The 111,770-nt window shown below is 59.7% G+C and carries 120 protein-coding genes, 1 tRNA gene and 1 pseudogene (2 of these 122 running past the window's edge); 57 read left to right on the forward strand and 65 right to left on the reverse strand.

Annotated features, from left to right (window positions below; all coding sequences use genetic code 11):
* The 3 genes from MK6180000_RS15005 to MK6180000_RS15015 all read left to right on the forward strand — a co-directional run.
* Positions 1-1,040 carry the 3' portion of a response regulator gene (locus tag MK6180000_RS15005; RefSeq protein WP_138935462.1) on the forward strand. The gene continues 205 nt to the left of window position 1, outside the view, so the window shows 1,040 of its 1,245 coding nt (coding positions 206-1,245); the start codon falls outside the window, past its left edge; it ends in the stop codon at positions 1,038-1,040.
* A gap of 296 nt (positions 1,041-1,336) precedes the next feature.
* Positions 1,337-1,816, forward strand: a complete 480-nt coding sequence (locus tag MK6180000_RS15010; RefSeq protein WP_138935463.1) for a putative pterin-binding protein — start codon at positions 1,337-1,339, stop codon at positions 1,814-1,816.
* Positions 1,813-3,216, forward strand: coding sequence for a sensor histidine kinase (locus MK6180000_RS15015; RefSeq protein ID WP_138935464.1), 1,404 nt, complete (start codon positions 1,813-1,815; stop codon positions 3,214-3,216). Before MK6180000_RS15010 ends, MK6180000_RS15015 begins: the two co-directional genes overlap by 4 nt.
* A 24-nt stretch (positions 3,217-3,240) precedes the next feature.
* On the opposite strand, the gene MK6180000_RS15020 is transcribed toward MK6180000_RS15015, so the two are convergent.
* The 5 genes from MK6180000_RS15020 to MK6180000_RS15040 form a co-directional block, all read right to left on the reverse strand.
* A complete protein-coding gene (locus MK6180000_RS15020) occupies positions 3,241-3,981 on the reverse strand; it encodes a sulfotransferase family 2 domain-containing protein (RefSeq protein ID WP_138935465.1) in 741 nt (246 codons plus the stop codon).
* Between the two features lie 423 nt (positions 3,982-4,404).
* The gene (parA, locus tag MK6180000_RS15025; protein WP_138935466.1) at positions 4,405-5,040 is read right to left on the reverse strand and encodes a ParA family partition ATPase; all 636 of its coding nucleotides are present in this window, start codon (positions 5,038-5,040) and stop codon (positions 4,405-4,407) included.
* 373 nt (positions 5,041-5,413) lie between these two features.
* A complete protein-coding gene (locus MK6180000_RS15030; RefSeq protein ID WP_138935467.1) occupies positions 5,414-6,229 on the reverse strand; it encodes a COG4705 family protein in 816 nt (271 codons plus the stop codon).
* Positions 6,230-6,252: 23 nt separating this feature from the next.
* Positions 6,253-6,897 (reverse strand): hypothetical protein, encoded by a 645-nt coding sequence (locus MK6180000_RS15035; RefSeq protein ID WP_138935468.1) that lies wholly within the window; start codon positions 6,895-6,897, stop codon positions 6,253-6,255.
* A 144-nt stretch (positions 6,898-7,041) separates the two neighbouring features.
* Positions 7,042-9,051, reverse strand: coding sequence for a bifunctional DedA family/phosphatase PAP2 family protein (locus MK6180000_RS15040; protein WP_138935469.1), 2,010 nt, complete (start codon positions 9,049-9,051; stop codon positions 7,042-7,044).
* 449 nt (positions 9,052-9,500) lie between these two features.
* Here MK6180000_RS15040 and MK6180000_RS15045 point away from each other — a divergent pair, with 449 nt between their 5' ends.
* The 3 genes from MK6180000_RS15045 (at position 9,501) to MK6180000_RS15055 (ending at position 11,998) form a co-directional block, all read left to right on the forward strand.
* Positions 9,501-9,869 (forward strand): PepSY domain-containing protein, encoded by a 369-nt coding sequence (locus tag MK6180000_RS15045; RefSeq protein ID WP_171054648.1) that lies wholly within the window; start codon positions 9,501-9,503, stop codon positions 9,867-9,869.
* Between the two features lie 69 nt (positions 9,870-9,938).
* Positions 9,939-10,613 carry a winged helix-turn-helix domain-containing protein gene (locus MK6180000_RS15050; RefSeq protein ID WP_138935471.1) on the forward strand — a complete coding sequence of 225 codons (675 nt, stop codon included), beginning with the start codon at positions 9,939-9,941 and terminating at the stop codon, positions 10,611-10,613.
* Complete coding sequence (locus MK6180000_RS15055; protein WP_138935472.1) at positions 10,610-11,998, forward strand: sensor histidine kinase; 1,389 nt, start codon at positions 10,610-10,612, stop codon at positions 11,996-11,998. Before MK6180000_RS15050 ends, MK6180000_RS15055 begins: the two co-directional genes overlap by 4 nt.
* Before the next feature lie 407 nt (positions 11,999-12,405).
* Here the strand turns inward: MK6180000_RS15055 and MK6180000_RS15060 are convergent, their stop codons facing one another.
* The 6 genes from MK6180000_RS15060 to MK6180000_RS15080 are packed head-to-tail and all read right to left on the reverse strand — an operon-like array spanning position 12,406 to position 15,743.
* The gene (locus tag MK6180000_RS15060; protein ID WP_138935473.1) at positions 12,406-12,693 is read right to left on the reverse strand and encodes a hypothetical protein; all 288 of its coding nucleotides are present in this window, start codon (positions 12,691-12,693) and stop codon (positions 12,406-12,408) included.
* The gene (locus tag MK6180000_RS15065) at positions 12,690-13,388 is read right to left on the reverse strand and encodes a hypothetical protein (RefSeq protein ID WP_138935474.1); all 699 of its coding nucleotides are present in this window, start codon (positions 13,386-13,388) and stop codon (positions 12,690-12,692) included. Before MK6180000_RS15065 ends, MK6180000_RS15060 begins: the two co-directional genes overlap by 4 nt.
* Before the next feature lie 60 nt (positions 13,389-13,448).
* A complete protein-coding gene (locus MK6180000_RS15070; protein ID WP_246040539.1) occupies positions 13,449-14,864 on the reverse strand; it encodes an APC family permease in 1,416 nt (471 codons plus the stop codon).
* A 14-nt stretch (positions 14,865-14,878) separates the two neighbouring features.
* Entirely contained in the window at positions 14,879-15,046 is a 168-nt protein-coding gene (locus MK6180000_RS20395) for a hypothetical protein (RefSeq protein WP_171054479.1), read from the reverse strand.
* A gap of 13 nt (positions 15,047-15,059) precedes the next feature.
* Positions 15,060-15,440: a hypothetical protein gene (locus tag MK6180000_RS15075; protein WP_138935475.1), complete on the reverse strand. Its 381-nt coding sequence runs from the start codon at positions 15,438-15,440 to the stop codon at positions 15,060-15,062.
* A gap of 12 nt (positions 15,441-15,452) precedes the next feature.
* Positions 15,453-15,743 (reverse strand): hypothetical protein, encoded by a 291-nt coding sequence (locus tag MK6180000_RS15080; protein ID WP_246040540.1) that lies wholly within the window; start codon positions 15,741-15,743, stop codon positions 15,453-15,455.
* Between the two features lie 559 nt (positions 15,744-16,302).
* Here MK6180000_RS15080 and MK6180000_RS15085 point away from each other — a divergent pair.
* The 3 genes and pseudogenes from MK6180000_RS15085 to MK6180000_RS15095 all read left to right on the forward strand — a co-directional run bounded on the left by MK6180000_RS15085 (position 16,303) and on the right by MK6180000_RS15095 (position 18,787).
* Positions 16,303-16,752: a DUF411 domain-containing protein gene (locus MK6180000_RS15085; protein ID WP_138935476.1), complete on the forward strand. Its 450-nt coding sequence runs from the start codon at positions 16,303-16,305 to the stop codon at positions 16,750-16,752.
* A gap of 301 nt (positions 16,753-17,053) precedes the next feature.
* Positions 17,054-17,993 (forward strand): annotated as a pseudogene (locus MK6180000_RS15090) (diacylglycerol/lipid kinase family protein).
* Positions 17,990-18,787: a metallophosphoesterase family protein gene (locus tag MK6180000_RS15095; RefSeq protein ID WP_138935477.1), complete on the forward strand. Its 798-nt coding sequence runs from the start codon at positions 17,990-17,992 to the stop codon at positions 18,785-18,787. Before MK6180000_RS15090 ends, MK6180000_RS15095 begins: the two are co-directional and overlap by 4 nt.
* 171 nt (positions 18,788-18,958) lie before the next feature.
* On the opposite strand, the gene MK6180000_RS15100 is transcribed toward MK6180000_RS15095, so the two are convergent.
* The 6 genes from MK6180000_RS15100 to MK6180000_RS15125 form a co-directional block, all read right to left on the reverse strand.
* Positions 18,959-19,711, reverse strand: a complete 753-nt coding sequence (locus MK6180000_RS15100; RefSeq protein ID WP_138935478.1) for a hypothetical protein — start codon at positions 19,709-19,711, stop codon at positions 18,959-18,961.
* A gap of 557 nt (positions 19,712-20,268) precedes the next feature.
* Entirely contained in the window at positions 20,269-20,469 is a 201-nt protein-coding gene (gene rpsU / locus MK6180000_RS15105; RefSeq protein ID WP_138935479.1) for a 30S ribosomal protein S21, read from the reverse strand.
* A gap of 190 nt (positions 20,470-20,659) precedes the next feature.
* On the reverse strand, positions 20,660-21,106 hold the full coding sequence (gene rnk, locus MK6180000_RS15110; protein WP_138935480.1) for a nucleoside diphosphate kinase regulator: 447 nt from the start codon (positions 21,104-21,106) through the stop codon (positions 20,660-20,662).
* Positions 21,107-21,177: 71 nt separating this feature from the next.
* The gene (locus MK6180000_RS15115; protein WP_138935481.1) at positions 21,178-21,540 is read right to left on the reverse strand and encodes a hypothetical protein; all 363 of its coding nucleotides are present in this window, start codon (positions 21,538-21,540) and stop codon (positions 21,178-21,180) included.
* 791 nt (positions 21,541-22,331) lie between these two features.
* Entirely contained in the window at positions 22,332-22,607 is a 276-nt protein-coding gene (locus tag MK6180000_RS15120) for a DUF1127 domain-containing protein (RefSeq protein WP_138935482.1), read from the reverse strand.
* Complete coding sequence (locus MK6180000_RS15125) at positions 22,597-22,821, reverse strand: DUF1127 domain-containing protein (RefSeq protein WP_246040541.1); 225 nt, start codon at positions 22,819-22,821, stop codon at positions 22,597-22,599. Before MK6180000_RS15125 ends, MK6180000_RS15120 begins: the two co-directional genes overlap by 11 nt.
* A gap of 130 nt (positions 22,822-22,951) precedes the next feature.
* On the opposite strand from MK6180000_RS15125, the gene MK6180000_RS15130 reads away from it, so the two are divergent.
* Positions 22,952-23,866 carry a LysR family transcriptional regulator gene (locus MK6180000_RS15130; protein ID WP_138935483.1) on the forward strand — a complete coding sequence of 305 codons (915 nt, stop codon included), beginning with the start codon at positions 22,952-22,954 and terminating at the stop codon, positions 23,864-23,866.
* 409 nt (positions 23,867-24,275) lie between these two features.
* On the opposite strand, the gene MK6180000_RS15135 is transcribed toward MK6180000_RS15130, so the two are convergent.
* The 5 genes from MK6180000_RS15135 to MK6180000_RS15155 form a co-directional block, all read right to left on the reverse strand.
* The gene (locus MK6180000_RS15135; protein WP_138935484.1) at positions 24,276-25,460 is read right to left on the reverse strand and encodes a benzoate/H(+) symporter BenE family transporter; all 1,185 of its coding nucleotides are present in this window, start codon (positions 25,458-25,460) and stop codon (positions 24,276-24,278) included.
* A 428-nt stretch (positions 25,461-25,888) separates the two neighbouring features.
* Positions 25,889-26,785 carry a nickel/cobalt transporter gene (locus tag MK6180000_RS15140; RefSeq protein ID WP_138935485.1) on the reverse strand — a complete coding sequence of 299 codons (897 nt, stop codon included), beginning with the start codon at positions 26,783-26,785 and terminating at the stop codon, positions 25,889-25,891.
* Entirely contained in the window at positions 26,776-27,426 is a 651-nt protein-coding gene (locus tag MK6180000_RS15145; RefSeq protein WP_138935486.1) for a DUF1007 family protein, read from the reverse strand. Before MK6180000_RS15145 ends, MK6180000_RS15140 begins: the two co-directional genes overlap by 10 nt.
* Before the next feature lie 235 nt (positions 27,427-27,661).
* Complete coding sequence (locus MK6180000_RS15150; protein WP_138935487.1) at positions 27,662-28,126, reverse strand: NUDIX hydrolase; 465 nt, start codon at positions 28,124-28,126, stop codon at positions 27,662-27,664.
* A 711-nt stretch (positions 28,127-28,837) separates the two neighbouring features.
* Complete coding sequence (locus MK6180000_RS15155; protein WP_138935488.1) at positions 28,838-29,404, reverse strand: carboxymuconolactone decarboxylase family protein; 567 nt, start codon at positions 29,402-29,404, stop codon at positions 28,838-28,840.
* Between the two features lie 101 nt (positions 29,405-29,505).
* Here MK6180000_RS15155 and MK6180000_RS15160 point away from each other — a divergent pair, with 101 nt between their 5' ends.
* Positions 29,506-30,078 (forward strand): TetR/AcrR family transcriptional regulator, encoded by a 573-nt coding sequence (locus MK6180000_RS15160; RefSeq protein ID WP_138935489.1) that lies wholly within the window; start codon positions 29,506-29,508, stop codon positions 30,076-30,078.
* Between the two features lie 125 nt (positions 30,079-30,203).
* Here the strand turns inward: MK6180000_RS15160 and MK6180000_RS15165 are convergent, their stop codons facing one another.
* From MK6180000_RS15165 to MK6180000_RS15185, 5 genes are all read right to left on the reverse strand, one after another.
* Positions 30,204-30,461 carry a hypothetical protein gene (locus MK6180000_RS15165; protein ID WP_212751916.1) on the reverse strand — a complete coding sequence of 86 codons (258 nt, stop codon included), beginning with the start codon at positions 30,459-30,461 and terminating at the stop codon, positions 30,204-30,206.
* Positions 30,462-30,612: 151 nt separating this feature from the next.
* Positions 30,613-30,689 (reverse strand) — tRNA-Arg (locus MK6180000_RS15170).
* Between the two features lie 82 nt (positions 30,690-30,771).
* Complete coding sequence (locus MK6180000_RS15175) at positions 30,772-32,181, reverse strand: sensor histidine kinase (protein WP_138935491.1); 1,410 nt, start codon at positions 32,179-32,181, stop codon at positions 30,772-30,774.
* Between the two features lie 25 nt (positions 32,182-32,206).
* Positions 32,207-33,625 carry a dihydrolipoyl dehydrogenase family protein gene (locus tag MK6180000_RS15180; RefSeq protein ID WP_138935492.1) on the reverse strand — a complete coding sequence of 473 codons (1,419 nt, stop codon included), beginning with the start codon at positions 33,623-33,625 and terminating at the stop codon, positions 32,207-32,209.
* Between the two features lie 3 nt (positions 33,626-33,628).
* Positions 33,629-34,375 (reverse strand): TVP38/TMEM64 family protein, encoded by a 747-nt coding sequence (locus tag MK6180000_RS15185; RefSeq protein ID WP_138935493.1) that lies wholly within the window; start codon positions 34,373-34,375, stop codon positions 33,629-33,631.
* Positions 34,376-34,660: 285 nt separating this feature from the next.
* Between MK6180000_RS15185 and rpmH the strand changes: the two genes are divergently transcribed.
* From rpmH to yidD, 3 genes are read left to right on the forward strand one after another with little or no spacing between them, the layout of a single operon-like run.
* Positions 34,661-34,795: a 50S ribosomal protein L34 gene (rpmH, locus tag MK6180000_RS15190; RefSeq protein WP_012177012.1), complete on the forward strand. Its 135-nt coding sequence runs from the start codon at positions 34,661-34,663 to the stop codon at positions 34,793-34,795.
* Between the two features lie 23 nt (positions 34,796-34,818).
* Positions 34,819-35,253 (forward strand): ribonuclease P protein component, encoded by a 435-nt coding sequence (gene rnpA / locus MK6180000_RS15195; protein WP_138935494.1) that lies wholly within the window; start codon positions 34,819-34,821, stop codon positions 35,251-35,253.
* A complete protein-coding gene (yidD, locus tag MK6180000_RS15200; protein ID WP_138935495.1) occupies positions 35,250-35,471 on the forward strand; it encodes a membrane protein insertion efficiency factor YidD in 222 nt (73 codons plus the stop codon). Before rnpA ends, yidD begins: the two co-directional genes overlap by 4 nt.
* A gap of 8 nt (positions 35,472-35,479) precedes the next feature.
* Here yidD and MK6180000_RS15205 read toward each other — a convergent pair whose 3' ends face one another.
* On the reverse strand, positions 35,480-35,995 hold the full coding sequence (locus MK6180000_RS15205; protein WP_138935496.1) for a superoxide dismutase family protein: 516 nt from the start codon (positions 35,993-35,995) through the stop codon (positions 35,480-35,482).
* Positions 35,996-36,096: 101 nt separating this feature from the next.
* On the opposite strand from MK6180000_RS15205, the gene ttcA reads away from it, so the two are divergent.
* From ttcA to MK6180000_RS15240, 7 genes are all read left to right on the forward strand, one after another.
* Complete coding sequence (gene ttcA, locus MK6180000_RS15210; protein ID WP_138935497.1) at positions 36,097-36,975, forward strand: tRNA 2-thiocytidine(32) synthetase TtcA; 879 nt, start codon at positions 36,097-36,099, stop codon at positions 36,973-36,975.
* A gap of 56 nt (positions 36,976-37,031) precedes the next feature.
* Entirely contained in the window at positions 37,032-38,567 is a 1,536-nt protein-coding gene (locus MK6180000_RS15215; protein WP_138935498.1) for a putative bifunctional diguanylate cyclase/phosphodiesterase, read from the forward strand.
* Positions 38,568-38,807: 240 nt separating this feature from the next.
* Complete coding sequence (gene yidC, locus MK6180000_RS15220) at positions 38,808-40,622, forward strand: membrane protein insertase YidC (RefSeq protein ID WP_138935499.1); 1,815 nt, start codon at positions 38,808-38,810, stop codon at positions 40,620-40,622.
* The gene (locus tag MK6180000_RS15225) at positions 40,619-41,365 is read left to right on the forward strand and encodes an MOSC domain-containing protein (protein ID WP_138935500.1); all 747 of its coding nucleotides are present in this window, start codon (positions 40,619-40,621) and stop codon (positions 41,363-41,365) included. Before yidC ends, MK6180000_RS15225 begins: the two co-directional genes overlap by 4 nt.
* On the forward strand, positions 41,365-42,018 hold the full coding sequence (gene yihA, locus MK6180000_RS15230; RefSeq protein ID WP_138936534.1) for a ribosome biogenesis GTP-binding protein YihA/YsxC: 654 nt from the start codon (positions 41,365-41,367) through the stop codon (positions 42,016-42,018). The genes MK6180000_RS15225 and yihA overlap by 1 nt, the downstream gene beginning before the upstream one ends.
* Before the next feature lie 53 nt (positions 42,019-42,071).
* On the forward strand, positions 42,072-42,932 hold the full coding sequence (gene argB / locus MK6180000_RS15235; protein ID WP_138935501.1) for an acetylglutamate kinase: 861 nt from the start codon (positions 42,072-42,074) through the stop codon (positions 42,930-42,932).
* On the forward strand, positions 42,929-43,561 hold the full coding sequence (locus tag MK6180000_RS15240; protein WP_138935502.1) for a ferredoxin: 633 nt from the start codon (positions 42,929-42,931) through the stop codon (positions 43,559-43,561). The genes argB and MK6180000_RS15240 overlap by 4 nt, the downstream gene beginning before the upstream one ends.
* 67 nt (positions 43,562-43,628) lie before the next feature.
* Here MK6180000_RS15240 and MK6180000_RS15245 read toward each other — a convergent pair whose 3' ends face one another.
* The 8 genes from MK6180000_RS15245 to crcB all read right to left on the reverse strand — a co-directional run bounded on the left by MK6180000_RS15245 (position 43,629) and on the right by crcB (position 51,132).
* On the reverse strand, positions 43,629-44,393 hold the full coding sequence (locus MK6180000_RS15245) for an amino acid ABC transporter ATP-binding protein (protein WP_138935503.1): 765 nt from the start codon (positions 44,391-44,393) through the stop codon (positions 43,629-43,631).
* A gap of 13 nt (positions 44,394-44,406) precedes the next feature.
* Complete coding sequence (locus tag MK6180000_RS15250; protein ID WP_138935504.1) at positions 44,407-45,729, reverse strand: amino acid ABC transporter permease; 1,323 nt, start codon at positions 45,727-45,729, stop codon at positions 44,407-44,409.
* Position 45,730: 1 nt separating this feature from the next.
* Positions 45,731-46,945, reverse strand: coding sequence for an amino acid ABC transporter permease (locus MK6180000_RS15255; protein WP_138935505.1), 1,215 nt, complete (start codon positions 46,943-46,945; stop codon positions 45,731-45,733).
* Positions 46,946-47,096: 151 nt separating this feature from the next.
* The gene (locus MK6180000_RS15260) at positions 47,097-48,116 is read right to left on the reverse strand and encodes an amino acid ABC transporter substrate-binding protein (protein WP_138935506.1); all 1,020 of its coding nucleotides are present in this window, start codon (positions 48,114-48,116) and stop codon (positions 47,097-47,099) included.
* 193 nt (positions 48,117-48,309) lie between these two features.
* Positions 48,310-49,029, reverse strand: coding sequence for an ATP12 family chaperone protein (locus MK6180000_RS15265; RefSeq protein ID WP_138935507.1), 720 nt, complete (start codon positions 49,027-49,029; stop codon positions 48,310-48,312).
* Entirely contained in the window at positions 49,026-49,718 is a 693-nt protein-coding gene (locus tag MK6180000_RS15270) for an HAD-IA family hydrolase (protein WP_138935508.1), read from the reverse strand. Before MK6180000_RS15270 ends, MK6180000_RS15265 begins: the two co-directional genes overlap by 4 nt.
* A complete protein-coding gene (locus MK6180000_RS15275) occupies positions 49,715-50,758 on the reverse strand; it encodes an RluA family pseudouridine synthase (RefSeq protein WP_138935509.1) in 1,044 nt (347 codons plus the stop codon). Before MK6180000_RS15275 ends, MK6180000_RS15270 begins: the two co-directional genes overlap by 4 nt.
* The gene (crcB, locus tag MK6180000_RS15280) at positions 50,755-51,132 is read right to left on the reverse strand and encodes a fluoride efflux transporter CrcB (protein WP_138936535.1); all 378 of its coding nucleotides are present in this window, start codon (positions 51,130-51,132) and stop codon (positions 50,755-50,757) included. The genes MK6180000_RS15275 and crcB overlap by 4 nt, the downstream gene beginning before the upstream one ends.
* A gap of 130 nt (positions 51,133-51,262) precedes the next feature.
* Between crcB and MK6180000_RS15285 the strand changes: the two genes are divergently transcribed.
* Positions 51,263-52,540: a glycerate kinase type-2 family protein gene (locus tag MK6180000_RS15285; protein ID WP_138935510.1), complete on the forward strand. Its 1,278-nt coding sequence runs from the start codon at positions 51,263-51,265 to the stop codon at positions 52,538-52,540.
* Between the two features lie 82 nt (positions 52,541-52,622).
* Complete coding sequence (locus MK6180000_RS15290) at positions 52,623-53,006, forward strand: hypothetical protein (RefSeq protein ID WP_138935511.1); 384 nt, start codon at positions 52,623-52,625, stop codon at positions 53,004-53,006.
* 18 nt (positions 53,007-53,024) lie between these two features.
* On the opposite strand, the gene rsmD is transcribed toward MK6180000_RS15290, so the two are convergent.
* Together rsmD and MK6180000_RS15300 are read right to left on the reverse strand one after the other, a co-directional pair.
* Positions 53,025-53,579, reverse strand: a complete 555-nt coding sequence (rsmD, locus tag MK6180000_RS15295) for a 16S rRNA (guanine(966)-N(2))-methyltransferase RsmD (protein ID WP_138935512.1) — start codon at positions 53,577-53,579, stop codon at positions 53,025-53,027.
* The gene (locus MK6180000_RS15300) at positions 53,576-54,784 is read right to left on the reverse strand and encodes an NAD(P)/FAD-dependent oxidoreductase (RefSeq protein ID WP_138935513.1); all 1,209 of its coding nucleotides are present in this window, start codon (positions 54,782-54,784) and stop codon (positions 53,576-53,578) included. The genes rsmD and MK6180000_RS15300 overlap by 4 nt, the downstream gene beginning before the upstream one ends.
* A 90-nt stretch (positions 54,785-54,874) precedes the next feature.
* On the opposite strand from MK6180000_RS15300, the gene MK6180000_RS15305 reads away from it, so the two are divergent.
* Entirely contained in the window at positions 54,875-55,363 is a 489-nt protein-coding gene (locus MK6180000_RS15305; protein ID WP_138935514.1) for a peroxiredoxin, read from the forward strand.
* A 119-nt stretch (positions 55,364-55,482) separates the two neighbouring features.
* Here MK6180000_RS15305 and MK6180000_RS15310 read toward each other — a convergent pair whose 3' ends face one another.
* Genes MK6180000_RS15310 through MK6180000_RS15325 form a run of 4 tightly spaced genes read right to left on the reverse strand, consistent with a single transcriptional unit; the run spans position 55,483 to position 58,243 of the window.
* Complete coding sequence (locus tag MK6180000_RS15310; RefSeq protein WP_138935515.1) at positions 55,483-55,779, reverse strand: 4a-hydroxytetrahydrobiopterin dehydratase; 297 nt, start codon at positions 55,777-55,779, stop codon at positions 55,483-55,485.
* Positions 55,776-56,966: a GNAT family N-acetyltransferase gene (locus tag MK6180000_RS15315; protein ID WP_138935516.1), complete on the reverse strand. Its 1,191-nt coding sequence runs from the start codon at positions 56,964-56,966 to the stop codon at positions 55,776-55,778. The genes MK6180000_RS15310 and MK6180000_RS15315 overlap by 4 nt, the downstream gene beginning before the upstream one ends.
* A gap of 51 nt (positions 56,967-57,017) precedes the next feature.
* The gene (locus MK6180000_RS15320; protein WP_425466848.1) at positions 57,018-57,785 is read right to left on the reverse strand and encodes a glycerophosphodiester phosphodiesterase family protein; all 768 of its coding nucleotides are present in this window, start codon (positions 57,783-57,785) and stop codon (positions 57,018-57,020) included.
* On the reverse strand, positions 57,782-58,243 hold the full coding sequence (locus tag MK6180000_RS15325; RefSeq protein ID WP_138935517.1) for a RidA family protein: 462 nt from the start codon (positions 58,241-58,243) through the stop codon (positions 57,782-57,784). Before MK6180000_RS15325 ends, MK6180000_RS15320 begins: the two co-directional genes overlap by 4 nt.
* Positions 58,244-58,558: 315 nt before the next feature.
* Here MK6180000_RS15325 and MK6180000_RS15330 point away from each other — a divergent pair, with 315 nt between their 5' ends.
* Together MK6180000_RS15330 and MK6180000_RS15335 are read left to right on the forward strand one after the other, a co-directional pair.
* A complete protein-coding gene (locus tag MK6180000_RS15330) occupies positions 58,559-59,383 on the forward strand; it encodes an MlaA family lipoprotein (RefSeq protein WP_246040542.1) in 825 nt (274 codons plus the stop codon).
* Positions 59,373-59,978: an MlaC/ttg2D family ABC transporter substrate-binding protein gene (locus MK6180000_RS15335; protein ID WP_138935518.1), complete on the forward strand. Its 606-nt coding sequence runs from the start codon at positions 59,373-59,375 to the stop codon at positions 59,976-59,978. Before MK6180000_RS15330 ends, MK6180000_RS15335 begins: the two co-directional genes overlap by 11 nt.
* Before the next feature lie 125 nt (positions 59,979-60,103).
* Here MK6180000_RS15335 and MK6180000_RS15340 read toward each other — a convergent pair whose 3' ends face one another.
* A complete protein-coding gene (locus MK6180000_RS15340) occupies positions 60,104-62,305 on the reverse strand; it encodes a transglycosylase domain-containing protein (protein ID WP_138935519.1) in 2,202 nt (733 codons plus the stop codon).
* Between the two features lie 171 nt (positions 62,306-62,476).
* Between MK6180000_RS15340 and mutL the strand changes: the two genes are divergently transcribed.
* Both mutL and MK6180000_RS15350 read left to right on the forward strand, forming a co-directional pair.
* Positions 62,477-64,303 (forward strand): DNA mismatch repair endonuclease MutL, encoded by a 1,827-nt coding sequence (gene mutL, locus MK6180000_RS15345; protein WP_138935520.1) that lies wholly within the window; start codon positions 62,477-62,479, stop codon positions 64,301-64,303.
* A gap of 75 nt (positions 64,304-64,378) precedes the next feature.
* The gene (locus MK6180000_RS15350; protein WP_246040543.1) at positions 64,379-65,806 is read left to right on the forward strand and encodes a DNA recombination protein RmuC; all 1,428 of its coding nucleotides are present in this window, start codon (positions 64,379-64,381) and stop codon (positions 65,804-65,806) included.
* A 15-nt stretch (positions 65,807-65,821) separates the two neighbouring features.
* On the opposite strand, the gene MK6180000_RS15355 is transcribed toward MK6180000_RS15350, so the two are convergent.
* The 4 genes from MK6180000_RS15355 to ilvD form a co-directional block, all read right to left on the reverse strand.
* Complete coding sequence (locus MK6180000_RS15355) at positions 65,822-66,199, reverse strand: hypothetical protein (protein WP_138935521.1); 378 nt, start codon at positions 66,197-66,199, stop codon at positions 65,822-65,824.
* Positions 66,200-66,233: 34 nt separating this feature from the next.
* Positions 66,234-67,004 carry a DUF6478 family protein gene (locus tag MK6180000_RS15360; protein ID WP_171054650.1) on the reverse strand — a complete coding sequence of 257 codons (771 nt, stop codon included), beginning with the start codon at positions 67,002-67,004 and terminating at the stop codon, positions 66,234-66,236.
* A gap of 90 nt (positions 67,005-67,094) precedes the next feature.
* On the reverse strand, positions 67,095-67,757 hold the full coding sequence (locus MK6180000_RS15365) for a hypothetical protein (RefSeq protein ID WP_138935522.1): 663 nt from the start codon (positions 67,755-67,757) through the stop codon (positions 67,095-67,097).
* 4 nt (positions 67,758-67,761) lie between these two features.
* Positions 67,762-69,519: a dihydroxy-acid dehydratase gene (gene ilvD, locus MK6180000_RS15370; protein WP_138935523.1), complete on the reverse strand. Its 1,758-nt coding sequence runs from the start codon at positions 69,517-69,519 to the stop codon at positions 67,762-67,764.
* Positions 69,520-69,651: 132 nt separating this feature from the next.
* Here ilvD and MK6180000_RS15375 point away from each other — a divergent pair, with 132 nt between their 5' ends.
* The 3 genes from MK6180000_RS15375 to MK6180000_RS15385 are packed head-to-tail and all read left to right on the forward strand — an operon-like array spanning position 69,652 to position 72,852.
* A complete protein-coding gene (locus MK6180000_RS15375; protein ID WP_138935524.1) occupies positions 69,652-70,539 on the forward strand; it encodes a CPBP family intramembrane glutamic endopeptidase in 888 nt (295 codons plus the stop codon).
* A 58-nt stretch (positions 70,540-70,597) separates the two neighbouring features.
* The gene (gene accD / locus MK6180000_RS15380; RefSeq protein WP_138935525.1) at positions 70,598-71,566 is read left to right on the forward strand and encodes an acetyl-CoA carboxylase, carboxyltransferase subunit beta; all 969 of its coding nucleotides are present in this window, start codon (positions 70,598-70,600) and stop codon (positions 71,564-71,566) included.
* Positions 71,563-72,852, forward strand: a complete 1,290-nt coding sequence (locus MK6180000_RS15385) for a bifunctional folylpolyglutamate synthase/dihydrofolate synthase (RefSeq protein WP_246040544.1) — start codon at positions 71,563-71,565, stop codon at positions 72,850-72,852. Before accD ends, MK6180000_RS15385 begins: the two co-directional genes overlap by 4 nt.
* Before the next feature lie 604 nt (positions 72,853-73,456).
* Here the strand turns inward: MK6180000_RS15385 and MK6180000_RS15390 are convergent.
* The 6 genes from MK6180000_RS15390 to MK6180000_RS15415 all read right to left on the reverse strand — a co-directional run bounded on the left by MK6180000_RS15390 (position 73,457) and on the right by MK6180000_RS15415 (position 76,767).
* The gene (locus MK6180000_RS15390) at positions 73,457-74,014 is read right to left on the reverse strand and encodes a F0F1 ATP synthase subunit B (protein WP_138935526.1); all 558 of its coding nucleotides are present in this window, start codon (positions 74,012-74,014) and stop codon (positions 73,457-73,459) included.
* A gap of 4 nt (positions 74,015-74,018) precedes the next feature.
* Positions 74,019-74,600 (reverse strand): F0F1 ATP synthase subunit B', encoded by a 582-nt coding sequence (locus MK6180000_RS15395; RefSeq protein ID WP_138935527.1) that lies wholly within the window; start codon positions 74,598-74,600, stop codon positions 74,019-74,021.
* Positions 74,601-74,693: 93 nt separating this feature from the next.
* Positions 74,694-74,930 carry a F0F1 ATP synthase subunit C gene (locus MK6180000_RS15400; RefSeq protein WP_076530926.1) on the reverse strand — a complete coding sequence of 79 codons (237 nt, stop codon included), beginning with the start codon at positions 74,928-74,930 and terminating at the stop codon, positions 74,694-74,696.
* Positions 74,931-75,010: 80 nt separating this feature from the next.
* On the reverse strand, positions 75,011-75,799 hold the full coding sequence (locus MK6180000_RS15405) for a F0F1 ATP synthase subunit A (RefSeq protein WP_138935528.1): 789 nt from the start codon (positions 75,797-75,799) through the stop codon (positions 75,011-75,013).
* Positions 75,789-76,151, reverse strand: coding sequence for an AtpZ/AtpI family protein (locus MK6180000_RS15410; RefSeq protein ID WP_138935529.1), 363 nt, complete (start codon positions 76,149-76,151; stop codon positions 75,789-75,791). The genes MK6180000_RS15405 and MK6180000_RS15410 overlap by 11 nt, the downstream gene beginning before the upstream one ends.
* A 217-nt stretch (positions 76,152-76,368) precedes the next feature.
* Complete coding sequence (locus MK6180000_RS15415; RefSeq protein WP_246040545.1) at positions 76,369-76,767, reverse strand: universal stress protein; 399 nt, start codon at positions 76,765-76,767, stop codon at positions 76,369-76,371.
* A gap of 105 nt (positions 76,768-76,872) precedes the next feature.
* On the opposite strand from MK6180000_RS15415, the gene MK6180000_RS15420 reads away from it, so the two are divergent.
* Positions 76,873-77,202 carry an ArsR/SmtB family transcription factor gene (locus MK6180000_RS15420; RefSeq protein ID WP_138935530.1) on the forward strand — a complete coding sequence of 110 codons (330 nt, stop codon included), beginning with the start codon at positions 76,873-76,875 and terminating at the stop codon, positions 77,200-77,202.
* A gap of 40 nt (positions 77,203-77,242) precedes the next feature.
* On the opposite strand, the gene MK6180000_RS20400 is transcribed toward MK6180000_RS15420, so the two are convergent.
* Genes MK6180000_RS20400 through MK6180000_RS15430 form a run of 3 tightly spaced genes read right to left on the reverse strand, consistent with a single transcriptional unit; the run spans position 77,243 to position 79,161 of the window.
* On the reverse strand, positions 77,243-77,383 hold the full coding sequence (locus MK6180000_RS20400) for a hypothetical protein (RefSeq protein WP_171054480.1): 141 nt from the start codon (positions 77,381-77,383) through the stop codon (positions 77,243-77,245).
* Between the two features lie 3 nt (positions 77,384-77,386).
* A complete protein-coding gene (locus MK6180000_RS15425; protein WP_138935531.1) occupies positions 77,387-78,268 on the reverse strand; it encodes a DMT family transporter in 882 nt (293 codons plus the stop codon).
* The gene (locus MK6180000_RS15430) at positions 78,265-79,161 is read right to left on the reverse strand and encodes a LysR family transcriptional regulator (protein WP_138935532.1); all 897 of its coding nucleotides are present in this window, start codon (positions 79,159-79,161) and stop codon (positions 78,265-78,267) included. Before MK6180000_RS15430 ends, MK6180000_RS15425 begins: the two co-directional genes overlap by 4 nt.
* Before the next feature lie 238 nt (positions 79,162-79,399).
* On the opposite strand from MK6180000_RS15430, the gene ffh reads away from it, so the two are divergent.
* The 18 genes from ffh (at position 79,400) to mscL (ending at position 92,854) form a co-directional block, all read left to right on the forward strand.
* Positions 79,400-80,896 carry a signal recognition particle protein gene (gene ffh, locus MK6180000_RS15435; RefSeq protein WP_138935533.1) on the forward strand — a complete coding sequence of 499 codons (1,497 nt, stop codon included), beginning with the start codon at positions 79,400-79,402 and terminating at the stop codon, positions 80,894-80,896.
* 81 nt (positions 80,897-80,977) lie between these two features.
* Positions 80,978-81,532 carry a GNAT family N-acetyltransferase gene (locus MK6180000_RS15440; protein WP_171054652.1) on the forward strand — a complete coding sequence of 185 codons (555 nt, stop codon included), beginning with the start codon at positions 80,978-80,980 and terminating at the stop codon, positions 81,530-81,532.
* A complete protein-coding gene (locus MK6180000_RS15445) occupies positions 81,529-81,825 on the forward strand; it encodes a chorismate mutase (protein WP_138935535.1) in 297 nt (98 codons plus the stop codon). The genes MK6180000_RS15440 and MK6180000_RS15445 overlap by 4 nt, the downstream gene beginning before the upstream one ends.
* A gap of 24 nt (positions 81,826-81,849) precedes the next feature.
* Positions 81,850-82,266 (forward strand): 30S ribosomal protein S16, encoded by a 417-nt coding sequence (gene rpsP, locus MK6180000_RS15450; protein WP_138935536.1) that lies wholly within the window; start codon positions 81,850-81,852, stop codon positions 82,264-82,266.
* Between the two features lie 32 nt (positions 82,267-82,298).
* Positions 82,299-82,928 carry a 5,6-dimethylbenzimidazole synthase gene (gene bluB, locus MK6180000_RS15455; RefSeq protein WP_138935537.1) on the forward strand — a complete coding sequence of 210 codons (630 nt, stop codon included), beginning with the start codon at positions 82,299-82,301 and terminating at the stop codon, positions 82,926-82,928.
* A gap of 132 nt (positions 82,929-83,060) precedes the next feature.
* Complete coding sequence (gene rimM, locus MK6180000_RS15460; RefSeq protein WP_138935538.1) at positions 83,061-83,600, forward strand: ribosome maturation factor RimM; 540 nt, start codon at positions 83,061-83,063, stop codon at positions 83,598-83,600.
* A gap of 120 nt (positions 83,601-83,720) precedes the next feature.
* A complete protein-coding gene (locus MK6180000_RS15465; protein ID WP_138935539.1) occupies positions 83,721-83,882 on the forward strand; it encodes a DUF1328 family protein in 162 nt (53 codons plus the stop codon).
* A 93-nt stretch (positions 83,883-83,975) separates the two neighbouring features.
* Entirely contained in the window at positions 83,976-84,374 is a 399-nt protein-coding gene (locus tag MK6180000_RS15470) for a hypothetical protein (RefSeq protein WP_138935540.1), read from the forward strand.
* A 168-nt stretch (positions 84,375-84,542) separates the two neighbouring features.
* Positions 84,543-84,695, forward strand: a complete 153-nt coding sequence (locus MK6180000_RS20405) for a hypothetical protein (RefSeq protein WP_171054654.1) — start codon at positions 84,543-84,545, stop codon at positions 84,693-84,695.
* Between the two features lie 37 nt (positions 84,696-84,732).
* Positions 84,733-85,554, forward strand: coding sequence for a tRNA (guanosine(37)-N1)-methyltransferase TrmD (trmD, locus tag MK6180000_RS15475; protein ID WP_246040546.1), 822 nt, complete (start codon positions 84,733-84,735; stop codon positions 85,552-85,554).
* Positions 85,555-85,862: 308 nt separating this feature from the next.
* A complete protein-coding gene (gene rplS, locus MK6180000_RS15480; protein WP_138935541.1) occupies positions 85,863-86,237 on the forward strand; it encodes a 50S ribosomal protein L19 in 375 nt (124 codons plus the stop codon).
* 11 nt (positions 86,238-86,248) lie between these two features.
* A complete protein-coding gene (rpmE, locus tag MK6180000_RS15485) occupies positions 86,249-86,470 on the forward strand; it encodes a 50S ribosomal protein L31 (RefSeq protein ID WP_138935542.1) in 222 nt (73 codons plus the stop codon).
* A gap of 124 nt (positions 86,471-86,594) precedes the next feature.
* The gene (locus MK6180000_RS15490) at positions 86,595-87,479 is read left to right on the forward strand and encodes a fatty acid desaturase (protein WP_138935543.1); all 885 of its coding nucleotides are present in this window, start codon (positions 86,595-86,597) and stop codon (positions 87,477-87,479) included.
* Between the two features lie 60 nt (positions 87,480-87,539).
* Positions 87,540-88,613 (forward strand): phenylalanine--tRNA ligase subunit alpha, encoded by a 1,074-nt coding sequence (gene pheS / locus MK6180000_RS15495; RefSeq protein ID WP_138936543.1) that lies wholly within the window; start codon positions 87,540-87,542, stop codon positions 88,611-88,613.
* Positions 88,610-89,044, forward strand: coding sequence for a hypothetical protein (locus MK6180000_RS15500; RefSeq protein ID WP_138935544.1), 435 nt, complete (start codon positions 88,610-88,612; stop codon positions 89,042-89,044). The genes pheS and MK6180000_RS15500 overlap by 4 nt, the downstream gene beginning before the upstream one ends.
* Before the next feature lie 329 nt (positions 89,045-89,373).
* Complete coding sequence (gene pheT, locus MK6180000_RS15505) at positions 89,374-91,773, forward strand: phenylalanine--tRNA ligase subunit beta (protein WP_138935545.1); 2,400 nt, start codon at positions 89,374-89,376, stop codon at positions 91,771-91,773.
* Positions 91,774-91,788: 15 nt separating this feature from the next.
* Complete coding sequence (locus MK6180000_RS15510) at positions 91,789-92,235, forward strand: YtoQ family protein (protein ID WP_138935546.1); 447 nt, start codon at positions 91,789-91,791, stop codon at positions 92,233-92,235.
* Positions 92,236-92,422: 187 nt separating this feature from the next.
* A complete protein-coding gene (gene mscL, locus MK6180000_RS15515; protein WP_138935547.1) occupies positions 92,423-92,854 on the forward strand; it encodes a large conductance mechanosensitive channel protein MscL in 432 nt (143 codons plus the stop codon).
* A 67-nt stretch (positions 92,855-92,921) separates the two neighbouring features.
* Here mscL and MK6180000_RS15520 read toward each other — a convergent pair whose 3' ends face one another.
* A complete protein-coding gene (locus MK6180000_RS15520; protein ID WP_138935548.1) occupies positions 92,922-93,596 on the reverse strand; it encodes a cupin domain-containing protein in 675 nt (224 codons plus the stop codon).
* 234 nt (positions 93,597-93,830) lie between these two features.
* Between MK6180000_RS15520 and MK6180000_RS15525 the strand changes: the two genes are divergently transcribed.
* A complete protein-coding gene (locus MK6180000_RS15525) occupies positions 93,831-94,643 on the forward strand; it encodes a mechanosensitive ion channel family protein (RefSeq protein ID WP_138935549.1) in 813 nt (270 codons plus the stop codon).
* A gap of 34 nt (positions 94,644-94,677) precedes the next feature.
* On the opposite strand, the gene MK6180000_RS15530 is transcribed toward MK6180000_RS15525, so the two are convergent.
* Positions 94,678-95,331 (reverse strand): alpha-ketoglutarate-dependent dioxygenase AlkB family protein, encoded by a 654-nt coding sequence (locus tag MK6180000_RS15530; protein ID WP_171054656.1) that lies wholly within the window; start codon positions 95,329-95,331, stop codon positions 94,678-94,680.
* Between the two features lie 152 nt (positions 95,332-95,483).
* On the opposite strand from MK6180000_RS15530, the gene dnaK reads away from it, so the two are divergent.
* From dnaK to pdeM, 6 genes are all read left to right on the forward strand, one after another.
* A complete protein-coding gene (gene dnaK, locus MK6180000_RS15535) occupies positions 95,484-97,397 on the forward strand; it encodes a molecular chaperone DnaK (protein ID WP_138935551.1) in 1,914 nt (637 codons plus the stop codon).
* Between the two features lie 75 nt (positions 97,398-97,472).
* Positions 97,473-98,618: a molecular chaperone DnaJ gene (gene dnaJ, locus MK6180000_RS15540; protein ID WP_138935552.1), complete on the forward strand. Its 1,146-nt coding sequence runs from the start codon at positions 97,473-97,475 to the stop codon at positions 98,616-98,618.
* A 216-nt stretch (positions 98,619-98,834) separates the two neighbouring features.
* A complete protein-coding gene (locus MK6180000_RS15545; protein WP_138935553.1) occupies positions 98,835-99,644 on the forward strand; it encodes a division plane positioning ATPase MipZ in 810 nt (269 codons plus the stop codon).
* 176 nt (positions 99,645-99,820) lie between these two features.
* Positions 99,821-100,108 carry a hypothetical protein gene (locus MK6180000_RS15550; RefSeq protein WP_138935554.1) on the forward strand — a complete coding sequence of 96 codons (288 nt, stop codon included), beginning with the start codon at positions 99,821-99,823 and terminating at the stop codon, positions 100,106-100,108.
* 99 nt (positions 100,109-100,207) lie between these two features.
* Positions 100,208-102,163, forward strand: a complete 1,956-nt coding sequence (locus MK6180000_RS15555) for a DNA gyrase/topoisomerase IV subunit B (protein WP_138935555.1) — start codon at positions 100,208-100,210, stop codon at positions 102,161-102,163.
* Positions 102,164-102,181: 18 nt separating this feature from the next.
* Complete coding sequence (pdeM, locus tag MK6180000_RS15560; RefSeq protein ID WP_138935556.1) at positions 102,182-102,844, forward strand: ligase-associated DNA damage response endonuclease PdeM; 663 nt, start codon at positions 102,182-102,184, stop codon at positions 102,842-102,844.
* Positions 102,845-102,912: 68 nt separating this feature from the next.
* Here the strand turns inward: pdeM and folD are convergent, their stop codons facing one another.
* From folD to sdhA, 7 genes are all read right to left on the reverse strand, one after another.
* Entirely contained in the window at positions 102,913-103,806 is an 894-nt protein-coding gene (folD, locus tag MK6180000_RS15565; RefSeq protein ID WP_138935557.1) for a bifunctional methylenetetrahydrofolate dehydrogenase/methenyltetrahydrofolate cyclohydrolase FolD, read from the reverse strand.
* A 135-nt stretch (positions 103,807-103,941) separates the two neighbouring features.
* Positions 103,942-105,618, reverse strand: a complete 1,677-nt coding sequence (locus MK6180000_RS15570; RefSeq protein ID WP_138935558.1) for a formate--tetrahydrofolate ligase — start codon at positions 105,616-105,618, stop codon at positions 103,942-103,944.
* Between the two features lie 26 nt (positions 105,619-105,644).
* Positions 105,645-108,425, reverse strand: a complete 2,781-nt coding sequence (gene fdhF / locus MK6180000_RS15575; protein WP_138935559.1) for a formate dehydrogenase subunit alpha — start codon at positions 108,423-108,425, stop codon at positions 105,645-105,647.
* Entirely contained in the window at positions 108,425-110,110 is a 1,686-nt protein-coding gene (locus MK6180000_RS15580; protein WP_138935560.1) for an NAD(P)H-dependent oxidoreductase subunit E, read from the reverse strand. The genes fdhF and MK6180000_RS15580 overlap by 1 nt, the downstream gene beginning before the upstream one ends.
* A gap of 150 nt (positions 110,111-110,260) precedes the next feature.
* Complete coding sequence (locus tag MK6180000_RS15585; RefSeq protein WP_138935561.1) at positions 110,261-111,040, reverse strand: succinate dehydrogenase iron-sulfur subunit; 780 nt, start codon at positions 111,038-111,040, stop codon at positions 110,261-110,263.
* A 12-nt stretch (positions 111,041-111,052) separates the two neighbouring features.
* A complete protein-coding gene (locus tag MK6180000_RS15590; RefSeq protein ID WP_246040547.1) occupies positions 111,053-111,367 on the reverse strand; it encodes a succinate dehydrogenase in 315 nt (104 codons plus the stop codon).
* Positions 111,367-111,770, reverse strand: the end of a protein-coding gene (sdhA, locus tag MK6180000_RS15595; RefSeq protein WP_138935562.1) for a succinate dehydrogenase flavoprotein subunit. Its footprint extends 1,402 nt past the window's final position; the window shows 404 of its 1,806 coding nt (coding positions 1,403-1,806); the start codon falls outside the window, past its right edge; the stop codon is at positions 111,367-111,369. The genes MK6180000_RS15590 and sdhA overlap by 1 nt, the downstream gene beginning before the upstream one ends.

The raw sequence follows: 111,770 nt of genomic DNA on the forward strand, positions 1-111,770 counted from the left end.
ATCAGCAAGGCGATGCGCCATTGGTCAACCCTTCGTCAGACCAGACGATTGGCGAAAATCAAGCTCCAATGAGAATTCTCGCGGTTGATGACGAGCCGTTCATTCTAGAACTCATACCGATGATCTCAGCGAAGGCGGGATTTTCTGCGGTAACACCCGCTGCATCCGGCGAAGAAGCTTTGAGGCTGCTTGCCAAAGGCGATGCGATTTTCGACTGTCTGTTGATCGATATCAGCATGCCTGGCATGGACGGTATCGAGCTTTGTCGACGGGTTCGGCAGATGCCCCAGTACCGCCATACGCCGATTGTCATGCTTACCGCGATGCGGGACATGCAGAACATGGGCGACGCCTACAGGGCCGGAGCGACCGATTACGCAACCAAACCTTTCGATATCGAAGAACTGGGAACGCGTCTGCAACTGGCGCAGGAGGCGATCCACACTCGGACCGCGATCAATACTACAAGGCATGCAAATTCGAACGCCAGTCGTCGGGATCAGATACCCAAAACCAACTTTGAGCTGCCTCAAAGATTGCAGGTCCAAGGCATGGGAAGCCTTGTCGATCTCACTGCCCTGTCGAATTATTTGACCCAGTTGCCTCGTAAAGACGTCGTCGATGTCCAGATGTTCGGTATTAGTATCGATGAGATCGAGGCGGTCCACGCCCGATATTCAACTGAGCAGCTTGTGACATTACTTGAAGATCTTGCGTCGGCTGCCAACGAATGTTTCGGTGCTGATAGAACTGTCATGGCCTACACCAAAGACGCGATACTTCTGATCGCGACTGACTCTGCCAACCTGCCGACTGTGAGCAGTATCGAGTTCAACATCGAAGGGCGACTTAAGAGCACCATCTCCAGCTATGATATAGGAGAAGTCTCAGCAATAGGCGTCTCGGTTGGCGGACCAGCACGGGCGCAAGGCGAAAAGGCAGACCGTGCCGAGATAACCACAGGCTACGTGATCGCCCTTACTGAAAACAGAGCTTTGGACAAACAAGGTCGACGAGTTGCCGGACTGTTTAGTCGCTAGCCGTCAGGGCAGCGCATTGAAAACGCGCCACAATCAGCATCACTCCCAGCACATGTCGGCGAGTACATCACGGCTCACAGCTTGCCTCGGTGCGACGCTCGAAGCGCTGCGGTTTAGCTTGGCCCGTGCCACCAGTAATCGCTGATTCATTCTACCCTTTGAGAATGGCACGCAACCGTCCGGCCTATGGGCTGAGCCGCCCAACTTTAGCTGGACTTTCAACCTATAGTAGAACTCTTCATGCCTTTAATGTAGTGTAGCTTGATATCTAACACCTCGCCCGGAAAGGTTAAAATATGAGAGAAAAGTTGCTTCATTTAGCTCGTAATACATTGGCAATGCTCTTCCTTGCACTGCCTACTGTGAGTTATGCTGAGGGTCTGCTTACGGTAACTACCGATGGCGCGTCTGAGTCGCTGAGCCTGGATGATTTGCTCGCCATGCCGCAATCCACGGTCATAACTAAAAATGACTATGTAGATGATACCACGGAGTTTTCTGGCCCAGCACTAAAAGACTTGCTGGTAAGGTACGACATAGGCCCAGACGAGACACTGACCCTGCGCGCGATAAATGACTTCTCTGTCAGCGTACCGGCTGCCGACGCCTACCAGTACAATGTAATCTTGGCCCTTTTCAGTAACGGGGAAAAATTGACAACACGGGACAAAGGCCCAATCTGGGTCATCTATCCCATGAGCGATCACGAAGAGCTGCGCGATGATAGCTACAACAGCCGAATAATTTGGCAACTGACAAGCATCACTGCCGAATGATCAAAGCTGGCAGCGCACTTCGAATTGCCCTTGCGCTTTTGTGTTTGGCTGCGGTCCTTTTGGGAGGCACCGTCATTTGGAAACTCAGCGACCGTGTATACCAAATCAGAACCGCTGAACAAAGTGACCCGTTATGGATCGCGTCAAAGCTACAATTCGAGCTTCTAAATTTTAACGCTGAACTAGCAGAATATGCCATCGGCGCACGATCGGCTGAGGAAGTGTCGACTCGGTTTGATATTCTATGGAGCAGACTCAACATCATGCAAGAAGGCAAGATGGCCGAGTTAATAAGTGAAGCTAATGTTGACCGGACTGCACTCGTTGAATTCGAGCGGGTGCTCGAGAAAGTTGATCCTCTGGTTCAATCGCTTCCTGAATCGGATATCTTAGGGCTCGACCGCCAAGTGGCGGCGAGGGAAATACTTGTAGAAATCGATCCATACAATCTAAAATTCAAACAGCTGTCCTTATCAATGGCACAGGAGCGATCCCGCATTCTATCGGAGTTTCGGAACGGCCTCCTATCGCTGTCGAATGCCGTTGCCTACTTGGGTATTGCTATTGTGGCACTCGCAAGCATCGTTGTTATCATACTCATAGCTGACCTTCGTTTGAGCAGACAAAAGTCGCGACAACTTCAAAACCTCGTTCTTGAGGTTGAGGCATCATCAAAAATGAAAGACAACTTTATGATTGTTGTCAGCCATGAGTTACGCACGCCTCTCACGTCGATCATTGGTGGGATCAGCCTTTTCAAGGCAAAGTTTGGAACGGGACTAGATGAGGGGGCGACTAAATTGATTGATATCGCTCACCGCAATTCAGAACGACTACTAAGCCTGGTAAATGATATTCTGGATGCGCAATCTTTGAGCGAAGGAAAGATCAACCTCAAGAAGGAGTGTATGAACTTAAATTCAGTAATTATAGCGACAGCCGAAGAGTGTGAAGTCTATGCTAGTGAACTTGGTGTCAAGTTCTCGGTCGCGCAACCCGGTGCAGAAGTGATCGTGAGTGCTGATGAGGCCCGTATTTCACAGGTTATAAGTAACCTACTCTCGAATGCGGCTAAATTCAGCCATGCTGGAGGGATCGTTGACATCAGCGCACGGCAGACTGGCTCTTGGATACGGGTCGAGGTCACCGACTACGGAAAAGGGATGTTGCAAGCAGATCAAGCAAACCTATTCTCTCGTTTTCATCAGATTAACCCAGGAACAACGACCGCTCGAAAGAGCAGTGGTCTGGGTTTAAGCATTACAAAAAATTTAGTTGAAATGCATGGTGGAAAAGTTGGCGTTAACTCAGTCAAAGGTGAAGGTTCGACATTTTGGTTTAGCTTGCCCGTTACCGATATCGCAATATCAGACAACGCCCGACTTCAAGACCGACCCTGACTTTCGATCTACTTTCACTCTCGACTATGCCGTGCGCTTAAATCTTTTTGGAATGCCTTCACTTGCCGATATGTAAGAGTTATCAATCTCCTGATAATCACCAGGGATATTTTTCAGAGCATTAATTAATGCGTAGTCATCTTCATACAGGTTTTTGATTTTGGTATCTGTTTCTCTAGATACCTCAATATCAAACTTTCTACTTTCGTTCCGATCTAATGGGGTGAAGATCTCTTTAGTATCGGTAACTTCGTCAATCCACCTGTATACTTTCTGCAGTCCTCGCTCGAACAAAAAGACCTTCATGTTGGGTCCGATGAAATCGATTTGAGGTCTTATATGGTTGTCGCAGACGCGCGAATCCCTTTGATACTTCATAAAAACATGATCGACCCACTCGTCGAAGGTACCTTGAAATTCTTCATTCCAATCCAGCTCTACCTTCATTCCCTCGGACAAGCTCAGGCGCCCCGAAATTGGGTTTTGGCTGCTATGCCTTGTGACTCGATAACGATATTCGCTTAATAGTCTGGCTAGCGGATCGCGCATTATTGCGAATGACTCATCAGCGAAACCTTCGGGTATAAGCGCTCTGCTGACGTCGAACTCCAGATGCTGTGGCGTTGACTGAGCCCAGGCTAGCTGCTCTCGTGAGTAAAGCGCGATGTCCCCCTTTTTCCTCATATAATCAGTAACACCAGCCCCGCCAGTCTTCGGAATATGAACTAAGTGTAGGAGGTAATTATTTATTCTGGCGAGTGGCAAGGATTCAGCCTTCTTTGAAAAGCAACTTGAGGGTAAAACTCAGCTGGATTTGGATTAAACATGCTTGCCACGGCAGTGAAACGCGTAATCTAACGATCATGCATCACCCATCGCCATCCAACCACGCTAGCAACCTTAGGTTGTACTGAATGTCGTTCAAGATCAACCCCGTTTGATCAGGCGTCGGTTACTTAGTTTTATAAATGTATTCTAAGTGGGCTTCCGGAACGTTTGAAGTCGGCAGGGCCGGTTTCCAAGACACTAAACGCGACCCAGCTTCCTCGACGATACCGATACGTAACGCCGCCCCCGATTTATAATTAGTGAAGCCCACACTATTCCCGGCACCACCCTTGTACGCTTTTCCATGGAACACCTCAGCAGTTACGCCCCCCAATCAAACCCGATCGGGCAGCCTGAAAACTACGTCGGCAAGTTCGCCAGTATTTCTTGGGTAAGGGCCGCAACTTCTTCCGCCGCAGGGCCCTTAGGCGCTGCGTCCTGCACGCCTTGACCTCGGCCCAAGGTCTCAGCGTAGAGTATTCTATTCGCCAAGGTCGCTTGCGCTAGTCCGGCGTCGATTTTAGCGGCCTCTTCGGCGATCTCAGCGCCTAAACGCGTCCCGACGCGGGTCCGGTTCAAGACGAGCATCGCCGGAGTGCCTGCCCTCCGCGCGAGATCAAGCACACTCTCTGTTGCCCACAAGTCCACGTGGCTGGTTGCCACAGGAACCAGCACCAGCGCGGCTTTGCGCAGCGCCGGTCGCAGATCGCTGTCTGCTTTGGGGGGCGTGTCCACCAGAACAAAATCATACGCATCAGCCAGCTTGCCAGCCTCATAATCGACCCCCCAAGCGGAGGAGGTGGAGAATTCCAAGCCAGGGTCAGACATCAACTCCCGGCGGGTCATGAACCATCGCCCAAGGCTACCCTGAGGATCTGTGTCGATGAGAGCAACACTATGCCCTAACGCCGCAAGAGCTACGGCGAGGTTCGCAGTCAACGTGGTCTTGCCACTGCCGCCCTTTTGCTGTGCAACTGTGATTACCGTGCCGCTCATGTCTACCTCCACCAAGAAGTGCTGCAATGCAGCATTGCACAGGCAGCGACAAATTGCACTAGCCAAACCGCATACGAGAGCGTCCTTCGGGGAGGTGAAGGCTGATTGCATGGCCAGCATTTCAACGACCCGCCAGCTGGATGATTGTCGCTCTGCTGACCCACGCAATCCCGGCTCGCGCAGCAATCGCGATGTACGTGGTAATTCAAGCGCCGCTGAATGACCCTAGATCAGTCCCTTGAAAGAAGTTTAACCAAACTAAGCGTCCACCTCTGAACTGACGCGTCTTTTGCCAGGCCCAACTCTCAAACGAGTTTCGCAAATCGCCAGTAACACGGCTGCGTTTCTCAGCGGAGCTACTGGCGCTGCCTCTCTAACGCTCAGCGAGCGTTTCTTCACCCCGATGGCTCATGGAAATCCACGCCACGATACCGATGATAACCGCAAGAAAAATCGCGCTGGTCAGGATTGTTCCCAGCCCCAGTCCGCCATAATCGGCAGGTTGCGACAGCAGGTCCCCAAAGGATGCGCCCAAAGGCCGGGTAAAGATATAGGCGATCCAGAACGCCCAGATCCCGTCGAGCTTCAGGACGTAGTAGCCGAAGGTAATCGAGGCGATGATCATGCCAAAGAGGATGCCGGTCGCCATATATCCCAGGCCGAAATGCTCGGCCACAAGATCGCCAGCGGCGGTACCCAAAGCGAAGGTGAAGAGGATTGCCAGCCAATAGAACGCTTCGCGACGCGTGGTGAAGATCGAATGGATCGACAGGGTTTTCTCGTACGCGAACCAGACCGCAAAGGTGGCGGCGAGCGCAGAAGTGAAAAAGATCGTCGTTGCCATCAATGACACGCCGAAATTATCGACGAGGTTATCGGTAACGAGGGTGCCCACAATGCTGATCAACACAACCGCGAGCCAATAGGACCACGGAACATAGCGGTGCTGGCGAAACTGCGTTGTCAGCGCGATGCCAAGAATCGCCGCCATCAAAAGCGATGTGGCCGTCAGGCCAAGGCCAAGGTTAACGGCCAGAAAGTCAGCCGCCGTCTCGCCCATGGTCACGGCCATCAATTTAATCAGCCAAAATTCAGTCGTGACGGCCGGAACACGGTTGTGGGCCCGAGTTGATGGTAGCGAGATCCGTGGATTGCCGGAGGCGCTTGCGACGCCGGATACTTGGGTCATAGGATCGTTCCTCAAATTAGGGGTCACTTGCGCATCAGGGCGATGCCCTGAGCGAAAAACTCATCTGCGCGGGCATCATCGTCGGCGTTGCAACGCTCAAGGCCCTTGGACTGAAACGTATCGGCGGTCGCACCATCCGCGCCTGAGAGGTTGGCACTCGCGCGGGCCGCCTTGAAGGTGGTGTGCATCAATTCGCAAGGAAGGGGGCGACCACTTGCGTCGGTGACGTCGGCACCAGCGATCTGGCGGATCGCGCCCAATGCAACATCCCCGCCAGACGGATCGCCCAACTTGGTCTGGAGTATTGTCAGAACCCGGCTTGCCTCGGCGGGATCAGTGGCCTTCGCGCGGAGCGCCGACAGGGCGGCATCTATGGCGCCGTCGACATTGCCCCACGCGGCCGTATTGATCGGGCGCAAGGTTTTTTGCGCCTCATCCCACGCGGTCTCAAGGTCCGTGATCCGCTTTTCAGCGGCGACGAGGTCATCAGACGCGACGATGGATTGCATATCAGCCACGATTGTCTGAAAGGGGGCCATGTCCCCAAGGGACGGGGTGGTTGCCGTGGCAACCGTCTGTGGCGCCGGGGTAGCGGTCATGGAATAGACAGCGCTGAACGCGCCGACCGGAATAGCGATGAGCGCAGCGCTCAGAAGCAGGTTTCTCATGGTCAGTCCTCTCTCGCCGGACGGTCCGGCGGCTTTCGGCGCGAAGGCAAATCCTGCGTCCGAAGGTCTGATCCTAGAGCCCGCAGGCTGCCGGGGCGTGTCGGCCAGATTACATCTGCGCAATCTGTGGCTTGTGAGGGGTGTTTATTGGCTCGCGTCCGGGAGGGAGCGAGCGACCAGCCCTGCGGTCTGCAGGGCGGAGGCGAGATCGACCTTATCACTCGCAGAACGCAAGGGGGCTGCGTCGCTCTCTTGGAGGACGTAAAGTGGATCTTCAGCCATTGCCGATCCAGCGAATTGTACGCTCCCATCCTTTGCCGCGCCCAATTGCCAGAACCGAGCATGCAGGCGCAGACCACCGTGCACTGACGCGGCTTTTGAAAACGCTAGGTCATTGGGATGACTGTCCCAGAAGGTCGGCAGGACCAGCGGATCGGGCACGCTGCCTTCGGTCCAGTCTGCCCAAACTGCTGCCATCAACGTGCCAAGCCCCGGACGCGGTGCGAGGGTCCAGCCCATGCTCTCCATTGAAGAGATCAGATTTCCAACGTCATTAATTTCAAGAATAACGCTCAGGCTCGCCCGAGGCGACCCTGTCAGCGTGTGAGTGCCGAGGGTCAACTCGCCGGACGCCACGGCGTCGGCCATATGTGAGCGGTCTGGTGCGGCAATTACATCGACGGAATTGAGTGGTTCGGTAAGAGTGGATGCCAGTGCAAGCGACACCGCCAACGCGGTAGCAACGCTTGCCGCTGCCCCGCGCCTGCGGTTCGTCGTGACAGCGCGCGCCCGCAGGAAGTCCCGCCGCCACTCACAAAAAGCCACACCCAGCGTTAACCATAAGGCCCCCACCAGCCAGCCGTTTAGGACGTCCGAGAGGTAATGCTCGATCAGATAAACACGGCTGAGACCGATCAGAAATGCCAAAGCGATCGCTGTCATCCCAGCCGACGCTGCGGACAAGTATCTAGTTCGCCACGCCACGTAAAATAGCATGCCCCACACCGCGACTGACGCGGCCGCATGACCGCTTGGAAAGCTGCCGGATGTTTCGATGAAATACCCCAGGGGCGAACGGGGCCGGTCGAAAAAACTCTTGAGCAACGCGACCGTCAGCTGATTGCCAATCGCCGTTAGCACCAGACCGCCTAGCAGGTCATGGCGCCTGAGTAGCAACAATGCCGACCCCGCCCCGACCAGCATAGGCAGAGTGATATGCCAGCCCCCGAGAGCAGTAATCCATCCGAACACCGCTGTTAGGCGCGCGTCCCGCAACGCGAATAGCAGATTTGCAAGTCGCGCATCGGCCTCGGTCACACTGGCGTTGCCGACAAAATCAAACACGGAATCCAGATAGACTCCGAGCAAATATACAAACAGAACCGTAAGCACCGTGCCAGTCAGACCCAAAAACTGTGCGGTTGCGAACCGATTGGCCAGAAACCCTGTCGCCCGCGGAAATCGCTTGGCCAATCGCTGCATACTTGGTTTTGCACGCAGTCCGCTGACCGCAGATTGCATAATCAGCAAGAGCAGAGGCCAGGCACGGCGCAGGCGGCGCTGGAGAAACCAAATGAGCGCCACGATAATAAGTACGCCCGCTCCGAATGCCAAAAAGCGGGGCGCGGCGGCGCCCAACGTTCCGATGGCGCTTCCAAAGAAGTATCCGATGGCTGGCAGACTGAGTGCGTAGGGAACCGCGCTTATGGCGTTCCACATGGTAAAGCGCCGATGGCTCATCCCCGCCATGGCCGCTGAAAACGGCACGAAGGCGGAAAGCGGCCCCAAAAATCGCCCGATGATCATAGCAAATCCGCCATAAGCCGTCAGGAGGTTCTGCGCGCGCATCATATGCGATGATCCGGTCAATCGCTGACGACCCTTCAGACCTTGCGCCGTCAGCCGCCCTAATCGGTAGCTGATTTCGCTACCCAGAACCGCGCCAGCCGCGACGAACCATGCGAGATCGAAAAAATCGATTGTGCCTCGCTGAACCAAGATGCCCCCCGCAATGATCACCAATGCGCCCGGCGCAATCACCCCGGTCAAAATGATTGCCTCGAGCATGGCAAACAGGGCCAATATCCAGTACGTCCAAAGTCCCAAAGATTGCAGCGACGGTAATAACTGATCGAGAGTGTGAGGCAGAGACATTAACTAACTTTCTTGTGGTTCTGTCGCCGCGACGCGCGAGGCGTTCATGTGCCGGCAGGGAGGCTCCGCGCAGCACTAGTGATACAGACGCCGCCGGCCCCATCAAGTGCCGGTTTCCAGATCACAAGTCTTCACGCTACTATCGGTAGCGATGGTGACAACGATGTTTCGCACCGACTTGCCAGAGATCATTTAGCGTGTCGCCCCCACTGTTATGCAACGCTCCTTCCGGCAGGTCCGGCACCGGTCATATACGTTGCGCCTCGCCCGAACGTCACGGCGGGTATACGGATCTGCAATCTCCAATGTTCGCAGTCGTCTTTGTTCATGCGCGGTTTTTGCCGGATTGCAAATCTGTAACCTCACTGTCAGGCGATACCGCGGTGCACCTCTCATCTTGGTTGCAGAGGACGGCATGGTGCCCGTCCCGCAACCCAAGGAGACAAGACATGCAACGCAAGACATTCCCAAATTTCGGCAAGATCGTCCTTCTGAGCGCGGCGCTCGTGACCGGCGGCGTGGCTTTGGCCAATGCCGAGCAGAAATCAGGCGAAGGCAAAGAGAACCAGATGGAGGTGCAAACCTTCCTGGCGTCACCACAATCGCTTGGCCAAGCGATCACGGCAGCCGAGGGTGAAACCGGCGGCAAAGCAATGGACGCTTCCTTCGATCTCGCCAAGGATAACAGCGGCGTCTACGAGGTCGAACTGGTCAAGCCCGACGGCACTCAGGTCGAAGTGATCGTCGATGCCAAGGGCGCCGTTACGGTTCAGGCCATGGTTGACGACCACGATGAAGGCGACAACGACAACGATTAATCCCTATATTGATCGGGGCGGCCCCGGCGGTGCGTTCTGCGCACTGCCGGTTTCCGACGAGAGGATGAAATGAAAATACTCGTGATCGAAGACGACAGGATGACAGGCTCCTACATCGCGGAGGGCCTGCGTGAAGAGGGGCATTCTGTCGATTTGATCGACGATGGCACCGACGGTCTTATTCAGGCCACCGTGGGGTCCTACGACTTGATGATCGTCGACCGGATGCTGCCCGGCCTCGACGGCGTCAGCATCGTCAAAACTCTGCGCGGCGCCAAGAACCGCGTGCCGATCCTATTGCTGACTGCGCTCGGAGGTGTTGATGATCGCATCGAGGGTCTGAATTCAGGCGGTGACGACTATCTGGTCAAGCCCTTCGCGTTCGGGGAACTCAGTGCGCGTGTCGCAGCGCTTGGGCGCAGGCCACAAATGAGCGACGAGCCAACCTTTCTTCGCATCCGTGATCTTGAAATAAACCTGCTGACGCGCAAAGTGACCCGCGCAGGACAGGTGATCGACCTCCTGCCGAGGGAATTCGCGCTGCTAGAGCAACTGACCCGCCGCAAAGGGCGCATCCTGACGCGAACCATGCTGCTTGAGGCGGTTTGGGACATCCACTTCGATCCGCAGACAAATGTTGTGGAAACCCACATCAGCCGCCTGCGGGCAAAGGTGGACAAACCTTTCGATAGTGAGCTGATCCATACCGTTCGCGGATCGGGGTACCGGATCAACGCGGAATGAAAGCGCCCCTCTCTGCCTTGCGCCGCTCGACCCCGCTTAGACTGACGGCAGTTTTGATCGGCATTTTCATGCTGTCCTCGCTGCTCACTTTCTCTGTGGCCTATCTGGTGATCCGCAACAATTTCGACACCAGCCTAGAAGACCAGATCGAACTGGCGATGGACAGCTACGATGCCATCAAGAGCCCTGCTGACCTGCGCGCACGGCTTGTCGCGGATGCGGCCTCGACCGATTCCGATGCAATGATCCTGTACTACCTTTCCGATACCGGCCGCTTGATCTCGAATGTTGATCGGATGCCTGCGGTCGATGATTTCACGATAATTTCGGATACAGCAATCGACGGCGATGACCTTGCCGACAGTTATCGTGCGGCCGGTGAGCGCATCGGTGCAGGCTACCTAATTTTTGCCGTTTCGCGTGAGCCAATCATAGAAATGGGCGAGATATTTTTAAGCATTTTTCTGATAGGCCTGTTGCCGACGCTGGCCCTTGCCTCGGCCTTCGGACGGCTTGCAGCGGGCCGCGTTCAGGTTCGGATCGACGCCATTCGCTCTGTTCTTGGGCAACTCACCGCAGGAAACCTGTCGGCCAGGACCGAAGCCGTCGACGGCGATATTGATGATTTGGCCCAGATCGGCCGCGCTGTGAACCATATGGCAGCGGCGCAGCAAGCGTCTGTTGCATCGCTCAAACAGATCTCGACCGATATCGCCCACGATCTTAAAACACCGATTCAGCGGGTGTCGGTACTGCTCGACAGGTTAGAGAAAAAGACGCACTTGTCAGAGGATCAAAAGGCAATCGTTGATGCGGCGCTGGATGAAACGGACCGAATGGTCAAAACGTTTCATGCCCTTCTGCAGATCGCGCAGATCGAAGGCGGCAGCGTGCGCGACAGGTTTGAGCAGATGGACTTGCGCGAAATCGTGGAGACTTTTGCTGATGTTTACGGGCCTTCTGCGGATGAAACAGGCCATCGGCTGTCAGTGCAGATTGACGGAACCAGCGCATATTCAGTTCGCGGTGATCGGCATCTTCTGGGGCAAGTGCTGGCCAATCTGATTGAAAACGCACTGAGGCATGTCCCGGCGGGCGGGATTTTTAACGTGGCATTGAGCGAGGCAAATCAAGCAGTCATTATGTCAGTCGCCGACAACGGACCCGGTATTCCGCCCGGCGAGCGCAGTAACGTCCTGCGCCGTCTCTACCGTCTGGAAAGGAGCCGCACGACACCAGGCAACGGACTTGGCCTTAGCCTCGTTGCTGCAATCTGCGAGCTGCATGGCGCGGTACTGGAGCTGGCAGACAATGCGCCAGGATTACTTGTTCGCATCCGCTTCCCGCTGGCGCCAATGAACGAAAGGGCCATGGGCAAGGGGTGATAGCACGCCATCGCCGAACAATTCAGAGCCTTCGGTTCCCAATCGCTCTTTGGGCTTGGTCCGACCAAGATGAAGTTGCCAATCCTAACCAAAAGCTATCTGTTCATGTAGGCGATTGTGCACCAAGGGGCCGCGATCAGCGTCCTAGAAATATTTCGCGATTGGTTACTAAAGCTACTCACAAATTTTAGGTCGCATGGAAAATCGAAAAGCCAGATTGCAGCCTGCGGCGAAGTTATGTTCCGCAAACCCATTAAAAGCGTCGCTAGCTAAAGCAAACCAAATCCAGATAAATACCGGGAGAAACCGTTCCAGAATGTCGAGCGCACAGAACCTGGCGTCGGCCTATATATCGCGCCCGCGCGCTCGCGCCAACGCACGATTTCCGCCAGAATTCGCGGTGCCGCTTAACCAGTGCGCCCGCTGGCCGCCCAGACTGCATGGCGGACACGGGCGGTTTTGTACGCGTCGTATATCGCCATCGCATAGACAAACAGGCCGCCCGACAGTTTGCCCACTATGGACACGTCCGCCGCAGCGGTTTGGAGCGTGAATCCGCCCAGCAGCAGGATGAAGAATACAAACACCAGCCCGCGAACGGGCTGCCGGTTTAGCACCTGCCCTGAGGCTGGCAAGACAATGGCCGAGGCCAGAACGAGATGCGGGTTTGGCGCGGGGCGAGACACAGTACTCATGCCCGCAACTCTTGCACCTCGATCGCGGCGACGTCCAGGACATCCGCGCGCAGTGCAATTAGCTGGTCAAGCTTAGGCTTCAGCAGGTCCAGCGCTAGCGGCGTGGCGCCCATCTCCGCGTCGCGATAGATCAGATAGCGGCTGCGCTGCGCCTCTTCGGCCAGAAACACTATTCGCACGCCCTTGGGCGATATCACCAGCTCCTTAACCTTTGGATCGTCAAAGATATGCAGATGCGCGCGCACCAAGTCCTCGGGCGGCATGTGGGCGCGGCTGTCAGTGCGGATTGCGCAATCTTCGGGGAAATCATCGGGCGAGTCCAACTGGTGCGTTAGCGTGTGAAAGCGCGAAAACGGCTCTATCCCGGTCGGGCGGATCATCAGGTTCATCGTGGCACCCACTGGCAGCGGGCCGGGCAACGTTACCAGCACCCAGAGCGCAGGCAGCTTGCGAAAGGTCAACGTGTCGGGCAGCACTTGGACATCCGCCTCGACCCCGCGGTAATGCCCGCCCAGCCGGGCAAATCCGCTGCCGCCGCACCCCATACGCGGCGCGCCAAGCAGTGCGCGACAGACATCCAGATACCCGGTGCGCTGCGCATGACGCTCGGCCGAGGCGCGGCGTAGGTGCCGGAATAGCAGCACCAATAGCACCGCGGCCCCTACCAAAATCGCGCCTGTGATAAATCGGTCCATCGTTTCTCCGGGCCAAAAATGTCCGGCCCGCCGAATGGGCGGGCCGGTTTTCCGTCTGTATCAGTAGCCGCGCGGCCTAGGCCAAGGCATCGTGAACTGCGCTGCCCGGCGCACAAACCGGTATCGCCAGAAATGGAACCAGAGCGACACGATGATGTAGAATGACAGCATCGCCACTAATTGCGAGCCATAGCCGAGGAATACGGCAAAGAACGTCACCCCGCACAAGCACAGTAGAATGATTGCCGGGATCGGGTGGAACGGATGCTCATATCCGCGCTTGATCGTGTCCAGTGGCCATTTGCGACGAAACAGGATCACGTTCAGCGGCATGAAGGTATAGCCCAAAAGGCCCGACAGGATGGAGAAGGTGATAACCTGATCCAAAGGTGCGCCCAGTGCAAAAACCAGCGCGATCGGCACGAGAAAGATGATCGACCGATAAGGCGTGCGGAATTTAGGATGCACCGCACCGAACCAATCCGGCAGATAGTGATCGCGCCCCATGGCGAACCATGCGCGGCTGGCATCGTTGATACAGCCATTGGCCGAGGCCAGCGTTGCAAACATTGTGCCAATACCCAAAAGCACCATCAGCGTCATCGAACCCGACAGTCGCGCCGCGTCAAAGAGCGGAACGCCCGCTTGGCCCAGATACTCCCACGGCATCAGGCCGACACAGACATACCATGTCAAACTTGCCGCGATCAGCAGCGTCATGATGCCCGCCAGCGTGCCGAAGGGCAGCGAGCGCGCGGGCGACCGGACCTCTTCTGCCGCCTGGCAAGTGCCTTCGATTCCGAGGTAGTACCACAGGCCGAAATGCATCGCCGCCAAAACACCAAGCCAGCCGTACGGCAGGTCAGTCATCAACTCGACATGACGCAGCGGGCTGTCGGACATGAACACCGCCGTGGACAAAAAGAGTGCGATGATCGCGCAAAAGGCGAACGCCGTTATGACCAGACTGAAGGTCAGCGTCGCCAGAACACCGCGGTAGTTCAGCCAAGCCAGAAACATGATCGACAGAATAATGAAGGGCCTCTCATCGAGGCCGTCATGCCCGGTCATTCCGGCCACCGTATCTATCAAAAAGCCAAAGGTGATCGCATTCGCCGCCTCCAGCATCGTATAGGCAAACACCAGATAGAGGCCGACATTGAAGGCCATTAGCGGGCCGACAATATGCTTGGCCTGCGTGTACTGACCGCCGGCTGCGGCGACAGTCGATGTCACCTCGCTGTCGATCATGGCGACGCAGGAATAGAGTATCCCGGCGAACCAGCACGCGAGCAGTGCGGCATAGGCGCCGCCCTTGCCGACGGCAAAGTTCCAGCCCATGTATTCGCCCACGAGGACAATTCCTACACCAAGGCCCCAGATATGCGCCGGCCCCAAAACCCGCGCCAGACCCAGCTTGGTCCCCTTGGGGCCCATTCCATCCATCTGCGTGGATGTGATATCCGTATCAGACATCTTTTTCTCCCCGTTCAGAGTTTGCGTTCTTCGGTCATCGCTTCAAGCTCGCCTTCGCGCGAGGACATCAGCTCTTCTTCGCTGTAGGTGCTGTCGGTCTTTATCCAATCGATGACGATATAAAGCCCGAAGACGATCGAAAGACCCCAGGCGGCGTACTCCATGACATTCCAGATATCCATGTTCAGTCCCTGCTCATTTGTCGCCGAATTTTTCGGAAATTACGTCGGTATATTCCTTGCCGGAGAACCGCAGCACGATCGCGTAATAGCCAACGACCACGACGATCATCACCAAAAGGCTGAGGATCGAGAACGAGTAATCGAAGCGCGCCGTGATCATCTCCGCCGCGTCGGCGGCATTGGCATAGCCAAGCTCGTTCCATTTTTCGACCATGGTGGGGTTTTGCCCCAAACTCTCCCATGTGGGGTTGTCCGGCACGTTCGATGTCTGTGCGCTGCCGGCCAGGTTCATGAACAGCGGCACATAAAGCGCGCCAACCGCCAAAACCAGCAGCACGATCACGTCGAAGATCTGGCTTATCTTGCTTTGGACGGGGGGAATGTAGTCTGCCATATCCGTGTCCTCTCAGCGTTTTTTCTGGGCACGGGCGAGATCAAGAAACTTGATATCCAGCCCGTACATGAAATCGCGATCCTCGAGGTAATGACGCAGCATCGCTACGATTGCGGCGGTGTTGAGCACCAGAATAGTCGCGCCGCCGATCAGCAGGACGATACGTGCCGTGCTGCTGGGCGCGAGGTTCCAGGTGGCCAGCGCGACAAAGATGATGGCCAGCCAAAGGCCGACGACGAAGGCCCACGCAACGGCGGTATCTCGACCGTGCATCTTTTTGATGCGTTCGGTTAATTCGGGCATTGAACTCTCCTGTTGGCTGTAAGCTGAGGCGCTCTTGTGAATGGCGCCGTTTATTGACAGTAAAAACTTTGCCCTGTCAGGAACGCACAGACTGCGACTTTATGTCAAGCTTGACAAATCCGGGCGCAGACAGTCGAGGAGACTGTTCGCATAGGCGCGAGACGTTCTTCACCGCTGAAATCTACATTTTTCAGTTATCCCGCGAGCGTTCCACCGCGCCGGACCGAACCAAATTAATCCCGGAACAAAACGTCAGTCGGACAGCTTCTCTGACGTTTCCGCGCCCCTTTTCAGCGCTCTCAATCCGATCTGAGGCCGACTCTGGATCACGGATGATGGCGACGCGTGTTCGGCCGCTTTGAAATTCTGTGGTACGCGGGCCTGACGTCGATGTGTGGTGACACCAAGAGAGGCAGATCTAGTAACCGGTCATGTTTCGCCATGCTGTGAATGACTGAAACTTGAAGCTTAAAAACTCACGGTACCGATACTGGGAATCGTATCGACTGCGCCCTATGTTTAGCCCTAACAAAGCGCAAGACATAAAGGACAGAGATCCATGAACCTGAAACAACTTGGTATGGCCGCCTTGTTCGCGGGTATCGCGACATCTTCGGGTGCCCAAACCGCGATGTCCGTCGCGAAGGACGCAAACTGCGGCTGCTGCGCGTCTTGGGCTACTATCATGGAACGGGAGGGCTACGCCGTGGCAATCGAAAATACCTCCTACGAGGCCTTGGAGGCGCTGAAGGCTGCGCGCGGCGTGCCCGCAGCCATGGCCGGATGCCACACCGCAACCGTCGAGGGTTACACAATTGAGGGACACGTTCCTGCTGCGGATATCGCCCGCCTGCTGGCGGAGCGCCCGGACGCGATCGGATTAGCTGTGCCGGGGATGCCTATGGGATCGCCGGGCATGGGGCCGGAAACAAAGCGCGACGCATATGACGTTATCCTCATCAAGGCAGACGGCAAGACTGAGGTCTTTGCATCCTACCCTGCCCGTTAGACTCGAGGGGGGGGGTCGTGGGATATGATGCGCGGGCTTTAGACGCTCTGTCTGAAATGCTGCCCGTGCCTGTGGTGAGACGTCATTGGACGGCTCGCCCACATTTTCATCTGCGCCTACTCCAAAAATCAAGTTCAGGATGTGCGTTCCAACAGCGGGGATGGAGGCGTATTGGCTAGGCGGCGGCGCCAAAGTCCATGGTTATCGTTTCGACGCAAAGTTTGGCTCCTGTAACGGTGGAACATCAGGCCCCCTGCGCAGTTGAGCACCGAGGACGGCGCAGCGACAACAGGATTATCCGATGACGCAAGATACCAGCGAACATATCTCTGCGCGCATTTGCGTGTTGCTGAACGGAGGTTCGGGCAAGACCGACGCAGAGGAGATCGCCGTAGCGATACGCAGTAATCTGTCCGCCATCGCCCGAAATTACGAGGTGTGGGTCCTTAACCATGACGACGATATCGCCTCATCTGCGCGAGCAGCCTTAGACGAAGGGTTCGAAGTCATTGTCGCAGCGGGCGGCGATGGCACCATTGCCGCAGTCGCAAGCGCACTGCGCGGGGGGGGAAGCCAGCCTCGGTATCATTCCGCTAGGCACGTTCAACTACTTCGCCCGCTCGCTAGACGTGCCCACCGACATCGCCAGCGCAGTCCGGCTATTGGGACGCGGCGTGCGGAGGCCCCTGCGGGTGGGCGACATCAACGGGCGCATTTTTCTAAACAATGCCAGCCTTGGCGCCTACCCCAGCATCCTACGCACGCGCGAGCAAACGTACCGCAAATGGGGCCGCAGCCGCATCGCCGCATACTGGTCAGTTCTGGTGACGCTGGCGACACTGCGCCGCCCGCTCAAGCTAACGATCGAGGCAAACGGGGAACGTATCCAGAGGCGCACGCCCCTCGCCTTCGCGGTCAACAATGCTTTCCAGTTGGACCAGATGGGCCTGGAGGGCCGTGAGCATATAGCAAATGGGCGTCTGGCGCTTTTCATTTCGCCTGATACCGGACGGTGGGGCATGCTACGAAGTGCGCTGGCACTGGCCATGGGTCGCGCTCAGCGAGACGTGGACTTCGATATGATCGCTGCGGACAGCATCCGCATTGAAACGCACCGACGCTCTTGTGACGTCGCCTGCGACGGCGAGCGCGGTCGCATGCGCGCGCCGCTGGAACTGAAGGTAGTTCAGGACGCCCTCACCGTAATCGTCCCACCTGAACGGCAGGAGGATACGCGGTGAGGCGCGTCGTTCACCTGTCTGACTTGCATTTTGGCCGCGACCGGCCCGAGCTGCTGGCACCGCTAATCACAGCGGTAAACGCGCTCGAACCCGATCTGGTGGCGATCTCGGGGGACCTGACCCAGCGCGCTAAATCTGTGCAGTTTCGCGCCGCGCTTGCGTTTTTGGAGTGCCTTCAGGCGCCAGTGCTTGTGGTGCCCGGAAATCACGATATCCCGCTGCACAATCCATTTGCGCGAATCGTGCGGCCATGGCGGCAATATCGCAGCCACATCTCGCCCCAATTAGAGCCTAGCTTCAGGGATGACGAGCTCATCGTGCTCGGCATAAATACCGTCAATCGCTTTACCCATCAAAGCGGCCGGGTGTCGCTCCGGGCGCTCGCGCGTATCGAACGCGCGCTGGACGGTGCCAAGAGGCGCACCTGCCTGATCATTGCGCATCATCCGCTCGAACAACTGGTGACTGACCGCAAGAGGCCAACGCGCGGCGCGGAACGCGCCAAGGATATGCTGGCACAGATCGGTGTCGACGCAGTCTTGTCGGGTCATCTGCACAGTTGGCGCGCAGAACCTTACGCGCACACTGACGGGCGCAATACTGTTCTACAGATTCATGCGGGTACTGGCCTGTCGACGCGCCAGCGCGGCGAGGAAAACGATTTTAACCTGCTCGACATTGACGTTGGCTCCATCACTGTCACCCGGCACACCGCAAGCGCAGAAACCGAAAGCTTTGTTCAGTCCCAGACCCGGCGCTTCATCCTCGGGGATGGTGGCTGGAGCTTGGTGTAGCAAAGGGTCAGCCTACGATCTACATTTGGAAAATCTCGCCGGAAAAACCTGCCGATGCACCGGTCAAGTGAACAAAAAGTCCACTAGTTTAGACGGTTTATCAGCCTCGGATACCTTGGCGACAGACAACCCACCCTGCGCCACTCACCCTAGCTTTGGCCGGCAAGGCTCTTATGTAAGTTGGTGCCTGCCAGTTGATTTACGGCGTCTCCAACCAAACGCCATTAGCGCAAAAATCCCACTTGCTAGCAACGGAAATGCTGCTGGCAAAGGCACCATTGATACCTGGAGATTGTCGAGAGACATCTCACCACACCATTCGTAACAGGCGAAATCGCCGGCGCCATAAGGTAGATCGACTATGCCGTTTCCAGGCCACGCTTGCCAAGCGTATGTTGTTCGATTTTCAGGAAGCAGAAAAGACACGCGAAACTGATCAAGATTCTGAAAGAGGCTGCCCCAATTCACCATACCACCTACACTGCCCGGACCCGCGACAATCTGGGTGATGCTGGCAACCAAATTTCCATTTCGAAATCCCTCAGCCAAATAGCTTAGTGTTGGGATGAAATCGAGATGCATCAACTGGCCATTGAGCTGATACTCAAGGTTCGTATCTCCGGTCGGATGTGCGCCGGCAAACGCGCCGTATAGCAAGCTGTATGCGCCCAAGGATGCTCCATGCGCACTAAATCTGCGCCCGTCATCCCTTTTGAATGTAGAAGAGATCACACCGCCATCGTCGTGCAGTAAAACTTGCTCGCCATTGCTATAAGCTAGGCTGTTGTCGAAGGTGAATCCTTGCTCACTTTGCAGGTTGTTTCCGACCCACTTGCTGTCGACGCCGAAATTAAGCGTGAGTGCCATCGCTGGCGGAGCGAACAGGACAAAAATCAAACCAAGCAGTGAAGCTCTTCGTATCATTCGTACTCTCCTTGATAGAACATTTTGATCCTAATCGATTTTTCGCTTTCCAACAATATGTAAGGCCGACGTCCCGGACGCATCAGCGTTTCTACGCCGAGCCTTTCCCACACGGCAGCGCGCCAGCAGCCCTGCCTGAGTGGTCCAATTTTCAGCTTGGGTTGCTGCCAGATAAGCGCCGAACCTTGTCCTGAAATCGGTCAGGATTTCCTGCGCACTCTAGCTGTGATGGGACGGATTAAGCGACCAACGCCCGCTCAGCAGGGGCGACAGAACAATGACGCAGAATAGCACTGACCGTGTTCCGATCGGACATCGATGCCAACTCTGACATCGGCCAACACTAGCTGCTACACGCCTTAGGCATTTCTACCATTCAGCCAACGCGCAGGAGTCTTTCGCGAACTTGTCGCTCTGGAAATAAAGGAAGTTCTCGCCTTGGCGGATGGGCCTTGCCTGCGTGAATGTCGAGTAGGGTTCAGAATCAAAAACAAACCCCCCGCCGCCATTGGGCCACGGGGGGTTTGCGATTCGTCAGAGTAACAGTGTGACTCGCATCACGCTTCGCGCTCTAACTTTTTACGCGCCAATTTACGGGCGCGGCGGATCGCTTCGGCCTTCTGGCGCGCATTTTTCTCGGACGGCTTCTCGAAATGTTGCTTGAGCTTCATTTCGCGGAACACGCCTTCGCGCTGTAGCTTCTTCTTCAAAGCTCGAAGAGCTTGATCGACGTTGTTGTCGCGGACACTAACCTGCATGTGGTTTTCACCACCTCTCTAAGAAAAAATTTGCAATAACTTGCAGGACCCCGCCCTCTAACAAGATCAGAGGGATTTGTCGAGTCTGATATGACGACCTTTGGGTGCCCGTCCTAAAATTTGCACCATAGCTAACACCGCCTGCTCCGAATTGTAATCAGAAGCCGCTTTGCCTAATTCGGACGGGCATTCACGACCCAATCGCGCCTTTTGCATGGGGCTGCTCGACGCGGATGACGGTCAACTGACGGCGCTGATCTTTGCGCGTGTCCCAGTAGAACCCCGCGCCCTCCGACAGACCCAGAAGGGCAACACCTATCGGGGTCATGATTGAAACCTGCTGGCGCGAGATATCGGCGTTTTCAGGGTAAACAAGCGTCACAGCCTTTTCCTGACCCGTTGTTTCATCGCGGTAAGTTACCGCACTGCCAATCGTCACAACATTCGCGGGCATTTTCTTGGATTTTGCGATGCGGGCGCGGCCAATTTCGTTCAGCAGGCGTTCGGCCAGTGCTGGATTGTGCTGCATCGCACCGGCTGCAAGTGCCTCGATGTGAGTGAGCTCATCCTCACTGATTACGATTTTAGGGTCACGCGCGCGGCGGGTCTTGGTGGCGTGAAGGATCTGGTGTGTCATTGGATGACCTCCGTTGGAGAGCGTTGGAAACATGGCATCTTGCAAATTGCCTTATGGCAAAGAGGCGTCCCTCAGGCTGCGGACGTAACTTTCAGAACCCTCAGCGAGGCGATCGTGCCATCCTCGCGCAGCAGCGGCGCGCGCTGGCCGACTCGCATCCCAATCAGCGCAGCCCCCAGATTTGAACAAACCGGGATCACGTCGCACTCTAGTTCGCTTCGCGGCCTGTGGCGCATCAGACCGATCTGCGCCGGATCGCCATTCACCGAATAGGTCACATAGGACGCGCCAGTCACAAGATCTTCGTACATCCCGTCGCAGTTATGCGTGATTGTGCTGAGCTTGTGTCGCAGGACGTACCGTAAAAATGGCTGATCTGCGACGTCGGGCTGGTTCAGATGCTGCCGAAGCTGCCGGTAATCTTCGTCAGGCAAGGGCGCCGACCGTCTTGGGGCGGTTTTGATTCCAGAATGCTCTTTGGAAGTGATCAGTTGATGTGGATTGATGCCGTGCATGGATACTCCTCGGACGCCGCAACGTCTCGTACTCAATTCAGATTGGTGAGGAGGCCCCGGGAAACGTAGAAGGCGCGCTTGCGCCTAAATCCCCCGGGGAGGCAGGCGGTTTAGCAAAAGAAACCGAAAATGATCTACATGTGCCTTCATAGCCATTGATGTAGGAATGCTTCTTGTGTGTGTCAATTGTTGACCGGTCAAAGAGTGATGTCAGTAAATCGCTTCGGTGCCATATCGCATCAGCGCATCGTGATGTTGTCGGGAGGCCCATCTTGCCCCGAGTCATTCCACCGTTCTGTCGGCGGGGCCGGATGTCGGGTTAGCTCACGAAAGTGGCTGGCGCATTCACGACTTCCCTTGCGCCTTCAGCGATGGCCCGCTTCCATCCGTCTCGAAGGTGCCTTGCAGCAGGCCGGATCGGGCTAAAGCAAGTGTATTCAAGATCACCATCCTCCAACGCCGGACTGTATAACGCGAGAAATTCAGATCGGCTGCAAGCTTACTGCAAGACTGCGGGGGGGCAATGTGGGCCAGCATCCTCGGGAGGAGGTGAAGATGCTGGCCCCTGCGGCGTTCAGCCCTGGGAGGCAGGACCGCGCCGCTCGTGCTGGTCGGCTCTGGGAGGAGTGAGAGCCAGCACTTTCTCGGGATGACCGCCTGCTGAGAGGCGCAGCCGGTCATGACGCTTGGCGCCTTGGCGCATGTCAGTCTTAGTCCGAATGATCTGTCATCAGGGTTTCGGCGTAGGCGGGAATCTCGGTGCGCTTGATCCCAATTTCTGCCAACTGGCGGTCATTCATCTCGTAGAGCACTTTCACCATGCGGCTGAGCTGCACCGTGTACATCAGCGATGCGAGCCAGCGCACTGTGCCGGCGCCCATGCGCACCAATGCGGCACCAAGCGGCGCGGCCCAGTTTGGCCTGTGAAAATCAACGGAGGCGAAGCGGCGCACATCATGTGCAACCTGTTTGATGCTAGCAGCCATATGCTGTCTCCCATGCGAGACGTGTGATGTGGCTGCGGGGAATTGCCAGATCTCGTAGTTCCTGGTCCGATAGGGCCGAGAGCTCTGTGATCGTCCGGCAGTAAAGTTTGCGGCGGCTCCGTGCCGCCTGAAGCTTGCCCACGGCTTGCTGAAAAACCGTGCGCGTGCCTACAAAAACGCCGCCGAGTTGTTGCATTGAATGTGTATCGGTCATGTTTGCTCCTCGGTGCTTGCTGCAGCGCGGAATTTATGCTGCACTGCAGAAATAGGCGGCCAAGACGGGGCTCACAACTCTTCAAAACCGCATAGCCGCTATGACGGAATGGAACAGGAAGCTCGCAAAGATGGATATTTCGTCGCAGATGTTGCTTTTCGTAAAGGTCGTTGAGCGCGGCAGCATATCCGCCGCCGCGCGCGCTGTGGGTCAGACCCCTTCAGCGGTCAGCAAGCAGATCGGGATGCTAGAGGATCAAGTTCGTCACCGCCTGCTAAACCGGACGCGCAGCGGCGTGCTACCAACGCCCGAAGGCCACGATTTCTACGAAAAGTGTAAGGCGCTGGCGGAAAAGTTCGCAGATGCCAAGGCACACATCCAAAGCCTTGATGGGTCACCGCGCGGCAAACTGAAGATCGCGTCCAGCGTGGCGTTTGGTAAATCGCAACTTATTCCGGTTCTGCCCAAATTCCTTAACGCCTATCCGGACGTCAGCGTAGCATTGGACCTAACTGACCGCGATATCGACATTGAGGCCGAACGCTTTGACGTCGCGATCTGCTTTGCCGAGCAGCGTAAAATGTCCGACATCGTCGTCCGTAAATTTATGCAGAGCCGAAGGATACTTTGCGCGGCGCCTGCATATCTGGAGCGTGCAGGCCACCCTCAGAATTTTGCGGATTTGGCGCAGCACAATTGCCTGCGGCTTGCGGGTAATCACGAGCGAAACGAGTGGATATGGCAAAGCGATGCCAAGAGCGCGAATTTCGAGGCAAAGGGCAATTTCGAGGGCAACAGCACTGACGTGGTCTTTCGCGCGACGCTTGCAGGCCTCGGAATTGCGCGATTGCCGTCCTATCTGGTTGCGGCCAAGCTGCAATCGGCTGAACTGATCCGCGTGCTGCCTGAGTATTCACAGCAGAATGCTGAAATCGCAGTGCTTTTTGCTGACAAACGCAACCTGGCGCCCAGGATCCGGGTATTCGTCGATTTCCTCGTGAAGGAGTTTCGTAGCGGTCCGGAGTTCTGCCTAGTTGAAGCGTAGCTCTGAAAGGATCGATTTTCACTCTGCCACCTTTAGGTAAGGCCTCAGCAATTGGGGCCCGAAATGATCAGAGAACTGAACTCCGTTAGGCACATCTGGAAGATGCCGAGCGAACACCATGTGCGTGTTTTGTTGGAAGAATTGATCTGGCCTATTGGTCACTGCTGCCCGCACGGCTGCAGTATGCGGTCCGTGGCGCTGTCAATCGGCGCGTGGTGGGCTGTATCAATGCGCCAAACCTGAATGCCGTAAGCAGTCTACAATTACTACCAAAACGCCAAGGCGTTCGACAAAGCTGGACCTTTGAGTAGCCGCGCTCTTCGTCGTACTGACATACAGCAAGGCAATATCGTCAGTTCTTATGTCAGGGATCTTGGGCGAGCATCGGAAAGCTGCTTGGGAACTCGGGTCAGTGATCGATTGACCGATTTGCAATTGTCTTTGACAACCAGATGAGCGCGCCAACAACAACACCCCAAAACGCCCCGCTTACGCCGAAAAGCGTCATGCCGCTTGCTGCTATCAAAAACGTCAGTGCTGGCGCTTCCAACTGAGTGGATTCGCTGAAAGCAGCCGAGATCGAGCCAACCAAAGCGGGGATAAGCGCCAGCCCAGCCACCGAAGTGATGAGCGCGATCGGCGCAAGGCTGGCCAATGACGTTACAAGCGCTGCGGCAAAGGCCAGGAATACATAAACGATCCCCGATGTTATCGCAGCCCAGTAACGGATCGCTGGATCGCGGCCAGCGTCTTCACCTGCCATCATCGCCGCCGTGATCGCGGACATGTTGACGGGAATCGATCCGAACGATGCAAACGCAAGGCTGACAAGGCCGGTTTTCCGGATGAGGGGTTGGCGTTCCACCGGATAGCCGTTCAGTTCCAGCACCGCAAAGCCGGGGATGTTTTGCCCCGCCATCGTCACCAGATAAAGCGGCAGAGCGATGGAAAAGAATGACTGGATTGTAAAGATCGGCACGGTTGGGGCAAAGGCAGGCAGCCATACTATGTCAGTTTGAATAGTGTTGCCCGACGTGTCGACGGCGAAATAGAGAACCAAAAGAAACGCAAACACCGCAAACGGCATTGCGGCCAGCCTGTTCCATGTCAATCCAATCAGCCACGCGACGAGTACAGGCAGGACCAACAAAGGAATGGTGCCGAGCGCAATCGCAGGGGCCAGACACAGCTTGAGCAGGACACCTGCAAGCAACCCGTTTGCGATGGGTTTCGGGATGGCGGCTACGATCCGACCAAGGGTTGGTATAAAGCCCGTTAGGACGATCAATCCGGCGCAAAAAATCAGCGCCCCGACAGCCTCGGCAAAACCGCCCGGCAAAGTGGCCGTTGCCGCAAGAAATGCGGCCCCAGGCGTGGACCATGCTACAGCGGCGGGAATTCGCGTCACGGCAGGTAGCCAGATGCTGCAAATACCCATGCCGACGGTTGCAAAGAAAAGCCCGGTCGTAGCCTGCTCGCCCGTCGCCCCCATCGCAGTCAGCCCCGCTAGCACGATGGCGAATGACGCTGAATATCCCACAAATGCGGCGAGCATTCCCATGGAAACGGCAGGTATTGAAAGATCGCGGAACATAGAATTAAAACGCCCTGGTTCGATTTTTCGACACCTTTATAGACATCGACTAATCTTCCATAGGGGTCATTCAAAATCGCAAGCAAGAAGGCAGCTTCGTCTAAGATTTTTCGCCGCTGCATCACAAGATGACAGCAGCCACAGACCTTAGCCTTAGGACACATTCCACCCTACGTTTCACTGATGCACTGCAGCCAGCACAAGCAGACATCCGCGAAGGGATGAATAATCAGCACTATACTGCTTTCACAACATCGAATTCAGAAGCAATGCGCGGACGCACTCCAGGATCCATAGTCACCGACGCGAGAGAGAACTTGAACGGTGCTAATGCGCCGAATGTTGTGCAAATCAACGGATCCTAGACCCTATCGAGCACTAAATTCACATATTTGGCTTTGCGGCATCAATTGAACGAGGTTTATTCCTCAAAGGATTGAAATCGAGAGCAGCGCGAGGCTGAACCATAAAATCAGGACACCCGCGATGATCTGGAGAACCGGTGCCGCGACCCCGATGACGCTGGCCCGCCCGCCTGAAAAAGCCGCCACGCCACGCAAGGCAACGCTGGAAATGGCCACGCCGGAGGTCAGGATCGCGGTGCCTAGCCCCATTGCGATCGTCGCGACAAACCCGGCCGCTTTGATGTCGAGTTGCCAGGCGATCACAAGCAGGAAAATGGCGCCAGTGCAGGGGCGTATGGCGATACTGGCAACTAGCGCCGCAGATTCACGAAATGTCTTTATGGACGCTACCTGTTCGGGATCGGGGCCGTGTGCGTGGCCGCAGCCGTCACTGTGATGCACATGTCCTGCGTGGTCAGGAGTGTTTGTTTTTCGGCGCGATATAGTGCGCAATCCGCGCAGCATAACGATGATCCCGACGACGGCGATTGCCAGATAGCTTGCGGGGGCGAGCCATTGTTCCGCGATCACGGTCAGGTGGTTTGCCGACAACTGAAGCAGCGAAAAGCCACCGTAGACAAGCACGACAGCCCAAATAGCTTGTGCTAGGCTCGATGCGACGGCCAGAACGATCATGCGGGACGCGGGAACGGTCGACCCCAAACCCACCCCGCCAATCAGGTATTTGCCATGGCCGGGACCGGCGGCATGAACGACACCGTAAGCGCCTGCCGCCAATAGCAGCGCGGCCCAGCCGCCCGGTGCGCCCGATCTGATCGCGCGCACGGCGGCGGCCATCTCGTTCTGGAACGCACGCTGTTGGGTGACGGCCCAGTCCATCACACCGGGGAACGTAGCGGACCCGATGGCGAACAGCAGGGCCGCAGCCAAGATCAGAACAATCGGGATCGTTAAGCGCAATTTACAACGATCCGGTCTGCGAACAATTGGCCGACATTGGCGATGTCCGGTGTTTCTTCGCGATTGAGAAGCGCAAGGCTTTGTTTCATTTCGTCGGATTGTTCGCCGGGTGTGTAAGGGACGACGACCGCTTCACATGTTTCATTCCCAACGAAGGATGGATCATTCGTAATGGCGAAAGCAAAGAAATAAGTAGATTCGTAGAACGCGACCTCGACGGATTTGTTGGTGAGGATGGCAGGCGTTTCCAACTTGCGCAAAAAAGTCAGTTGAAGTCGTCCGTCAACGAGATCGACGGCAAGATCGCTGGGCCAAGCCATTTCTATCAGGTCACTATCGATAGAGAGATGCGCGGAACCGTCGAAATCGTCCGGCCAATCGCTATAGGCAGCGCGGATCGCTTCACGGTCCGCATTGGACAGGGTGCCGTCAGGTTGCGGCTCGATACCACGCGACGACAAATCATACAGGGTTTCGAATTCATCATAAAGCCAAGTGATCGACAAGGCATCGAGCGTTTCGTCACCTGACATGATAAAATCTATGCCACCATCCACAAATATGTGGGGGTGCGCATTCATTGGTGCGGCAAGGGCAATACCAACGGTCATTCCGATCACGAAGACGAATGGTCGTTTCACGAGTATTCAGTCCTGTTTTGATGCATCGGTTTGATATGATAGCGCTTGAAAAAACACAAACCTTGCGACGCGAGAGCGGCCGGTTTGCGCCTGTCGAGATGTCGTGGAAGCCAAGCGGGTCGCCACTGTATTGTTGCAACCGTGCTGCGAACCGGGCCACTTAGTCCTTTGGATGAAAGATACGGGTCGTTTTTTTAATTTAGAGTAGGAACGTCCAAATGTCGCCAATGTGGGATTAAATATTGCAGATCAGAAGGTGCTTACTCGGGGTTCTTTTTACGAACTCGTCTTCTATCCAGCTAAGAACGCGTCGTTGCCCGCCAAAGGCCACCATCTCAATTGCCTTTCCAAAACTCACCCATCGGTATTCGCTGTGCTCATGATTTAATGACACAGTCGTGGAGGCGTCTATGAAGGCGACAAACACGGGGGCTATCGTAATCGCATCACGATCAGCTTCATAGAATTGCTCGCAAGTGTCAGCCGAATACAATGCGCTAGGCTTCAAGCCAGTCTCTTCATTGAGTTCACGCAGGGCGGTTTGCCAAGCTGTTTCACCTTCCTCAATGCTTCCCGCCACCTGACACCACTCGCCTATCAAAGTCTGAGTTCTTTTAAGTAGTAAAACTTCATGCCGCGCCTCAGTTTTTCGGATAGCTACGAGCGATGCAAGGAACGACCTGATTGGAATTTCCGCCATAGTCTATATTTCACACCTTATTATTTGCTGCCTCTTTTTAGGTGACTGGGTGTGATTGGCAAAGGGTCGCAATGTCCGCAGAACCGCCATACGCGTAAAGCGTTCGGCTTCGTTTGGTGAAAAATCGGGATTAAATTTGATCGCCCGGACTTCGCAACTTCTGCATCCTGCGCGTCGCAACCCGGTGTGGAGGCTGCAGCGCCAGCGGCCGGGTGTGCCGGTCTACGAGCGCCTTATGTCATCTGGCTGAGGAATGAACCGCGCACCTGAAGCGTATTCACACTTTCCGCCCCATATATGCCGATGACAGATAATACATGGACGGCCCAGAGCATGCGTAATTGGGCTGCGCGCTGTTCTGAGGGTCAACTCACGATAAGATCACAGGATGACCGCAAAGCGTAAAGATCGACGGCAATTTCGCCCTGAAGCCCGGCCAGCGCGCTGTTTCAGAGTGTTGGATAGGTCAACATGTTGGCTATTTCCGACTTTTTAAGAGATTGCAGAGCATTTCAGAACTGGTTTCAAACGTAGTGGCAGGGCCACGCGGCGGCGTTTGGTTTGTGCGAGGAATCCGGGCTGCCTCCGCCAATCTGCGTACATTTTTTTGGTCAAGGGGGCGATCATAGCCTGTGCTGACACTGCCACCGGGACAATCGTAATGCGCGGAGGGCGCGCCGCGCAGTGATCCGCGACGCGCCTTCCTCAGCCTTACACCTTCAGAGGTGTGTCGCTGCGTTTCCACTCCAGCGGTTGGAACACTTCATCAACGGGTGTTTCGGCCACGTGGTTGACGTAATTCGACATGGTTTTCTGCGCTAAACCCAAGATCACGTCCAGAACCGCACGGTGACCATAGCCCGCGTCAAAGAACGCTTTCATCTGCGCTTCTGATACATTCCCACGCTCGCGCACCATCTGAACCGTAAACGTGCGCAGCGCCTCAAGCTTGGCGGTAGGGAGCGCCGTCTCGTTGCGGAGCGCGTCTGTGATGTCGTCTGACACCTTCATCATCTTGGCGATGCCGGTGTGGGCCGGAACGCAATAGTGGCACTCATGCTCAACGTTGATCGACTGCCAGACAACCGTAAGCTCGTCGGCATTGAAATCCGTTTCAGTGAACAATTTATGAAGCAACTGATAGCCTTCATAGGCCTGCGGGCTTTCGGCGAGCACCTTGTGCAATCCCGGCAAACGGCCAAAGGCTTTTTGCGATTGCACTAAAAGCGGCTTGGAGGCGTCGGGCGCGGAATCTTGGTCGTGGAATGGAAACTTCATTTGGTCAACCTTTACTAAATTGTCATTAGATATCAGTTTACGCTTTCTTGATCGATCACTCAAGTATATATTTGAGCGATCATTCAACATATGGTGATCTGATGCCGCGCAAACCGAACCATGACCGCAATGACCTGATCAAACGCGCCCGCGACCTATTTTGGCGCCGTGGTTGGGCTGGAACGTCTTTGAAAGATCTCGAGGCTGCCTTGCAGGTAAAGCCAGGAAGTTTTTATGCAGCATTCGGATCAAAGGATGCGCTATTTGAACTTGCGATGGACAAGTACGCGATGGATGGCGCCGAGCGGTTGAAGGAACTGGCTCGGACCTATGGCCCAATCAAAGCGCTCCAGCGCTTTCCTGAAATGGCAATCGGAAGCAACGAGGCCCCCGCCAAGGCCTGCATGCTATCCAAGACGCTCCTTGAGCTTCATGCGCATAATCACCCGTTGGCGAGTAAGGCGAACCTGCATCTCTTGAGGATGGAGGAGCAATTTGCAGAGCTGTTCCAACAGGCACAGTCCGCCGGGGACATTGGCAGCGAACATGACCCCAAAGTGCTCGCCCGCCGGTATCAGTCCGACCTTCTGGGGCTGCGGGTGTCTGCAGAACGAGACGGTGTCGACGCCAAGGCAATTGCGCAGGAGATTGCAGACAGTCTGGTCCGCCTTTGACGGCTGTGCTGAGATGTGAAGCCAAATTTTTGGGAAATCACCTCGCACCTTTCGCAGATCCAGTACTGTCGGCGCAATATTGTCTGTCCTATCGGTTTTGCCAACAACTGCCCTCGCAATAATGATCATTCAAAATCGCAGAAGCCAACATTCCCATCGTTACTGGAATTGGGCATTTTGGGCTCCGAATTCGCGAGATCTCCCTGATTTTCTAGGTGCATGCTTCGTTCAGCCTCGCGAATCGAGCCAATAACGCCTATCGGGCCGGCAACAGCACCCAGATTTTGATATCTGGAATATGTTTTTGGCTGCGTTTTGATGCCCTTGGCCAACCGATGATAGGTATCATGCATATCCTTGAATGAAGGGTGAGGGATGACCATTACAACCCCATCCCCTCGGGTTCGCACCTACAAATCAATGTCATGCAATTCGTCATGCAAAATGTCATGCCGCCAGCGGGAGCCAAAGCTCTCCACGGGCGTATAATATATTTAATTTCAGTTAGTTAGATAGATTTTCACGGGGGGATTATGGTGGACCGAGGAGGATTCGAACCCCCGACCCCCTGATTCGTAGTCAGGTACTCTATCCAGCTGAGCTATCGGTCCACGCGGGCAGCAATTAGCGGCTGTGTTCCGGCTTTGCAAGGGGCGATTGCCAGTCAGGTGGGGTGATTTATAGAAACTGCGCTCAATCGTTATGCGGCTTGGGTGTCCGGGCGCCCGGCAGTTCGCCCTTGGGCAGCGTGATCAGGAACGATGTCCCCTTTGGGCCGGTATGCTCCAACTCCAGCGTACCGCCATGGCCGCGCACCAGCTCGACCGAGATGGTCAGGCCGAGGCCCGATCCGCCCTTCGTTGCGCCGCCCTGAAATGGTGTGAACAGATGTTCGCGCGCTTTGGGAGGCAGGCCGGGGCCGGTGTCGCTGATGCGGATAAGCACGGCATCGTCCGTCTCGCTACTTTGGACAGCGATCTCGCCGGGACGGGCGCTGGTGACGATAGCCTGACGTGCGTTGCGCACAAGGTTGGCGATCACGCGGTACAGTTGCTCGGGGTCGGCGCGCAGCTGAAAGCCTGCCCGCACATCCTCGGAAAAGCTGATGTCGGCCTCGCCGGCGGACAAGCGCTCGCTGTCGATGACGTCGGTGACGATGTCCAACAGGGCAAAACGTGAAAGGCGAGGCGCAGGCTCTTCGGCCTTGCCATAAGCCAGCGTAGACTCGCACAGGTTGACCGCGCGGGTAATCGAATTGACCAGTTTGGGCGCCATGCGTTTGACCATCGGGTCCTCCGATGTCTCAAGCCTGTCGGTGAACAACTGCGCGCTTGTCAGGATGTTGCGCAGATCGTGGCTGACCTTGGCCACTGCGCTGCCCAATCCGGCAAGGCGTTCTTTTTGCCGCAAGGCTCCGGTCAGCTGGGTTTGCATCAGCGCCAGTGTCTCTTCGGCCTCGCGCAGCTCGGTAATGGTCGAGCTGGGGGCGATGACGCCGCGAGCGTCCTCGGGTGCGCTGGCATAGGCTTTCATCGAGCCGACGACGCGGCTGATGGGCCGCACAAGAAACACGCGCACGGCTAAAAATAGCAGCACGGCGGTGATGATCGAGATGACGGCCGATAGCAAAAGGATGCGCAGACCGTAGTCGATCATTGCCATGCGCAGCGTCTGCGTCTCCATAGTGACCTCGATCAACATCCCGGCGCTGCGTACGGGCATTCCGATAACACGCACCACTTGGTCCTCGCGTGTCATCAGCCGCGCCAGTGCGTCGCGCATTAACCTCCAGGCGCCTGCGTCTCGCAGATCGTATGTGGCAGCGATGGCAACGGGCAGCGGCGACGACAGCACCAACTGGCGCGCATCGTTGCGGCGCAGCACCACGTTAAAGACGCCGGCATTTGCCAGCAGCTCATCCTCCAGGTCTGGGCTGATCTCGTCGCCGGCCAGACGGGCAAGTGACGCGATCTGCGCCCGTTCTAGACGGGACAGCAGAAAATCCTCGCGAAATCGCGCGATGGACGGCACAAAGATCAAGATCTCGGCCAACATCACAAAGATCGCCGTAAGGATCAGGAAACGGCCTGAGAGTGAATTCATCTTGCCCTCCTGCCCCTAGGGTCGCCTATGGCAGCCAGCGCTGCACAAAGCGCACCGCGCGCTTGACGCAGATACTATCAAATAGGCGCGGGCTAAAATAGGCTCCAGCGGCACGTTTGTTGACTTCTCCGATGGTGGGATAGGGGGCGACCATGGCGGCAATCTGGCTCATCTTCATGTCGTTTGCCAGCGCCAAAGCCCACAGCCCGATCAGCTCGCCCGCCTGTTCACCGGCAATGGACGCGCCTAACGGGCGGCCACGAACGACCATGACCTTGATCAGGCCGCGCGTCTTGCGTTCGGCGATGGCGCGGTCGTTATGCTCATATTCAAAACGCACGACCTCCAGCTTATCACCATGCTCCTCGCGGGCCTGCGCCTCGGTCAGGCCGACCTGCGCCAGCTCGGGCGCGGTGTAGGTGGCCCACGGAATGTGGCTGGTTTTCGCTTTGGCGGGCAGGCCCAGCACGGCCGAGCGGATGATGATGCCTGCATGATAGCTTGCAACATGGGTAAATTGCAGCCCACCTGCGACGTCGCCAATGGCATAGACGCGCGAGTTGGTGGTTTTTAGCCGGTCGTCAACCTTGATACCGCGTTTGGTAGTCTCGATGCCCGCTTTATCGAGGTTCAGCTTGTCGACATTGCTCTTGCGGCCCACCGCCATCAGCAAGTGAGAGCCCTTGAAAACGCGCCCATCCTTAGCCTCGACCTCAATGTTGCCCGCCTTGCCGCGTATCTCGGCAGCCAGCGCATCTTCGGCTATTTCAATGCCTTCCTCGCGCAGCGTATCCAGCACGATCGCGGCGGTTTCGGGATCGTCATTGGCGAGCGCCTTGGCGCCCTCGATCACCGTCACTTTGCAGCCAAGCCGCCGATGCGCCTGCGCCATTTCCATGCCGATAGGGCCGCCCCCTACGATTAGCAGATGCTCGGGTTGAGTACGCAAATCGAACAGCGTCTCATTTGTCAAATACGGCACGCTATCCAGACCCGGAATGGGCGGCACAAGCGGGGACGAGCCGGTGGCGATCACGATGCGGCGGGCCTTGATGACTGTATCGCCGGCCTGCACCTCGGTATCCGAGATAAACTCTCCGTATTCTTGAATCACTTGCACGCCCAGTCCTTCGAACCGCTCGACGCTGTCGACGGGCGCGATGGTGGCGATGACATCCGCAACATGATCCTTGGCGGCAGCATAGTCGACGCCTGGCACCACATTGGCCACGCCGTAGCGCGCCGCATGGGACTGCGCATAAGCCGCCTTGCCCGACGCGATCAGCGCCTTGGACGGCACGCAGCCGTAGTTCAAACAATCGCCGCCCATTTTGTGCCCTTCCAGCAGGACGACACGCGCGCCCATCTGGACCGCGCCCGCCGCAACCGACAGACCGCCCGAGCCTGCACCGATCACCAAAATATCTGTCTCAATCCGTTTCATGCCTCAAATACCTTTCTTGCCGCGTACGGCCTTTATAATGATCGGCAGCGCGGCGAGCGCACTGAGGCCCAGAAGAGGCGCGATAATCTGCGGCTCCCACAGCAGGCTAAGGTCGGGGCTGTCGCCGCGATCGAATACCTCGCCAAGGCCGACACCGATCCATGTAAAGACCAGCGCTCCGGGGATAATGCCAATCACGGTCGTCAGCACAAAATTGCGGAATTTGACGCCCACCAAGGCGGGCAGCAGATTGGCGACAAAAAACGGTACCGCCGGAACAAGGCGCATCAGAAACAGCACGCTAATCTCGTTCTCGTTCAGCCCGTCCTTGATTTTCTTTAGCGTGCCGTCGCTCGCGTCCAGCCGCGCGGCCAGCGTTTTGCCCAGCCCCATGCGGGCGGCCTGAAAAATGGCGATAGCGCCCAGCGAAGCGGCCGTCACATTGAATGTGGTTCCCCATATGATGCCAAAAAGAAACCCGCCAGTGACCGACGCGACTGCTGCACCGGGCAGCGAAAATGCCACGATGACAAAATAGATCGCCACGAACCCTGCGACCATCAGCGCGAAATGCGCGTCGCGAAAGGCCAGCAGCGCCTCGCGGTTCTCGCGCAGCGTGTCAAAGCTGAGGTAGTCGCGCAAGGTGAAGGCGCCAATGGCCGCCACCAGCACAATCAGCGCTAAAGGCGCATGGCGCAGCACCGGGTGCTTGCGCTCCGTCTGCTGGTCGTTCTGATCGGCCTTTTGCATGTGTGGTACCTTCCTCGGGGTTGCGGCAATTGACCATAGATGACCGCAAGAGCCCCCCCTGAATAGCCGTATCACGCCGCGTTGATCGCGCGTGAGGCATACGGGGCGTCTGAGGCACCTCAGACCCGTTCTTGTAACATCCCAGCGGGCATTTGTTGCAATAAGGGGCCCGGCGGGGTTTGACTTGGGCAAAACCGCCTACTATAGACCGAGCTTCGGAGATACCCGGATGGCTGCGCGATTCCCCGTAAACGCGCCCGTTCGCACAAATTTGGAGACGGAGCGATGAAACGCACCTTTCAACCCTCGAATCTGGTTCGCAAACGGCGCCATGGTTTTCGCGCGCGTATGGCTACAAAAGCCGGCCGCAAGATCCTGAATGCACGCCGCGCCCGCGGTCGCAAGTCGCTGAGCGCATAAGCGCCAGCGAGACGGACGGTAATATGACCCCGCCGGAGGCCCCCGATCACCAGACCGGGACGCTGCCACCGGCGGTTTTGTCATGTCCGGAGGGTACGTCTTTGACGGTCCTCAAGACGCGCAAGGACTTCTTGCAGGCCGCACGCGCCGGACGCCAAGGCACATCGTCGATGATGGTTCAGGCTCGCCTGCGCCGTGACGGCGAGACGGCGCGCGGTGTTCGTGTCGGTTTCACCTGCTCAAAGAAGGTCGGCAATGCTGTCGCCCGCAACCGGGCCAAGCGCCGCCTGCGCGAGGCCGCACGCGCCGTCCTGCCACTGCACGGTCTGGACGGCTGGGATTATGTCCTGATTGGCCGGTCCACCGTGACCGACAAGCGCGATTTTGCCGCGCTCAAAGGCGATTTGGTCTACGCGCTGCGCAAGCTGCACGGCAAACCAGACAGCTCTCCAAAATGACGCCATTAGCGTGGGCACTGTCGCTTCCGGTGCGCGGCTATCGCCTGCTCTTTAGTCCGTGGGTTGGCCATGGGTGCAGGTTCCATCCGACATGCAGCGCCTATGCGCTGGAAGCGCTGGCGAAACATGGCGGTATCCGCGGTAGTTGGCTGGCTATCCGGCGCATCGCGCGTTGCAACCCGTGGGGCGGGTCAGGCATCGACAACGTGCCCGACTAAGGCGTCTGTCACTTGGTTTGAGCAATCACACCGCACGCAACGCGCCCGCCTGCCCCGGCATCAGTCTGGTAGCTGTCAGCATTTTCGTGAATCATAATTGCCGAGCCGTCTTCGTCCATCAATGGGGCATTCCCATCTGCAACGCTCAGCCGCGCACTATAGAATTCGGCCATCGCAGTGCCATCATCGCCGACATGGATATTGGGCAAATCACCCGCATGGGCACCCTCCTCGGCCATCAGCCCGTGGCCTTTGCCGTCTGGTGCGTAGTGATCGCCCGCTGCATCAAACCCATCCTCGCACGATCCAATCTCGTGCACATGAAAGCTGTGCCAACCTGGCGCCAACCCCTTCAGCTCCGCATGGAACAATGTTCCGCTGCCCGCCTGCGAAATCTTGACATGGCCTCCGTCCCCGCCGTCTGCAGTGTTCAGCATCGCCATGGCGCCCGCGTCCTGCGCCAGCGCGGCGGAGCCAGTGAGCGCCGCAATTGCGGTGGCGGCGGCAAGAGTGAAACGTGTCATTTGAGAAACTCCTAAATTGAGTGTTATTGATACCAACGCGGCGCGCCCGCACTACGTTCCAGCCTCTTGCCCGGCGCTGCCAACTGCACTAGAGCCTGCCTATGCTGGATGATGCAAACGAGATTCACCCGCTCTTTCAGGGCGCGCCCCGCAGCACGGAATTCCGCAAGCTGCGCAAGCGAATCGTGCGCCTCGCCCGCGAAGCGATTGACCAGTATGGCATGGTCGACCGCGATGGCCCGCGGGCCAAATGGCTGGTCTGTCTGTCGGGCGGCAAAGACAGTTATACCCTGCTGGCCGTTCTGCACGAGTTGCAATGGCGCGGCATGCTGCCCGTCGATCTGCTTGCCTGCAATCTGGATCAGGGACAGCCGGGATTTCCTGCGACCATCCTGCCGGAATTCCTTGCCAAAATGCAGGTACCCCACCGGATCGAATACCGTGACACCTATTCAATCGTGGTTGACAAAATCCCGGCTGGCCGCACCTTTTGCGCTCTTTGCTCGCGACTGAGGCGTGGCAATTTATACCGTATCGCGCGCGAAGAAGGCTGCTCGGCTGTGGTACTTGGCCATCACCGCGACGACATCCTTGAGACGTTCTTTATGAACCTCTTTCATGGCGGGCGCCTTGCCACTATGCCACCCAAACTCGTCAACGAAGACGGCGATCTGTTTCTTTACCGCCCGCTTGCGCATGTGGCCGAAGTGGACTGCGAGAAGTTCGCGCGCGCGATGCAGTATCCCATCATTCCCTGCGATCTGTGCGGCAGTCAGGACGGGCTGCAACGCCAGCAGGTCAAACAGATCCTCGACGGCTGGGAATCAAACAGCCCCGGTCGACGTCAGGTGATGTTTCGCGCGCTGATGAATGCGCGCCCGTCGCACCTGCTGGACCCGCAGCTGTTTGATTTTGCCGGGCTTTCCGTGAGCCCCCTAAAAACTGACGAAAATTCTGACGGGATTCCGGACCTACGTTAATGGGCCGTTGAGACAGCGCGCGTAAGGTGACCCTAGGATTTCAAAGGGTTTTCCGAATGTCTCAGCGCTTTCTCCCTGTCTTTGCAGCCGTGTATGCGCATTTTCGCGCCCTGCTGAGCGGGCCTGCGGCCTTGGCTTTGCTGCCGGGTGTGGTGCTGGGCGGTTTTTGGCTGGGCGGCGAGCAGATGCTCATCATGCTGGCGCTCGGATTTCCTATATGCTTGCTTTTTGCCGGGGTTCATCGCAACTCAGGTGGCCCTGTGCCGGGCCGCGATGATAACGACGAGGCCGCGTTCGAGCACAGCATGGACGCTGCCGTCCTTCGGGCCAAACAGACGTCGCGCAGAACCGGATGCATCCTCTTGGAACTGGATGAATTCACCGACATGCGCGAGCGGTTCGGCAGCGCGGCGTCGGACGCCTTGATGGCGCAACTGACCGAGCGGGTGTCGTCGGTGCTGCGCAACCGCGACACTGTTCGCCGGATCGAGGATAATCTGCTGGCCGTCTGCATCGCACCTGTTCGGCAGTTGGATCTGGGCATCATATTGCAAATGGCCAGCCGTCTGCAGGCAGCGATGGAGGATCCGATCGTGATCGACGCCGCCACCGTTTACATTACGGCGTCTGTGGGACTGGCACTCGACATGAACGCGCCGGAGGCCACGGGCACAGGCCTCATCGCTGGCGCGACCATAGCGTTGGCCGAGGCGCGTCGGCACGGTCCATCCTCCATGCGGGCCTACAGCCGCGATATGCAGGCACCCGTTATCACGTGCAGCCCCGACCTAATTGACGCCGCCGTTGCTGCACTGGAAAACGGCGAGATCCAGCCGTGGTACCAGCCGCAACTCTCCACCGATACCGGCCTCATTAGCGGCTTTGAGGCGCTGGCGCGATGGTGCCATCCCACGCGCGGCGTCATCTCTCCTGCTGAATTCCTGCCAATGCTGGAGCAGGCAGGCGCGATGGAGCGTTTGGGCGAGGTGATGCTCTATAATGCGCTAGCGGCGCTCAAGGTCTGGGATGCCGCCGGCTTTGACGTGCCGCAAATCGGCGTAAACTTTTCGCCCGAAGAGCTACGCAACCCCTCCCTCGTTAAAAAGATTGAGTGGGAGTTGGACCGTTTTGACCTGCCCGCGAGTCGTCTGAGCGTCGAGATACTGGAAACGGTGGTCGCGCTATCGCCCGACGATACGGTGGTGCGTAACATTGCCGCGCTGTCGCGGATGGGGTGCCAGATAGACTTGGATGATTTCGGCACTGGCCATGCCTCGATCTCATCCATCCGGCGTTTTGATGTGCAGCGCCTGAAAATCGACCGATCCTTCGTGATGAAAGTCGACCGCGATCCAGAGCAGCAGCGCATGGTATCGGCGATCCTGACCATGGCCGAGCAACTGGGCCTCGCAACGCTGGCAGAAGGCGTGGAGACTGCGGGAGAGCACAATATGCTGGCGCAGCTTGGTTGCGGCCATGTGCAGGGCTATGGCATCGGACACCCAATTCCGCTGGATCAGACTTTTGATTGGATGCTCGCGCACCTCGCGCGGCTTGAGGCGCCGCCGGCCATCGGCCGCCAGATAGGCTAAATTGCCGACGAATAGCGACGAAACCGGCATGCGGGCGTTTCGGCACCGGGAATCCCCTTGACCTTTGGGGCCGCACTCTGTTGAACCCTCCCTTGACCCTCCCGAGGTGCCATGGACCGGTTTTGCAGCCTCGCTGCTCCGCACGGTTCGCGCCCGAGACGGATAAAGTTGCGCGCGTTTCAGGCCGCGGCCCACTTGGCTGGTCCGGCCTGACCCCCTAACAGATGAGTGGCAGCCCGAATGGACGACCAAAACAAGAACCTAATTCTCGCCACCGCGCTGAGTTTCCTCGTAATCATGCTGTGGTTCGTCCTGTTCCCCGCGCCCGAGGCCCCGATTGAGCCGCCTACCGAGGTCGCCACGCAGACCCCCGACGCCACAACCCCCGGCCTCGCCACCGAGCCGGGTGCCGTCGATGGCGCTGCGACAGAAGATGTAGGCGCGCCCAAGCCCGCTGATGCGCCCCGTATCGCCATCGACACACCCAGCCTTAAGGGCAGCATTTCGCTGCAAGGTGGGCGCATTGATCAACTTTCCCTGAAGAATTACCGCGAGACGACTGACCCCGATAGTCCCATCGTCGACCTTCTGTCGCCCGTAGGCAGCGACGCACCCTATTACGCTCTCTTTGGCTGGGCGCCGGGCGCGGGACTGGCACCCGAAATGGTACCGGGCGCGAACACGATCTGGCAGGGACAGCAAGGCACCACGCTGACGCCCGAGACGCCGATCACGCTAACATGGGACAATGGCGGCGGCCTGACATTTAGCCGTACGATATCGGTCGATGACAAATTCATGTTCAGCGTTGAGCAGTCGGTGCAAAATACCGGCGATACGACGGTCACGCTGGCACCATATGGTATTCTTGCGCGGCATGGTCTGCCCCGCGACCTAAAGAATTTCTTTATTCTGCACGAGGGCGGCATCCGCATGGCGGATGGCGAACTGACAGAAACCGACTACGATGATTTCGACCCAATCACAGGCGTTAAGACTATCGCGGTGGAGAAGGACGGCTGGACGGGCCTGACCGACCAATACTGGATGACAACGCTGATTCCGCGCGATAACGGCGGCTTTAACGTTACGACATTGCGGGATTCGCGGCGCGACATCTACCAGACGACGGCCCGGATGCCGACCCAAACGGTCGCGCCTGGCGCTAGCGCCACAACCCGGCTTGAGGTGTTTGCTGGCGCAAAGGAGTGGGCGACGATCCGCCACTACCAGAACGAAGATGGCGTCGACCGATTTGTCGACTCGATCGACTGGGGATGGTTCTTCTTCCTGACCAAGCCGATCTTTGCGGTGCTGCACTACCTCAACAATCTGATTGGCAACATGGGCTGGGCAATCATTGGCCTGACGCTGCTGATCAAGGCGCTTTTGCTGCCTCTGGCCTACAAATCCTACGTTTCGATGGCCAAGATGAAAGAGCTGCAGCCGCAGATGGAGAAGCTCAAGGAAGACGCAGGCGGCGACAAGCAAAAGCTGCAAAAGTCGATGATGGAGCTGTACAAGAAGGAAAAGGTCAATCCGGCCTCTGGCTGTCTGCCAATTCTGCTTCAGATCCCGATCTTCTTTTCACTCTACAAGGTGATCTTTGTCACGCTGGAGTTGCGCCATGCGCCATGGCTAGGCTGGATCGATGATCTCAGCGCACCTGACCCCTCGTCGATCTTAAACTTGTTTGGCCTGCTGCCCTTCGCCCCTCCCGGCCCCGAATCGATATTTGCGATCCTGTCGCTGGGCGTTTTGCCGATTTTGCTGGGTATCTCGATGTGGCTGCAGCAAAAGCTGAACCCGACACCTGCGGATGCGACGCAGAAGATGATCTTTGCGTGGATGCCGTGGGTCTTTATGTTCATGCTGGGCCAGTTCGCCAGCGGCCTTGTGGTCTACTGGATCGCGAACAACACGATCACCTTTACCCAGCAATACGCGATTATGCGCAGCCAAGGGTACAAGCCTGACGTGTTCGGCAACATCCTCGACGGTTTCAAGCGCAAGCCCAAGAAGGATGCGGCAGAGGCCGGAAAGGGCAAAAAGTGAACGCGCACGTCGCGGCGCTCTGGCGGCACCCAATCAAGGGGCACGGCTTTGAGACGCTAAAGCACGTCCATTTGGCCGAAGGTGGCACGATGCCGTGGGACCGCCGTTGGGCGGTCGCGCATGAAGAGGCCAAAGTCGAGGATGGCGCCTGGTCCGCGTGCCAGAACTTCTCGCGCGGGGCCAAAGCGCCGCAGCTTATGGCAATCAGCGCTGTCTCAGATGAGGCGGCAGGCACCGTAACGCTTAGCCATCCGAACCGCCCCGACCTAACGTTTGATCCAGACAAAGAAGGTGCCGCGTTTTTAGACTGGGTGCGCCCCCTTATGCCTGAGGCCCGCGCGCAATCCGCCCGAATCGTCCGCGCCGGGGATCGCGGCATGACCGATTCGCCGTTCGCGTCGATTAGCCTCATAAACTTGGCCTCCAGCGCCGATTTGGGTGCGCGGATGGGACAAGACCTAAATCCGCTGCGCTGGCGTGCCAACATCCATTTAGACGGGCTCGCGCCGTGGGCCGAGCGTGAATGGATCGGCAAAGCTATCCGCATCGGCACGGTTGAGTTGGAGATCCGCGAGCATATCGTACGCTGCCTCGCCACCACAGCCAATCCAGAGACGGGCGTGCGAGACGCCGACACGCTGGGCGCGCTCGAGACTACGCTCGGCTGCAAGGAATTCGGCCTCTACGGTGTCGTCACGCGCGGCGGCGAAATCGCCAGCGGCGATACGGTGGAGTTGATATGATGGACAAACTTCCCTTTCCCATTGCAGACGAGCCTGACGTAGATGCGTCCGAACGGGGCCGCATCCTCTTTGCCGGTGAGACTGATTTCCTCAAGGGCGTCGTCGCAATGTCGGGCTTGCCCGAAGCGGACCGGATTGAGGTATGCTTTGCTGGCCGGTCGAACGTGGGCAAATCGACCCTGATAAATGCGCTGACAGGCCGCAAGGCGCTGGCGCGCGCGTCGAACACGCCGGGCCGCACCCAAGAAGTGAACTTCTTTACCATGGCTGACAGCCACTACCTCGTCGACCTGCCCGGCTATGGCTATGCCAATGCGCCGCTCGCGGTCGTCGAAAAGTGGCAGGCCCTGCTCAAGCGGTATCTGTCGGGCCGCCAGAACCTGCGCCGCGCCTTCGTGCTGGTCGACACGCGCCACGGGATCAAACCAGTGGATCATGAGATCATGAGCCTGCTGGATAGCTCAGCCGTGACGTTTCAGGTCGTGCTAACCAAGGCAGACAAGCTGCGCGGCACCGCGCTGGACGATATTCTTGCGCAGGTGCGCGGGGAACTGGCGCGACATCCCGCTGCCTTTCCCGAATTGATACTAACGTCTAGCGAAAAGGGCGAGGGCATCGCGACTTTGCGCACCACGATCGCGGATCTCGTCTAAGCCTTGCATGACGGCGCGCGCCGCCCGATAGTCGGCGGCCAAAGGGACAACAGATGAAGCGACGTGACATGAACCGCGACTGGATTTCAACCGCCCGCACCCTCTCCGAAGCGCTGCCCTATCTGCAACGCTACGACGATGCGATTGTGGTGATCAAATTTGGCGGCCACGCTATGGGCGACGACGAGGCGATGGAGACGTTCGCCCGCGATGTCGTGCTGATGCGGCAGGTCGGCGTGAACCCGGTGATCGTGCATGGCGGCGGCCCCATGATCAACGAGATGCTGGACAAGCTGGCGATCAAATCCGAATTCGTGAACGGCAAGCGCGTGACTGACGAGGCGACCATGGAGGTTGTCGAGATGGTCCTGTCGGGCCGAGTGAACAAGCGTATCGTGCAAGCGATCAATGCTCAGGGTGGGCGCGCAGTGGGCCTCTCGGGCAAGGATGCGAACCTCGTAATTTGCGATCCCGCTGATCCGGCTCTGGGGCTTGTCGGTGTGCCATCGGAGGTCGATCCACGCATCTTGCACACTCTATTCCGCGACGATGCTATTCCGGTTATCGCCCCGCTGGGCGCGGGGCGCGCAGGCGAGACGTTTAACATCAACGGCGATACAATGGCCGGCGCGATTGCCGCCGCGCTTAAAGCAGATCGCTTGCTATTGCTGACAGATGTGGACGGCGTCCGTGACGCCTCTGGCCATGTAGTGACCGAGCTAAAGGCCGATGCCGTGCGCGCCATGACCGCCGATGGCACCATATCGGGCGGCATGATCCCCAAGACCGAGACAGCGCTGCAAGCGATTGAGGGCGGCGTGCGCGCTGTCGTCATTCTGGACGGACGCGTACCCAATGCGCCGCTGCTCGAGCTATTTACCGAGCATGGCGCCGGGTCGATGATCCGCGCATGACAGACTATGCGGCCATCGCCCTCGCGGCGCAGGCCGCGGCGCTAGATGTCATGGGCGGAGTTCGCGAGGATGGCGGCACGATTGTTTTACTGGGACCGTCTCAGGGTTTCTGGCCCCTGTTAAAAAAAGCACCGGAATGGCTGGATGGGGAGGCCGATCCGGTCGACCGCTGGTCACGCCGGGTCATCGGTGATCTGGCCGCCGCACTTGGGGCCGAGCCGCTGTTCCCGTTTGGAGGCCCCCCGTACCTACCCTTTCTTCGATGGGCCATGGCGTCAGGCCGCGCATGGCAAAGTCCCGCGGGGATGCTGGTGCATGACACCGCTGGCCTGATGGTATCCTATCGAGGCGCGCTGCGATTTACGCAGACGATCATGTTACCTAAAACAGGCGTGTCGCCCTGCGTAACTTGCCCAGCGCAGCCCTGCATGACGGCCTGCCCTGTGGACGCGCTCAGCGCAGAGCGCGGCTATGACGTGACGGCCTGCCATACGTTTCTGGACACACCCGCAGGCGACGATTGTCTATCGCAAGGCTGCAAGGCGCGGCGGGCCTGCCCCGTATCGCAGAAATATGGCCGCGATCCCGCGCAATCAGCCTTTCATATGAGCTACTTCCACAAACGCTGAGCCGGACGGCAAAAGGGCGGCCCAAAACGGACCGCCCTCCAAATAATCTTGGCTCAAATAGGCGCTCTCAGTGGCCCAGAATCTGGCTAAGGAATAGCTGTGTGCGCTCTGAACGGGGGTTGTTAAAGAACTCCTCCGGCTCGTTCTGCTCCACGATCTGGCCTTGGTCCATAAAGATCACGCGGTTCGCCACCTGGCGGGCAAAGCCCATCTCGTGCGTGACGCAGAGCATGGTCATGCCCTCCTCGGCAAGTTCGATCATCGTGTCGAGGACTTCCTTGATCATCTCGGGGTCCAGCGCCGATGTGGGCTCGTCGAACAGCATGATGCGCGGCTTCATGCATAGGCTACGCGCGATTGCAACGCGCTGCTGCTGGCCGCCCGACAGCTGGCCGGGATACTTGTTCGCCTGATCGGGGATCTTGACCTTTTCCAAGAAATGCATCGCCGTCTTTTCGGCCTCGGCCTTGGGGACTTTGCGGACCCAGATGGGTGCCAGCGTACAGTTCTCCAAAATGGTCAAATGCGGAAAGAGGTTGAAGTGCTGGAAGCACATGCCGACCTCGCGCCGGATCTTGTCGATGTTCTTGATGTCCGAGGACAGCTTTGTCCCATCGACTTCAATCGAGCCTTTCTGATGCTCTTCCAGCGCATTGATGCACCGGATCAACGTTGACTTGCCTGATCCAGACGGCCCGCAAATCACGATGCGTTCGCCCCTGTTCACAGTCAGATTGATGTCACGCAGCACGTGAAAGCTGCCGTACCACTTGTTCATATTGCGGATCGAGATCGCGACCTCGTCCGAGACTTTCATTTGAGCTTCGGCCATGATTCAGTCTCCCTTAACGATGTCCGGTTGCGAGCTGACGCTCCAACCATTGCGAATATTGCGAAATTCCGTAGCAGACGACAAAGAACAACAGCGCGGCAAAGCTGAACAGCTCCCAGTAGACGCCGTTCCATTCGCTGGATGCTAGGATGGGGCCCCGGATCATGCCCACCAGATCGAACATCGAAATGACCGAAACCAGTGTGGTGTCCTTGAACAGACCCACGGCGATATTGACGATGCCGGGGATCGAGATCTTGAGCGCCTGTGGCAGGATGATCAGGCGCATTGCCTGCGGATAGTCTAGGCCAAGGCTGTCGCCCGCCTCATATTGGCCCTTTGGCAGTGCGGCGAGGCCACCCCGGATCACCTCTGCGATGTAGGCCGAGGCGAACATGGTGATCATGATGATTACCCGCAGGATCAAATCAAAGGTCGTGCCCGGCGGCAAGAAGTAGGCCAGAACCACGTTTGCAACGAAGAGCAGCGTGATGAGTGGCACGCCGCGGATAAATTCGATGAACACCACGCAAATGCCCTTGATCAGCGGCAGTTTCGATTGCCGCCCAAGCGCCAGAACGATTCCCAGCGGGATCGAAAGCGCAACGCAGGTGACGCCAAGGATCAGGTTCAGCATGAAGCCGCCCATGTCGCGTGACGGCACGATCTCCAACCTTGGTGGTTTTAGTCCAAACCAATCATTTACGAGATCGGCGATAAAAAATGTCAGCTCGCCGCCAATCCACCAAAAAAGCGATGCCGCCGCAATGCCGGCGAAAAAACCGAGGGCAAAGTTGCGTTTGACCAACCGCGCATAGACGGCGTACCCGACAATAAAACCGGCCAGCGCCAGAATGGGCGTCAGGATCGTGCCGCCCCAGATGAGGTAGTAGGCGGCGAACGGATAGAGCGCAGTGATGATTAACAGCTTACGCGGTAGCTTATAGAACATGACCGGGGCGATTGCGGCGAACAGCAGCAAAAACGCGATGCCGGGCCGCCAGTATTGATCGCTTGGATATTTGAATCCAAAGAGTAGCTGATTCCAGCGCTCGGTCAGGACCGAGAAGCAGGCTCCAACCTTGCCCTGCAACACTTCGCGGCATGCCGTCAGGCTGGGCGCGGTCCACACGCCATTGGTAAGCCATGGCCAGATCGCGACAAATACGACGTAGATCACATAAATCGCCGCGATAGTAAGGGCCGCATTCGCCCAGCTGCTGAACAGATTCGCGCGGACCCAATTGACCGCGCCCGCCTGTGTGTTCGGCGGCGGCGAAGCGGGGATGGCGGTATCGCGGACGAAGGCGACGGATTGTGCGTGTGTGTCAGACATATTACCGCTCCTTCAGCTTAACGGAGTTGTTGTAGACGTTCATGATGGCCGAAATCGCCAGCGAGATCGTCAGATAGAACAACATCAGCAAGAGAACGCACTCAATTGCGCGGCCTGTCTGGTTCAACGTGATCCCGCCCAGTGTGGCCGTGATATCTGCATAGCCGACGGCGATGGCGAGCGACGAGTTCTTGGTCAGGTTCAGGTATTGCGAGATCAGCGGCGGGATAATGACCCGCATTGCCTGCGGTAGTACCACAAGGTTCATGATCCGGCGCGGACGCAGGCCAAGAGCGGCTGCCGCCTCGGTCTGGCCTTCTGATACGGCCTGAATGCCTGCGCGCACGTTTTCTGCGATAAAGGCGCCAGTATAGATCGATAGGGCAAACCACAGCGCGATCAGCGGCGCGCCAATCTTGATCCCGCCGCCAAAGTTAAAGCCACTGAGAACGGGGATATCGAGGCCGATGGGCCGCCCGAGGATGAAGAAAACCAGCAACGCAGGGACCAGCAGGATCGCGAGCGATGGCCAGCCCGTCGGTAGCAGCTTGCCCGTATCGAAGAGCAGCTTCTTGGCGTAGGCGCGATAGGCAAACATCGCGATGATCGACGCGATAAACACGCCGACAACCACCATAGAGCCGGGGTTGAAAACAGGCGCAGGGATGTAAATGCCGCGATTGGTAAAGGCGAACATGCCCAACAACATTGTGCTGGCCGGATCGTCGCCGCGGAATGCATTGGGCGCGGGCAAGGACACTGTCATGATCGCGTAGATGATCAAAATCCAGATCAGCACCGGCACATTGCGGAACGCCTCGACATACACGGCCATCAGGCGGGAAACGATCCAGTTCTTGCTAAGGCGCAGGACCCCTGCGGTAACGCCCAGAATGGTGGCAGTGAAACAGCCCAGCACCGCGACAAGCAGCGTGTTGAGAATGCCGACCTTGGCGGCCTGCCAGTTAGACGATTGGCTGGTATAAGGGATCAGCGACTGACCCACGTCATATCCCGCCGCCTCGTCGAGGAACCCGTACGAGAAATTCAGGCCGGCAGCGCGCAGATTCTGGACCAGATTATTACCCAGATAATAGAACGCAGCGACAAGTAGAAACAACGCGATGACCTGAAAGGTGATGGCGCGATAGCGCGTGTCGCTCAGCAGTTGCGATACGCGGAATCCGCCCTTGTCGGGATCGGTTATGGTGCTCATGTGTCTTCCCTGGTTTTCCGGACTGTGTCGGGCGGAGACGGTTGATCCGTCCCTCGCGTTGTGCGGAATTTATCTTGGATTGGCCGTTTCTTGCATTTGGCAAGCCGATAGTAGAAGGGCGCGGCGATTGCCGCGCCCTTCAATGAGGTTTTTAGCGGAAGGGGGGCGAGTACAGCAGGCCACCATCCGTCCACTGTGCGTTCAGGCCGCGTGCCAGACCAATGGGGGATGCTTCGCCGATGTTCTTCTCGAAGATCTCGCCATAGTTGCCGCCTGCCATGATGGCATTTTTAGCCCAGTCAGCGCTGAGACCAAGCATTTCGCCAAGGTTGCCCTCGGTGCCCAGCAGACGGTTGACCTCGGGCGCATCGCCCGCTTGGGCCGACAAATCACCGATGTTGGCGCTTGTGATGCCCATCTCTTCTGCTGCGATCAATGCGTTCAGCGTCCAGCGCGCAACATCGCCCCACTCGCTATCGCCATGGCGAACCAGTGGTGCCAGCGGCTCTTTTGAGATGATCTCGGGCAGCAAGATGTGATCGCCCGGTGTCTCGAATGTGGCACGTGTAGATGCCAGGCCGGACATGTCAGTGGTGTATGCATCGCAGGCACCGGCCAGATACTGCTGGTTGCCTTCGGCGTTGGTTTCGATCGGGACCGGCTCATAGCTGATGTTGTTCTTGCGGAAATAGTCAGCAAGGTTCAGCTCTGTCGTGGTGCCGGTTTGTACGCAAATCGTCGCGCCATCCAGATCCTTGGCCGAGCTGACGCCTAGCGCCTTGGGGACCATGAAGCCCTGACCATCGTAGTAGTTGACGCCAACAAATTCGAACTTCAGATCGACATCGCGGCTGAAAGTCCATGTTGTGTTGCGTGCCAGAAGGTCGATCTCGCCCGAGGACAGCGCAGTAAAGCGTGTCTTGCCTGTAGTTGGCACGAACTCGACAGCGTTCTGATCGCCCAAGACGGCAGCCGCGACGGCGCGGCATATGGCCACGTCAAAGCCCTGCCAGTCGCCATTAGCGTCCGGTGCGGCGAATCCAACCAGGCCCGTCGTCACACCGCAGTTCAACTTGCCGCGCGCCTTGACGTCGTCAAGGGTTGCTGCGGCGGCGGCACCAGCGGAAAGTCCGGCAACTGCCAACACACCAAAAATTAGGGATTTTTTCATTCTTACCTCTTCCTGATTGTCCACCCACTTCGACAGGGTGGTTTATTCAGCCCATCGCGGGCCAAAGCATAGCGCAGAGGCTTTTCCCCCTGAGTGGGGCTGAGTGTGGTGGGATTCATTCCAAAAGGTCAAGGGTTGCATGATGAAAAATGATACATCGACAGCGTGCTGACCCAGCGTAATGGCGTTGCGGCTAAGAGGAATTTTCACTCACAAGGCAGAAAAATTCATGCGCATGTAAAAATGCCGCACGTTTAATCGCTGCCATCTGCTCGGCCTCGTCGTCGGCGCCCCACAGCTCAGCCTGCCAAGCCTCGTCCAAGCGCGAAGTTTGCCACAACATATCAGGCGCATAGGCCCCGTTCTGCGCCGCCAGCCCGATTATCAGAGACCCGGACAGTGAGACGAGATCGTGTAGGGCGGTTAGCGCGAAATTATCTTGCGCGTGGACGCGCGCGCGCAGTCGCTCCAGCGCTACGCTATCTTGATCGGCGGGTATGACGCCGGGCGTCTGCATCAGACGCGCGTTCAGAAACGAATCGGCCCAGTCCAGCAACGGGTCCCATTCTTCGGATTGGCGAAGGACCAGTTCCTGAGGTGCAATCGCGCGGTGGCACAAAAGGTCCGTCTCGCCATAGGCCGCCAGCATGTCGGCCACCTCGGCATGCTGGTGCGCAACCTTGTCGATTGCCGCATTGGCCGAGCGTGTCATCGGCATTACGCGTGGGTCGATCCGCTCTGCCACGGCGTTCCACTCAGCAGCGATAGACTGTGCCAAGGCGCGCGTCGGCACCACCAGCGCCGCTTTGGCTGGAGTCTTAACAGGGCGGCCATCCAGCGCGATGCCATAGCCGGTGTCGGCCTCCGTGACACTTGCCTCTTTCCAGAACCGCTTGGCTGCCCATTCGCTCATACAGGCGCGCCCCAAATGCGATCGAGGCACGCAGGCAGATCGGACCATGCCGACAGCATGTGATCGGCCTGCAGATCAGCGGCGTCATGATAGCCCCAGCTGGCGCCAATGGTGCGTATCCCCGCCGCGCGCGCCATGTCCATGTCATACGTCGTGTCGCCGATCATCACGGCGTCCGCCGCCCCTATGCCCGTCTCAGACAGCGCCGCGTGCAGCATGGCCGGGTGCGGCTTGGACGGATGGTAGTCGGCCACCTGCGCCGTGACGAATAACTTGGTCAGGCCGTGCCCCTCTAGCAGTTTATCCAAACCGCGCCGCGATTTGCCGGTAGCAATACCCAGCAGCAGATCGGCGCGGGTGCTCAGGCTATCCAGCATCTGGCGCGTACCGGGGAACAGCGGCGAAGATTCCGCAGCCCCCGCCTCAGCGCGGCGCCCCATATAGCTGCGCTTGTACCCCTCGACGAGGGCATCATGCGCGGCGGCGTCCAAATCGGGCGCAAGGCGGGGCATAGCCACGTCCAGCGACAGGCCGATGATGCCTATGATTGCCGCGCGCTCGGGTGCTGGCGCACCGATGGCGGCAAAGGCGTGGTACATCGACGCAACGATATCACCCTGACTGTCGACCAGCGTGCCGTCGACGTCAAAGATGATCAGGCGGAGCGGGGCATCTGGTACCCTGATCATTCCAGATCCTCGAAGGGATCAGCAGGCACCTCGGACGGCAGCCACTGGAACGTGTCCCAGGTATGCTGCATATGCACCGGCAGCGGCGCGGTCAGGTGCAACATCGCGCGCGTCACCGGATGCTCGATCTTTAACGAACGGGCGTGCAGATGCAGCTTCTTGCTGATGTCGCCGCCCAGTTGCGCGCCCCAGCCATCGCCGAGGTTTTCCTGCCCGGACCCACCATATTTGCCGTCACCGACGATAGGGTGTCCCAGCTCGGCCATGTGCGCGCGCAGTTGGTGCGTGCGCCCTGTAATGGGCACCAAAGCGCACCATGAGGCCCGCGCGCCCACCGCCTCCAGCACGGCGTAATCGGTCGTGGCATGTTTGGCGCCGGGGGTATCTTCGACATCGCGGGGGTGCAGCGCGTGCATCTTTTCGCCCTCACCCTTGGCGCCGTGGCCGGGCGCCTTGACCAGACCAAACTTGATCGTGCCCATGCGCGGTGTCGGCACGCCTGCGACGGCGGCCCAGTATAGCTTGCGGGTGTTGCGGTGCCGGAATGCGGCCGTTAGCCCCTTGGCCGCCTCGCGCGTGCGGGCCAGCATCAAAACGCCGGACGTGTCCTTGTCCAGACGGTGCACAAGGCGCGGCTTTTCCTCCATGCCAAAGCGGAGCGCCTCGGCAAGGCCATCAACGTGGCGCGACTGTTTGGACCCGCCTTGAACAGGCAGCCCCGGCGGCTTGTTCAGCGCGATCACGTGGTCGTCGCGGTAGATCACGCAGGCGCGGATCATCGCGGCATCGGCGTCAGTGACATGGGCGCGCGCCCGCGCGTTCGCTTCGGTGGCGTCGGGCAATGGCGGTATGCGCACTGCCTGTCCGGCGACCAGCCGCGTTGCAGCCTTGACCCGGCCACCATCGACGCGCAGATCCCCCTTGCGGCACATCTTCTCGATCCGGCCCTGTTGCAGATGCGGAAACTGGCGGCGTAGCCAGCGATCCAGCCGCTGATCGGTATCGTCTTGCGTTACATAGATCGTCTGAACGCCGCTCATGCCAGTGCCCCCCGCATTAACCAAAGTCCCAGCGCCAGCGCGCCAATCGACAACCCTACCGACAGCGCAACATAGAGCAGCGCTGACAGGATCTGCCCCCGCTCAATCAGCGTCAGCACCTCTAGTGAAAACGCCGAAAACGTAGTGAAACCGCCAAGGATACCTGTCATCACAAATGGGTTCAGCGCGCTATATCCACGCTCAATAGACCACACCGCGAATGCGCCCATCAAGAACGATCCAATCACGTTGACCGACATCACCGCCACTGGAAAGCTGGGCGAGATCATGCGCGCCGCCCACAGCCCCGCGCCAAAGCGCAGGCTGGCGCCGATCGCACCGCCGAGGGCTACCGAGAGAAAGGTCATGAACATCGCCGCTCTGTCGCGCGAGCTATGGCAATTGTCAATGGTGGTAGGCACCGCTGCCCCCTTGTGAAATGGCTTGTTCCGCGCTGTGCGGCCGCTAACATGACGCGAAATGACCCGCTAGTGAGGCTCCGTTTTGACCGATAACCCCAAGGCGCTGCTGCGCCGCCTTTTCGACCGCGCCGTCGCCGTGGCCGACCCTGCGCAGAGCCTTGCCGCCCATCTGCCGCCTCGGCCTGAGGGACGCATAATCGTTATTGGCGCAGGCAAGGCATCGGCGCGCATGGCCGAGGCTGTAGAGGCCGAATGGGGGCCTTGCGAGGGGCTGGTGCTCACCCGATATGGCCATGCCCGGCCCTGCGCGGGGGTCCAGATCGTGGAGGCCGCGCACCCAGTCCCCGACGATGCGGGAATGCGGGCGACCAGAAGGATGCTGGATATTCTGCGCGGCCTTGGGCCAAATGATTTCGTCCTCGCGCTAATCTCGGGCGGGGCGTCATCGTTGTTGGTGCAGCCTGCTGGCGACATCACATTGGCAGAAAAGCAGGCGATCAATCAGGCGCTGCTGGCCTCCGGCGCGCCTATCGGACAGATGAACGCGGTGCGCAAGCATCTGAGCAGCGTCAAAGGCGGGCAGCTGGCCGCAGCCGCCTACCCCGCGAGAATGCTTGCGCTACTGATCTCGGATGTGCCGGGCGACGATCCGGCAATGATCGGGTCGGGCCCGACGGTGGGCGATGCAGACACGCCCGGCGCCGCACTGGCGATACTCGAACGCTACGCCATTGATGTGCCGCCATCGGTGCGTGCCGTCCTCAATGGGGCCAGCGGCGTTGTACCCCCGGGCGATGCACGCCTTGCGCGCGTGCAGACTCAGATCTATGCCGCGCCGTCACACTCGCTGGCCGCTGCAGCCGACCTGGCCCGCGATGCGGGATGCGTGCCGCGCATCATTGGTGACGCGTTAGAGGGCGAGGCGCGGGATGTGGCTGCCCTTCACGCTAAGGACGCGCTTGCAGCACAGAGCGCCATGGCGCCGGGTGACGCGCCACTTGTCTTGCTGTCTGGCGGTGAGTTGACCGTCACGCGGCGCGGCGCGGGTATCGGCGGGCCGAACGCCGAGTACGCTCTGGCGCTGGCGATCGCGCTGGATAGCGTGCCCGGCATTCACGCAATCGCCTGCGACACCGACGGCGTCGACGGCGCCGCCGAGGTGGCGGGCGCAATCATCGGGCCAGACACCTTGCGCGATGCCAGCGCACTAGGCCTTGATCCCATTGCCGCGCTGGAGCGCAACGATGCGCACACCTTTTTTCGCGCGCTCGGGGCGCAGGTAGTGACCGGTCCAACCTTGACTAACGTCAATGATTTTCGCGCGACTTGGGTTCAGCCGCTCGTTCCGCGCAGTATTTGAAAAACGTCGTAATTGCGCTAAGTTAAGACACGCTGAGCCGGGTGCTGCCGCCCGCGACCAGACTATTCGAGGACAGAACGTCATGTATCGCCGTACATTCACTGCCATCACTGCCGCCCTGCTGCTGAGCGTATCTGGTGGAATATCCATCGCCCAAGACACCGCGCTGAGCGCATCTGAGGTCGAGAGCCTGTTGACCGGGAACACAGCCGAGGGGCAGTGGGAGGGCAAGAGTTATAGGTCATATTTTAGCCCAGATGGCGTTACGATCTATGCACCGAGTAAAGGCGACACATTGACAGGCAAGTGGCGCGTTAATCCCGAAACCGGCGAATATGACAGCTTTTGGGAGACGGTTGGCTGGATTGCCTACACCGTCCTGCGCACAGAAGACGGCTTTGCCTGGCAACGAGGTGATAAATCCTATCCGTTTTCGCTCCTTCAAGGGCGTAGATTGGGCGACTGACGGTGCATAGAGTTAAGGTCAGCCGCTCCATTTCAGCAGCGTGATCTGCGTATCGCCATAGCGGCGGCGATCTAGTTGTGCGCAACCGGGCGGCGGGATCACGGCTGCGCTTTCCTCCCAGACGATCACGGCTGCCTTAGCCAGCCAACCACCTGAGACTGCGGCGCCCAGTGCTGCCTCGCCTAGGGCGCGCCCATAAGGCGGGTCCAGAAACACCAGTGTTGCGGGGACGCCCTGCACAGCGCCCAATCGAGTCGCGTCCTGACGCAGCACTTTCGCGCGATCCCCTACGCCGACCAATTCGATGTTCCGGTCCAGCAGCGCCAGCGCGGCGCGTCCGTTTTCGACAAACCGCGCAGATGCCGCACCGCGCGACAACGCCTCCAGGCCCAGCGCACCCGTTCCGGCAAAGAGGTCGAGCACCTCCGTGCCGCCTAGCACGTCCATGCTGTTTAGGATGTTGAACAGACTTTCGCGAACGCGGTCAGATGTCGGGCGCAACTGTGCGTTTGCGTCCCCCTTGCCCACGTCTGCCAAACGGCGACCACGCGCATCCCCGGCGATAATCCTCACGCCAGCAGCGATTTCAGTTCGGTCGCGGAGTCAGAGACCGCCTCTGCCGAGGGCGATTTGCCCGCCTCGATCAGACGCTTGCCCACCATGTAAGCCCGCGGATCGTTCATTGCGTCGACGGCCAGCAGCGTGTCCCCAGAGTAGTACCAGAACGAGGCAGAGTGCGCGCCTGCCGAGGGGCGTGTCACGACGCGATCATACCCAATATTCAGCCCGGCAATCTGTAACTTGACGTCATACTGGTCGGACCAGAACCACGGTTGCGGCACATACTCGGTCCCCGCCCCCATAAGGTTGCACGCGACGCATTCCGCCATGTCGATGGCGTTCGGCACGCTCTCTAGCCGCAGGCGCCCGCCGTTGTACGGGAACGATGCGCAGTCGCCCGCCGCCCAGATCGCCGGATCGCTGGTGCGGCCCAGCGCGTCGACGGCGATGCCGTTGTCGATGTCCAACCCCGCCGCCTCGGCCAAGGCGGTGCCGGGCGCGATGCCCACGCCGACGATGACGAAATCAGCGGCCAGTTCGCTACCATCGCTGAGGCGCGCGCCGGTGACATGGCCCTCACCCAAGAGGCGGTCCAGCCCCACACCCTCGCGAATGTCGACGCCATGTTCGGTATGCAGCGCGCGGAAAAAATCAGACGTCTCGGGCGCGGCGACACGTTGCAAAATACGGTCCGACATCTCGACCAACGTAACGCTCAGGCCCTTCTTTGCCGCGACAGCCGCCGCCTCCAGCCCGATATAGCCGCCGCCGACGATCAGCACCTTCGCCCCTTGGACAAAGCGCGGCTCCATCGCATCGACATCCGCCAGATCGCGGACAACGTGCACGCCCTCCAGCGCGCCGCCGATCGCGGCAGGTAGGCGGCGCGGCGTCGATCCGGTGGTCAGCACCAGCGCATCGTAATGCAGTGTCTCGCCGCCCATGCGCACCACCTGCGCCGCCCGGTCGATGGCATCGACTCGCCTACCGAGCCGCAGATCGACGTCGATATCACCATAAAAATGGTACGGGCGCAGATAGAGCCGCTCCAGTTCCAAATCGCCCAAGAGGTATGCCTTGGACAGTGGCGGGCGCTGATAGGGCGGTGCCGACTCCTCGCCGATCAGGGTGATGCGACCCACGTGGCCGTCCTTGCGCAGACGCGCCACAAGCGACGATCCCGCCTGCCCTGCTCCGATCACGACGATATCCGGCATAGTCCGTTTCCGATCTTTTAAATGGCCTCGACGCCGCGCAGCCTATATCGGTTTGTTAGATCAGCGCAAACATCAGACAAGGACTTCATCATGAGCATTTCAGTCGGCGACAAACTTCCCTCTGCCAGCCTGACGCATCTCGGCGCCGACGGCCCCGAAGCCGTCGATCTGGCCGCGCGTACGAAAGGCCGCAAGGTCGTCATATTCGCCGTACCGGGCGCGTTCACAGGCGTTTGCCACAATGCGCATGTGCCCAGCTTCGTACGCACCAAGGATCAGTTCGACGCCAAAGGCGTGGACGAGATCATGTGTATTTCGGTCAACGATCCCTTTGTCACCGGTGCATGGGGCGAAATCACCGGGGCGACGGCCGCAGGCATCACCATGCTAGGCGATCCGGTGTCGGACTTCACCAAGGCGATGGGCATGGAATTCAGCAATCCTACCGTTGGCCTTATCGACCGGTCCAAGCGCTATGCGATGGTCGTCGAGGACGGCACCATCACTTTGCTGCATGAGGAAGAAAACCCCGGCCTGTGTGACGTGTCCGCTGGTGAGGGCCTTCTGGCTGAAATGTAGGCCGTTTTCCCCGCGCCCTCGCGCCGGGAATACGTCAAAGCAAGAGGGGCTCTTCGCCTTTGCTTCGTAGCAATAAGCGGCCCGGTGAATATCCGGGCCGCTTTGCATTTGGGCAGGGATTAATCCGCCAGAATATCCATCTTGCGTGCCAGCTTGGCATCCAGTGCGCTGAGGCCATCGACGTCATGCGTCGTCAGCGTCACAGTGACCTTGTTATAGACGTTGGTCCATTCAGGGTGGTGGTTCCACTTTTCCGCCCAGACGCCCGCGCGCACCATCCAGCCTAGCGCGTCGACGAAATCCGCGAATTTGAACTCCTTGATGATGGCATCGCGGCCATCCACCATGGCCCATCCGTCTTTGAGCAGCGGATCAATCATCGTTGTGCGCGCGGTGTCACTCAGTTTCTCGCTCATTCGTGGTCCTCCTTCGGTATTTTCCTGAACGGCCCGTAGGACGTCAAAACTTCGATATCTTCCTCAACTGCTGCACCCTCGGCCCGCAGATACTGCGCGACCGCATCGGCAAATCCTGCGTCGCGCACCCAATGCAGCGAATGGGTCGCCACCGGCAGATAGCCGCGCGCCAGCTTATGTTCGCCCTGCGCGCCGGCCTCGACGCGGCCAAGGCCATGGGCCAGCGCGTAGTCGATAGCCTGATAATAACACAGCTCAAAATGAAGGCACGGGTGGTCGTAGGTGCAGCCCCAGTAGCGGCCATATAACGCCGAGGCGCCGATGAAGTTCACCGCGCCTGCAACAGGCGTGCCGCCATCCATGGCTAGGATTAGCAGCATATCATCGCGCAACGTATCGTGCGCGATCTCAAAGAACTGCCGTGTCAGATAAGGCGTGCCCCATTTGCGTGCGCCGGTATCTTGGTAGAACTCCCAGACGGCATTCCAATGCTCGGGCTGAATATCAGACCCACTTAGCTGCACAATATCTCCGCCAAAATCTTGCGCGATGCGCCGCTCCTTGCGGATGTTCTTGCGCTTGCGCGCGCTGAGCGCGGTGAGGAAGCCGTCGAAATCTCGATATCCGCCATCGATCCAGTGAAACTGCTGGCCAGTGCGCCGCATCAAGCCCATCGCAGCGCCCGCTATGGCCTCGTCCCTAGTACAGAACGTGACATGCACTGACGACACGGCATTGCCCTCGGCGATCTGCACGGCGCCCTGCACCAATGCGGCGCGGCCGGTATCCTCATGCCCCGGACGGGTCAGAAATCGCCGCCCAGTGACCGGCGTGAACGGCACGGCCATTTGTAATTTCGGGTAATACCGCCCGCCCGCGCGGCTGTAGGCATCCGCCCAGCCGTGGTCGAACACATACTCGCCCTGACTATGCGACTTGGCATAAAGCGGCGCGCAGGCAATAATCTGCCCATCCTGCTCAGCCGTCAGGTATTGCGCCTGCCAACCAGTGCCAGGGCCGACAGATCCGCTATCCTCCAGCGCCTTAAGAAACCTGTAAGTGGTAAAGGGATCTTCGGGCCGGGCGCCTTCTGCCGCCTCGGGGCAGGCGCAGGCATCCCAATCGGCAGGCGCGATCCCGCTTAGGCTTGCGTGCGCGCGGATTGTAATTTCACTCTTGTCGGTCATGCCTCGCCCGTCTCGCTGCCAGCATCTAACCTGTGCCCTAAGTGGGCCAATTCAAGCGGGCAGACCGGGCAGATAGCCCTCGAACGTGATATTGCCCGCCACGCGCCTTGCAATGGTGGCCTCCCCCGGCGACCGGATCGTCCAGCAAAGGATGTCTATCCCTGCGCCCTTCAGTTCGGCGACGCGGGGGCGGTCCAGATCATCCCATTGGTGGCTGATAAAACTCGCCTTTGCCGCCTCCATATCCGGAATGACGCGAAGGCGATCGCGCACGGAGGCAGGCAATTCGGGGCAGTCATGTGCCGTATAGGCGCAAGTGACGATCCCGCGTGGCACATCCGGGGCCAACGTAGCCAGACGGATCACCGAATGGGGGTTGAACGACATGAGGCCAGCCGGCCCCGCATACTCTGCCAGATCGCGCGCTACCGCGCTCTCTAGGATGCCGTCCGTCTCGCCCATCTGGCCATGCTGGTCCTTGACCTCGATCAGCAGTGGCACGCGGCCGGCAACCAGCACGAGCACCTCGGCCAGCGTTGGTATGCCTTCGTCTGTACCGTTGAGCAGGACACTAGCTAGTCCCGCCGCGCTACGCGCGCGGACGGGGCCTGCGGCATCGGTCAGCCGATCCAGATTATCGTCATGAAATACCATTGCCACGTCATCGGACGACATCTGCACGTCGATCTCGATACCGTAGCCCGCCGCAATCGCTGCGCTTATCGCCGCGCGCGAGTTCTCTTGCCGCCCCGCGGCCCTATTGTGAAGGGCGCGGTGCGCTAATGGCAGGCGCAGAAATGCCCTGTCCAGCCGCATCATGCGATCTGGAATATGCCTTCGATTTCGACCGCAACGCCCAGCGGCAATGAGGCCGCAGATACTGCCGCGCGCGCATGTTTGCCCGCGTCGCCCAGCGCCTCACCCAGAAAATCGGACGCGCCGTTGATGACCTGAGGCTGCTCAGTGAAATCGGGGGTCGAATTAACGAAACCGCCCAATTTGATGACACGCACCATCCGGTCCAGATCGCCGCCGCACGCCGCTTTGACCTGCGCCAATAGCGCTATCGCGCAGCTGCGCGCAGCTTTGGCGCCGGCAGCGGTATCTGTGTCATCACCCAGCTTGCCGGTAATAAGACCGCTTTCGTCGCGCGAGATTTGGCCCGAAACATACAGGATATCGCCCACCTGAACGTAAGGCACATAATTAGCCGCCGGGGCAGGTGCATCCGGCAAGGTTACCCCCATCTCGGCCAGTTTTGTTTCAAATTTTCCCATGTGACTGTCATCCTTTTGCGCTGGTCAATCCTGCAGAACGCTAACGCCTGCGCAACCGGATTGAAACGGCAAAAGGCGCGCAGCACGGGGGCCATTCGCGGCGGGCGCGCCACTTGCCACAGGACGCGAAAAACTGTAATTCAGGTTCCTTGAGGGGATAGATGGCTGCCGCACTGCCCGCTTTCTAGTCGCATTTGTGCAACGCATCTTTGCCATTCGGCGGGATGCCACGTGCCGGAGGCGGCGGCATCCGTTAGATCCCCGTGAAATGCTCTTGCAGATACTTTTTCTGATTCTTGGCCTGAAAGTGATCCGGTGACACGTATTCCTAGCCCTCTTGCACCTCGCGCCGCCATTTGCGCTGTTTTGTTTGCCCTGCTGGCCGCCTGCGGCCATCAGCCTGATCCTGCCGTCACACGCGGCGCGCCTTATGATCCCTACGAGCAATCGAACCGCCTCAATCATGAGCGAAACAAGAAGATCGACCGCGCCGTTCTGCGCCCGATCGCCAAAGGCTACAGCGCCTTCGTGCCCGATGACGTCGAAACCGTCGTCAGCAATTTTTCTATCAATCTGTCGCTGCCGGGCGCGATGGTGAATAGCGCAATGCAGGGTAATGGCGTCGGTCTGACCTCAGATTTCTACCGCTTTCTGGTGAACTCGACGTTAGGTTTGGGCGGTCTGATCGACGTTGCCACCGATCTGAACATGCCTCCTGCGACAAGCGCCGATTTTGGTCAGACGCTCTACACTTGGGGCGTGCATGAGGGCCCGTATATCGTGTTGCCCGTGATCGGGCCGAACACCAGCCGCGCGGCTGCCGGGCGTGTGGTGGACCTATTCACCAATCCGCTGACCTATGTGATCGAAGATCCCGAGAGCTATTACGTGGCCGGCACGCGCGTCTCGCGCGGTCTGACGGCGCGCGGGCGCTACGCCGATTCGATCGACTCGGTGCTCTACGACAGCGCTGATAGCTACGCGGCCACCCGTTCACTTTATCTTCAGAATCGACGCTACAAGGTGGGCAATCGCAGCAGCGAGACCTATCTGGACCCTTATGATACCACCACCGGCGCGGCAGGCCCTAGTGCAGCCCCCGGTGTCAGCGCAGATTTTGAGGACCCATATGATCAATAATATCACACGCCGTCACCTTATCGCCACCGGGATGGGCGCTGCTGTCGTCGCTGCCATCCCGCACAGCGCGCTGGCGCTGAGCGACGCTGGCGCACGCGCGCTGATCGACAAGGTGGTAGGCGACATCAACCGTGTCATTGCGACCGGCAAACCGATCGGCCAGATGATCGGCGATTTCGAAGGTATCCTGCGCCAGCACGCCGACGTCGATTTGATCGCGCGCAGCACCCTGGGCGCCGATGCAAACCGCGCATCCCCGGCCCAGATGGCGGCCTACACGGACGCATTGCGTGGCTACCTCGCGCGCAAGTATGGCAAGCGGTTCAGGGAATTCGAAGGCGGCCAGATTGAGGCGACAGGCGTGCGGCAGGTTAAATCCTGGCATGAGGTGCAGGCCCGCGTGAACCTACGCGGAGAGGCGCCCTTTGACGTGCGTTTCCTCGTGTCGGACCGGTCTGGACGCGACTTGTTTTTTGACATGGTGATGGAGGGTATCAGCCTACGTCTGAGCGAGCGGACCGAAATCGGCTCTATGCTGGATCGCCGTCAGGGAAACATTGATGCGCTGATTGCGGATCTGCGACAGGCTGGGTAAGTGCCTTCTGAGATGTGATGTTTTACGCGCGGCTCGAAAGGGCCGCGCGTTTTTCTGTCTGGGATCAACGGCGCACCCCTTGTGGATAAGTGCCCGCCGTGCCGCAGGGTGCTGAGGCCCCGCTTCTACCCGCCCAGCAGTTTGCGCAGGATATTCGTGATGGGTCCCTCGCGGTTGTCTTGTCGGCGTTGGTTGCCTTGCCAGCCCTGATCGCCCTGCCGTCCCTGATTATTCTGCGGCTGTCCTTGCACCTGCTGCTGTGGCTGCGGTGCTGGCTGCACTGTCCGCACTTGCGGCTGCGTCATAGGCAGGGGCGTGGCGGGCAGCCCCTCATGCACGCGCACCATCACCTCATGCCATATCTCGGTCGGCAGGCCGCCACCGGTCACGCCGGTTAGCGGTGTGTTGTCGTCATAGCCCATCCAGACGCCCGCGACATAATCAGCGGTAAAGCCAAGGAACCACGCATCGCGCGCGGCCTGCGTAGTGCCGGTTTTGCCCGCTGCCTCGCGGCCGGGCAGCTTCGCGCGCGATCCGGTGCCGCTTTCGATAACGCGGCTCATCATCCAGGTCAGCTCCCTCGCCGCATCCTCGCGGATCACCCGTTCGCCGATACCGCCGCCTGCGCCCATCACAGCCTCATTCTGTCCCAGCAGCTTAAGCTCAACCAGACCGTAGGGCTTTACCGAAGAGCCGCCGTTCAAAATGCCCGCAAATGCGCCTGTCATCTCAAGCAGCGTGCTTTCGGACGCGCCCAGCGCCAGCGCGGGGCCTGCGGCCAGATCACTCTTGATGCCGAAATCGCTGGCGACCTTGCGCACAAGGTCAAGTCCGACGCTTTCGGCCACCTTGACGGCAGGAATATTATACGACTTCTCCAGCGCCTTGGCCAAGGTCACGCGGCCATGAAAACGGTTGTCGTAATTGCTGGGGCACCACTGGCCCGATCCCGCGATGTTCAGGCAGTAAGGCTCATCAACGACGGTGTCCTGACTGGAATATCCCAACTCCAGCGCCGTCGCATAGACGAACGGTTTAAAGCTGCTGCCGGTCTGCCGATTGGCCTGCGTCGCGCGGTTGAACGCGCCCGATACCTTGGTCTGGCGGCCTCCGACCATGGCACGTACGGCGCCATCCGCGCTCATCACCACAACGGCAGCCTGCGCCTTGGAGCCTTCGCGCACTTTTTCGTCGAAAATAGCGGCAAGGCCGGCCTCTGCGGCGCGCTGAATACGCTGGTCCAGCGTGGTGCGGATGATCACGTCTTCGGTCGTGTCGCGGGTGAAAAACTCTGGCCCAGACGACATCACCCAATCGGCGAAATAGCCGCCTGCCTGCCTCTCGGCGGCCTCCGACAACTCAGCCGGGTTGGCCAGCGCCAGTGCGGCCTCGGTCTGGGTCAGGTAGCCCTGATCCCGCATCAAGCCGATCACGACCGATGCGCGATTCTGGCTGCGCTCAATATTGCTGGTTGGGGCCAGCGTGGAGGGCGCGGTCAAAAGCCCCGCCAGCATCGCGCCCTCGGACGGGTTCAACTGCGCCGCCGACTTGCCGAAATAGCGCTGCGCAGCAGCCTCGGCGCCGTAGGCACCGCCGCCCAGATATGCGCGGTTCAGATAAACCGAGAGGATCTCTTCCTTGGAGTATTTCGCCTCCATCGCCAGCGCATAGATCGCCTCTTTGCCCTTGCGGGCCAGCGATCCACGGCGGCAATCGGCCACAAAATCGGCCTCGCTGTCCCATTCGGCCTCGACATATTCAGTTCCGAGGCACAGCAGCTTGGCCGTCTGTTGGGTCAGGGTCGATCCGCCATGGCCCGACAGAGGCCCGCGCCCCTCGCTAAGGTTAATGCGCACGGCGCTGGCGATGCCGATGGGGTCGATCCCGGGATGCATGTAAAAGCGCCTGTCCTCGGTCGCGATCACAGCATTGCGCAGGTGTTTCGACACCGTGCCCGCGTTCACCGCGCCGCCGAACTGGTCACCGCGCCAGGCAAACACATCGCTATCGCGATCCAGCAACGTAACGGAGCCGCGCGCGCGGCCATCCAGCAACGCCGAGACATCGGGTAGCGTGGCGTAGACATATCCAGTGGCGAGGCCGACCAGCAGCAGCACGACAGCCGTCAGCCGCCAGCCCACGCCCCAGATGATGCGCCAGACCCAGCGAAAAAGGCCGAATACACCGCGCGTCAGGATATTGCCGCCGCGCGGCTTGGCTGGCGCACGTTTGCGGGTCTTGCGGGGCTTTGCCTCCGGCTTGGCTTTCGTCTTGGTTTTGCGCCGGTCCGCCACCAAAGGTGGCTTGCGCCGTCCTGAATCGCTCATGCTTGCCCTGCCCGCATTACTGGGGCTTCGACCCCTTTGAGTTGTGGCCAAGCTAGCCCAGATTGATCCAGATGTAGAGAGGCCGCGCGCATCGGGCGCGGTTTTTTACCTATCAATTGCGACGCGCGCGTGGCTGGTCGAATCAAACCGCGCTATGCTAAGTCTTGTGGCATGACACAGCGCGCCCCCCATATCGGCCAAGTTAGCCCCATAATTCGCCAGTTGGACGAGGCGGCGATCAATCGTATTGCCGCCGGCGAAGTGGTCGAGCGGCCCGCATCTGCGGTGAAGGAACTGGTGGAAAACGCCATAGATGCCGGGGCGCGGCGTATTTCGGTCGACATAGCGGATGGTGGGAAAACGCTGATACGCGTCACCGATGATGGCTGCGGCATGGCGCCCGGCGATCTGCCGCTGGCGCTGGCACGGCACGCCACGTCCAAGATTGACGGCACCGATTTGCTGAACATCCACAGCTTCGGCTTTCGCGGCGAGGCGCTAGCCTCCTTGGGCGCGGTCGGGCGGCTGACGGTCACGTCGCGTGCTGCCGGGCTTGATGGGGCCGAGATTGCGGTGACGGGCGGCAAGGTTGGCACGGCCCGGCCTGCCGCGCTGAACGGAGGCACGGTCATCACGCTGCGCGATCTATTCCATGCGACGCCCGCGCGGCTGAAATTCATGCGCACCGACCGGGCCGAAGCGCAGGCGATAGGCGACGTCATCAAAAGGCTCGCGATGGCCGAACCGTCTATCAGCTTTACCTTGCGAGACGTGTCGGGCGGCGGCGAGGGGCGGCAGACCTTTCGCGCCGATGCGGAAACGGGCGATCTGTTTCATGCGCTCCATGCCCGGTTGGCGCGCGTCATCGGGCGCGATTTTGCGGATAACTCCATGCGGATCGACGCAGAACGCGACGGCTTTCGCATGACCGGCTGTGCGGGCCTTCCGACCTATTCGCGCGGAGCGGCAGTCGCCCAATTCCTATTCGTTAATGGCCGCCCGGTGCGCGACAGGATGCTGCTCGGCGCCCTGCGAGCGGGCTATATGGACGTGCTCAGCCGCGACCGACACCCTGTCGCCGCTCTCTTTATCGATTGCGAGGGCGCGCTGGTCGACGTCAATGTGCATCCGGCCAAATCCGAAGTGCGCTTTCGCGATCCCGGCACGGTTCGCGGGCTGATCGTATCGGGCCTGCGCCACGCATTGGCCGAGGCAGGACACCGCGCATCCTCGACCGTCGCGGCAGGCACGCTGGGCGCGTTCACACCCGAGCAGACCGGCGCGCGGGTGTACCAAATGGACCGCCCATCACATCAGGCCCGCGCCGCCAGCTATGCCGCGCAGGCCCCCGGCTTCGCGGACATGGCAGGCGATTACAGCGCCCGCAGCGAACCAGAGCCAGTTGACGTGCCGATGAACATGCCGCTGGGCGCCGCGCGCGCGCAGGTGCACGAGAATTATATCATCGCGCAGACCGAAGATGGCATCGTCATCGTCGATCAGCACGCAGCGCATGAGAGGCTGGTTTACGAGCGGCTGAAACGCGAGCAATCGGGTCACGGCATCGCCGCGCAGGCCCTGCTGATCCCCGAAATCGTGGACCTAAGCGAGGCTGATTGCGCCACATTGATAGACGCCGCGCCCGACCTCGCCGCGCTGGGCCTAAGCATCGAGGCGTTTGGCGGAGGCGCCATCGCCGTGCGCGAAACGCCAGCCGTTTTGGGAAATGTCGACGCGCGCGCTCTGATCTTGGACGTGCTGGACGAGTTGACCGATCATGGCGGTAGCGACACGCTGCGCGCGCGTATCGACGCGATCCTCAGCCGGATGTCGTGCCATGGCTCCATCCGGTCGGGCCGCCGGATGCAAGCCGATGAGATGAACGCGCTACTGCGCGAGATGGAGGCGACGCCGCTATCGGGCCAATGCAACCACGGCCGCCCTACGTATGTCGCGCTGAAGCTCAGCGATATAGAGCGATTATTTGGGCGCAGCTAGGCGGCATTTACGGGTTGCGACATGGCGCCTTTTGCGTCCATTTAGGAACAAATATCGAACACGAGGTAGAGGCGCATGGAGCAGTATCTGGATCTGACACAGGCCCAGTGGCAGGGCGTCGCGGCGGGGGCTGCAGCCGTCGCCCTAATCCTTGCGCTGATGGCAATCATTACTGCGCGGCGCGCGCGACGGGCGCAATCGGACGCTGGCGCGCTGCGCGAACGCCTCGCCGGGCTCGCGCCACAGGCCGAGCGTGCCACCGCGATGGAGGCGCGCGCAGAGGCGCTGCGCGCAGAATTGCTCGACGAGCAGGTAAAAACCGCATCCTTGGCGCAGCGCCTTGAAAGCCTGCAAGAGACGCATGAGCTACGGCTGGCCGACATGGCCGATATGAAAAAGCAGCTTGAGGACCGCTTCCACGCGCTCGCCTCGGGCGCGCTGTCGGCCAATTCCGAGAAATTTCTGTCGCTGGTGTCCGAACGGTTCAAGACCCACAAGCAATCCGCCGACGAGGATCTGAACAGGCGTCACACCGCGATCCAAGATCTGGTAAAACCGCTGGACGACAAGCTAGGCAAATTCGACCTGCGCATGGGCGAGATCGAGAAGGCCCGAAATGAGGCCTACGGCACGATCAAGCAGCAGGTGCTGTCGCTGACCGAGGGACAAGCCAGCCTTGGCCAGGAAACCCGCCGCCTCGTGCAAGCCCTTCGCGCACCCAAGACGCGCGGGCGCTGGGGCGAGATGCAGTTGCGGCAGGTGTTTGAGATGGCAGGCATGACCGAGCGTGTCGATTTTCATCTGGAAAAGAGCTTTGACACTGACGATGGCAAGCGCCGCCCTGACGCCATTGTGCATATCCCCGGCGGCAAAAGCATCGTCATCGACGCTAAAACCCCGCTATCGGCCTATCTGGACGCGCTAGAGGCCGACACACCCGAATTGCAGGGCCAATTTATCAAGCAGCACGCGATACAGGTGCGCAAGCATGTCAACGATTTGTCGTCCAAGGCCTATTACGACACGCTGGGATCAACGCCTGATTTCGTGGTGATGTTCATCCCCGGCGAAACGTTCGTCTCGGCCGCCGCCGAGGCCGATCCGGGGCTGATCGAATACGCGTTCGAGCGTAAGGTGCTGATCGCGACGCCGACCACCCTGATGGCGCTGGTCAAGGCGATCGCCTACGGATGGCAACAGGACAAAATGACCGAAAACGCCGAAGAAGTGCAGAAAACGGCAAAGGAAATCTACGACCGCCTACGCGTCTTTGCCGAACATCTGGGCAAGGTGGGCAAATCGCTGGGCCAGTCGGTCGACCACTATAACAAGGCGCTGGGATCGTTGGAGGGGCGCGTGCTGCCATCAGCTCGCAAGTTCGAAGAATTGGGCGTGGTCGCCGCGACGTCCGACAAGGTCGAAAAGCCCAGCAATATCGAGCATGAGCCGCGCCGCCTGACCGCGCATGAATTTACCGAGGCGGACGAGAGCGAGCACGGCTGACGTTTGGGTTGGCGCTCAGCCAGTCTCCAGACAATGTCTGCGGAACGCGCGTTTGAGCATATCCAACTCTTCGCGCAGCAGTGTGACTTCGGTCCGGATATCATAGCCCAGAGCGTCGCCCGACATGAGCGCGAAACTGTCCAGTACGACATCCGTCCGCTTGTCACGGATCAAAAAGGTCTGCACGCCGTCGGTGATGACGCTGGACGGAATCGGCACGCGCAAGGCCCATGTGCCGCCATCTTTGCCCTCGATCAGCTCAATACCGGGCAGGGCTACCTCTAGATGCGTGACCTCGATATCGGGCTGGATGTTGCCCTCGCCCACATGGACCAGTTGTCCTTCCCAGATGCCCTCGAACAGGCGGGTCTTGGTCAGTGTGAGGTTGGTCATGTCCATGCCTTTCCGGATGTCAAAACGCGGCCCATTAAAATTCTGCGCGCGGGCGGCGGCTAAAGGTCAGATCGCGCAGCACCACTTGGCTCATCTCGGGATTTTCAAAGATCAAGTCGACCCATGCCCGCTCGATCCTCTTTTCGTTCAGATTGGAATAGGCGAGGTCAAACTCCACGACGATTTCGTCCTCGTGCAGCGGCAGCTCGCGCACGATCTGCTCGGTGTTGGGGCCGTGTTTGATATTCAGGCGTGCAAAAATTTCGAGTGGTTTTTCCAGCTCAACAATGGTGGACATTCGGACGAGGTGCCGTTTTTTCAAACCGTCGACCGCGCCATGTGGCAGGTCCAGCACCACCGACAGGAAAGAGCCATCAAAGGCAAAGACGTCCATACGCAGCCCATAAGGGGCCAAATCCGCCTCGCGCATGTTGCGAATCTGGCGCAATGTCAGCTCGGACCGTGCGCAATCGTGAAACAATGTCAGCTCTTCGCCCAGCTTGGACTTACTGGGGGCGGACGAAATACCGGGGCTGGCCAGCGGCAGATTCCACAGTGCAGGGCGCCAAGCCCAGTCTGTGCCGTGTGGCTTGGGAAATGCGTTTGATCCGATCATCGGAAGCGCCAGACGGTTGTCGGCGATCGCAGTCATTTCGTTCAATGAGTATAGCAGCTTGCGGGCCATTCCGCGTTGCTGCCGCAGCTCTGCCAGCGGCATATCGGGCGCGCGCCGGGCGGCATGGGTCCAGCGACGAACCCCGCGCCGATGCACGATCCAGTCGATAAACGCGCTACGCATTTGCATCTGTCATCGCCCCTGAATGCATCCGTTCGTCCCTAACCTGCCCCGCCAATGGCTACCATAGGATTAAGCTGGATTGTGAAACAATCCTTCCTACTCGGATTTCAGAGCATGTGGCGGTGTTGCGGTACTGGCGGGCTTCGCGGTGACGGCACGCCGGGGGCTGGACTTTAGCATCGCGCGGGACGTCGAAATGAGTATATCGCGGCCTTCCCGCACCCCGCTGCCGGTGCCGCCATAGGCGGCCAGGCCGACCATATGACCGTTGATCAGCATAGCGCCCCGCCAGTGGCGCGGATCGCCGCCCGGTAGCAGGGTGTCGCCGCCGCGCTCTAGCTGGATTAGCGAAATGTCGCCCGCGTCAATTTTTTGGGCGACACCCGCATTAGCCCATGGCGCGGCGAGGCGGCTGGCGGTCGGCGGGGCGGCGCTGGCGTCGCGGGCCAGCACCGACACAGTGATGACGGCAGGCGGCACGGTATCGCCCGCGGCGCGCCCCAAATGGCTGCAACTGGCCAGCAGCGCGAAGGCCGCATCGCGCCGCTGCTGCACGCTGCCGGGATCGACGCAATAGCCTGCCGGGCCAGTCACGACCACGTCCCCGCCAAAGAACGCGATGCCGCGCGGTGCCTCGGCGGGCTTGCCGCCCTTGGACAACTGGCCCACCGCACCCCCGCCGCCGCCAACGCAGGCAGCAAAGGGCAGGATCAACGCGCCGCAGATCGCGGCACGCAGCATGGATCGGACAGACCGCAAGGGTCTAGATATCCATGTAGACGTGACGCTCGGCCTCGGCGCCCGGATGGGTGACGGCACCCTTGTAGGTCGCGCCAACCAGCTGGGCGAATTTCCAGATCGCGCCAGACGCGTACATCGTCTCGCGCGGGCCGGGCCATGCCTTTTTCCGCTCGGCCAGCTCCTCGTCCGTAAGGTCAACGGTTATCGTGCCGTTGATCGCGTCGATTGAGATCATGTCGCCATTCTTGAGCAGCGCGATAGGCCCGCCATACGCCGCCTCTGGGCCGACATGGCCGACGCAGAAACCGCGCGTCGCGCCCGAAAAACGGCCGTCGGTGATCAGCGCCACCTTCTTGCCCATGCCCTGCCCCGACAGGGCCGCGGTGGTCGACAGCATCTCGCGCATACCGGGGCCGCCTGCGGGGCCCTCATTACGGATGACGATTACCTCGCCCTCCTCATAGCCGCGGTTTTGCACCGCTTCAAAGGCGTCCTCTTCGCATTCAAACACGCGAGCGGGGCCGGTGAATGTCTGGTGCTGGCTGGGGATGCCCGCAACCTTCACAATAGCACCTTCAGGCGCCAGATTGCCCTTGAGGCCGACAACACCGCCGGTTTTCGTGATCGGCGCATCAATCGAGTAGATCACCTTGCCATCTGCCTCGCGACTGATCAGGTCCAGCTCTTCGCCGATGCTGCGCCCGCTGGCTGTGATGCAATCCTCATGGATGAGGCCCGCCTTGCGCAGTTCTTTCATCACGACGGGGATGCCGCCCACGTCATAGAGATCCTTGGCCACATATTGCCCGCCCGGCTTTAGATCGACGAAGTAGGGCGTGTCGCGGAAAATGTCGCACACATCCTCTAGGAAGAAATCGATGCCCGCCTCATGCGCAATCGCGGGCAGGTGCAGACCCGCATTGGTCGACCCGCCGGTGCAGGCAACGACGCGCGCCGCGTTTTGGAGAGATTTGAGCGTGACAACATCGCGAGCGCGGATGTTCTGTTCGACCAGATTCATTACCGCGCGGCCCGACGCCTCGCCATACTGATCGCGGCTCTCGTAGGGGGCCGGCATACCGGAGCTGTTCATCAGCGCAAGGCCGATGGCCTCGGACACGCAAGCCATCGTGTTGGCGGTAAACTGGCCACCGCATGCGCCCGCACTGGGGCAGGCGACACGCTCTAGCATGTCCAGCGCCGCGTCTGACATCGTGCCGTTCTGATGGCGGCCAACGGCCTCGAACATGTCCTGCACGGTCAGGTCGCGGCTACGAAAATCCTCGGGGATCTCTTGGACCTGGGGCGCGCGGCCCGGCAGGATCGAGCCACCGTAGATAAAGACCGATGGTGTGTTCAGCCGCACCATTGCCATCATCATGCCTGGCAGCGACTTGTCGCAGCCCGCTAGGCCAACGATGGCGTCATAGGCGTGGCCGCGCATGGTCAACTCGACCGTGTCGGCAATCGCCTCGCGGCTGGCGAGGCTGCTGCGCATCCCCTCGTGGCCCATCGCGATGCCGTCTGTAACGGTGATGGTGGTAAATTCGCGCGGCGTACCGCTAGCGGCCTTTACCCCCATTTTGACCGCTTGGGCCTGACGCGACAGCGCGATGTTGCACGGCGCGGCCTCGTTCCAGCAGGTTGCGACACCGACGAGGGGCTGGTGAATCTCCTCCTCGCTCAGGCCCATGGCGTACATGTACGAGCGGTGCGGCGCCCTGGACGGGCCTTCGGTGACATAACGGCTGGGCAGTTTGGATTTGTCGAACTTGGTCATGATGGCCTCGCGGTAACCTGGGCTGAAAGTTTGCTGCCTCTGGAATAGGCGAGCGACCAGCGCGGTGCAAGTCTGGGGCGTGCGTGTCCGCGCGCGATTGCGCCTCCGTGCGCGCGGGGGTAGCGTCGCGCCATGCGATATCCGGCCTATAAACCCCTTGTCGATCCTGCCCGCGCGACGGCGTCCCTGTGGCGGCTGCTGCTGGGTGCTGTGCTGACAACTGCGCTGTTTCTGGCCCTGTCGGTGGGGTATGGCTGGCTTTGCAACACACTGCTTCCGCCTGAAACGTGGGGGGCCGATGGCCAAGGCATCGCAAATGCCACGACAGCGGGCGGCGCGCTTGTCAATCTCTTTGCGTTCGGGCTGCTGACCCTCGCGTTGGCCGTAATCCTGCCGCTGGTTCACAAACGCAGACTTGGCACCCTGATCGGCGCCATCAGCCCTGCAACGCGCCAAGGGCTGCGCGTGATCCTCTACATGAGCGGCATTTATGTCGCCGCGTCGCTGCTACACCTGCTGGACCCCGTACCGCTGGAACGGAGCCTCGCCTTAACCGACTGGCTGCCCCTGCTGCCCCTGACACTGCTGGGCCTCGCCATTCAGACCGGGACCGAGGAGGTCGTCTTTCGCGGCTATATCCAGAGCCAGCTAGCTGCGCGCTTCCGTCACCCAGCGATTTGGATGGGCCTGCCTGCCGTGCTGTTCGGGATGTTGCATTATCAGCCGGGCGTGATGGGCGATGCGACGTGGCTGATCGTGATCTGGGCGATCCTCTTTGGCCTAGCCGCCGCTGACCTGACTGCGCGCTGTGGCACGCTGGGGCCGGCTATTGCGCTGCATCTGGTCAATAATTTCAGCGCCATCGCGCTGGTGGCGCCGACGGGGTATTTCGATGGGCTGGCGCTGGCAACCTACCCCTTCGGCCCTGGCGACACTGCCCTCATGCTGAAATGGATGCCGATGGATCTGATGATCCTGCTCTGCTCATACCTCGCCGCGCGGCTGGCCTTGCGCGTCTGATTGCATTTCGGCGGCGCGCAGCTTATTTCAGGGCGAACGCGTCAGACAGGCAGGCCCCATGAACTGGATCACGAACTACATGCGTCCGCGCATCAACTCGATCTTCTCGCGCCGCGAGATGCCCGAGAACCTGTGGAGCAAGTGCGACGAGTGCGGCACCATGCTGTTTCACCGCGAACTGAGCCAGAATCTGAACGTCTGCACGTCTTGCGGGCATCACATGCACATCGCGCCGCGCGCACGGTTTCAGGCGTTGTTTGACGGTGGCGTGTTTGCCGAGATCTCAGTGCCCGCACCCAAGGTCGATCCACTACATTTCCGCGACCAGAAACGCTATCCCGACCGCCTGAAGGCCGCTCAGAAAGCCACTGGCGAAAAAGAGGCGATGCTTGTTGCCACAGGCGAGATTGGGCGCACGCCCATCGTGGCCGCAGCGCAGGATTTCAGCTTCATGGCCGGGTCTATGGGCATGTATGTGGGCAACGCAATCATCGCCGCCGCCCAGACGGCGGTAAAGCTGAAGCGACCGCTGGTCCTGTTTTCCGCCGCTGGCGGCGCGCGGATGCAGGAGGGTATCCTGTCGCTGATGCAGATGCCGCGCACGACCGTTGCGATCCAAATGCTAAAAGAAGCAGGCCTGCCCTATATCGTGGTGTTGACGCATCCAACAACGGGCGGCGTTACCGCCTCATACGCGATGCTGGGCGACATTCAGATCGCCGAGCCGAACGCGCTAATCTGCTTTGCCGGGCCGCGTGTGATCGAACAGACGATCCGCGAAAAATTGCCCGAAGGCTTCCAACGCGCCGAGTACCTGCTGGATCACGGGATGCTGGACCGCGTCACGCCCCGCCCTAGGATGCGGGACGAGTTGATCGGCATCACCCGGCTGCTGTTGGGCCTGCCGCCCGCCGTCGCGGGCGATCTGCCGCCACCACGGCTTGATGAAAACGAGCCTTCGGTACCCGATATCCCGGCCAAGAAACCTGCGCCCGCCGCAGATCCCGAGGCTGCGGGCCAAAAATGACCGGGCCGGGCAGCCGTGCGCCGGGATCGGACGTCATCCTCGAGCGGATGATGGCGCTGCACCCCAAGATCATCGACCTGACGCTGGATCGTGTCTGGCGCCTGCTGGACGCACTGGGAAATCCGCAGAACGCCCTGCCGCCCGTGATTCATATCGCCGGGACGAATGGCAAGGGCAGCACACAGGCGATGATCCGCGCGGGGCTAGAGGCGGAGGGCGCAGCCGTCCACGCCTATACGTCACCCCATCTGGCGCGTTTTCACGAGCGGATCAGACTGGCAGGGACTCTGATATCTGAGGATGCTCTGAGCGCTGTGCTGGATGAGTGCTATGTCGCCAACGGTGCCGGGAACATTACCTATTTTGAGATCACGACCTGTGCTGCCTTGCTCGCCATGTCGCGCACACCAGCGGATTATACCTTGCTGGAGGTCGGCCTTGGCGGGCGGCTGGACGCGACCAACGTGGTGGCGGAGCCGGCCCTGACGATCATCACCCCCGTCAGCATCGACCACGAGCAATATCTGGGCAACACACTTGCCAAGATCGCGGGCGAGAAAGCTGGCATCATTAAGCGCGGCGTGCCCTGCGTCGTCGGCCCGCAACCCGATGAGGCTATGGACGTGATTGAGGCTATCGCAGCCCGGCACAATGCGCCTCTTTTGGCTCAAGGGCAGCATTGGCATGTCGCAGCCGAGCATGGGCGCATGATCTATCAGGACGAGCGCGGCCTGCTTGATCTGCCTTTGCCGAACCTGCCCGGCGCGCATCAGATCGACAACGCGGGCGCGGCGCTGGCGGCGCTGCGTTATCTAGAAAAAGGCGAGATTGCCGCCGAGGCCGCCGTAACACGCGCCCAGTGGCCCGCCCGGATGCAGCGCTTGGACAGCGGCGCGCTAGCCGAGATGGCACCGGGAGCCGAGTTGTGGCTGGACGGCGGTCATAATGCGTCAGCAGGCGAGGCGCTGGGCCGGCATCTGGCCAGCCTGCCCGCGCGGCCCACGCATCTGATCTGCGGGATGCTTAACACCAAGGATATCGCCGGATACTTGCGGCCCTTGGCAGCGCAGGCAGCCAGCCTGACCGCCGTATCCATACCCGGTGAGGCGAACACGTTGCCCGCCGAGGACACCGCCGCTGCCGCCGAGGCGGCGGGACTGGCCGCGCATGTCGCGCCCAATGTGCGCGCCGCGTTGTCGGGCATCATCCAGCGCGCGCCCAATGCCCGCGTATTGATTTGCGGCTCTCTCTACCTTGCGGGACATGTGCTGCGGGAAAACGGCTAGCGCCAAGTTTTTTTTGGCGCAGTCAACCTCCCGAAACGATTCGGTTTTTGCCTCGCGCACCTGCGATCCGGCCATGGCTCACGCTCTTTTTGCGCTTCTGCATGTTGACCGATTCGCAGCTTTCCGCCTATATCTAGCCCCAGCATCAAGATATGCGAATTTTTTGCCAATTTAGCCGTATCGGCACCGGGGAACCACACTGCATGAAAACGGGCGCCGCATACATCACTGGATTGAGCAGCGCTAACCGTTTGCCGGAAGGTAGCCGATGATTGGCGGCGCGCAGTTGCCCTTGGGCCTTCTAGCGCTCACCGGTCTTATGACCGCAGCTATGGCCAGACCCGCGTTCCAAACCTCATTGAATATGATCAACCGCGACGCACCAAAAACGGCGCCCGCCTCGTTGGCAGGACAACGCCTGATTGGGGCATCGCACCAGACATAACGAACGACAGGCAGACGACGAGACAATCGAAGCAGAATGATCGAGGGGCCGGATCAACGGCCCCCTTTCATTTCGAGGGGCTAATTACGGGCCACCAGAACGAAAAAACCCGGCGCCTTGCGATGCGCCGGGTTTTGCATTTTTTGGCTGGGGCCCAGCCTAGTGCAGTTTCGCCTCGACCGTAGAGATACCATCGTCGATCAGCTTGTTCGCCTCGGCGGCGCTCATCTGCTTGGCGATCACGTCGCGCGCGGCGGCAATGGCAATCGCCACGGCACGGTCGCGCACTTCGCGCACTGCGCCAGCCTCGGCAGAGGCGATGCGGTCTTCGGCGGCCTGAAGCCTGCGAGCAATGGACTTCTTTAGATCCTCGCGCGCTTGCTTGGACGCGGCTGTCGCCTCCGACTTGGCCTGCGTAACGATGCGGTCGGCCTGTTCCTGCACATCCTTTTGCTGACGCTCGAACGTGGCAAGCAGCGCTTGCGCCTCTTCGCGCAGGGCGCGGGCCTCGTCCAGTTCAGACTTGATGCCGTCGGCGCGCTTGTCCAGCAGCTCGCCGATTTTACCCGGCACCTTGAGGTAGATGAGGAAGGCAACGAACAAGATGAACGAGATCATCACAACGAAGTTCGTATTCGACAGCGAGACGAACGGGCCGCCGGCGGCCAGTGCGGGGCTGGCGGCAATGAGGGCGATCATGGTTGCAATACTGCGCATGGAGTTACCCTTTCATCTGCGAGGTGACGGCGGCGTTGACGGTTTTGGCATCGGCCTTGCCACCCATCGCTGCAACGATTTCGCGAGCCGTATCCTTGGCCACGTCCTTGACTGACTCCAGCGCATTGGCGCGGATCTCGTTTATGGCCTTCTCGCCTTCGGCGGTCTTGGCAGCGATTTCTGCGTCGGCCTTGACCATCGCTTTGTCCAGGTCGGCCTTAATGTCTGCCTTCGTCTGGGCGACGATCTCGTTGGCGGCGGTGCGGGCGTCGGCCAGCGCCTTCTCATAGGCCTTTTCGGCCTCGCTCGCCTTGACCTTGAGGTCTTCGGCGGCGGCGATGTCATTGGTGATGGTGCCCTGACGCTCGGCCAGGACGGCTGCGATGCGCGGCAGCGCGATGCGCGACAGCACGAAAAAGATCACGACCAGCGTGACCAGCAGCCAGAATATCTGATTGCCCATCCAGTCGGGGCAAAGCTGTGGCAGGCCTATGGCACCGCCAGCTGAGTCGACGCAGACGCCGGCCTCTTCGAGGGCGATGGGGCTGACGTGCCCACCCGTCGCGGCGGCAGTTTCGGTTGCCATGGGTATCGTCCTTTCTCAGGAACTTGCGAGCCAGAGAGGGTGAAGGGTAGCGCGCCCTTCACCCGTCCCGTAAGGATCAGTCTACCGTAGTTCTTAGACGGCGAACATCAGCAGAAGCGCGACGAGGAACGAGAAGATCCCCAGCGCTTCGGCGAACGCGATGCCGATGAACATTGTAGCTGTCTGGCCAGCAGCGGCCGAGGGGTTGCGCAGGGCGCCGGACAGAAAATTGCCGACAACATTACCCACACCGACGGCTGCGCCGCCCATGCCGACTGATGCCAGACCTGCGCCGATATATGCGCCCATTGTTGCGATATCGCCTTCCATGAGATGTCTCCTTACTGTGGATTTGCGTTATTTCGTTCGTTCAAATGGCAGGTCACCCCGCCGATATTTCCGCCTGCGGATCAGTGCGCCGGGTGCAGCGCATCCTTGAGATAAACACAGGTGAGAATGGTAAAGACGTAGGCCTGAATGAAGGCTACGAGAATTTCCAGCGCATAGATCGCCGAGATCGCGAGGATCGACAGGGGCGTGACCACAAGGCCAATGCCCGTCGAGATGATGATCATTGGCGCGAAGGCCGCGAACACTTTCATCACCGCGTGGCCGGCCATCATGTTACCAGCCAGACGAATGGAGTGGCTGACGGGGCGCACAAAGTACGAGATCACTTCAATCAGGGCCAGAATGGGCCGCAGCGGCAAAGGAGCCGCGCTTATCCAGAAGAGGCTGAGGAAACCTGCGCCATGCTTGACGAAGCCGATGACGGTGACCGAGACAAAAACCAGCAAGGCCAGCAGGGCCGTGACACCGATATGGCTGGTTGTTGTAAACGCGCCGGGCAGAAGGCCGACAAAATTGGCCATGACCACAAACATAAAGATCGTCATGATATAAGGGAAATACGGCAGCGCGTCGCGGCCCGCCACATCCTCGACCATTTTCCGGATAAAGCCGTAGCACAGCTCGGCCAGCGACTGCATCCGCGTGGGGATAGTTGAGCGCCCCGAGGAGCCGAGGACCAGCAGCGCGACAGTCGCGATAACGGTAATCGCCATCCAAAGCGTGACGTTGGTGACGGTAAAGATGCCAACCGCGCCATCGCCAAAGAGCGGCTTGATGATGAACTGGTCCATCGGGTGGAAAACCAGCCCGGTGGTCTGCTCTGCGGCACCATTTGCTTCAGTCGCCATCTTTTGCCCTCTCGTCCCGGCGGCTCGCGCCTGCCTGATCTGCGGCCTCTTCGGCCATCTGCTTTTGCTGGATCTCTTGCGCGCTGCGGATCATTACCTTGATCCCGGCGGCCAAGCCCAACAATGTAAAGAGCACCAGAAATATGGGCAGCGTGCCCAACAGGCGATCCAGCCCGTATCCAATGCCAAAGCCGATCAACAGACCGGCGACTAATTCGATCACCATGCGCCATGCCAAATTGGCCTGCGAATAGTGTTCTTCCGAATGTGCCTTGACGCCCTTGGGTGTCTTGAGTGCATCGATCTTCGCCTCGAGATCGCGAAGTCTGGCGCGATGGTCGGGTTCGGTCACGGTGCATGCCTTTGGCAACGACGGTTCCCGGCATTGCTATGCGGCAGGGGGCATTGAGTCAAGCGGCGGCGCGCAGCACGTGCTGCCATCATAACGCACTATAAACATTTATTATTTTCGCCGCGCGCATGCAAGGGTGCGCGCAGGTGCCGGGCCATATGCCTCGTTTTCTACGGCCCAGCGTTATTCAACCAATCGGTTGAGTAACCAACGCACGTCAGCGAACGACAAAGACCGAGCATTTGGCATGTTGAGCAATGTAGCCGCCATGAGAGCTGAATATGTGCTCCATCACGCCCGGCTGGTGTGACGCCATAATCACCAGATCGGCGCCGATATCCTCAATCGCCTGCATCAGCTTGCGGGTGGTATCGACCGACGGATCGTTAGCCGTGATCGGATACGCCTCGACATCGGCGCCATACTCATCCCGGAGACCGGCTGCGAAAACGTCAAGCAGGTCGCCGAATTCCTTGGGGTTGTGCCCCAGACTGCCCGGTAAATCACCGCCAACACTGACGACATGTACCTTGGCACCGTGCAATTTCGCTAACTCGCCCGCGACGGCAAGCGCCTTTTGCTGCTTGTCCTTGTGGACCAGATCGACGGGGATCATGATATGATTGAAGATGTGCTTTCCTTTCGTGACTAGAGCGATTGGAATGATTGTAACGGCTGCCTCTGCCACTGCCATTGATCTGGCGCAACGTTTGGAGGGTGAATGACCTCAACGCTCGACCTTACCTTTGCGGCACTTGCCGATCCCACGCGCCGCGCGATCCTGTCGATGCTGCTGGAGGATGATATGGCAGTCACCGATGTGGCAGAGCCGTTCGATATTAGCCTTGCAGCAATATCCAAGCATCTGGGGATACTTGGCCGTGCGGGGCTAATCAGTCAGGACAGGCATGGAAGGGTGACATGGTGCAAGCTGGAGCCCAGCGGCCTGCGCGCGGCATCCATCTGGATGCAAGGCTTTGGTCAGTTCGAACCCATTGATCTGGACGCGTTCGAGATGTTTTTAGCCGCCGAATTTAGCGGGACGCGTTGATCGGGGGACGCGCCTTGCGCATCACCCCGACAATGGCGCGTTACAGAACGAAACTGACGATGGCCAGAACGATGACGACCAGGCCGACGAGATAAATGATGTTACGCATAGAATAATGTCCCTTTGGATGATTTGTATTGGCATCCAACGCCCCGGCGGCGCGAATGGTTCCCGGCTGCACAGTTTAACCCTCGTTTTTCAGTAGCAGGCCCAGCGCCACAATGGTCAGCGCGACACCAATCAGGACCAGCGCAGGGGGCAGCGGATGACCCAGCGCAATCTGCCAGCATATGACCCAACTTGGGGTCAGATAGGTATATGCCATCACCTTGGCACTGGGCAGGCGCAGTGACGCATATTGAAGCATGACGATGGACAGCGCCGTGGCGAATATAGTGACGTAGGCCAACGTAATCCAGACGATTACCGGCATCGCGCCCCAGTCCATCCGTAGCAAATCAGGCGCGCCGAGCACGGTCAGTATAATAGCCGCTGCTGTAATCGCGCCAAAGGAGAACACGACAGGCGATTGCCCCCGGTTCAGCATCCGAACGAGCGGTGTGTAAACCGCATGGGCCACGCAACCCCAGAAATAGATCGCCTCGCCCCGGCCGATCTGGAATTCCAGTAGCGCCGCTATATCAGCACGAAATATCACCCACAGCGCGCCCGCCGCGCCGACGGCCAGCGCCAGAGCCATGCGGCGCGTCGCGATCTGGCGCAGCAGGATGTAACCCGCGATGCCTGACAGGATCGGCGACAGGGTAAAAACCGCGGCCATTGATACAGGCGGCGCCGTTTTCAGGCCCTCGAACATCAGAACAAAATAGAGGCTCATCAACACGCCGAGGATGCCATAGCGCCACGGCGCGGCAAAATCCGTGCGCGTGATGCCTGTTGTCGCCAAGGCCCAGATGCCCATCATCACGGCGGCCATGACAAAGCGCATGGCGTTCAGCGCTGCCGGTGCGATGTGCGGCGCGGCAAGCGATCCAAGCGCGAACGAGCCAGCGATCAGGCCGGAGAACGCCAACATTGCCAGATGCCCGCGCATCGCCTCGCTCATGATGCTTTCGGCGACGCACGCCCCCAACCCTCCGCGCGCTCCTTTAGAAATGCCAGCAGTGCCTGCACTTTGGCTGTGCGATGCAGATCAACATGGCTGACCAGCCAAAGTGCGGCCGCCCAATCCGGTTGCGGTGGCGCGATCTGGATAAGCCCATCCATCTGGCCCGCCTGCGCGCATGGAACAAAGCCGATGCCAGCCCCTGCGGCGATGGCCGCCCATTGCGCATGGACGTCGTCACTGCGAAACACGACCGCCTCCTCAGGCACGGCGCCGGCCAGCCAGCGGGCATGAGGCGCGCGAGACTGCGCGTCGCCCGGCCCGACAAAGCGATGACCGTCCAGCGCCTCCACCCCGTCTGGCTGGCCATGGCGCAGGACATAGGCGGCACTGGCATACAGCGCGACAGGCTGGTGGAAAAACGGCTGGACCACATTGTCGGGCTGATCCGGCGCGGCGCCGGCACGGACTGCGACATGCGCCTCGCCATACTCTAGCCGAAACAGGCGTTCGCCGGTTAGGTGGCGCACCGTCAAATCAGGGTGTGCCTGCTGAAACTCGGCCAGCGCGGGCACGAGGAAATGATTGAACGCGCCCAGCGACGTCACCACCAGATCGCCGCTGACGTCGCCGCCATGCCCCTTGATCCGCCCGGCCAATTGGGCAAACTGTTCGTCTGCCCCCTTCGCCACGCGCAGCAGATCATCGCCCGCCTCGGTGGGGGTGTATCCGCGTGCGTGGCGCTGGAACAGGCGCACGCCCAACCGCGCCTCCAGCGCGTCGATATGACGGATGACGGTGGCGTGGTGCACGCCCAGCGCCTCGGCCGCGCCGCTGACTGTGCCTGCGCGCGCGACGTGATAGGCTGTTCTAATCTCGTCCCAATTATCCATGAATGGCCTTTGGCTGGAATGCCCCGCACTGTGATCTGATGGCGCACCCGCGCGCAAGGGCCAGCCTGCCTTGACTCGCGCGGCCCGCGCGCATACACAGCGCCCAATTCCCGGAAGCATGATGCCTTCCGGTCCCATGGCCCATGGCCGGGATCGCCCTCCGTCAGCGCGTATGCGCCCACGGGGGCGCTGCTGGTTTGGGCCGCAGTTCTGTAGCGCGGCGCGAGGAGAGACAGCAATGTTTGAAAATCTATCCGAACGCCTCTCTGGTGTCTTTGACCGCCTGACAAAGCAAGGCGCGCTCAGCGAAGATGACGTCAAGACGGCCCTGCGCGAAGTGCGCGTCGCCCTGCTGGAGGCGGACGTGTCGCTGCCCGTCGCGCGCGATTTCGTCAAAAAGGTGCAAGAACAGGCTACCGGCAAGTCGGTGCTGAAATCCATTACGCCCGGCCAGCAAGTCGTCAAGATCGTGCATGACGCGCTGATCGACACTTTGCGCGGTGATGGCGATCCCGGCGCGCTTAAGATCGACAATGCCCCTGCGCCGATCCTGATGGTCGGCCTTCAAGGCTCGGGCAAGACAACGACCACCGCCAAGCTGGCCAAGCGCCTGACCGAGCGTGAGGGCAAGCGCGTGCTGATGGCGTCGCTGGACGTCAACCGCCCCGCGGCGATGGAGCAGCTCGCGATCCTCGGCAAGCAGATCGGCGTCGATACCCTGCCCATCGTTAAGGGCGAGGACCCCGTTCAGATCGCAAAGCGCGCGAAAACGCAGGCGTCCTTGGGCGGCTACGACGTCTATATGCTCGACACCGCGGGCCGCCTGCATATCGACGCCGAGCTAATCGCGCAGGCCGCAGCTGTGCGCGACGCCACGAACCCGCGCGAGACGCTGCTGGTCGTTGACGGCCTCACCGGCCAGGACGCGGTAAACGTCGCTACCGAATTTGACGACAAGATCGGCGTGACCGGCGTGGTCCTGACCCGCATGGATGGCGACGGTCGCGGCGGTGCGGCCCTGTCGATGCGCGCCGTCACTGGCAAGCCCATCCGCTTTGTCGGTCTCGGCGAAAAGATGGACGCCATCGAGACGTTCGATCCGGAGCGCGTTGCAGGCCGCATCCTTGGCATGGGCGACATCGTCAGCCTCGTCGAAAAGGCCCAAGCGACCATCGAGGCCGAACAGGCCGAGCGGATGATGAAGCGCTTCCAAAAGGGTCAGTTCAATATGAATGACCTGCGGATGCAGCTGGAACAGATGCAAAAGATGGGCGGCATGGAGTCGGTCATGGGCATGATGCCCGGCATGGGCAAGATGGCGAAACAGGTACAAGAGGCCGGATTTGACGACAAGGTGATCGCACGCCAGATCGCCTTGGTCCAATCGATGACCAAGAAAGAGCGCGCCAATCCACAGATCCTGCAGGCCAGCCGTAAAAAGCGTATTGCCAAGGGTGCGGGCCTAGAGGTCAGCCAGCTGAACCAGCTGCTGAAAATGCACCGCCAGATGGCCGACATGATGAAGAAAATGGGCAAAGGCGGCATGCTGAAGCAAGCCATGAAGGGCATGTTTGGCAAAGGCGGCCCGACGCCTGAGGAAATGGCCGGCGGCATGGACCCCAAGGCGCTGGAGCAAGCCGCCAAGAAGATGGTCGGCAAGCTGCCCGGCGGACTTGGTGGCATGGGCGGGGGCGGCCTTCCCCAAGGTTTATCCGGCTTTGGACGAAAAAAATGACTTTAACTCAGCTCAGATACTCTCGTGGGAGGCGCGCAACCTCTCAAATCACACTCACATTTAATGCGGAGGATACCCGCCATGATGTCTAACATTCCCCGCATCGAAACAGAGCGCCTGATCCTGCGCGCACCGGAACAGGGCGATATAGAGCCAACGATCGAATTCCTGATGGATCCCGTCCGCTCGGCAGGGTTTGGTCACGAGCCTGACCGAAGCAGCGCGTGGCGCTGGTTTGCGATGAACATGGGCCACTGGGCGCTGCGCGGTTATGGCTATTTCATCATCGAGGACAAGGCGTCTGGCCTGCCCTGCGGCCTGGTCGGCATCTGGGCGCCCGAAGGCTGGCCCGAGCCCGAGCTGGGTTATGTCGTCTTTGAGGGCTTCGAAGGGCGCGGCATCGCCTATGAGGCCGCTATTGCCGCCCGCGCATGGGGCTATACCAATTTAGGCCTCGCCTCAGTCGGCTCGCATATCGTGCCGGGCAACACCCGCTCAATCGCGCTGGCCGAGCGGATGGGCGCGACCTACGAGCGGACATATACAAACCCGCATATGGGCGAGGACATGATCTATCGCCACCCATCGCCTGCTGAACTGGGACTCGTTCCCGCAGAAGCGAAGGCAGCATCGTGATCAACACTGCCGAACGCGCCGCACAATTGCTCAAGGATCACCGCGCCAGCATCGACAGGCTGGACGCGATCCTTGTCTATACGCTGGGCGAGCGGTTCAAGCACACGCAATCCGTCGGCCTGCTCAAGGCCGAGCACAACCTTCCCCCGTCCGATCCCGCGCGCGAAGCCGCGCAGATCGCGCGTCTGGAGGATTTGGCAACACAGGCCGATCTGGACCCTGAATTCGCCAAGAAGTTTCTGAACTTCGTCATCGCTGAAGTCATTCAGCACCATAAACAGCACCAATCGTAAACAATTCTTTAGGAGATACTCACCATGGCCATGAAAATTCGTCTCGCCCGCGGCGGCAGCAAAAAGCGCCCCCACTATGCCATCGTCGCCGCCGACAGCCGCATGCCGCGCGACGGCCGCTTTATCGAAAAGCTGGGCACATATAACCCGCTGCTCGCCAAAGACAGCGAAGAGCGCGTCAAGATGAACATGGAGCGCATCCAGTACTGGCTGGACCAAGGCGCACAACCGACCGACCGTATTGCCCGCATGCTTGAGGCCGCAGGCGCCCGCCCCAAGACCGAGCGCGTCAACCTGAAAAAAGGCGTTCCCGGCAAGAAAGCACAGGACCGCGCAGAAGAGCGTACAGCCAAGGCAGCCGCCCTTGAGGAGGCCAAGAACGCCCCCGTCGAAGAAGCGCCCGCCGAGGAAGCACCTGCCGAAGAAGCAGCGACAGAGTAAGCTGCTAATCGCGGATTGGGGGCGCACCCGGAATGTCTCAGTTCACACAAGACTTCCAGTTGCAGCTGGCCGATCTGATGCGTTGGCGGCGCGACGTGCGACGCTTTTGCATAGACGAAGTGGACGAGGCAGTGCTGACGCGCTGCCTCGACGCGTTTCATATGGCACCGTCTGTGGGCCTGAGTGAGCCGTGGCGCGTGATACGGGTGCAGAGCGCAGCCGCGCGCGATGCCGCACTGGCCAATTTTGAGGTGGCAAACGCCAATGCACTGGCAGGTTACGACGGCGAGCGTGCGCAGATCTACGGCACGCTCAAGCTGTCGGGCATGCGCGACGCGCCAGTGCAACTGGCGGTCTATTGCGACGAGGATACCTGCAAGGGCGCGGGCCTAGGCGCCGCCACCATGCCGGAGATGCGGCGCTATTCGGTTGTCGGTGCCGTCACGCATTTCTGGCTGGCCGCACGGGCCGAAGGGCTAGGCGTCGGCTGGGTATCAATCATTGACCCGGTGCAACTGGGCCGCGATCTGGACGTGCCAGAGGGCTGGACGCTGGTCGCCTATCTTTGCGCCGGATGGCCCGAGGCAGACAGCCTGACCCCGGAGCTTGAGACAGCCGGCTGGGAAGAGCGTACGGCGCCGCGCGCACCATTGCGGCGCTAGCGTGCTGCGCAAACTGATTTTCTGGGCTGTCCTCTTCCTTGCCGGATGGGGATATGCCAAAAACCAACACGCGCAGGATTGCGCAGAGGCGGGCGGGCAAGTGATGCGCGGTCTGTGCCGGGGAGAGACGCGATGAGCGAAACGGATGAGACGGGCCAGAATGGCGATATGATCTGCATCGGCGCGATCGCCGGCTCCTTTGGGGTGCAGGGCGACGTGCGCCTCAAGAGTTTTGCGGCCAATCCCGAAGATATCGCCGCATACGGCCCGTTGGCGACAGAGGACGGGTCACAGACCCATTCCGTTACGTTGCTCGGGCAAGTCAAGGGTGGCTACACCGCGCGCCTGTCGGGCATCACCACCAAAGAAGCAGCAGACGCCCTGCGCGGCACCCGCCTGTTTGTGGCGCGGGCCAAGTTGCCGGGGCTGCCGGATGATGAGTATTACCATGCCGATCTGGTGGGCTTGGAGGTGTATGACACCGGCGGCGCACGACTGGGGCAGGTGAAGGCTGTGTTGAACCACGGCGCGGCCGATCTGCTGGAAATCGCCATGACAGGCACGCCCGAAACCGTGTTGCTGCCGTTTACCCAAGCGTCGGTGCCGACCGTCGATCTGGCTGCGGGCCGCATTATCGCCGATCCGCCAGAGGGGCTGATGCCAGAGGAGTAAAATCAGGGGCGAATACCGCTGGGTGACCTAAGGGAACCCTGAGGCCAATCGCGGTGTTTAACTGGTATGACCCCTCGTCTGTGGTGAATGTCAAAGATCACCAAGTGAAAGGTATCTCCCGTGCTCAAATGGATCCTCATACTTTTGGCCGTTGCGGCTATTGCCGCGCTTCTGGGCTTTAATAACTTGTCGGGCCTTGCCCTGTCGGGTGCCAAGCTACTGATTGTCGTGGCGCTGGTGCTATTCCTCCTGGTGATTTTTGGCGTCATCGCGCTAGCCTAGACCGCGTCACCCCTATGGATGTGGTGCCCAAAGATTGCCTCATGCTGACCGGAATTCGGGCGTCACCCGAGCGTATGGTGAGGAAGGCTAAATGTGGCTCACCCCAGCAAATCGGGCACGGTCCACGGCACATCCGGGGGCCCGATGGCAAACAACGATAACACCAATCCGGCGACACAAGGGGATCAGGCGATTACCGGCGCGACCGGTGCGGATACGCTGACGGGCGGGCTAGGCAACGACACAATCATTGGCCGGGCTGGTGACGATTATCTGCGCGGCGACGGCGCGGTGCCGGGCGCGTGGCACTTTGAGACGTTCGACTACGACTTCTCAAGCTCAGCCGGTCAGGCCTTTGACATTACATTGAGGGCGGCACGCGCACCGGGTCGGGATATGTCACCGACTTTGACGAAGGTGGGCTTACAAACACCATTCGCGGCACCACTGGTGATCCTTCGGACTTCGGCGTCATATACACTGGCGCGCTGAACGTGGTTGCGGGCGGCACTTACCGGTTAACCACAACGTCAAACGACGGGTCGACCATCCAAATTTTCGATAGCAGCGGTAATCCGGTCTCGTTTGCCAATCAAACCGGCGGGACGCTGGATTATCTGAACAACGATTTTCATCAGGCCTCGACGACCCGCTTTGGCGATGTCGTCCTTCGATGCGTTGGGCGACGCATCGCGGCGCGAGTTAATTGCGCTGTTCCCCGCATTGCGCACGCACGGCCCCGGCAGCTATAGCTCCGATGCCCCGCGCAGCCTGAAGGCGCATGAGGCCGTGCTGTGCCGTATGGCCGCCTGACGCCGCGCCCGCTTGCCAATGCCATGCGGCGCGGGCTATGGCCCTCAGCATGCCCGGCCCGCCCACATCCCCCGATCCATCGCCTGCGCGCTCGCATGGCCGTAAACTCGCGTCCGCCAGCGCGCAGCCGCCCGACTTGATGGATGGCCCCCAGAGGCTAGCCCGTGCATGGCGCGTGCAGGTCATTACGCTGCTGCCGCAGGCGTTTCCCGGCATACTGGGGGAGAGCCTGACAGGCCGCGCCCTGCAGGACGGCCTGTGGGAGCTTGAGACGCACGACCTGCGCGAATTTGGCATCGGCAAACACCGCAATGTCGACGACACGCCTGCAGGCGGCGGCGCCGGTATGGTCCTGCGTGCCGACGTGATGGGCGCCGCTATCGAGGCGGCGCAGGCCACCGCCGCACTTGGTAGCCCGCTGATTTACCTCAGCCCGCGCGGCCCGCGCTTTGATCAGGCGATGGCGCAGAAACTCGCGCAGGCCCCCGGCATGACGCTGATCTGCGGCCGGTTTGAAGGTCTGGACGAACGTGTGATCCAGCATTACGGCGCCGTCGAGGTATCGCTGGGCGATTTCGTAATGACCGGCGGCGAGATTGCCGCGCAGGCGATGATCGACGCCGCGTTGCGCCTGCGGCCAGGCGTGTTGGGCAATACCCAGAGCGCCGTTGAGGAAAGCCATTCCAGCGGCCTGCTGGAGCATCCACAATACACCCGCCCCGCCGAATGGCAGGGGCTGAGCATCCCCGATGTGCTGACATCCGGCAATCACGGCGAGATCGCAAAGTGGCGGCAGACCCAAGCAGAAGCAATCACACAGCAGCGGCGGCCAGACATGTGGGAAAAACGCGAGAAGTGAAGCGCCACATTTGCGCGGCCTGCGTCGTGCCGCATGACAAGCCTTCGCTTGCATTGCCCCCTCATCTGTCCTAAATCCCACGCACCCTGCCCGGCAACGTCCGAGTCGGGGGCCGAAAGGCGTGCGACTTAACCGGGTTATCTTTGCATCCGGCATCCATACGCGCCCAAGGCACCACATAGATAATGACGATCCGATCTGGGGCGGACTGCTGACATCTGGTTAGTGGGATCCGGTTAAAGACCATCAGCTCTCGGGGCGCGAAACACTTTGCGGAAACAAACCGCAAGCAACCCAGGAGTATAGCGATGAATCTGATCGCTCAGATCGAAGCGGAACAGATTGCCGAGCTTGGCAAGACTATTCCCGATTTCAAGGCCGGCGACACCATCCGCGTCGGCTTTAAGGTGACGGAAGGCACGCGTACCCGCGTGCAGAACTTCGAAGGTGTCTGCATCAGCCGCCAGAACGGCGCAGGCATTGCCGGATCGTTCACCGTCCGCAAGATTTCATTCGGCGAAGGTGTGGAGCGTATGTTCCCGCTCTATTCGACCAACATCGAAGGCATCGAAGTGGTCCGCCGTGGCCGCGTCCGCCGTGCCAAGCTGTATTACTTGCGCGCCCGTCGCGGAAAGTCGGCCCGTATCGCCGAAGACAGCACCTATAAGCCCAAGAAAGCGTAAGGACTGGTCAGATGAAAAAAGACATCCACCCCGATTACCACGACATCAACGTCAAGATGACCGATGGCACAATCCTGCAAATGCGCTCGACCTACGGCAAAGAGGGTGACCAGCTGTCGCTGGATATCGACCCCACCGTGCATCCCGCATGGACCGGCGCCTCGGGCCGTTTGATGGACTCCGGCGGCCGCGTCACGAAGTTCAAGAAGAAGTACGAAGGCCTCGGCTTCTAAGCTCGTACCTTTTGCGATTTTGCAAACGCCGCTCCGATTGGGGCGGCGTTTCTCGTTTTGGGGCGCTTTTGTCCGGATGGGCTGCGCACTGGATCAGGCAAGAGCGAGGGCCTATATCCCCGCCATGGACCACAAAACTTTTATCTCCCAGCTACCGGCCGAAACGCTCGCCAATCTCAACGCGACCGAAAACGCCGCAGGTATACGCCACCTCATCGGCCACGCTGGGCTGATCGCGGCGTTGGCCCTGTGGATCGCGCAGGGCTGGCCACTGTGGCAACTCGCGCTCGTCATGCAAGGCATCACGATCTGCTTCCTCTTCACGTTGGAGCATGAGGCAACACACAAGACGCCGTTCCGCTCGGCGCCTCTGAATGAATGGTCCGGTCGCATCTGCGGGGTCCTGTTGCTGCTGCCGTTCGAGTGGTTTCGCTACTTTCACCTTGCCCATCATCGCCACACCAACATCCCCGGCAAAGACCCAGAACTAGCGGAGAGCAAACCAGAGACGGTATGGCAGTATATCCGCCATGTATCCGGCCTACCCTATTGGCTGGGCATGGCACGGGTCACGCTGGATTGCGCGCGCGGTAGGATGGACGCGGCTTATATCCCCGCTCGCGCCCGCCCCCGCATCATCCGCGAGGCGCGCATCATGCTGGGGATTTATGCGGGCGTGCTAACTAGCCTCTTCTTCACGCCGCTCCTCTTTTGGATCTGGCTGCTGCCGGTCCTTCTGGGCCAGCCGTTCCTGCGGCTGTATCTACTGGCCGAGCATGGGCGCTGCGCCTTTGTCGCCGACATGTTCCAGAACACCCGCACGACCCACACGGGCCGCATCGTGCGGTTTCTGGCGTGGAACATGCCCTACCACACCGAGCATCACACCCTGCCGAACGTCCCCTTTCACAAGCTGCCCGCGCTGCACAACCACATGCAGGGGCACCACGGCGTCCTGCAAAACGGCTATGCCGCGTTCACTGCTGACTATGTGCGCGACCTGCACTGAGGCTTGCACGGAACGGGGATGCGCGGTACCTCGCTGGCAACACTGAGGATGGGTGCCCCGATGGATGATCTGCGCGACAAGTATATTCGGCTGATAGCGAACGCCGATGGTGAAGCCACGCTGGAGGATCTGCGCGTGCAGGCCGTCGGCAAGAAGGGCGAGATCAGCCTTGCCATGCGCGAGCTGGGCAAGATGACCGCAGAAGAGCGGCTGGTTGCCGGGCCCAAGCTGAATGCGCTGAAGGATGAGATAAACTCGGCGCTGGCCGCCAAGAAGGCCGCGCTGGGCGACGCCGCGCTGGACGAGCGTCTGCGCGGCGAATGGCTGGACGTCACCCTGCCGGGCCGCACGCGGAGGCAAGGCACGATCCACCCCATCAGCCAAGTGACCGAAGAGGTCACGGCTATCTTTGCCGACATGGGCTTTGCCGTGGCCGAAGGGCCGCAGATCGAAAGCGATTGGTATAACTTCGACGCGCTGAACATCCCCGGCCACCACCCCGCGCGGGCCGAGATGGACACGTTCTATACCCACCGCGGCGAGGGGGACGAGCGCCCACCGCATGTCCTGCGAACCCACACCAGCCCAGTGCAGATCCGCACAATGCAAGAGCAGGGCGCCCCCCTCCGCATCATCGCGCCGGGCCGCGTTTACCGCGCCGATTACGACATGACGCACACCCCCATGTTCCACCAGATCGAGGGTCTGGCGCTGGACAAGGACATCTCCATGGCGAACCTGAAATGGGTGCTGGAGGAGTTCGTAAAAGCATTCTTCGAGGTTGACGACGTCGAGCTACGCTTCCGCGCGTCCCACTTTCCGTTCACCGAGCCGTCGGCCGAGGTCGACATCCGCTGCTCATGGGAGGGCGGCACATTGAAGGTCGGCGAGGGCGACGATTGGCTGGAGATTTTGGGCTCTGGTATGGTGCATCCGCATGTTCTGCGCGCGGGCAATATCGACCCTGACGAATGGCAGGGCTTCGCCTTTGGCATGGGCATCGACCGGATTGCGATGCTGAAGTATGGGATACCGGACTTGCGGGCGTTCTTTGATAGCGACCTGAGGTGGCTGCGGCATTATGGGTTTGCAGCGCTGGATGTGCCGACGTTGAGGGGTGGGTTGTCGCGATGAGTTTGTTTTCACGCCTTTTTGGCAAGGCAGAAAAACCCCACTCCGTGGCCTTGGCCCATACGCGAGGGTTCTCCCATGAGATAGTTGGCGAAGCAAGTTACCAAGCCAATTTAACTAAGATTGCTGGTCGCAAGACTGAGCACTCGGCTAAACACGAGTGTCTCGCAATTCTTGAATGTGACGATAATAATCCGCGCGACGCTAATGCTATCGCTGTTAAAATTGACAACCGTCTGGTTGGCTACCTTCGACGGAATGAAGCCATAACATATAGGGATGAACTTCGGGCAATCGACGCAGCGATGCCAATTGGCGAAGTGCGTGCGAAAATAGTCGGCGGTTGGAAGAATGACGAGGAGGAGGGGCACTTCGGAGTGAAACTAAATCTGAAACGCCCTCTCCAAGTTGCAAAAAAAATAAAGGGTCGGTAAAATGAAGCCCACTACCTTCTGACTTTTGGCCGCTTGGGCCACTAGGCCAGCTTCACTTCTGTAACAGAAGCCGGGCGGGCGCCTGCCCGTGGGCGGGCGCGGCAACCCCTGAACGGCGCGCTTTATGCCAGCCAAGCCCCTCCACCCTATCCGCGACGCACCACGCATCAGAAGCGCCAGCCTGCCGGGACGGGCAGGCGCTCGTCCAGCGGGCTACGCCCTTGATTCCGGACGAAAGGGCGCCCAGCACCCCGCTGCCTCCGCCCTTCCCCCGCCGCGCCTTCTGCGGTATGCGAGGCCAACCCATAATCACCTGCGGATGACGGCACATGAAATTCACGCTTTCCTGGCTCAAAGACCATCTCGACACGCGCGCTTCGGTTGATGAGATCACCTATGCGCTGACCGATCTGGGTCTTGAGGTCGAGGGCGTCACCAACCCTGCCGCGCGGCTGGCTGAGTTCACCATCGGCAAGGTCACCCATGCCGAACCGCACCCCGATGCTGACCGTCTGCGCGTGTGCAAAGTGGCCACGGACGATGGCGAGTTGCAGATCATCTGCGGCGCGCCCAATGCCCGCGAGGGGATCACCGTCGTCGTGGCCAAGCCGGGCGTTTACGTGCCGGGCATCGACACCACCATTGGCGTCGGCAAAATACGCGGGATCGAGAGCTACGGCATGATGTGCTCGGAACGGGAGATGGAACTGTCGGAGGAGCATGACGGCATTATCGAGCTGGCCTCGGGCGAGATCGGCGAGCGCTATATCGACTGGCTGGCGGCCAATGATCCGGCCAAGGTGGACCCGGTGATCGAGATTGCGATCACCCCCAACCGCCCCGATGCGCTGGGCGTGCGCGGTATCGCCCGCGATCTGGCAGCACGCGGTCTGGGCCAGCTGAAGAACGCACCTACAGCTCATATCGAGGGCGAATTTCCCAGCCCGATCGCCGTGACCATTGACGAGGATACCGCCCGGAACGGCTGCGAAGTATTCGCCGGGCGCGTCATTCGCGGCGTCAAAAACGGACCCAGCCCCGAGTGGCTTCAGGACCGATTGCGCGCTATCGGGCTGCGGCCTATTTCGGCGCTGGTCGACGTGACGAACTTCTTTACCTTCGACCGGAACCGCCCTCTGCACGTTTTTGACGCAGGCAAGGTGCAGGGCGATCTGCGCATCCACCGCACCAAGGGCGGCGAGACGCTGACAGGGCTGGACGAAAAGGAGCATACCTTTGGCGCCGGGCAGGTCGTAATTTCTGACGATAGCGGCATTCTGAGCATCGGTGGCATCATGGGCGGGCTGGCGACGGGCTGCACCGAGGACACGGCTGATGTGTTCCTTGAGGCTGCCGTCTGGGACCATATCCAGATCGCCGCCACGGGCCGTGCGCTGAAAATCAACTCGGACGCGCGGTACCGCAACGAGCGGGGGATTGATCCCGCCTTCAACATGGAGGCCGTCGATCTGGCCACGCGGATGATCATCGACCTCTGCGGCGGAACGCCGTCCAATTTGGTGAAGGCAGGCAAGGTGCCGGACACGCGCCGCGCCTACAAACTGGTCCCGGCCAAGGTGCAGTCACTGGTCGGCATGGACATTCCCGAGGCTGAGCAGCGCCAGACGCTGACGGCCCTCGGCTTCCGGCTTGAGGGCGATATGGCCACCGTGCCCAGCTGGCGGCCCGACGTGACGGGTGAGGCTGATCTGGTCGAGGAGGTGGCGCGCATCGCGTCGCTGACCAAGCTGGTGGGCCGCCCCCTGCCCCGGATGCAGGCCGGCGTGCCAGCACCCATCCTGTCGCCCATGCAAAAGCGTGAGCAGATTGCACGGCGCACGGCGGCGGCGCTAGGCTACAACGAATGCGTCACCTACAGCTTTGTAGACAAGGCATCAGCAACTTTGTTTGGCGGCGGCGATGACGCGACGATGTTGGCCAATCCGATCAGTAGCGAGATGAGCCATATGCGCCCCGCACTGTTGCCAGGCCTCTTGCAGGCGGCGGCACGCAACCTTGCGCGCGGGATCACCGATATGGCGCTTTTCGAGGTCGGCCATGCCTTTCATGGCGGCGAGCCGGGTGAGCAGCATTTGCAGGTTTCGGGCATCATGCTGGGGCGGACTGAGCCGAAGGATGTGCATGGCAGCTCCCGCCCGGTCGACCTTTACGATGCGCGCGCGGACGCCGAGGCAATCCTCGCGGCCATCGGCGCGCCCGCCAAGGTGCAGATCCTGCGCGGCGCGGCAGAATGGTGGCATCCGGGGCGTCATGGCATGATCTGCCTCGGGCCGAAAAAGGTGCTGGGTGTCTTTGGCGAACTGCATCCAAAAACCCTGCGCGCGATGGGCATCAAAGGCAGCGCCGTAGCCTTCACCATCTGGCCCGCCGAGATTCCCCTGCCGCGCAATGCCACCGCCAACCGCGGCGCGGCACAAATCCGCGATTTGCAGGCCGTGGAGCGTGATTTTGCGTTCGTCGTTGATGCAGATGTCGAGGCGCTGACGCTGGTAAATGCTGCTGCTGGTGCCGACAAGGCACTCATCGAGGATGTGCGCGTCTTTGACGAATTCATTGGCGGATCGCTGGGCGAGGGAAAGAAGTCACTGGCGGTCACGGTCCGGCTCCAGCCTATCGAGGCGACGCTAAAGGATGCCGACATCGAGGCCGTGTCGGCCAAGATCGTTGAGAAAGTTACCAAGGCGACAGGCGGCGTTTTGCGCGGCTAAGCGAAGGAGAAAGCGATGCTAAACGTATATTTGAGCGGCGAGATTCACACCGACTGGCGCGACCAGATCGCACAAGGCGCGAGCGGGCTGAATATCGACTTTAGCGCGCCGGTCACGGATCACAGCGCCAGCGACGATTGCGGTGTCGCCATTCTGGGGGCCGAAGCGGAAAAGTTCTGGCACGACCACAAAGGTGCCAAGCTAAACGCGATCCGCACACGTCAGGGCATCGAGGAGGCCGACATCGTCGTGGTCCGCTTTGGCGACAAGTACAAACAGTGGAACGCCGCGTTCGATGCGGGCTACGCCGCTGCTATGGACAAGTCGCTGATCATTCTTCAGCCTGAAGAGCATGACCATGCACTCAAAGAAGTCGATGCTGCCGCGCTGGCCGTCGCGCGCACGCCCGAGCAAGTGGTGCAGATCCTGCGCTACGTGCTGGACGGCACGCTGCCTAAATAAGGCGAAGCGCCGGGGCCGGCCAAGCACGCCACAAGGGGGGGCGGCAGTGGGCGCCGCACCGCCGCCGGATCATTGCCTACGGGGGCAAAGCATCGACATTATCATAGATATTGAGCCAAAAATGTGCATTAACGTCCCGATGAGGCCGCGCAAAGCGGCCCTTTGAAAATATAGACGAGGGACAATAATGCTAAATGAATTTAAGGACTTTATCGCCAAGGGCAATGTCATGGACATGGCCGTTGGTATCATCATCGGCGCGGCATTCACCGCTATCGTGACGTCTATGGTCGGCGACCTGATCAACCCCATTATCGGTCTCTTTACAGGCGGCGTTGATTTTACCAACAACTACGCCGTTCTGGCAGGCGAAGTACCTGCGGGCGCATCGCTTGAGGTCGCACGCGAGACGGGCGCTTCGGTCTTTGCCTATGGCGCGTTCTTGATGGCCGTCATCAACTTCCTGATTATTGCATTCGTTGTCTTCATGTTGGTGAAGTATGTGAACAAGGTGAAATCATTGGCCGAAAAGCCCGATGATGTCGCACCCGAAGTGGTCACTGGCCCGTCCGAGAAAGACATCCTGATTGAGATCCGCGACGCCCTGAAGACCCGCTGATCCAAGTCGTTAAATCGCTAAGGGAGCGGGTGAATACTCGCTCCCTTTGTTGTATCAGGCCTGAATATCAAACCGCCGGGGCGACTGGATCGACACTTAGGTGGCCTCTCTTGATCCAGACCAGCGCGCCGTCCGGCCCCGATACCAGTTTGGCGCTCCCGCCGCGCGGTAGGCGCAGCCAGCTTTGCGGGCTGAATGCCTCGCTGCCCTCGGCAAATCCGCCTTGCAGCACCGGAATTTCAGCACCACCATCTGCGTTTAAATCCAGCGCAATGCCGGGTGCCCAACGCTCTTGCACCACCTCCTCGCGCTCGTCGGAAAACAGCGGCATTACCTCGATGCCGTCTGACACAGGCTGAAACGGTATCTTGCCGGTGTCGATGCGCACATGCGTGCGGTCGGCCAGATCGAACTGCCACAGCTTAACGAAGATCGTGCAGCCGGGCACCGAGCCGGGCGTGTGCCGCGACTGCGGCGGGTTGCGGATGTAGCTGCCCGCCGGAAAATCGCCATGCTCGTCCGAAAAAACGCCGTCGAGTACCAGAAACTCTTCGCCGCCCGTATGAACGTGCGGGGAAAATGCGCTGCCGGGCGCATAGCGTACGATGCTGGTGGCGCGCGCCACCTCATCGCCCATCCGGTCCAGCATCCGGCGGTCTACCCCCGCCATCGGCGAGGGCGACCAAGGCATGTTAGCCGCGTGAACGGCAGTGCGTTGGCCAAAGTCTGCGTTTATGTCCATATACTTGCTCCTTTAGCCTAGCGTTCACTTGCTGGCAATTTCATCGATACGCTCTCAACCTGATCGGTCAATCCTTTTTGGATCAGCACGATGCCGCTGGCCGTCAGCCAAAGCGACGTTGCTATTACCCACCGGATCAGCATGAGCGCCTGAGATAAACCTTTGTCTATTGCGCCAATCCAGTTATTTGGGCGCCCAAAGCATATTTCGGTAAAATCAACAGGCAGGCACGACATGGAACAATTTATGGATCAATTGGGCGGCTACGCGCCGCTGGTGATCAATGCGGTCAAGGCGCTGCTCGTGTTAGTGATCGGCTGGACAATCGCCGGGTTTGTTGGGGCATTCATTCGGCGCCAAGTGCGCAAACATAAGCGGATCGACCAGACGCTGGGCAATTTCTTTGCCACTATTGCGACCTGGGCGATCCGCATCATGGTGTTGCTGGCGGTGCTGAACCTATTTGGCATCGAGGCAACCAGCGTGGTGGCCGTGCTGGGCGCAGCGACGCTGGCCATTGGTCTGGCGCTGCAGGGCACGCTGGCCGATCTGGCGGCGGGGATCATGCTGGTGATCTTTCGCCCCTACAAGCTGGGGCAATACGTGGATATTGGCGGCACCAGCGGCACGGTCAGCGAGGTCGCGCTGTTTTTTACAGAACTGACGACACCGCAGAACGTGCAGATCATCGTACCAAACGGTCAGGCGTGGGGGTCGATCATCACCAACTATTCAGCGCATGACACGCGGCGTCTGGATCTGGTGTTTGGCGTCGATTATGCGGACAGCGCAGATACAGCGATGCAGATCATTCTGGAAAATGCCCGCGCGGACGAGCGCATCATGAGCGATCCTGAGCCATGGGCGCGCGTTACGAACCTTGGCGATAGCTCGGTCGATATCACGGCGCGGCTGTGGACCGCGACCGCCGATTATTGGAACGTCAAGTTCGAGCTAACGAAGGCGATCAAGGAAGACTTCGACGCCAAGGGCATTTCAATTCCGTTCCCTCATCAGGTGAATGTTGAGCCAAAGAAGGCCGGCTAACGCTAGCGCTGCGCCGGGCTTTCGTTGCGCATTCTCAGTCCACCACACGGCAGGTCAGATTTATCCGCCCGGCGCCCCTGAGCAGCGACGACGACCCGAATTTAATGCGATCAACGCCGTGATATGCCTTGCGCGCGTCACCGCCCATCACCACCACGTCGCCCGAACGCAGCCAGTGCGACACTGTGCTGCCGCCGCGCGCCGTGCCGCCGACGCGCAAAAGCCCCTCGTCGCCCAGCGAGATCGACAGTACGGGCCAGCTGAAATCAGCCTCGTCCCGGTCTTGGTGCAGGCCCATGCGCGCGCCCTCTGCGTAGTAGTTCAGCAAACAGCAATCGGGGCCGCGCGCGCCGCTTACCAAATCGCGCCAGATCGACAGCACGGCCTCGGGGATGTCGGGCCACGCCTGCCCATCCGGATGCGTTCGCGCATAGCGGTAGCCTGTTTTATCTGACACCCAGCCATAGCGCCCGGCGGATGTCATTCGCACACTCATCGCGCGGCCCATTGGGGTCATGGGCGAAAACAGTGGCGCCGCTGACACCACGCTTCGCAGCGCGCCGACCAGCGCAATTTGTTGCTCCGCGCCCAGATATCCGGGCATAATGCGGAAGCCGCGAAGATCAAGTTCGGTCACACCTGCGCCCCCCCCCCAGCACCTATTTTGCGAAAAAACTGCAAATTCCATCGCCTCGCAGCGCTTGCAGGGCCTTCAAGCCCTCCCTATATACGCCCAGACGCAATGGCCCGCAAACATGAGCCGCGCCTAACATAACCGGGGCTAGGATGCCGAAACGGGTCCTGTCCTGCTATATCGCCTAAAGAGAAAGGGATGAATACATGTCCAAAGTTATTGGTATCGACCTCGGAACAACAAACAGCTGCGTTGCCATCATGGACGGCAAAACAGCCCGCGTGATCGAAAACTCAGAAGGCGCGCGCACGACACCGTCGATCGTCGCCTTTACAGAGAACGAGCGCCTCGTTGGCCAGCCCGCCAAGCGGCAGGCCGTCACGAACCCCGAAAACACCGTCTTTGGCGTCAAGCGCCTGATCGGCCGCCGTGCCGATGACAAGCATCTGTCCAAAGACAAGAAGAACATGCCGTTCAAAATCATCGACGGCGGCAATGGCGACGCATGGGTTGAGGCGCGCGGCGAGAAGTATTCGCCCAGCCAGCTCAGCGCATTCATTCTGGGCAAGATGAAAGAAACCGCCGAGAGCTACCTTGGCGAAGAGGTCACGCAGGCCGTCATCACCGTGCCCGCATATTTTAACGACGCCCAGCGCCAAGCTACCAAGGACGCGGGCAAGATTGCCGGCCTCGAAGTGCTGCGCATCATCAACGAGCCGACAGCAGCCGCGCTGGCCTATGGCCTAGACAAGGAAAACGCCCAGACGATCGCGGTCTATGACCTTGGCGGCGGTACATTCGACGTGACCATCCTCGAGATTGAGGACGGCCTGTTCGAAGTCAAGGCGACCAACGGCGACACGTTCCTCGGCGGCGAAGACTTTGACATGCGGATCGTCGATTATCTGGCGGGCGAGTTCAAGAAAGAGCATCAGGTCGACCTGACCAAGGACAAGATGGCGTTGCAGCGTCTGAAAGAGGCGGCTGAAAAGGCCAAGATCGAGCTTAGCTCGTCCTCGCAGACCGAGATCAACCAGCCATTCATTTCGATGTCGTCCAGCGGCCAGCCGCTGCACATGGTTATGAAACTGACCCGTGCCAAGCTGGAATCGCTGGTTGGTGACCTGATCAAATCGTCGCTGAAACCGTGCCAAGCCGCGTTGAAGGATGCCGGCCTGTCCGCGTCGGACATCGACGAGGTCGTTCTGGTCGGCGGTATGACCCGCATGCCCAAGGTGATCGAAGAGGTGACCAAACTGTTCGGCAAAGAGCCTAACAAGGGCGTAAACCCTGATGAGGTCGTCGCTATGGGCGCCGCAATTCAGGCCGCCGTCTTGCAAGGCGATATCAAGGACGTCGTCCTTCTGGACGTCACGCCCCTGAGCCTTGGCATCGAGACGCTTGGCGGTGTCTTTACCCGCCTGATCGACCGCAACACGACCATCCCGACGAACAAGTCTCAAGTCTTCTCGACCGCCGAGGACAGCCAGAGCGCGGTGACGATCCGTGTGTTCCAAGGTGAGCGTGAGATGGCCGCCGACAACAAGATGCTGGGCCAGTTCAATCTGGAAAACATACCGCCCGCACCGCGCGGCATGCCCCAGATCGAGGTGACGTTCGATATTGACACCAACGGTATCGTGTCAGTGTCAGCCAAGGATAAAGGCACGAACAAAGAACAGAAAATCACGATACAAGCATCGGGTGGCCTCAGCGACGAGGACATCGAACGTATGGTCAAGGATGCCGAAGAGAACGCCGACTCCGATAAGGAGCGCCGCGAACTGGTGGAGGCCAAGAACCAAGCTGAAAGCCTGATCGACTCGACCGAAAAGTCGATGGAAGAGCATGCCGACAAGGTGGACCCGACTACAATTGAGGCCATTGAGCTGGCGATCTCGGCACTGAAGGACGATCTGGAGAAGGATGACGCAAGCAAGATCAAGTCTGGCATCCAGAACGTTACCGAAGCGGCTATGAAGCTGGGTGAGGCGATCTATAAGGCCAGCCAGAGCGACGACGACGGCGGCCCTGCCGCCGCTGATGAAGCCGGCGGGCCGGGCTCAGACGACATCGTCGACGCCGACTTCGAGGACCTTGACGATAACAAGCGCGCCTGATGCGCCACTAAGAAACCTTCGGGCCGGTCTTTCAGCTAGGCCGGCCCAACTCGTTTCAGGTTTAGGAGTTATCGCATGGCAAAACGCTGTTATTACGAGGTTCTTGGCGTCGCGCGCGCGGCCTCACCGGATGAGATTAAAAAAGCGTATCGCGGGCGCGCCAAGGCGCTGCACCCCGACAGCAACAAAGACAATCCTAACGCCGAGACCCAATTCAAGGAAGCGGGCGAGGCTTATGAGGTCCTGAAGGACGCCGAGAAGAAGGCAGCCTACGACCGATTTGGTCACGCCGCTTTTGAAGGCGGAATGGGCGGCGGCGGTGGCGGGCGCCCCGGCGGAGGTCAAGGCGACTTCTCCAGCGCATTTTCAGACGTGTTTGACGATCTCTTTGGCGATTTCATGGGCGCGCGCGGTGGCGGCGGACGCCAGCGCGCCGCACGCGGATCAGACCTGCGTTACAACATGCGCGTCACACTGGAGGAGGCCTATCTGGGCCTGCAAAAGACGATCAACGTGCCGACCTCAATCCAGTGCAAATCCTGCGACGGATCGGGCGCTGAGGGCGGCGCTGAGCCAACGACATGCCCCACCTGTTCAGGCATGGGCAAGGTGCGCGCGCAGCAGGGTTTTTTCACAGTCGAGCGGACCTGCCCCACATGTTCTGGCATGGGACAGATCGTGCAGAACCCGTGCAAATCCTGCGGCGGCCAAGGCCGCGTCGAGAAGGATCGTGCCCTTAGCGTGAACATCCCTGCCGGGGTTGAGACCGGCACGCGGATACGCTTGTCGGGCGAGGGCGAGGCCGGGATGCGCGGTGGACCTCCGGGCGACCTTTACATTTTTATCGAGGTGACCAAGCACAGCCTGTTCGAGCGCGAGGAGAACAATCTGTTCTGCAACGTGCCTGTGTCGATGATTACTGCCGCGATTGGCGGTGATATTGAGGTGCCGACAATTGACGGTGGCCGTAGCAAGGTAAAGATCCCAGCTGGTAGTCAAGCGGGCCGCCAGATGCGCTTGCGTGGCAAGGGTATGCCAGCCCTGCGCGGCGGCGGTGCGGGCGACATGTTCATCGAGTTGGCCGTTGAGACGCCCGTAAACCTGACGTCGAAGCAAAAGGAACTGCTGCGCGAATTCGAGGCGCTATCGGAGGATAACAATCCCGAAAGCAAGACATTCTTTCGCTCGGTCAAGTCGTTCTGGGATAGCATGAAGGGCTGATTTCACCTGCTCGCTAAAACCCTAAAGAATTAGGAGCGGTCCGGCTGGGCCGCTCTATTCGTTTTTGATAGGCGCAACTGTTGCTCTGCAGCATGCGCGTTGCGCGGCAAACGCGGTATGATATCAAATTTCGCGCGCCCTTTCATATTTCCGGGGGCCGCGATAATATACGCGAAACGCCCCAAGTCGAGGGCGTGGGGCAAGGGATCTTGGGACATGGCGCATATAATCGTCGTCGGAAACGAAAAAGGCGGCGCAGGTAAATCTACGGTGTCGATGCACGTCGCCACCGCGCTGGCGCGGATGGGCAAAACGGTCAGCGCTTTGGATTTGGACCTGCGGCAGAAAACGTTCGGGCGCTATGCCGAAAACCGCAAGGCGTTTTTGGCCAAGGCCGGTTTAGAACTTCCCAGCCCTTTTTATCATGACCTGCCTGAGGTGGACGCCGCCGCGCTTAGCCCCGGTGAGAACGTCTACGACCGCCGCCTGTCCGAGGCTGTCGCAACGCTGGAACCCGACAGCGATTTCATCGTGATCGACTGCCCCGGCTCTCACACCCGTCTCAGCCAAGTCGCGCACAGCCTTGCCGATACGCTAATCACGCCACTTAACGATAGTTTCGTTGATTTCGATCTGCTTGCCCATGTCGATGCAGACGGACGCAAGATCCTGCGCCCTTCAGTTTATTCCGAGATGGTCTGGAATGCGCGGCAATTGCGTGCGCAAGCGGGGCTGAAGCCAATCGATTGGATAGTCGTCCGCAACCGTGTCGGCGCCCAAGCCATGGTGAACAAAGAGAAAATGGGCCTCGCTCTGGATAACCTTGCCAAGCGCATCGGCTTTCGCACCGCCCCCGGCTTTAACGAGCGGGTGATTTTTCGCGAGCTATTTCCGCGCGGCCTGACCTTGCTAGATCTCAAGGATGTGGGCGTCAAGCAGCTTAACATCTCGAACGTTGCGGCCCGGCAGGAGCTGCGCGACCTGATTAAGGCACTCAAGCTGCCGGGGATCGAGCCGAATTTCTGAGCGAGTATTGCCGCCGGCGCGCCTTTTATCCTGGCGGCATACTTGGCCCAGTACACAAGTTCCGCTGAAATTAGCGATCTATTCATGAGAATCGGCGCAGAATGAACGCCGGGGTCTCCGCGATCAAGTTCAGCGAGGAACGTGGGCATGGATAGGGATATCAAGGCGGTGCAACGGTGATGCAATTCTTGCAGGTCATGTGGCTGGGCGCATCTGCGACCCTTTTTGCCCTTTGGGTCTGGATGCTGTGCCGCGAGATGGTCCAGCTCTCACGCGATGCGCGCCACTGGCGCAGTGCCTATAGTGGTACATCTTCTGCAATCCGCATGCCAATCTCGCAACTGCGCCGATTTTTTGGAAAATCAGATCACCAGCGGCAACGTCGGCGATTGGCTGCGTTAACCGCTGCCTTGCTAGGCGTAAACGCATTCGGCGTTGTGATTTGGCCCAGCGGACTGGGCTAATCACACCTGCTTTCGTGCGCATACCGTTACGCGCATCTTTCAACCTCTGCGCCGCTCTGCCATAATCAGTCCAACCCATAAATAGCGAGCAGCGCACCAATGTCCGACCTTTTGACCGCCGCCACATCCTCGGGCGACTATGACGCGTCCTCAATCCAAGTCCTCGAGGATATGGAGCATGTCCGCCTGCGCCCCGGCATGTATATCGGCGGCAAGGACGACCGCGCGCTGCACCATATGGTGGCCGAGATTATCGACAACTCGATGGATGAGGCTGTGGCCGGCCATGCCACGTGGATCGAGGTAGAGCTGCACCAGAACGGCCACGTTTCGGTGCGCGACAATGGCCGCGGCATCCCCACCGGACCCCACCCCAAAGACCCGGCGAAATCCGCGCTTGAGATCATATTCTGCACGCTGAATGCGGGCGGCAAATTCTCGGGCGACAGCTACGAGACGTCGGGCGGACTACACGGCGTCGGCTCATCGGTCGTCAATGCGCTGTCGGACCATTTGCGCGTTGAGGTCGCCCGTAACAAAGAACTGTACGCGATGGAATTCTCGCGCGGGATGCCCGTCGCTCCGATCGCAAAAATTGGCTCCGCGCCCAATCGGCGCGGCACTTCCGTCACCTTTCATCCTGATCCTGACATCTTTGGCTCGCTCCAGCTAAAGCCTGCACGCCTTTTCAAAATGGCCCGGTCCAAAGCTTATCTTTTCTCTGGCGTCGAAATCCGATGGAAGACGGAGATCGACGACGGCGAGACGCCGCGAGAGGCAAAGTTTCACTTTCCAGGCGGTCTGTCCGACTACCTGACCGAGGCGTTGGACGGCGCCACGACCTATGCCGACACACCCTTTGCCGGCTCCGTCAGCTTTGAGAAGTTCAAGGTCCCCGGTAAGGTTGAATGGGCAATCAACTGGACGCCCGCACGCGATGGCTTCATCCAATCTTATTGCAACACCGTCCCCACGCCCGAGGGCGGCACGCATGAGGCTGGGTTCTGGGCCGCGATCACCAAGGGGATCAAGGCCTACGGCGAGCTGGTAAACGTCAAGAAAGCCGCAACCATCACGCGCGAGGATCTGATGACCGGTGCCGGCGCGCTTGTGTCCTGCTTTATCCGCGAGCCTGAGTTCGTTGGCCAGACCAAAGACCGGCTGGCCACCGTCGACGCACAGCGGATGGTCGAAAATTCGGTGCGCGATCACTTTGATAACTGGCTAGCCGCAGACACGAAATCGGCCGGCGCGATCTTGGATTTTCTGGTTCTGCGTGCCGAGGAACGCTTGCGCCGCCGCCAAGAAAAGGAGACGCAGCGCAAGACCGCGACCAAGAAGCTGCGCCTACCTGGCAAGCTGGTCGACTGCTCGTCGAGCACTCGCGACGGAACCGAGTTGTTCATCGTCGAGGGCGATAGCGCTGGCGGGTCCGCCAAAATGGCGAGGGACCGCAAGATTCAGGCACTGCTACCCCTCCGCGGAAAAATCCTGAACGTTCTGGGCGCTGCCAGCTCGAAGCTGGGCAGCAACCAAGAGATCAGCGATCTGACGCAGGCGCTTGGTGTTGGCCTCGGATCAAAATTCAACCTTGATGATCTGCGCTATGACAAGATTATCATCATGACTGACGCCGATGTTGACGGCGCGCATATTGCGGCGCTGCTGATGACGTTCTTCTTTACGCAGATGCGTCCAATGATCGACGCGGGCCATCTCTACCTTGCCTGCCCGCCGCTCTACCGTCTTAGCCAAGGCGCGCGGCGCGTGTATTGCATCGATGAGGCCGAGCGCGACGTGTGGCTGGCCAAGGGGCTGGGCGGCAAGGGCAAGATTGATGTAAGCCGGTTCAAGGGTTTGGGCGAAATGGATGCCAAGGACCTCAAGGAAACCACGATGAACGTCCAGTCCCGCAAGCTGATCCGCGTCACGATAGACGAGGATGAACCGGGGCAAACCGGCGATCTGGTCGAGCGATTGATGGGCAAAAAACCGGAGCTAAGGTTTCAATACATTCAGGAAAACGCGCGGTTTGCCGAGGAACTGGATGTCTGACTGAGGCAGCCGTATTTCATGTCTATCCATCCCTTCACCCTCGCAGGCGCGCCGCTGATTGCGCTGCCCACTGGCGCGCTCTATTGGCCGGACGAAAACCTGCTTTGCGTATCCGATTTGCACCTTGGTAAATCCGAGCGGCGTGCGCGCCGCGGCGCCGGTTCCTTGCCGCCCTATGAGACGCGCGATACCCTTTCGCGGTTGGAGGCGGACCTGCGCATCACCGGCGCCAAAACGGTGATCTGCCTTGGCGACAGCTTTGATGATACTGCAGCCGCGGATGCCCTCAGCGATGCCGAGAAACTATGGATTGCCACGCTGCAATCGGGGCGACGCTGGGTCTGGATTGAGGGCAATCATGATCCCGGCCCTGTCGATTTGGGCGGCGCGCACCTATCCGAGCTACCGATCCCGCCGCTTACCTTTCGCCACATCGCCCGCCCCGGCGCGAGCGGCGAGTTATCGGGCCATTATCACCCAAAGGCGCAGGTAAAAATGCGTGGCCGCAGCATTAGTCGGCCGGCCTTTTTGATCGATACCGACCGAGTGATCTTGCCGGCCTACGGCACCTATACCGGCGGGCTGCGCAGCGATAATCCTGCGCTTACCCGCCTCATGCGGGCCGAGGCTGTAGCGGTCCTGACAGGAAGCGCCGCTCGCGCCGTTCCGATGCCGCGCTAACGCAGTTCGGGCCATCTTCAATCAAGAGAATGGCCCGTCCGTCATTTCAAAAAACCCGGCGCCGCGTATCAGACGGTCAGCCCCTCCGGCTCTTCCAGCCCGTTAGCGCGGCAGGTCGCCGTCAGCGTATTGGCCAAAAGGCACGCGATGGTCATCGGTCCCACGCCGCCTGGCACGGGCGTGATCGCGCCGGCTCGCTCGGCGCAACTGGCATAATCGACGTCGCCGACCAGCTTGGTCTTGCCGTCGTCCTTTTCGATCCGGTTGATGCCGACGTCGATAACCGTCGCGCCTTCCTTGATCCAGTCGCCCGGCACCATTTCGGGGCGGCCGACCGCAGCCACGACGATATCGGCGCGGCGCACCACGTCTGCCAGATCCTTGGTCCGAGAATGTGCAATCGTCACCGTGCAGCTATCGCCAAGCAACAGCTGCGCCATTGGCTTGCCCACGATATTGCTGCGCCCGATGACCACCGCGTCCATGCCCGATAGCGAGCCGTGATGATGACGCAGCATCATCAGGCATCCCAGCGGCGTGCAGGGCACCATGCTTTTTTGTCCCGTCCCGAGTAGGCCGACATTAGAGACGTGAAACCCGTCGACATCTTTGGCCGGATCAATTGAATTGATTACCAGATCCTCATCCAGATGCTTGGGCAGCGGTAGCTGGACTAGAATGCCGTGAATGCTGTCATCGTTGTTCAGCTGATCAATCAACGCCAGCAAATCCGCCTCGGACGTGTCTATATCCAGTTTATGCTCGACGCTTTTCATGCCCACTTCGGTGGTCTGCTTGCCCTTCGAGCGCACGTAGACTTGGCTTGCGGGGTCCTCTCCCACCAGCACCACGGCGAGGCCCGGCACCAGATCGTGCTTCTCCTTCAGGCGCGCAACATGCTCCGCCACTTTGCCCCGAATTTCGGCCGCAAAGGCCTTGCCGTCAATTACCTGAGCCGTCATCGCGCGCCCTTTCTGCTGATCGCAAGGGCGCAGCCCTCGCATTTATCGTTCTAATATACTTGCGCAAGGCGCGAGGTGCCTCCAACGCCGCCGACCAGCTTGCGCGGAGCATCAGCCCCGCGCAAGCCGCGCTGTTTAAAACAGACCTTCGATCTCGCCCGCATCATTCAAGCGGATCGTCTGCGCCGCAGGGGCGCGGGGCAGGCCCGGCATCGTCATGATCTCGCCGCAGACCACTACGACAAAACCGGCACCGGCGCTCAGGCGTACTTCGCGAATAGGGACGGAGTGGCCCGTAGGCGCGCCGCGGCGGCTGGGATCAGTGGTAAAGCTGTACTGCGTCTTAGCCATGCAGATCGGCAGCTTGCCGTAGCCCTGCTCCTCCCACAGCTTCAACTGGTCGCGGATCTTGCTATCGGCAACCACGCCATCGGCATGATAGATCTTCTTTGCGATGGTTTCGATCTTCTCCATCAGGGACATGTCGTCAGGATAGATCGGCTTGAAATTCGAAACACCGCTTTCGGCAATCTCGGCCACGCGCGTTGCCAGATCGGCGCTGCCTTCGCTGCCCAGTTCCCAGTGGCGCGACAGGATCGCTTCGCTGCCTTGGCTGCTGACATAGTCTTTGACCGCCTGAACCTCGGCCTCGGTGTCATTGACGAAGTGGTTGATTGCCACGACGACCGGCACACCGAACGACTTGAGGTTGCCGATATGACGGCCCAAGTTAGCGCAGCCTTCCTTGACCGCATCGACGTTCTCGGCGCCCAGATCGCCCTTGGCGACGCCGCCGTTCATCTTCATCGCGCGCACGGTGGCCACCAGCACGACACAATCAGGCGCGAGGCCGGCCTTGCGGCACTTGATGTTCATGAACTTCTCGGCGCCAAGGTCGGCGCCAAAGCCCGCCTCTGTCACGACGAATTCAGCGATTTTCAGCGCCGTTGTCGTTGCCGTGACCGAGTTGCAGCCGTGTGCGATGTTGGCAAACGGGCCGCCGTGAACGAAAGCAGGGTTGTTTTCCAGCGTCTGCACCAGATTGGGCTGCATCGCGTCCTTCAGCAGGACGGTCATCGCGCCTTGCGCCTCGATATCGCGGCAGAATACGGGGCTGCGGTCGCGGCGATAAGCCACGATCATTGATCCCAGACGCTCTTCCAGATCCTTAAGGTTCTTGGCAAGGCAGAGGATCGCCATGACTTCGGACGCGACGGTAATGTCGAAACCGGACTCGTTCGGGAAGCCGTTCGAGACACCGCCCAGCGACGCGGTGATTTGGCGCAGTGCGCGGTCGTTCATGTCGACAACGCGGCGCCACACGACGCGGCGAATGTCGATATCCAGCTCATTGCCCCAATAAATATGGTTGTCGATCATCGCCGACAGCAGTGAGTGGGCGGACGTGATCGCGTGGAAGTCACCTGTGAAGTGCAGGTTCATATCCTCCATCGGCACGACCTGAGCGTAACCGCCACCAGCGGCCCCGCCCTTCATGCCAAAGTTCGGACCCAATGAGGCCTCGCGGATACACACCATCGCCTTCTTGCCGATGCGGTTCAGGCCATCGCCCAGACCGACGGTCGTGGTTGTCTTGCCTTCGCCGGCAGGGGTCGGGTTGATCGCCGTTACCAGAATCAGCTTGCCGTTTTTGTTGCCCTGAACGCTGTCGATATACGCCTGAGACACCTTGGCCTTGTCGTGGCCGTAGGGAAGCAAATGCTCGGTCGGGATGCCCAGCTTGTCGCCGACTTCCTGAATTGGTTTCTTCTTTGCGGCGCGCGCAATTTCGATGTCGCTCTTATAGGCCATATATCAGATTCCCTCGTTGGATTGCGTCACTGTGCTGCGACGGATGCTTGGTTATCGGCTTCGACCTTTACGGCCGAAAACTTGAATTCCGGGATCTTGCCGTAGGGGTCGATCGCCGGGTTTGTCAGAATGTTCGCCGCCGCCTCGACAAAGGCGAAGGGGAGGAACACCATATCGGGCGAAACGGCGCGGTCGGAGCGTGCCATGATGCTGATGGTGCCGCGCTTGGTGGTCAGGCGTACATGCTCGCCCGGCTCCACGCCCAGCTTGCGCAGAGTGCTGGGGTGAAGCGAGCAGTTTGCCTCAGGCTCCACCGCGTCCAGCACGCGCGAGCGGCGCGTCATTGATCCGGTGTGCCAATGCTCCAGCTGGCGGCCGGTGGTCAGGATCATCGGGTATTCTTCGTCCGGCACATCGTCTGGCGCGATGATAGATGCAGGCGTAAACCGCGCGCGCCCGTCTGGCCGCGGGAAGCCGTCGCCAAAGACGATGGCCTGTCCGGGATCGGTGGGTGACAGCGAGGGATACGTCACCGCGCCCTCGTTTTCCAGCCGCTCCCAAGTGATGTTGTCGAGACTGCGCATGTTCAGTTTCATCTCGGCAAAGATGTCAGCGGGGCTGTCGTAGTGCCAGTTCAGGCCCAGACGGTTTGCCAGATCCACCGTAATCTTCCAATCCTCGCGCGCGTCGCCGATGGGCGGCACGGCGGGGCGAGCGATCTGCACCTGACGGTTGGTGTTGGTCACGGTGCCGGATTTTTCGGCAAAGGCCGAGGCTGGCAGGATGATATCAGCATAGTTCGCCGTTTCGGTGAGGAAGATGTCCTGCACCACCAGCGTGTCCAACTTGGCCAGCGCATCGCGGGCGTGCTCTACATCTGGGTCCGACATGGCGGGGTTTTCGCCCAGAATATACATCGCCTTTATGTTACCGTCATGGACCGCATCCATGATCTCGGTGACAGTCAGGCCCTTTTCTGCGCTGAAATCACCGCTGTCCCAGACTTCGGTAAACGCTTTGCGTACACCGCCATCTGTGACGCTTTGGTAGTCGGGCAGGAACATCGGGACGAGGCCCGCGTCGCTGGCGCCCTGCACATTGTTCTGGCCACGCAGCGGATGCAGGCCAGCGCCGGGTCGTCCAACCTGGCCGCACATAAGCGCAAGCGAAATCAGGCAGCGCGAATTATCCGTGCCATGGATGTGCTGCGACACACCCATGCCCCAAAAAATCATCGCGGATTTAGCGCCGGCAAAAGTGCGCGCGACCTCGCGCAGCGTTTCCGCTGGGACGCCGCAGATACCTTCCATCTTCTCAGGGGAGAAGTCGGCCAAATGCGCCTTTTCAGCTTCCCAATTCTCGGTGTAGGCGTCGATATATTGCTGATCGTAGAGCTTTTCCTCGACGATCGTGTGCATGATCGCGTTCAGCATACTCACGTCTGTGCCGGGGCGGAATTGCAGCATGTGCGACGCGAACCGCTTCAGTCCCTGCCCGCGCGGGTCCATCACGATCAACTTGCCACCGCGCTTGGTGAACTGCTTAAAATAGGTGGCGGCGACGGGATGGTTTTCGACCGGGTTGCAGCCGATGGCGATAGCGACGTCCGCATTCTCAATCTCGTTAAAGGTCGCCGTCACGGCGCCCGAACCGACGTTCTCGATCAGGGCGGACACGGACGAGGCATGACACAGACGCGTGCAGTGATCGACGTTGTTATGGCCAAAGCCTTGGCGGATCAGTTTCTGAAACAGATACGCCTCCTCATTAGTGCATTTGGCGCTGCCAAAGCCCGCGACTTCGCGCCCGCGCCCTTTGAGACGACCAGCGGCCAGATCCAGTGCCTCGTCCCATTCGGCCTCGCGGAAATGCGCCTGCCAGTTGCCCGGATCGACGTTCAGTCCCTTGGCGGGGGCATCGTCGCGGCGGATCAGCGGCTTGGTCAGGCGGTGAGGATGGTGAATATAGTCAAAGCCGAATCGGCCTTTGACGCACAGACGCCCCTCGTTGGCAGGGCCGTTAAGCCCCTCAACATACTTAACCTTGCCGTCCTTCACCTTTAGCGAGATCTGGCAACCAACACCGCAGAAGGGGCAGATGCTCTTGGTCTCTGTATCGAAATCGGCGCTGTCGCCAACCTGATTGGCGTCCACTACGCTCGACGGCATCAGCGCGCCCGTCGGGCAGGCCTGCACACACTCACCGCAGGCGACGCAAGTGCTTTCGCCCATCGGATCGTCGAAATCAAACACCGGATAGGTGTCATGTCCGCGCCCGGCCATGCCGATCACATCGTTCACCTGAACCTCGCGGCAGGCGCGTACGCACAGGCCGCATTGGATGCACGCGTCAAGGTTAACGCTCATCGCGATATGTGTGTCGTCTAGCAACGGAATGCGCGCCTTCTCCAGCTTGGGAAAGCGGCTGCTTTCGACGCCTTGCAACTCGGCCATGTCCCACAGGTGGCTGGATTTGTCGTGCGCGGCCTCAGGCTTTGGCTGGTCCGCGACCAGCATTTCGATCACCATCTTGCGGGCCTGCTTGGCGCGCGCGGTATCAGTTTTTACAACCATTCCATCGGTGGCTTCGCGGATGCAGGAGGCAATCAAATTTCGCTCGCCTTCAACCTCGACCATACAGGCGCGGCAGTTGCCATCGGGGCGATAGCCCGGCTGCGGCTTGTGACACAGGTTCGGGATGATCAGGCCACGGCCATGGCTGATTTCCCAGATCGTCTGGCCCTTGGGCGCGGTAACTTCGGCGCCGTCCAGCGTGAAGGTGACCGTCTCTGTTCTCGTATCGGACATCAGATTTCCTCCGGGAAATGCTTCATCGCGGATCGTATCGGATTGGGCGCCGCCTGTCCTAGACCGCAGATCGAAGCGTCGGCCATGGCGGTGCATAGCTCCTCCAGCAGCGGCTGATCCCATTTATCGGCCTGCATCAACTTGACCGCCTTTTCACAGCCGACCCGGCAGGGCGTACACTGCCCGCAGCTTTCATCTTCGAAAAAGCGCAACATGTTCAGCGCCGCGCCGCGCGCGCTGTCTTTGTCGCTAAGCACTACGACAGAGGCGGACCCGATAAAGGTACCATGCGGCTGCAGGGTGTCAAAATCCAGCGGGATATCGTGCATTGACGCAGGCAGCAGGCCCGAGGACGGACCGCCCGGCTGATAGCCCTTGAAGCTGTGCCCCTCCAGCATGCCGCCAGCGGCCTCAATAACATCGGTGATTGTCGATCCGGCCGGCAACAAATGCACGCCCGGATTCTGAACACGGCCCGAGACAGAATAGCTGCGCATGCCTTTGCGGCCATTCTTCTCGACGCCTGACATAATCTCGCCGCCCTCGCGCAGAATGCGCGTGACCCAGTGCAGGGTTTCGATGTTATTCACCAGTGTAGGGCGATTGAACACGCCGACCTGCGCCACAAAGGGTGGGCGGTGGCGCGGAATACCGCGCTTGCCCTCGATGGATTCGATCATCGCGCTTTCTTCGCCGCAGATATACGCGCCCGCGCCGCGCCGCAGTTCAATGTATCCCTTGGGCGCAAGCCCGGCATCTTCGAGCGCGGCAATCTCGCGGGCGAGAATTTCCAGAATAGCGGGATATTCATCGCGCATGTAGATAAAACAGGTCTGCGCCTCGACGGCCCATGCGGCGATAAGCATGCCCTCCAGAAAGAGGTGAGGCGTGCGCTCCAAATGGTAGCGATCCTTAAAGGTACCAGGCTCGCCCTCGTCGCCATTGATGGCCAGATAACGTGGTGCGGGGGCGTCACGTACGAAGCCCCATTTCTTACCCGACGGGAAACCCGCGCCGCCGAGGCCGCGAAGCCCCGCATCTAGCAGGGTCTGCTGAACCGTCTCAAAGTTTCCGTCCTTGCGAAGCTGAGCAAGCACTTTGTAGCCGCCATCGGCGCGGTAGGCCTCGAACGCCTCGTAGTCGGGGATGTGCGGATGGGTGTGGCCGCCTGCAATTGCGGCGTCCACTTTTTCAGGCGTCGCGTGATCAATATGGGCGTGGCCCAGTTCCAGCACTGGGGCAGTATCACAGCGCCCCATACACGGCGCGCGCAATACGCGGACCTCGGCGGGGTCCAGCCCCTTCTCCAGCGCAGATTTCAATTCCTGCGCGCCTGCCAATTCACAGCTAAGCGAATCGCAGACGCGGATCGTTAGCGCGGGCGGGGGTGTCTCGCCCTCCTTCACTACGTCGAAATGGGCGTAAAAGGTCGCAACCTCGTAGATTTCGGCCATGCCCAGACGCATCTCCTCGGCCAAAGCGCGCAAATGCGCGGCCGAGAGGTGGCCGAACTTGTCCTGAATGAGGTGGAGGTATTCGATCAGATGATCGCGCCGGATGATGCGGCCAGCCAGCAGGCCACGCACATCATCCCATGCGGCGTCATCTAACTGGCGCCCTTTGGGCGTGACACGGCCTTTGCCACGCCCCGATTTCCATACACCGCTACCCTGATCCGCACCCATGACGACTCCTCACGTTAATTTCCCAGTGTTTAATTTATTTTCCCGACAGTCAACAGACGCGTGTTGAAAATCTGGCAGAAAACACCGGACCGTGAGAACACAAAAGCAGGCCGCGATGCGGCCTGCTATACTGCTTGCGTCACTTTGGGATCAAACTGCGCGCTCAATCATTAACTTCTTGATGTTCGCGATGGCCTTGGCCGGGTTCAGACCCTTGGGGCATGTCTTGGTGCAGTTCATGATCGTGTGGCAGCGATACAGCTTGAACGGATCTTCCAGATCATCCAGCCGCTCGCCAGTATTCTCATCGCGCGAGTCTACGATCCAGCGATAGGCGTGCAGCAGCGCCGCTGGTCCCAGATACTTGTCGCCATTCCACCAGTAGCTGGGGCAGGCCGTCGAGCAGCACGCGCACATCACGCACTCGTAAAGGCCATCCAGCTTCTCTCGGTCCTCGATGGACTGCTTCCATTCCTTCGCAGGCGCATTCGTATCAGTCTCCAGCCATGGCTCAATCGACGCGTGTTGGGCGTAGAAGTGAGTGAGATCGGTTATCAAATCGCGTACCACGGGCATGTGGGGCAGCGGATAGATTTTCACGTCGCCCTTCACCTCATCCATGCCATAGATGCAGGCCAGCGTATTGATGCCGCCTATATTCATTGAGCAGCTGCCGCAGATACCCTCGCGGCAGGAGCGGCGGAAGGCCAAGGTCGGATCGGTGTCCGTCTTAATCTTGATCAGCGCGTCCAGAATCATCGGGCCGCAATCGTCCATATCGACGAAATATGTATCGACGCGGGGGTTTTCGCCATCGTCGGGCGACCAGCGATAGATGCTGAACTTGCGCAGATTGGTCGCACCCTCAGGCTTGGGCCATGTCTTGCCCGTGACCATGCGGCTGTTCTTTGGAAGGGTCAGTTGAACCATCTTCTACTCCTATCAGCCCAACAGGGTCAGGCCGTTCTGGGCAATGCATTGCAAGGATTCGGGGCGGCGCGCGATCTGGCCAATCTGTTCGGCTACCGACGCGTCCACGCCAGTTACCGCGCCGCTCGCGATTTGCAGAATCTCGCGCGCGTTCGCGGCGTCGATGATGCAATCGGTGATCGGCGCGGCGTTCAGGCCGGGATAGTTAGTCGTGACATAAGTGTTCACTACCGCCTTGGCCCGACCTCGCGCCAGATCGTCAGCCATGTCATTGGCGGTGGTGCAGGCTGTCAGCGCGGCGAGCGCTAGGATCGCGAGAGCTTTCATCAGAATGTGCGCTCCTTGGGCGCGATCTTCTTCATCGAAATGCCACCTTCTGCCTCGGTGGTCAGCGGTGTCTCGACGATAGGCCGATAGCTGAGATCGACATCCTTGCCATGCACGCGTGCGATGGTGTGGACGCGCCATTTCTCATCGTCGCGCTTGGCGAAATCCTCGTGGGCGTGGGCGCCCCGGCTCTCGTGACGGGCCTCGGCGCCGGCAATGGTGGCCATCGCGTTCGGCATGAGGTTTGTCAGTTCCAGCGTTTCCATCAGATCGGTGTTCCAGATCAGGCTGCGGTCGGTGACATGCAGATCGTCCAGCTTGGCCGCGATGGCGGTCATCTTCTCCAATCCTTCGGCAAGCGTCTTGGACGTGCGGAACACGGCGGCATCAGCCTGCATCGTGC

The sequence above is a fragment of the Roseovarius arcticus genome (genome assembly GCF_006125015.1).
Classification (GTDB): domain Bacteria; phylum Pseudomonadota; class Alphaproteobacteria; order Rhodobacterales; family Rhodobacteraceae; genus Roseovarius; species Roseovarius arcticus.

Bases quoted from the DNA above. Each gene is read 5' to 3' on its own strand.
- MK6180000_RS15045 (WP_171054648.1), top strand. From the start codon at position 9,501: ATGCAACGCAAGACATTCCCAAATTTCGGCAAGATCGTCCTTCTGAGC.
- MK6180000_RS15215 (WP_138935498.1), top strand. From the start codon at position 37,032: ATGTCTCAGCGCTTTCTCCCTGTCTTTGCAGCCGTGTATGCGCATTTT.
- MK6180000_RS15175 (WP_138935491.1), bottom strand. From the start codon at position 32,181: ATGAATTCACTCTCAGGCCGTTTCCTGATCCTTACGGCGATCTTTGTG.
- bluB (WP_138935537.1), top strand. From the start codon at position 82,299: ATGTCTCAGTTCACACAAGACTTCCAGTTGCAGCTGGCCGATCTGATG.
- MK6180000_RS15130 (WP_138935483.1), top strand. From the start codon at position 22,952: ATGGATATTTCGTCGCAGATGTTGCTTTTCGTAAAGGTCGTTGAGCGC.
- MK6180000_RS15420 (WP_138935530.1), top strand. From the start codon at position 76,873: ATGACCTCAACGCTCGACCTTACCTTTGCGGCACTTGCCGATCCCACG.
- rpsP (WP_138935536.1), top strand. From the start codon at position 81,850: ATGGCCATGAAAATTCGTCTCGCCCGCGGCGGCAGCAAAAAGCGCCCC.
- MK6180000_RS15415 (WP_246040545.1), bottom strand. From the start codon at position 76,767: ATGATCCCCGTCGATCTGGTCCACAAGGACAAGCAGCAAAAGGCGCTT.
- MK6180000_RS15240 (WP_138935502.1), top strand. From the start codon at position 42,929: ATGACAGACTATGCGGCCATCGCCCTCGCGGCGCAGGCCGCGGCGCTA.
- MK6180000_RS15035 (WP_138935468.1), bottom strand. From the start codon at position 6,897: ATGAGAAACCTGCTTCTGAGCGCTGCGCTCATCGCTATTCCGGTCGGC.
- MK6180000_RS15270 (WP_138935508.1), bottom strand. From the start codon at position 49,718: ATGATCAGGGTACCAGATGCCCCGCTCCGCCTGATCATCTTTGACGTC.
- pheS (WP_138936543.1), top strand. From the start codon at position 87,540: ATGGATGATCTGCGCGACAAGTATATTCGGCTGATAGCGAACGCCGAT.
- MK6180000_RS15425 (WP_138935531.1), bottom strand. From the start codon at position 78,268: ATGAGCGAGGCGATGCGCGGGCATCTGGCAATGTTGGCGTTCTCCGGC.
- MK6180000_RS15165 (WP_212751916.1), bottom strand. From the start codon at position 30,461: ATGGTCATCCCTCACCCTTCATTCAAGGATATGCATGATACCTATCAT.
- MK6180000_RS15070 (WP_246040539.1), bottom strand. From the start codon at position 14,864: ATGTCTGATACGGATATCACATCCACGCAGATGGATGGAATGGGCCCC.
- MK6180000_RS15085 (WP_138935476.1), top strand. From the start codon at position 16,303: ATGAACCTGAAACAACTTGGTATGGCCGCCTTGTTCGCGGGTATCGCG.
- MK6180000_RS15205 (WP_138935496.1), bottom strand. From the start codon at position 35,995: ATGACACGTTTCACTCTTGCCGCCGCCACCGCAATTGCGGCGCTCACT.
- MK6180000_RS15290 (WP_138935511.1), top strand. From the start codon at position 52,623: ATGTATCGCCGTACATTCACTGCCATCACTGCCGCCCTGCTGCTGAGC.
- ilvD (WP_138935523.1), bottom strand. From the start codon at position 69,519: ATGACCAAGTTCGACAAATCCAAACTGCCCAGCCGTTATGTCACCGAA.
- MK6180000_RS15570 (WP_138935558.1), bottom strand. From the start codon at position 105,618: ATGGCCTATAAGAGCGACATCGAAATTGCGCGCGCCGCAAAGAAGAAA.
- rnpA (WP_138935494.1), top strand. From the start codon at position 34,819: ATGACCCCGCCGGAGGCCCCCGATCACCAGACCGGGACGCTGCCACCG.
- rnk (WP_138935480.1), bottom strand. From the start codon at position 21,106: ATGACACACCAGATCCTTCACGCCACCAAGACCCGCCGCGCGCGTGAC.
- MK6180000_RS15260 (WP_138935506.1), bottom strand. From the start codon at position 48,116: ATGAAAAAATCCCTAATTTTTGGTGTGTTGGCAGTTGCCGGACTTTCC.
- MK6180000_RS20405 (WP_171054654.1), top strand. From the start codon at position 84,543: ATGTCGTCCTTCGATGCGTTGGGCGACGCATCGCGGCGCGAGTTAATT.
- ffh (WP_138935533.1), top strand. From the start codon at position 79,400: ATGTTTGAAAATCTATCCGAACGCCTCTCTGGTGTCTTTGACCGCCTG.
- rpmE (WP_138935542.1), top strand. From the start codon at position 86,249: ATGAAAAAAGACATCCACCCCGATTACCACGACATCAACGTCAAGATG.
- MK6180000_RS15245 (WP_138935503.1), bottom strand. From the start codon at position 44,393: ATGGCCGAAGCTCAAATGAAAGTCTCGGACGAGGTCGCGATCTCGATC.
- MK6180000_RS15340 (WP_138935519.1), bottom strand. From the start codon at position 62,305: ATGAGCGATTCAGGACGGCGCAAGCCACCTTTGGTGGCGGACCGGCGC.
- MK6180000_RS15120 (WP_138935482.1), bottom strand. From the start codon at position 22,607: ATGGCTGCTAGCATCAAACAGGTTGCACATGATGTGCGCCGCTTCGCC.
- MK6180000_RS15490 (WP_138935543.1), top strand. From the start codon at position 86,595: ATGGACCACAAAACTTTTATCTCCCAGCTACCGGCCGAAACGCTCGCC.
- MK6180000_RS15160 (WP_138935489.1), top strand. From the start codon at position 29,506: ATGCCGCGCAAACCGAACCATGACCGCAATGACCTGATCAAACGCGCC.
- MK6180000_RS15050 (WP_138935471.1), top strand. From the start codon at position 9,939: ATGAAAATACTCGTGATCGAAGACGACAGGATGACAGGCTCCTACATC.
- MK6180000_RS15275 (WP_138935509.1), bottom strand. From the start codon at position 50,758: ATGAGCGGCGTTCAGACGATCTATGTAACGCAAGACGATACCGATCAG.
- rimM (WP_138935538.1), top strand. From the start codon at position 83,061: ATGAGCGAAACGGATGAGACGGGCCAGAATGGCGATATGATCTGCATC.
- mscL (WP_138935547.1), top strand. From the start codon at position 92,423: ATGCTAAATGAATTTAAGGACTTTATCGCCAAGGGCAATGTCATGGAC.
- MK6180000_RS15585 (WP_138935561.1), bottom strand. From the start codon at position 111,040: ATGGTTCAACTGACCCTTCCAAAGAACAGCCGCATGGTCACGGGCAAG.
- MK6180000_RS15310 (WP_138935515.1), bottom strand. From the start codon at position 55,779: ATGAGCGAGAAACTGAGTGACACCGCGCGCACAACGATGATTGATCCG.
- MK6180000_RS15440 (WP_171054652.1), top strand. From the start codon at position 80,978: ATGATGTCTAACATTCCCCGCATCGAAACAGAGCGCCTGATCCTGCGC.
- MK6180000_RS15150 (WP_138935487.1), bottom strand. From the start codon at position 28,126: ATGGCGGAAATTCCAATCAGGTCGTTCCTTGCATCGCTCGTAGCTATC.
- dnaK (WP_138935551.1), top strand. From the start codon at position 95,484: ATGTCCAAAGTTATTGGTATCGACCTCGGAACAACAAACAGCTGCGTT.
- accD (WP_138935525.1), top strand. From the start codon at position 70,598: ATGAACTGGATCACGAACTACATGCGTCCGCGCATCAACTCGATCTTC.
- MK6180000_RS15010 (WP_138935463.1), top strand. From the start codon at position 1,337: ATGAGAGAAAAGTTGCTTCATTTAGCTCGTAATACATTGGCAATGCTC.
- ttcA (WP_138935497.1), top strand. From the start codon at position 36,097: ATGCTGGATGATGCAAACGAGATTCACCCGCTCTTTCAGGGCGCGCCC.
- MK6180000_RS15360 (WP_171054650.1), bottom strand. From the start codon at position 67,004: ATGCAAATGCGTAGCGCGTTTATCGACTGGATCGTGCATCGGCGCGGG.
- MK6180000_RS15030 (WP_138935467.1), bottom strand. From the start codon at position 6,229: ATGACCCAAGTATCCGGCGTCGCAAGCGCCTCCGGCAATCCACGGATC.
- MK6180000_RS15590 (WP_246040547.1), bottom strand. From the start codon at position 111,367: ATGAAAGCTCTCGCGATCCTAGCGCTCGCCGCGCTGACAGCCTGCACC.
- MK6180000_RS15315 (WP_138935516.1), bottom strand. From the start codon at position 56,966: ATGACCGACAAGAGTGAAATTACAATCCGCGCGCACGCAAGCCTAAGC.
- MK6180000_RS15040 (WP_138935469.1), bottom strand. From the start codon at position 9,051: ATGTCTCTGCCTCACACTCTCGATCAGTTATTACCGTCGCTGCAATCT.
- MK6180000_RS15135 (WP_138935484.1), bottom strand. From the start codon at position 25,460: ATGTTCCGCGATCTTTCAATACCTGCCGTTTCCATGGGAATGCTCGCC.
- MK6180000_RS15430 (WP_138935532.1), bottom strand. From the start codon at position 79,161: ATGGATAATTGGGACGAGATTAGAACAGCCTATCACGTCGCGCGCGCA.
- mutL (WP_138935520.1), top strand. From the start codon at position 62,477: ATGACACAGCGCGCCCCCCATATCGGCCAAGTTAGCCCCATAATTCGC.
- MK6180000_RS15325 (WP_138935517.1), bottom strand. From the start codon at position 58,243: ATGGGAAAATTTGAAACAAAACTGGCCGAGATGGGGGTAACCTTGCCG.
- crcB (WP_138936535.1), bottom strand. From the start codon at position 51,132: ATGTTCATGACCTTTCTCTCGGTAGCCCTCGGCGGTGCGATCGGCGCC.
- MK6180000_RS15055 (WP_138935472.1), top strand. From the start codon at position 10,610: ATGAAAGCGCCCCTCTCTGCCTTGCGCCGCTCGACCCCGCTTAGACTG.
- trmD (WP_246040546.1), top strand. From the start codon at position 84,733: ATGGCCCTCAGCATGCCCGGCCCGCCCACATCCCCCGATCCATCGCCT.
- MK6180000_RS15545 (WP_138935553.1), top strand. From the start codon at position 98,835: ATGGCGCATATAATCGTCGTCGGAAACGAAAAAGGCGGCGCAGGTAAA.
- MK6180000_RS15100 (WP_138935478.1), bottom strand. From the start codon at position 19,711: ATGATACGAAGAGCTTCACTGCTTGGTTTGATTTTTGTCCTGTTCGCT.
- MK6180000_RS15305 (WP_138935514.1), top strand. From the start codon at position 54,875: ATGAGCATTTCAGTCGGCGACAAACTTCCCTCTGCCAGCCTGACGCAT.
- MK6180000_RS15335 (WP_138935518.1), top strand. From the start codon at position 59,373: ATGATCAATAATATCACACGCCGTCACCTTATCGCCACCGGGATGGGC.
- MK6180000_RS15060 (WP_138935473.1), bottom strand. From the start codon at position 12,693: ATGAGTACTGTGTCTCGCCCCGCGCCAAACCCGCATCTCGTTCTGGCC.
- MK6180000_RS15065 (WP_138935474.1), bottom strand. From the start codon at position 13,388: ATGGACCGATTTATCACAGGCGCGATTTTGGTAGGGGCCGCGGTGCTA.
- MK6180000_RS15320 (WP_425466848.1), bottom strand. From the start codon at position 57,785: ATGATGCGGCTGGACAGGGCATTTCTGCGCCTGCCATTAGCGCACCGC.
- MK6180000_RS15255 (WP_138935505.1), bottom strand. From the start codon at position 46,945: ATGAGCACCATAACCGATCCCGACAAGGGCGGATTCCGCGTATCGCAA.
- yihA (WP_138936534.1), top strand. From the start codon at position 41,365: ATGGACAAACTTCCCTTTCCCATTGCAGACGAGCCTGACGTAGATGCG.
- MK6180000_RS20395 (WP_171054479.1), bottom strand. From the start codon at position 15,046: ATGGATATCTGGAATGTCATGGAGTACGCCGCCTGGGGTCTTTCGATC.
- pdeM (WP_138935556.1), top strand. From the start codon at position 102,182: ATGTCTATCCATCCCTTCACCCTCGCAGGCGCGCCGCTGATTGCGCTG.
- fdhF (WP_138935559.1), bottom strand. From the start codon at position 108,425: ATGTCCGATACGAGAACAGAGACGGTCACCTTCACGCTGGACGGCGCC.
- MK6180000_RS15580 (WP_138935560.1), bottom strand. From the start codon at position 110,110: ATGGGTGCGGATCAGGGTAGCGGTGTATGGAAATCGGGGCGTGGCAAA.
- rplS (WP_138935541.1), top strand. From the start codon at position 85,863: ATGAATCTGATCGCTCAGATCGAAGCGGAACAGATTGCCGAGCTTGGC.
- MK6180000_RS15405 (WP_138935528.1), bottom strand. From the start codon at position 75,799: ATGGCGACTGAAGCAAATGGTGCCGCAGAGCAGACCACCGGGCTGGTT.
- MK6180000_RS15075 (WP_138935475.1), bottom strand. From the start codon at position 15,440: ATGGCAGACTACATTCCCCCCGTCCAAAGCAAGATAAGCCAGATCTTC.
- MK6180000_RS15180 (WP_138935492.1), bottom strand. From the start codon at position 33,625: ATGAAACGGATTGAGACAGATATTTTGGTGATCGGTGCAGGCTCGGGC.
- MK6180000_RS15350 (WP_246040543.1), top strand. From the start codon at position 64,379: ATGGAGCAGTATCTGGATCTGACACAGGCCCAGTGGCAGGGCGTCGCG.
- yidD (WP_138935495.1), top strand. From the start codon at position 35,250: ATGACGCCATTAGCGTGGGCACTGTCGCTTCCGGTGCGCGGCTATCGC.
- MK6180000_RS15555 (WP_138935555.1), top strand. From the start codon at position 100,208: ATGTCCGACCTTTTGACCGCCGCCACATCCTCGGGCGACTATGACGCG.
- MK6180000_RS15395 (WP_138935527.1), bottom strand. From the start codon at position 74,600: ATGGCAACCGAAACTGCCGCCGCGACGGGTGGGCACGTCAGCCCCATC.
- MK6180000_RS15525 (WP_138935549.1), top strand. From the start codon at position 93,831: ATGGAACAATTTATGGATCAATTGGGCGGCTACGCGCCGCTGGTGATC.
- parA (WP_138935466.1), bottom strand. From the start codon at position 5,040: ATGAGCGGCACGGTAATCACAGTTGCACAGCAAAAGGGCGGCAGTGGC.
- MK6180000_RS15265 (WP_138935507.1), bottom strand. From the start codon at position 49,029: ATGAGCGAATGGGCAGCCAAGCGGTTCTGGAAAGAGGCAAGTGTCACG.
- MK6180000_RS15375 (WP_138935524.1), top strand. From the start codon at position 69,652: ATGCGATATCCGGCCTATAAACCCCTTGTCGATCCTGCCCGCGCGACG.
- argB (WP_138935501.1), top strand. From the start codon at position 42,072: ATGAAGCGACGTGACATGAACCGCGACTGGATTTCAACCGCCCGCACC.
- MK6180000_RS15510 (WP_138935546.1), top strand. From the start codon at position 91,789: ATGCTAAACGTATATTTGAGCGGCGAGATTCACACCGACTGGCGCGAC.
- rpmH (WP_012177012.1), top strand. From the start codon at position 34,661: ATGAAACGCACCTTTCAACCCTCGAATCTGGTTCGCAAACGGCGCCAT.
- MK6180000_RS15500 (WP_138935544.1), top strand. From the start codon at position 88,610: ATGAGTTTGTTTTCACGCCTTTTTGGCAAGGCAGAAAAACCCCACTCC.
- yidC (WP_138935499.1), top strand. From the start codon at position 38,808: ATGGACGACCAAAACAAGAACCTAATTCTCGCCACCGCGCTGAGTTTC.
- MK6180000_RS15390 (WP_138935526.1), bottom strand. From the start codon at position 74,014: ATGCGCAGTATTGCAACCATGATCGCCCTCATTGCCGCCAGCCCCGCA.
- MK6180000_RS15250 (WP_138935504.1), bottom strand. From the start codon at position 45,729: ATGTCTGACACACACGCACAATCCGTCGCCTTCGTCCGCGATACCGCC.
- MK6180000_RS15080 (WP_246040540.1), bottom strand. From the start codon at position 15,743: ATGCCCGAATTAACCGAACGCATCAAAAAGATGCACGGTCGAGATACC.
- MK6180000_RS15125 (WP_246040541.1), bottom strand. From the start codon at position 22,821: ATGACCGATACACATTCAATGCAACAACTCGGCGGCGTTTTTGTAGGC.
- MK6180000_RS15530 (WP_171054656.1), bottom strand. From the start codon at position 95,331: ATGGAATTTGCAGTTTTTTCGCAAAATAGGTGCTGGGGGGGGGGCGCA.
- rpsU (WP_138935479.1), bottom strand. From the start codon at position 20,469: ATGCAGGTTAGTGTCCGCGACAACAACGTCGATCAAGCTCTTCGAGCT.
- MK6180000_RS15355 (WP_138935521.1), bottom strand. From the start codon at position 66,199: ATGACCAACCTCACACTGACCAAGACCCGCCTGTTCGAGGGCATCTGG.
- folD (WP_138935557.1), bottom strand. From the start codon at position 103,806: ATGACGGCTCAGGTAATTGACGGCAAGGCCTTTGCGGCCGAAATTCGG.
- MK6180000_RS15300 (WP_138935513.1), bottom strand. From the start codon at position 54,784: ATGCCGGATATCGTCGTGATCGGAGCAGGGCAGGCGGGATCGTCGCTT.
- pheT (WP_138935545.1), top strand. From the start codon at position 89,374: ATGAAATTCACGCTTTCCTGGCTCAAAGACCATCTCGACACGCGCGCT.
- dnaJ (WP_138935552.1), top strand. From the start codon at position 97,473: ATGGCAAAACGCTGTTATTACGAGGTTCTTGGCGTCGCGCGCGCGGCC.
- MK6180000_RS15015 (WP_138935464.1), top strand. From the start codon at position 1,813: ATGATCAAAGCTGGCAGCGCACTTCGAATTGCCCTTGCGCTTTTGTGT.
- MK6180000_RS15520 (WP_138935548.1), bottom strand. From the start codon at position 93,596: ATGGACATAAACGCAGACTTTGGCCAACGCACTGCCGTTCACGCGGCT.
- MK6180000_RS15385 (WP_246040544.1), top strand. From the start codon at position 71,563: ATGACCGGGCCGGGCAGCCGTGCGCCGGGATCGGACGTCATCCTCGAG.
- MK6180000_RS15185 (WP_138935493.1), bottom strand. From the start codon at position 34,375: ATGCAAAAGGCCGATCAGAACGACCAGCAGACGGAGCGCAAGCACCCG.
- MK6180000_RS15155 (WP_138935488.1), bottom strand. From the start codon at position 29,404: ATGAAGTTTCCATTCCACGACCAAGATTCCGCGCCCGACGCCTCCAAG.
- MK6180000_RS15400 (WP_076530926.1), bottom strand. From the start codon at position 74,930: ATGGAAGGCGATATCGCAACAATGGGCGCATATATCGGCGCAGGTCTG.